Annotated in this window: 99 protein-coding genes, 3 tRNA genes, 1 other RNA gene and 1 pseudogene (2 of these 104 running past the window's edge); 40 read left to right on the top strand and 64 right to left on the bottom strand. The window is 73.6% G+C overall.

Annotated features, from left to right (window positions below):
• The 5 genes from AC4H2H_RS03640 to pstC form a co-directional block, all read right to left on the bottom strand.
• Window positions 1-800: the 5' portion of a substrate-binding domain-containing protein gene (locus AC4H2H_RS03640; protein ID WP_494369459.1), read on the bottom strand. It extends 370 nt beyond the left edge of the window; the window shows 800 of its 1,170 coding nt (coding positions 1-800); its start codon is at window positions 798-800; its stop codon lies off the left edge, out of view.
• A 179-nt stretch (window positions 801-979) separates the two neighbouring features.
• Complete coding sequence (locus tag AC4H2H_RS03645) at window positions 980-3,685, bottom strand: hypothetical protein (RefSeq protein WP_494369460.1); 2,706 nt, start codon at window positions 3,683-3,685, stop codon at window positions 980-982.
• Window positions 3,686-3,724: 39 nt separating this feature from the next.
• Window positions 3,725-5,479 carry a phosphate ABC transporter substrate-binding protein PstS gene (locus tag AC4H2H_RS03650; RefSeq protein ID WP_494369461.1) on the bottom strand — a complete coding sequence of 585 codons (1,755 nt, stop codon included), beginning with the start codon at window positions 5,477-5,479 and terminating at the stop codon, window positions 3,725-3,727.
• Entirely contained in the window at window positions 5,476-6,834 is a 1,359-nt protein-coding gene (gene pstA, locus AC4H2H_RS03655; protein ID WP_494369462.1) for a phosphate ABC transporter permease PstA, read from the bottom strand. The genes AC4H2H_RS03650 and pstA overlap by 4 nt, the downstream gene beginning before the upstream one ends.
• A gap of 11 nt (window positions 6,835-6,845) precedes the next feature.
• Complete coding sequence (gene pstC / locus AC4H2H_RS03660) at window positions 6,846-7,985, bottom strand: phosphate ABC transporter permease subunit PstC (RefSeq protein ID WP_494369463.1); 1,140 nt, start codon at window positions 7,983-7,985, stop codon at window positions 6,846-6,848.
• Window positions 7,986-8,430: 445 nt separating this feature from the next.
• Between pstC and AC4H2H_RS03665 the strand changes: the two genes are divergently transcribed.
• The gene (locus tag AC4H2H_RS03665) at window positions 8,431-9,840 is read left to right on the top strand and encodes a sensor histidine kinase (protein ID WP_494369464.1); all 1,410 of its coding nucleotides are present in this window, start codon (window positions 8,431-8,433) and stop codon (window positions 9,838-9,840) included.
• Entirely contained in the window at window positions 9,837-10,589 is a 753-nt protein-coding gene (locus AC4H2H_RS03670) for a response regulator (RefSeq protein WP_494369465.1), read from the top strand. The genes AC4H2H_RS03665 and AC4H2H_RS03670 overlap by 4 nt, the downstream gene beginning before the upstream one ends.
• Here the strand turns inward: AC4H2H_RS03670 and AC4H2H_RS03675 are convergent.
• From AC4H2H_RS03675 to AC4H2H_RS03685, 3 genes are all read right to left on the bottom strand, one after another.
• Window positions 10,534-11,016, bottom strand: a complete 483-nt coding sequence (locus AC4H2H_RS03675; protein ID WP_494369466.1) for a hypothetical protein — start codon at window positions 11,014-11,016, stop codon at window positions 10,534-10,536. The two genes, AC4H2H_RS03670 and AC4H2H_RS03675, sit on opposite strands and share 56 nt — an antisense overlap.
• Before the next feature lie 149 nt (window positions 11,017-11,165).
• Window positions 11,166-14,351, bottom strand: a complete 3,186-nt coding sequence (locus AC4H2H_RS03680; RefSeq protein ID WP_494369467.1) for a bifunctional [glutamine synthetase] adenylyltransferase/[glutamine synthetase]-adenylyl-L-tyrosine phosphorylase — start codon at window positions 14,349-14,351, stop codon at window positions 11,166-11,168.
• Window positions 14,348-15,685 (bottom strand): glutamine synthetase family protein, encoded by a 1,338-nt coding sequence (locus AC4H2H_RS03685; protein ID WP_494369468.1) that lies wholly within the window; start codon window positions 15,683-15,685, stop codon window positions 14,348-14,350. The genes AC4H2H_RS03680 and AC4H2H_RS03685 overlap by 4 nt, the downstream gene beginning before the upstream one ends.
• A gap of 116 nt (window positions 15,686-15,801) precedes the next feature.
• Here AC4H2H_RS03685 and AC4H2H_RS03690 point away from each other — a divergent pair, with 116 nt between their 5' ends.
• The gene (locus AC4H2H_RS03690; protein ID WP_494369469.1) at window positions 15,802-17,508 is read left to right on the top strand and encodes an NAD+ synthase; all 1,707 of its coding nucleotides are present in this window, start codon (window positions 15,802-15,804) and stop codon (window positions 17,506-17,508) included.
• 55 nt (window positions 17,509-17,563) lie between these two features.
• Entirely contained in the window at window positions 17,564-18,412 is an 849-nt protein-coding gene (panB, locus tag AC4H2H_RS03695) for a 3-methyl-2-oxobutanoate hydroxymethyltransferase (RefSeq protein ID WP_494369470.1), read from the top strand.
• Between the two features lie 37 nt (window positions 18,413-18,449).
• Here panB and AC4H2H_RS03700 read toward each other — a convergent pair whose 3' ends face one another.
• Both AC4H2H_RS03700 and AC4H2H_RS03705 read right to left on the bottom strand, forming a co-directional pair.
• Window positions 18,450-19,361, bottom strand: coding sequence for an N-acetylmuramoyl-L-alanine amidase (locus AC4H2H_RS03700; protein ID WP_494369471.1), 912 nt, complete (start codon window positions 19,359-19,361; stop codon window positions 18,450-18,452).
• A complete protein-coding gene (locus tag AC4H2H_RS03705) occupies window positions 19,358-19,579 on the bottom strand; it encodes an SPOR domain-containing protein (RefSeq protein WP_494369472.1) in 222 nt (73 codons plus the stop codon). Before AC4H2H_RS03705 ends, AC4H2H_RS03700 begins: the two co-directional genes overlap by 4 nt.
• 82 nt (window positions 19,580-19,661) lie before the next feature.
• Here AC4H2H_RS03705 and map point away from each other — a divergent pair, with 82 nt between their 5' ends.
• Both map and ppgK read left to right on the top strand, forming a co-directional pair.
• Window positions 19,662-20,525: a type I methionyl aminopeptidase gene (gene map / locus AC4H2H_RS03710; protein ID WP_494369473.1), complete on the top strand. Its 864-nt coding sequence runs from the start codon at window positions 19,662-19,664 to the stop codon at window positions 20,523-20,525.
• The gene (gene ppgK / locus AC4H2H_RS03715) at window positions 20,522-21,349 is read left to right on the top strand and encodes a polyphosphate--glucose phosphotransferase (protein WP_494369474.1); all 828 of its coding nucleotides are present in this window, start codon (window positions 20,522-20,524) and stop codon (window positions 21,347-21,349) included. Before map ends, ppgK begins: the two co-directional genes overlap by 4 nt.
• Here the strand turns inward: ppgK and AC4H2H_RS03720 are convergent.
• The 3 genes from AC4H2H_RS03720 to thiD all read right to left on the bottom strand — a co-directional run bounded on the left by AC4H2H_RS03720 (window position 21,336) and on the right by thiD (window position 25,651).
• Complete coding sequence (locus tag AC4H2H_RS03720) at window positions 21,336-21,710, bottom strand: STAS domain-containing protein (RefSeq protein WP_494369475.1); 375 nt, start codon at window positions 21,708-21,710, stop codon at window positions 21,336-21,338. The genes ppgK and AC4H2H_RS03720 overlap by 14 nt on opposite strands.
• A 329-nt stretch (window positions 21,711-22,039) precedes the next feature.
• Window positions 22,040-24,676: a phosphoenolpyruvate carboxylase gene (locus AC4H2H_RS03725; RefSeq protein ID WP_494369561.1), complete on the bottom strand. Its 2,637-nt coding sequence runs from the start codon at window positions 24,674-24,676 to the stop codon at window positions 22,040-22,042.
• 156 nt (window positions 24,677-24,832) lie between these two features.
• Window positions 24,833-25,651, bottom strand: a complete 819-nt coding sequence (gene thiD, locus AC4H2H_RS03730) for a bifunctional hydroxymethylpyrimidine kinase/phosphomethylpyrimidine kinase (protein WP_494369476.1) — start codon at window positions 25,649-25,651, stop codon at window positions 24,833-24,835.
• A 217-nt stretch (window positions 25,652-25,868) separates the two neighbouring features.
• On the opposite strand from thiD, the gene AC4H2H_RS03735 reads away from it, so the two are divergent.
• Complete coding sequence (locus AC4H2H_RS03735; protein ID WP_494369477.1) at window positions 25,869-26,150, top strand: ribbon-helix-helix domain-containing protein; 282 nt, start codon at window positions 25,869-25,871, stop codon at window positions 26,148-26,150.
• Window positions 26,151-26,301: 151 nt separating this feature from the next.
• On the opposite strand, the gene rnpB is transcribed toward AC4H2H_RS03735, so the two are convergent.
• Window positions 26,302-26,715: RNase P RNA component class A (rnpB, locus tag AC4H2H_RS03740), an RNA gene on the bottom strand.
• Window positions 26,716-26,832: 117 nt separating this feature from the next.
• On the opposite strand from rnpB, the gene AC4H2H_RS03745 reads away from it, so the two are divergent.
• Window positions 26,833-28,911 (top strand): HelD family protein, encoded by a 2,079-nt coding sequence (locus AC4H2H_RS03745; protein WP_494369478.1) that lies wholly within the window; start codon window positions 26,833-26,835, stop codon window positions 28,909-28,911.
• A 34-nt stretch (window positions 28,912-28,945) separates the two neighbouring features.
• On the top strand, window positions 28,946-30,775 hold the full coding sequence (gene recQ, locus AC4H2H_RS03750; protein ID WP_494369479.1) for a DNA helicase RecQ: 1,830 nt from the start codon (window positions 28,946-28,948) through the stop codon (window positions 30,773-30,775).
• 67 nt (window positions 30,776-30,842) lie between these two features.
• On the opposite strand, the gene AC4H2H_RS03755 is transcribed toward recQ, so the two are convergent.
• Window positions 30,843-31,226 (bottom strand): tautomerase family protein, encoded by a 384-nt coding sequence (locus AC4H2H_RS03755; RefSeq protein WP_494369480.1) that lies wholly within the window; start codon window positions 31,224-31,226, stop codon window positions 30,843-30,845.
• An 86-nt stretch (window positions 31,227-31,312) separates the two neighbouring features.
• Here AC4H2H_RS03755 and AC4H2H_RS03760 point away from each other — a divergent pair, with 86 nt between their 5' ends.
• Both AC4H2H_RS03760 and AC4H2H_RS03765 read left to right on the top strand, forming a co-directional pair.
• Complete coding sequence (locus tag AC4H2H_RS03760) at window positions 31,313-32,155, top strand: YaaA family protein (protein ID WP_494369481.1); 843 nt, start codon at window positions 31,313-31,315, stop codon at window positions 32,153-32,155.
• A gap of 63 nt (window positions 32,156-32,218) precedes the next feature.
• A complete protein-coding gene (locus AC4H2H_RS03765) occupies window positions 32,219-32,554 on the top strand; it encodes a TfoX/Sxy family protein (protein ID WP_494369482.1) in 336 nt (111 codons plus the stop codon).
• A 99-nt stretch (window positions 32,555-32,653) separates the two neighbouring features.
• Here the strand turns inward: AC4H2H_RS03765 and AC4H2H_RS03770 are convergent, their stop codons facing one another.
• The 5 genes from AC4H2H_RS03770 to AC4H2H_RS03790 are packed head-to-tail and all read right to left on the bottom strand — an operon-like array spanning window position 32,654 to window position 39,581.
• Window positions 32,654-33,904, bottom strand: coding sequence for a bifunctional RNase H/acid phosphatase (locus tag AC4H2H_RS03770; protein WP_494369483.1), 1,251 nt, complete (start codon window positions 33,902-33,904; stop codon window positions 32,654-32,656).
• Window positions 33,901-34,644 (bottom strand): zinc ribbon domain-containing protein, encoded by a 744-nt coding sequence (locus tag AC4H2H_RS03775; protein WP_494369484.1) that lies wholly within the window; start codon window positions 34,642-34,644, stop codon window positions 33,901-33,903. The genes AC4H2H_RS03770 and AC4H2H_RS03775 overlap by 4 nt, the downstream gene beginning before the upstream one ends.
• A gap of 44 nt (window positions 34,645-34,688) precedes the next feature.
• On the bottom strand, window positions 34,689-35,645 hold the full coding sequence (locus AC4H2H_RS03780; protein WP_494369485.1) for a Nif3-like dinuclear metal center hexameric protein: 957 nt from the start codon (window positions 35,643-35,645) through the stop codon (window positions 34,689-34,691).
• A gap of 46 nt (window positions 35,646-35,691) precedes the next feature.
• Window positions 35,692-37,392 (bottom strand): bifunctional 3'-5' exonuclease/DNA polymerase, encoded by a 1,701-nt coding sequence (locus tag AC4H2H_RS03785; RefSeq protein WP_494369486.1) that lies wholly within the window; start codon window positions 37,390-37,392, stop codon window positions 35,692-35,694.
• Between the two features lie 44 nt (window positions 37,393-37,436).
• Window positions 37,437-39,581 carry an MMPL family transporter gene (locus AC4H2H_RS03790; RefSeq protein WP_494369487.1) on the bottom strand — a complete coding sequence of 715 codons (2,145 nt, stop codon included), beginning with the start codon at window positions 39,579-39,581 and terminating at the stop codon, window positions 37,437-37,439.
• Between the two features lie 113 nt (window positions 39,582-39,694).
• On the opposite strand from AC4H2H_RS03790, the gene AC4H2H_RS03795 reads away from it, so the two are divergent.
• From AC4H2H_RS03795 to AC4H2H_RS03805, 3 genes are read left to right on the top strand one after another with little or no spacing between them, the layout of a single operon-like run.
• Window positions 39,695-40,408, top strand: a complete 714-nt coding sequence (locus AC4H2H_RS03795; RefSeq protein WP_494369488.1) for a response regulator transcription factor — start codon at window positions 39,695-39,697, stop codon at window positions 40,406-40,408.
• Entirely contained in the window at window positions 40,408-41,526 is a 1,119-nt protein-coding gene (locus AC4H2H_RS03800; RefSeq protein ID WP_494369489.1) for a sensor histidine kinase, read from the top strand. The genes AC4H2H_RS03795 and AC4H2H_RS03800 overlap by 1 nt, the downstream gene beginning before the upstream one ends.
• A gap of 9 nt (window positions 41,527-41,535) precedes the next feature.
• Window positions 41,536-41,919, top strand: coding sequence for a hypothetical protein (locus AC4H2H_RS03805; protein WP_494369490.1), 384 nt, complete (start codon window positions 41,536-41,538; stop codon window positions 41,917-41,919).
• Window positions 41,920-42,021: 102 nt separating this feature from the next.
• On the opposite strand, the gene AC4H2H_RS03810 is transcribed toward AC4H2H_RS03805, so the two are convergent.
• From AC4H2H_RS03810 to AC4H2H_RS03820, 3 genes are all read right to left on the bottom strand, one after another.
• Window positions 42,022-42,098, bottom strand: a tRNA-Val gene (locus AC4H2H_RS03810).
• A 27-nt stretch (window positions 42,099-42,125) separates the two neighbouring features.
• The gene (locus AC4H2H_RS03815; RefSeq protein ID WP_494369491.1) at window positions 42,126-42,617 is read right to left on the bottom strand and encodes a peroxiredoxin; all 492 of its coding nucleotides are present in this window, start codon (window positions 42,615-42,617) and stop codon (window positions 42,126-42,128) included.
• The gene (locus tag AC4H2H_RS03820; protein ID WP_494369492.1) at window positions 42,607-42,993 is read right to left on the bottom strand and encodes a DUF3052 domain-containing protein; all 387 of its coding nucleotides are present in this window, start codon (window positions 42,991-42,993) and stop codon (window positions 42,607-42,609) included. The genes AC4H2H_RS03815 and AC4H2H_RS03820 overlap by 11 nt, the downstream gene beginning before the upstream one ends.
• A 440-nt stretch (window positions 42,994-43,433) precedes the next feature.
• Between AC4H2H_RS03820 and aceE the strand changes: the two genes are divergently transcribed.
• Window positions 43,434-46,181, top strand: a complete 2,748-nt coding sequence (gene aceE, locus AC4H2H_RS03825; protein ID WP_494369493.1) for a pyruvate dehydrogenase (acetyl-transferring), homodimeric type — start codon at window positions 43,434-43,436, stop codon at window positions 46,179-46,181.
• An 81-nt stretch (window positions 46,182-46,262) separates the two neighbouring features.
• Here aceE and AC4H2H_RS03830 read toward each other — a convergent pair whose 3' ends face one another.
• Complete coding sequence (locus AC4H2H_RS03830) at window positions 46,263-46,949, bottom strand: hypothetical protein (protein WP_494369494.1); 687 nt, start codon at window positions 46,947-46,949, stop codon at window positions 46,263-46,265.
• A 201-nt stretch (window positions 46,950-47,150) separates the two neighbouring features.
• Between AC4H2H_RS03830 and AC4H2H_RS03835 the strand changes: the two genes are divergently transcribed.
• From AC4H2H_RS03835 to AC4H2H_RS03855, 5 genes are all read left to right on the top strand, one after another.
• The gene (locus tag AC4H2H_RS03835; RefSeq protein WP_494369562.1) at window positions 47,151-48,272 is read left to right on the top strand and encodes a PucR family transcriptional regulator; all 1,122 of its coding nucleotides are present in this window, start codon (window positions 47,151-47,153) and stop codon (window positions 48,270-48,272) included.
• A gap of 107 nt (window positions 48,273-48,379) precedes the next feature.
• Window positions 48,380-49,387 carry an ACP S-malonyltransferase gene (locus tag AC4H2H_RS03840; RefSeq protein WP_494369495.1) on the top strand — a complete coding sequence of 336 codons (1,008 nt, stop codon included), beginning with the start codon at window positions 48,380-48,382 and terminating at the stop codon, window positions 49,385-49,387.
• Window positions 49,384-50,388, top strand: a complete 1,005-nt coding sequence (locus AC4H2H_RS03845) for a beta-ketoacyl-ACP synthase III (RefSeq protein ID WP_494369496.1) — start codon at window positions 49,384-49,386, stop codon at window positions 50,386-50,388. The genes AC4H2H_RS03840 and AC4H2H_RS03845 overlap by 4 nt, the downstream gene beginning before the upstream one ends.
• A 168-nt stretch (window positions 50,389-50,556) precedes the next feature.
• The gene (locus tag AC4H2H_RS03850; protein ID WP_415296325.1) at window positions 50,557-50,805 is read left to right on the top strand and encodes an acyl carrier protein; all 249 of its coding nucleotides are present in this window, start codon (window positions 50,557-50,559) and stop codon (window positions 50,803-50,805) included.
• 94 nt (window positions 50,806-50,899) lie between these two features.
• Entirely contained in the window at window positions 50,900-52,144 is a 1,245-nt protein-coding gene (locus AC4H2H_RS03855) for a beta-ketoacyl-[acyl-carrier-protein] synthase family protein (protein WP_494369497.1), read from the top strand.
• A gap of 92 nt (window positions 52,145-52,236) precedes the next feature.
• Here the strand turns inward: AC4H2H_RS03855 and AC4H2H_RS03860 are convergent, their stop codons facing one another.
• The 5 genes from AC4H2H_RS03860 to AC4H2H_RS03880 all read right to left on the bottom strand — a co-directional run bounded on the left by AC4H2H_RS03860 (window position 52,237) and on the right by AC4H2H_RS03880 (window position 55,777).
• Window positions 52,237-52,737: a DUF3145 domain-containing protein gene (locus AC4H2H_RS03860; RefSeq protein ID WP_494369498.1), complete on the bottom strand. Its 501-nt coding sequence runs from the start codon at window positions 52,735-52,737 to the stop codon at window positions 52,237-52,239.
• A 183-nt stretch (window positions 52,738-52,920) separates the two neighbouring features.
• Complete coding sequence (def, locus tag AC4H2H_RS03865) at window positions 52,921-53,406, bottom strand: peptide deformylase (RefSeq protein ID WP_494369499.1); 486 nt, start codon at window positions 53,404-53,406, stop codon at window positions 52,921-52,923.
• A gap of 83 nt (window positions 53,407-53,489) precedes the next feature.
• Window positions 53,490-54,296, bottom strand: a complete 807-nt coding sequence (locus AC4H2H_RS03870) for a DUF1206 domain-containing protein (RefSeq protein WP_494369500.1) — start codon at window positions 54,294-54,296, stop codon at window positions 53,490-53,492.
• Window positions 54,297-54,455: 159 nt separating this feature from the next.
• Window positions 54,456-54,749, bottom strand: coding sequence for a cupin domain-containing protein (locus AC4H2H_RS03875; protein WP_494369501.1), 294 nt, complete (start codon window positions 54,747-54,749; stop codon window positions 54,456-54,458).
• A 5-nt stretch (window positions 54,750-54,754) separates the two neighbouring features.
• Window positions 54,755-55,777 carry a zinc-dependent alcohol dehydrogenase family protein gene (locus AC4H2H_RS03880; RefSeq protein ID WP_494369502.1) on the bottom strand — a complete coding sequence of 341 codons (1,023 nt, stop codon included), beginning with the start codon at window positions 55,775-55,777 and terminating at the stop codon, window positions 54,755-54,757.
• Window positions 55,778-55,914: 137 nt separating this feature from the next.
• Here AC4H2H_RS03880 and AC4H2H_RS03885 point away from each other — a divergent pair.
• A pseudogene (locus AC4H2H_RS03885) lies at window positions 55,915-56,304 on the top strand (helix-turn-helix domain-containing protein); the annotation flags it as partial.
• A gap of 456 nt (window positions 56,305-56,760) precedes the next feature.
• Here the strand turns inward: AC4H2H_RS03885 and AC4H2H_RS03890 are convergent.
• A tRNA-Ile gene (locus AC4H2H_RS03890) sits at window positions 56,761-56,837 on the bottom strand.
• A gap of 69 nt (window positions 56,838-56,906) precedes the next feature.
• Between AC4H2H_RS03890 and AC4H2H_RS03895 the strand changes: the two genes are divergently transcribed.
• Window positions 56,907-57,422, top strand: coding sequence for a hypothetical protein (locus AC4H2H_RS03895; protein ID WP_494369503.1), 516 nt, complete (start codon window positions 56,907-56,909; stop codon window positions 57,420-57,422).
• 54 nt (window positions 57,423-57,476) lie between these two features.
• A tRNA-Asn gene (locus tag AC4H2H_RS03900) sits at window positions 57,477-57,549 on the top strand.
• A gap of 109 nt (window positions 57,550-57,658) precedes the next feature.
• On the opposite strand, the gene AC4H2H_RS03905 is transcribed toward AC4H2H_RS03900, so the two are convergent.
• From AC4H2H_RS03905 to AC4H2H_RS03915, 3 genes are all read right to left on the bottom strand, one after another.
• Window positions 57,659-58,630, bottom strand: coding sequence for a ScyD/ScyE family protein (locus tag AC4H2H_RS03905; RefSeq protein ID WP_494369504.1), 972 nt, complete (start codon window positions 58,628-58,630; stop codon window positions 57,659-57,661).
• Between the two features lie 220 nt (window positions 58,631-58,850).
• Complete coding sequence (gene dnaG, locus AC4H2H_RS03910) at window positions 58,851-60,809, bottom strand: DNA primase (RefSeq protein WP_494369505.1); 1,959 nt, start codon at window positions 60,807-60,809, stop codon at window positions 58,851-58,853.
• A gap of 63 nt (window positions 60,810-60,872) precedes the next feature.
• On the bottom strand, window positions 60,873-61,793 hold the full coding sequence (locus AC4H2H_RS03915; RefSeq protein ID WP_494369506.1) for an AraC family transcriptional regulator: 921 nt from the start codon (window positions 61,791-61,793) through the stop codon (window positions 60,873-60,875).
• Between the two features lie 90 nt (window positions 61,794-61,883).
• On the opposite strand from AC4H2H_RS03915, the gene AC4H2H_RS03920 reads away from it, so the two are divergent.
• The gene (locus tag AC4H2H_RS03920; RefSeq protein WP_494369507.1) at window positions 61,884-62,342 is read left to right on the top strand and encodes a VOC family protein; all 459 of its coding nucleotides are present in this window, start codon (window positions 61,884-61,886) and stop codon (window positions 62,340-62,342) included.
• A gap of 28 nt (window positions 62,343-62,370) precedes the next feature.
• Here the strand turns inward: AC4H2H_RS03920 and AC4H2H_RS03925 are convergent, their stop codons facing one another.
• Window positions 62,371-63,663 (bottom strand): deoxyguanosinetriphosphate triphosphohydrolase, encoded by a 1,293-nt coding sequence (locus tag AC4H2H_RS03925; RefSeq protein ID WP_494369563.1) that lies wholly within the window; start codon window positions 63,661-63,663, stop codon window positions 62,371-62,373.
• 63 nt (window positions 63,664-63,726) lie between these two features.
• The gene (locus AC4H2H_RS03930) at window positions 63,727-64,356 is read right to left on the bottom strand and encodes an RBBP9/YdeN family alpha/beta hydrolase (RefSeq protein WP_494369508.1); all 630 of its coding nucleotides are present in this window, start codon (window positions 64,354-64,356) and stop codon (window positions 63,727-63,729) included.
• A gap of 61 nt (window positions 64,357-64,417) precedes the next feature.
• Here AC4H2H_RS03930 and AC4H2H_RS03935 point away from each other — a divergent pair, with 61 nt between their 5' ends.
• On the top strand, window positions 64,418-64,762 hold the full coding sequence (locus tag AC4H2H_RS03935; protein ID WP_494369509.1) for a MerR family transcriptional regulator: 345 nt from the start codon (window positions 64,418-64,420) through the stop codon (window positions 64,760-64,762).
• 12 nt (window positions 64,763-64,774) lie between these two features.
• Here the strand turns inward: AC4H2H_RS03935 and AC4H2H_RS03940 are convergent, their stop codons facing one another.
• The 5 genes from AC4H2H_RS03940 to AC4H2H_RS03960 form a co-directional block, all read right to left on the bottom strand.
• On the bottom strand, window positions 64,775-65,524 hold the full coding sequence (locus AC4H2H_RS03940; protein ID WP_494369510.1) for a metallophosphoesterase family protein: 750 nt from the start codon (window positions 65,522-65,524) through the stop codon (window positions 64,775-64,777).
• Between the two features lie 103 nt (window positions 65,525-65,627).
• On the bottom strand, window positions 65,628-67,472 hold the full coding sequence (locus tag AC4H2H_RS03945) for a glycoside hydrolase family 13 protein (protein ID WP_494369511.1): 1,845 nt from the start codon (window positions 67,470-67,472) through the stop codon (window positions 65,628-65,630).
• A 5-nt stretch (window positions 67,473-67,477) separates the two neighbouring features.
• Window positions 67,478-68,392, bottom strand: coding sequence for a sugar ABC transporter permease (locus tag AC4H2H_RS03950; RefSeq protein WP_494369512.1), 915 nt, complete (start codon window positions 68,390-68,392; stop codon window positions 67,478-67,480).
• Window positions 68,392-70,035, bottom strand: coding sequence for an ABC transporter permease subunit (locus AC4H2H_RS03955; RefSeq protein WP_494369513.1), 1,644 nt, complete (start codon window positions 70,033-70,035; stop codon window positions 68,392-68,394). The genes AC4H2H_RS03950 and AC4H2H_RS03955 overlap by 1 nt, the downstream gene beginning before the upstream one ends.
• Before the next feature lie 163 nt (window positions 70,036-70,198).
• On the bottom strand, window positions 70,199-71,431 hold the full coding sequence (locus AC4H2H_RS03960; RefSeq protein ID WP_494369514.1) for a sugar ABC transporter substrate-binding protein: 1,233 nt from the start codon (window positions 71,429-71,431) through the stop codon (window positions 70,199-70,201).
• Window positions 71,432-71,692: 261 nt separating this feature from the next.
• Here AC4H2H_RS03960 and AC4H2H_RS03965 point away from each other — a divergent pair, with 261 nt between their 5' ends.
• On the top strand, window positions 71,693-72,760 hold the full coding sequence (locus tag AC4H2H_RS03965) for a LacI family DNA-binding transcriptional regulator (protein ID WP_494369515.1): 1,068 nt from the start codon (window positions 71,693-71,695) through the stop codon (window positions 72,758-72,760).
• A 175-nt stretch (window positions 72,761-72,935) separates the two neighbouring features.
• Window positions 72,936-74,762 carry a glycoside hydrolase family 13 protein gene (locus tag AC4H2H_RS03970; protein ID WP_494369516.1) on the top strand — a complete coding sequence of 609 codons (1,827 nt, stop codon included), beginning with the start codon at window positions 72,936-72,938 and terminating at the stop codon, window positions 74,760-74,762.
• Window positions 74,763-74,870: 108 nt separating this feature from the next.
• Here the strand turns inward: AC4H2H_RS03970 and dusB are convergent, their stop codons facing one another.
• Complete coding sequence (dusB, locus tag AC4H2H_RS03975; protein WP_494369517.1) at window positions 74,871-76,109, bottom strand: tRNA dihydrouridine synthase DusB; 1,239 nt, start codon at window positions 76,107-76,109, stop codon at window positions 74,871-74,873.
• Window positions 76,110-76,225: 116 nt separating this feature from the next.
• Between dusB and AC4H2H_RS03980 the strand changes: the two genes are divergently transcribed.
• Window positions 76,226-76,384, top strand: coding sequence for a hypothetical protein (locus tag AC4H2H_RS03980; RefSeq protein WP_494369518.1), 159 nt, complete (start codon window positions 76,226-76,228; stop codon window positions 76,382-76,384).
• An 83-nt stretch (window positions 76,385-76,467) separates the two neighbouring features.
• Here AC4H2H_RS03980 and AC4H2H_RS03985 read toward each other — a convergent pair whose 3' ends face one another.
• The gene (locus tag AC4H2H_RS03985) at window positions 76,468-77,871 is read right to left on the bottom strand and encodes a glycine--tRNA ligase (protein ID WP_494369519.1); all 1,404 of its coding nucleotides are present in this window, start codon (window positions 77,869-77,871) and stop codon (window positions 76,468-76,470) included.
• A 150-nt stretch (window positions 77,872-78,021) separates the two neighbouring features.
• On the opposite strand from AC4H2H_RS03985, the gene AC4H2H_RS03990 reads away from it, so the two are divergent.
• From AC4H2H_RS03990 to AC4H2H_RS04015, 6 genes are read left to right on the top strand one after another with little or no spacing between them, the layout of a single operon-like run.
• Window positions 78,022-79,017: a metal ABC transporter substrate-binding protein gene (locus tag AC4H2H_RS03990; protein ID WP_494369520.1), complete on the top strand. Its 996-nt coding sequence runs from the start codon at window positions 78,022-78,024 to the stop codon at window positions 79,015-79,017.
• Complete coding sequence (locus AC4H2H_RS03995; protein ID WP_494369521.1) at window positions 79,014-79,844, top strand: metal ABC transporter ATP-binding protein; 831 nt, start codon at window positions 79,014-79,016, stop codon at window positions 79,842-79,844. The genes AC4H2H_RS03990 and AC4H2H_RS03995 overlap by 4 nt, the downstream gene beginning before the upstream one ends.
• Window positions 79,841-80,806, top strand: coding sequence for a metal ABC transporter permease (locus AC4H2H_RS04000; protein WP_494369522.1), 966 nt, complete (start codon window positions 79,841-79,843; stop codon window positions 80,804-80,806). Before AC4H2H_RS03995 ends, AC4H2H_RS04000 begins: the two co-directional genes overlap by 4 nt.
• Window positions 80,803-81,195, top strand: a complete 393-nt coding sequence (locus tag AC4H2H_RS04005; protein ID WP_494369523.1) for a Fur family transcriptional regulator — start codon at window positions 80,803-80,805, stop codon at window positions 81,193-81,195. Before AC4H2H_RS04000 ends, AC4H2H_RS04005 begins: the two co-directional genes overlap by 4 nt.
• Window positions 81,196-81,198: 3 nt before the next feature.
• Window positions 81,199-81,786, top strand: coding sequence for a DedA family protein (locus AC4H2H_RS04010; RefSeq protein ID WP_494369524.1), 588 nt, complete (start codon window positions 81,199-81,201; stop codon window positions 81,784-81,786).
• 29 nt (window positions 81,787-81,815) lie between these two features.
• Window positions 81,816-82,502 (top strand): alpha/beta fold hydrolase, encoded by a 687-nt coding sequence (locus tag AC4H2H_RS04015; protein WP_494369525.1) that lies wholly within the window; start codon window positions 81,816-81,818, stop codon window positions 82,500-82,502.
• Window positions 82,503-82,517: 15 nt separating this feature from the next.
• On the opposite strand, the gene AC4H2H_RS04020 is transcribed toward AC4H2H_RS04015, so the two are convergent.
• The 14 genes from AC4H2H_RS04020 to hrcA form a co-directional block, all read right to left on the bottom strand.
• The gene (locus tag AC4H2H_RS04020) at window positions 82,518-83,312 is read right to left on the bottom strand and encodes an isoprenyl transferase (protein ID WP_494369526.1); all 795 of its coding nucleotides are present in this window, start codon (window positions 83,310-83,312) and stop codon (window positions 82,518-82,520) included.
• A complete protein-coding gene (gene recO, locus AC4H2H_RS04025; protein WP_494369527.1) occupies window positions 83,312-84,112 on the bottom strand; it encodes a DNA repair protein RecO in 801 nt (266 codons plus the stop codon). Before recO ends, AC4H2H_RS04020 begins: the two co-directional genes overlap by 1 nt.
• A 607-nt stretch (window positions 84,113-84,719) precedes the next feature.
• Complete coding sequence (leuA, locus tag AC4H2H_RS04030) at window positions 84,720-86,495, bottom strand: 2-isopropylmalate synthase (RefSeq protein WP_494369528.1); 1,776 nt, start codon at window positions 86,493-86,495, stop codon at window positions 84,720-84,722.
• Between the two features lie 188 nt (window positions 86,496-86,683).
• Window positions 86,684-88,732, bottom strand: coding sequence for a DUF7937 domain-containing protein (locus AC4H2H_RS04035; protein WP_494369529.1), 2,049 nt, complete (start codon window positions 88,730-88,732; stop codon window positions 86,684-86,686).
• Window positions 88,733-88,844: 112 nt separating this feature from the next.
• Entirely contained in the window at window positions 88,845-90,317 is a 1,473-nt protein-coding gene (locus AC4H2H_RS04040) for an outer membrane protein assembly factor BamB family protein (RefSeq protein ID WP_494369530.1), read from the bottom strand.
• Window positions 90,318-90,361: 44 nt separating this feature from the next.
• Entirely contained in the window at window positions 90,362-91,951 is a 1,590-nt protein-coding gene (locus AC4H2H_RS04045; RefSeq protein ID WP_494369531.1) for an alpha/beta hydrolase family protein, read from the bottom strand.
• Window positions 91,952-92,043: 92 nt separating this feature from the next.
• Window positions 92,044-92,994 carry a GTPase Era gene (era, locus tag AC4H2H_RS04050; RefSeq protein WP_494369532.1) on the bottom strand — a complete coding sequence of 317 codons (951 nt, stop codon included), beginning with the start codon at window positions 92,992-92,994 and terminating at the stop codon, window positions 92,044-92,046.
• Complete coding sequence (locus tag AC4H2H_RS04055; protein WP_494369533.1) at window positions 92,991-94,373, bottom strand: hemolysin family protein; 1,383 nt, start codon at window positions 94,371-94,373, stop codon at window positions 92,991-92,993. The genes era and AC4H2H_RS04055 overlap by 4 nt, the downstream gene beginning before the upstream one ends.
• Complete coding sequence (gene ybeY, locus AC4H2H_RS04060; protein ID WP_494369534.1) at window positions 94,370-94,822, bottom strand: rRNA maturation RNase YbeY; 453 nt, start codon at window positions 94,820-94,822, stop codon at window positions 94,370-94,372. Before ybeY ends, AC4H2H_RS04055 begins: the two co-directional genes overlap by 4 nt.
• The gene (locus AC4H2H_RS04065; protein WP_494369535.1) at window positions 94,819-95,898 is read right to left on the bottom strand and encodes a PhoH family protein; all 1,080 of its coding nucleotides are present in this window, start codon (window positions 95,896-95,898) and stop codon (window positions 94,819-94,821) included. Before AC4H2H_RS04065 ends, ybeY begins: the two co-directional genes overlap by 4 nt.
• A gap of 157 nt (window positions 95,899-96,055) precedes the next feature.
• Window positions 96,056-96,424 carry a histidine triad nucleotide-binding protein gene (locus tag AC4H2H_RS04070; RefSeq protein WP_494369536.1) on the bottom strand — a complete coding sequence of 123 codons (369 nt, stop codon included), beginning with the start codon at window positions 96,422-96,424 and terminating at the stop codon, window positions 96,056-96,058.
• A gap of 59 nt (window positions 96,425-96,483) precedes the next feature.
• Window positions 96,484-97,281, bottom strand: coding sequence for a 16S rRNA (uracil(1498)-N(3))-methyltransferase (locus AC4H2H_RS04075; protein ID WP_494369537.1), 798 nt, complete (start codon window positions 97,279-97,281; stop codon window positions 96,484-96,486).
• 13 nt (window positions 97,282-97,294) lie between these two features.
• Entirely contained in the window at window positions 97,295-98,419 is a 1,125-nt protein-coding gene (dnaJ, locus tag AC4H2H_RS04080; protein ID WP_494369538.1) for a molecular chaperone DnaJ, read from the bottom strand.
• Between the two features lie 121 nt (window positions 98,420-98,540).
• Window positions 98,541-99,557, bottom strand: coding sequence for a heat-inducible transcriptional repressor HrcA (gene hrcA / locus AC4H2H_RS04085; protein WP_494369539.1), 1,017 nt, complete (start codon window positions 99,555-99,557; stop codon window positions 98,541-98,543).
• Window positions 99,558-99,818: 261 nt separating this feature from the next.
• On the opposite strand from hrcA, the gene AC4H2H_RS04090 reads away from it, so the two are divergent.
• Window positions 99,819-100,682: a DUF3097 domain-containing protein gene (locus AC4H2H_RS04090; RefSeq protein WP_494369540.1), complete on the top strand. Its 864-nt coding sequence runs from the start codon at window positions 99,819-99,821 to the stop codon at window positions 100,680-100,682.
• 36 nt (window positions 100,683-100,718) lie between these two features.
• On the opposite strand, the gene AC4H2H_RS04095 is transcribed toward AC4H2H_RS04090, so the two are convergent.
• Window positions 100,719-101,126 carry a RidA family protein gene (locus AC4H2H_RS04095; protein ID WP_494369541.1) on the bottom strand — a complete coding sequence of 136 codons (408 nt, stop codon included), beginning with the start codon at window positions 101,124-101,126 and terminating at the stop codon, window positions 100,719-100,721.
• 58 nt (window positions 101,127-101,184) lie between these two features.
• Between AC4H2H_RS04095 and AC4H2H_RS04100 the strand changes: the two genes are divergently transcribed.
• Complete coding sequence (locus AC4H2H_RS04100) at window positions 101,185-101,811, top strand: TetR/AcrR family transcriptional regulator (RefSeq protein WP_494369542.1); 627 nt, start codon at window positions 101,185-101,187, stop codon at window positions 101,809-101,811.
• A 45-nt stretch (window positions 101,812-101,856) separates the two neighbouring features.
• Here the strand turns inward: AC4H2H_RS04100 and AC4H2H_RS04105 are convergent, their stop codons facing one another.
• From AC4H2H_RS04105 to lepA, 4 genes are all read right to left on the bottom strand, one after another.
• Window positions 101,857-102,870, bottom strand: a complete 1,014-nt coding sequence (locus tag AC4H2H_RS04105; RefSeq protein WP_494369543.1) for a hypothetical protein — start codon at window positions 102,868-102,870, stop codon at window positions 101,857-101,859.
• A 125-nt stretch (window positions 102,871-102,995) separates the two neighbouring features.
• The gene (locus AC4H2H_RS04110; RefSeq protein WP_494369544.1) at window positions 102,996-104,009 is read right to left on the bottom strand and encodes a DUF7544 domain-containing protein; all 1,014 of its coding nucleotides are present in this window, start codon (window positions 104,007-104,009) and stop codon (window positions 102,996-102,998) included.
• Window positions 104,010-104,191: 182 nt separating this feature from the next.
• A complete protein-coding gene (gene hemW, locus AC4H2H_RS04115) occupies window positions 104,192-105,532 on the bottom strand; it encodes a radical SAM family heme chaperone HemW (RefSeq protein WP_494369545.1) in 1,341 nt (446 codons plus the stop codon).
• Entirely contained in the window at window positions 105,529-107,424 is a 1,896-nt protein-coding gene (lepA, locus tag AC4H2H_RS04120; RefSeq protein ID WP_494369546.1) for a translation elongation factor 4, read from the bottom strand. Before lepA ends, hemW begins: the two co-directional genes overlap by 4 nt.
• 223 nt (window positions 107,425-107,647) lie before the next feature.
• On the opposite strand from lepA, the gene AC4H2H_RS04125 reads away from it, so the two are divergent.
• The 4 genes from AC4H2H_RS04125 to rpsT all read left to right on the top strand — a co-directional run bounded on the left by AC4H2H_RS04125 (window position 107,648) and on the right by rpsT (window position 110,081).
• Entirely contained in the window at window positions 107,648-108,205 is a 558-nt protein-coding gene (locus AC4H2H_RS04125; protein WP_494369547.1) for a DJ-1/PfpI/YhbO family deglycase/protease, read from the top strand.
• Window positions 108,206-108,253: 48 nt separating this feature from the next.
• Window positions 108,254-108,958: a maleylpyruvate isomerase family mycothiol-dependent enzyme gene (locus AC4H2H_RS04130; protein WP_494369548.1), complete on the top strand. Its 705-nt coding sequence runs from the start codon at window positions 108,254-108,256 to the stop codon at window positions 108,956-108,958.
• A gap of 59 nt (window positions 108,959-109,017) precedes the next feature.
• Window positions 109,018-109,590, top strand: coding sequence for a type II toxin-antitoxin system PemK/MazF family toxin (locus AC4H2H_RS04135; protein WP_494369549.1), 573 nt, complete (start codon window positions 109,018-109,020; stop codon window positions 109,588-109,590).
• Window positions 109,591-109,820: 230 nt separating this feature from the next.
• Complete coding sequence (gene rpsT, locus AC4H2H_RS04140; RefSeq protein WP_494369550.1) at window positions 109,821-110,081, top strand: 30S ribosomal protein S20; 261 nt, start codon at window positions 109,821-109,823, stop codon at window positions 110,079-110,081.
• 116 nt (window positions 110,082-110,197) lie between these two features.
• Here the strand turns inward: rpsT and holA are convergent, their stop codons facing one another.
• The 3 genes in view from holA to AC4H2H_RS04155 are tightly spaced (at most 55 nt apart) and all read right to left on the bottom strand, a layout consistent with a single transcriptional unit that may run on beyond the window.
• Window positions 110,198-111,211 (bottom strand): DNA polymerase III subunit delta, encoded by a 1,014-nt coding sequence (gene holA / locus AC4H2H_RS04145; protein WP_494369551.1) that lies wholly within the window; start codon window positions 111,209-111,211, stop codon window positions 110,198-110,200.
• Window positions 111,212-111,266: 55 nt separating this feature from the next.
• Entirely contained in the window at window positions 111,267-113,909 is a 2,643-nt protein-coding gene (locus tag AC4H2H_RS04150; RefSeq protein ID WP_494369552.1) for a ComEC/Rec2 family competence protein, read from the bottom strand.
• Window positions 113,906-114,956 carry the 3' portion of a helix-hairpin-helix domain-containing protein gene (locus AC4H2H_RS04155; RefSeq protein ID WP_494369553.1) on the bottom strand. It continues 83 nt past the right edge of the window, so the window shows 1,051 of its 1,134 coding nt (coding positions 84-1,134); the start codon falls outside the window, past its right edge; the stop codon is at window positions 113,906-113,908. The genes AC4H2H_RS04150 and AC4H2H_RS04155 overlap by 4 nt, the downstream gene beginning before the upstream one ends.

Consider the following 114,956-nt stretch of genomic DNA (forward strand, 5'->3'; position numbering starts at 1 on the left):
GCGATGTGCTGCGCGATCGAGTAGGGCGCGATCGCGTTGTCGACGTCCGCGAGCACGGCGCCGTCGTGCTCCTGCACCGAGCCGCCCGAGTACGTGTCCGACACCGCCGAACCGATGGTGGCGCCGTTCAGGACCGTGGACAGCCAGAACGAGCGCGTGCCCGAGCCGGCCTGCGGGATGAACGGCACGATGTCGGCACCGCTGCCCTGGACGCCCACGGTGTAGTCGGTGCCGTCGATGGTGACGCTCTCACCGTTGTTCGACGTGTAGATCTCGATGAGCTCCGCCTGGGTCAGGTCCCGCGGCACGGTGGTGTTGTCCCCGTCCACGGCGTAGGTGACCGCGTCCACCGCGAGCGGGACGTACGCGTACGTGCCGTTCTGGTCGATGGACGACGGTGCGCTCGACGACCGGGAGACCTGGATGTCCGCCGGGCTCAGCTGCACGCCGTTCCACAGACCGTTGGTCCAGGCCGCGCGCAGCGCGGTGAACCCGTTGCCCGACCCGTTCGGCCGGTCGAAGAACGGCCCGTCCGGGCGGGTCTGGATCGGGGAGTAGCCGGTGGCGTCCCACGAGCCGAAGATCAGCTTCCCCTCGCGCAGGATGACGGCCGCGAGGCCGTTGTTGAGGTCCTGGGTGGTGTCGGAACCGACCGCGTCGACCGTCCGGTTCAGGTCGGGCTGGCCGGTGGCCGGGTCGATCGGGTCGGCGGAGGCGGTGGCCGCCCCGCCGAGGAGGAGCGCTGCGGTCGCTGCGCCGGCGAGGAACCCGCGGGCTCCTCGCTGGAGGTGCTTGGACATGGCATGCCTTCCTACTAGAGTTCCCCCTCACAGGTCGCGAGCGACCTTGCGTCCCGTCAGGGACACGGCCCCTCACCCCGGTTCGCTGCTCGGGTGGGGGGCCTCCGCGTGCGGGCGGGGGTGATGACCCGCACGGGAAGCCTGTGTGGAGTTGGTCTCGCCGGTGGCGGGCGGGTCGCTCAGCCGGTGAGGTCGCGGCGCCGCAGGAGGAATGGCGCGCCGACCATCCCGGCCAGTGCCGCGAGCAAGGTGCCGCCCAGGGCGACCGACGCGGCCAGCGACGCTGTGTCGTCCGCGGCCGATGCCTCGTCCTGCGTCGTCGTGGGTCCACCGGGGCCGTCGGCTCCGGGGTCCGACGACGGATCACCGGCCGCCGGGTCGCCGTCCACGGGGACCGACACGTTCGTTCCGGTGTCCCTCCCGGCACGTCCCGCGCCGGCGGGGTCGCCGGAGCCGTCGTTCCCGTCCGCGCCGGGACCGTCGGCGTCCGGGCCGGACCCGGGTGGTGCGAGCAGCCGATCGGCCAGGGCGAGCGCTGCCGTCTGCTGCTCGGCGGTCAGCGGCACGTAGCCCTCGGGGAGGCCGCCCCGCTCGCCCGTGACGACGTTGCCGTCGGTCGCGGCGTACGTCAGCAGGTGGGCGTACTCGGTGCGGGCCGGTCCGTCCAGGCGGCCCACGCGCAGGTCGACCGCCGCGTGGATCGTCGTGGCGAGCGGGTAGGCGCCGGCGGGCAGCGCGGTCAGGTCGATGACGCCGACCCCGCGCTCGTCCACCGGCCCGGAGGCGATCGCCGTGCTCAGCGACTGCTCGTCGTAGCCCACGAACTCCCGCGCGTCCGCGACGTCGTCGGCGGTCGTGGTCCGGTCCAGCGGGAGCGCGAGGCTCGCGGTGCTCAGGCCGTACAGCTCCGTCGACGTCGCCGTCACCGGGCCCATCATGAGCTGTGGCCGGTCGGGGGTGGGAGGCGTCTTCCGGTTCCAGCGGCCGGGCGCCGTGAGCCCGACCGCGACGTAGTTGGGGTCCCACTCGTCGGGCATCTTGGAGTCCGCCCTCGCGACACGTACCGCGTTGTCCTCGAGGTCCTGCGCGTACGGCGTGTAGGCGGTGGAGTCGATCTGCTCGCCCTTGTACTTCTTGGTGGCGGTCGCCAGGTCCGGGTCGAGCGTCTGGTCGGCCTTGGGGAAGGTGTCGAGCGGCACGCGCGACAGGTCCACCCCGTACCCGCCCCCGGCGGCCCCGGGGTGCCCTGCCGGGAGGTAGTACGGGTTGACCGTGTTGCCCCACGGGTCCGGCTCGCCCCGGAGGAACGCGCGGGCGTCGGCGTCCGCCTGCACGTACTGCCACAGGAGCCGGATCGCGTCGTCGCCGCTCGGCCCGGACACGACCCACGTCATGCGGTCGTGGTTGCCGAAGTCGGTGGGGTTGCCGAGCGCGATCCACTCCTCGTCCTCGGTGACCCTGTGCTTCGCGAGCACGTCGAACGACTCGCCCACCCTCTCGCCGCCCGCGAACTGCACCCACGGGACGTGGTACTTGTAGGAGTGGGTGAGGAGTTTGGCAATCAGGCGTGGGGTGAGGCGCAGGTCGGTGTGCGCCGTCCCGTCCATCTCCTGGGCCACGAAGCCGATCGTCAGGGCCGTGTTCGCGAGCGGCGCGTAGCCGAGGTCGGCCTCGGCGAGCAGCTCCGGGTTCGCGGTGCCGATCGAGTCGGGAGTCAGCGGGGCCGCCACCGCGGCGAAGTCGGTCGTGCCGGTCAGGAGCTGGGTGCGGGTGAGGGTGCCGCTGTTGGTGTTGAGGGAGAACGTCGCGCCGCCGTCGCCGGCGCACAGCGCGGTCTGCCACGAGCTCATCGCGTCGGCGATCAGCTCGCTGCCGACGACGCTCCGCTCCGCCGACCCGGCGGGGCAGCGCTGGAACGGGTTCTCGAAGTTGAGCGGGACCACCATCCGGTTGTCCCAGAAGGTGCACTCCGCCGACACGGGCGACCCGTGCTGCCCCTTCAGCTCCCGGCCGAAGGTGTTGATCGGTCCCATGGTGCGATTGCCGCAGATCGTGCCGTCGGCGAGCGACCCCGAGTGCGTGCCCCGGGGGACGACCACGAGCCAGCACCGCTCCCCCGCTGCCTCCGGGTCGCCGCAGCCCAGGTACGGCTGGGCGGCAGCGGACTGCACCAGCATGTTGTGCCGGGCGGTGCCGTCGGCCGCGATCGGGACGAAGGGCTGCTCGTTCGAGATGGAGGCGTCGAAGAAGATCCCGAGACCGCGATTGCTGCGTGACGTGCTGCCGTCGCCGACAGGCACCTCGATGGTCTCGTTCTCCTGGCCCGTCACGGCCCGGAACTTGACCTGGTGGACCCATCCGCGGTCATAGGTGCTGCCGACCGGGTGCACGTCCTTACCGCCTCCGCCGACCTCCGAGGGCGAGTACCCACCGAACTGGCACGTCTTCTCGAAGTCCTCCCCCAGCGGATCACCCCAGCACTGCATGAGCTGGAGGTAGTTGTTCCGGTAGCCCGGGTCACCCGACGGCGCCGTCGGGGCCATCCCCGAGGCGGTGACCGTGACGACCTGGTCGATCAGTCCCTCGGTCTGCGACACCGTGACCTCGAGGTCCTTGAAGTCGTCCCAGTGCCCTGAGCCGTCGGCGTCGTCGACCATGTGGGCCCGGTCCGGCTGGTAGCGCTGGAGGTCCGCGGGGTTGCCGCCCGCCCACTGCACGGTGACCGCCGAGTCGGTCGGTCCGCCGCCGGCGGGGTCGTCGGCGGCACCTGCGGGGCCCGAGCCGAGCAGGGTCACGCCGACCAGCGCGGCCACCGTCGTGAGGGCGCCCCACCGCACCGCCCGGCGGCGGGTCCTGGCGCCGTTCGTCCTCGCGCGTTCGTTCACGATCACGTCTCCTGGTCCTCTGGTGAGCTGATCAGGTCGTCAGCGGCGCCGGCTCGGCGAGCCGCGCTTCGGGTCGGTGGGCAGGCCGCCGCGGTTGCCGCGGCCGCCGAGCAGGGGCGGCAGCGTCGCGGCGGCGAGCAGTCCCGCCCCCGCGGCGGCGGTCCCGAGCAGCGGGAGCAGCGTGGTCCCGGCGGACGGGATCTCCTGCGGAGTGGACGCCGCGAGCAGCGAGCCCGACGTCGCGCCGCCGAGTTCGTCGAGCGCGGCCGCCGCCGCGGCGTCGTCCGGGCCCGCCGCATCGCCCGCGCCTGACTGCGCCCCGTCGGCGTCCGGGTCGGTCCCCGTCGCGGCGGGGCCCCCGCCGTCGGCGCCGGTCGCCGCCGGCCCCGAGGCGCCCGCGTCCCCGCCTGTGTTCTTCGTGGGCGCCGTCGGGGTCTCCTTGGCGCCGCCCGTGCCCTCGGCGCACTGCACGGGCCCAACCTTGTCGCACTCGGGCGGGAACGGGGCCTCGTTCGCGAGCCGGTTGGTGCCGTCCGGGCTGAACGTGGGGTTGTTGCAGTCGGTGATGCCCTTGATCACCGGGTTCCCGCCGGGGATCTTCTGGATCTGCGTCTGGCCCGCCTGCACCAGGTTGATCGGCAGCGGCGAGTAGCCGAGCGTCTCCGCCTGCTGCTGCCCCTCGCACAGGAAGTACGCACCGAAGTCGGCCAGCGTCAGCCCCTTGTCCTCGGTGAAGCTCGCCTCCAGCTTGGTGGGCAGGATGATGTACGAGTAGCTGGACAGCGGGTAGGTGCGCGCGTCCGTCGATCCGTACACCTGCGACAGGTCCTGCGTGAGGTAGTCCGGCGAGGTCGTGTCCTCGTTGATGCGGGCGCTCAGCAGCGCGACCGCCACGTTCGCCGCCGTCGGCTCCGTGTAGTACCCGCTGTCGTTGAGCATCTTCACCACCGGGTACCCGGAGCTCAGTGCATACGAGTACTCCACGAACGTGATGGCGCCCACGGCCTGCGACTGCGCCACGTAACCCGCGACCCCGTTCGCCCCGGAGCGGGACTGGAACCCGCTGCCCGGCGCCGTCGGATAGTTGCTCGTGACGCCGCAGTGACCCTCGATCAGCGGCCGGTTCACGACGCCGCAGTACTCGTCCCAGAGCGCCGTATGCTCCTGGCGCATCCAGATGGTGAACTGCGCGCTCGTGCCCGATCCGTCGGAGCGCACCACCGGCACGATCGGCGTCGCCGGCAGGGCGAGCTGCGGGTTGTCCGCCGCGATCGCCGCGTCGTTCCACACCTTGATCTTGTTGGTGAAGATCTTCGCCAGCGTGTCCCCCGACAGGCGCAGGTTGGTGACCTTGCGCCCGCCGATCTCGAGGTTGTACATGAACGCCGTGCCGCCCGCGACGATCGGCATGTACGCGAACCCTCGCTGGGGCCGCAGGTCGCCCTCGTTGGAGTTCTTGATCCCGTACGGGATCTCGCTGACCCCGAAGTCCGCGGTGCCGTTCGCGAAGTCGTTGCGCCCCTGCGTCGAGCCCGACTCGGAGTAGGTGATCTTCCACTGGTAGTTGTTGAACACGTTGCGGAGCCACTGCTGCAGCGCGTTCGCCGACCATGTGGAGCCCGACCCCACGATCGGGGCGTGGACCGACCCGACCGCCTGGGCGGTCGAGACGGACCCCAGGACGCCGGTCAGGAGCATCGCGAGGCCGAGCAGGGCCGCGGTGAAGCGGGCATGGCCGAGGCGAGCGGTCACGGAGCGCGCGGGCGCGCGGCGGGCGCGCTGGGGGGCGGTCATCGGGAGGTCTCCTCGTCGTCGCGTGCGGTGGGGCCCGACGGCGGACCGTCGCCGGGCGGGGGCGGGGTGACGGTGCGGTCCCACTCGGCGGCCGCGGCGGCGAGCTCGCGGCTCGCGAAGCGGTCGGCGTCGCGGGCGCTGGCGGCGCGGGCGCGGCGCTGGCCCCGCGGTGACAGCACGCCCGCGCCCCTGCCCCCGATCAGGCGCGCGAGCAGGAACAGCACGAACACCATCGCCATGAGCACCGCCGCCGCCCCGAAGCCGCGGGCGATCTGCGTGGGCTCCGGCGACTTGACCAGCGTGAACGTCGCGAACGGCAGCGACACCATGGGCCCGGTGAGCGGGTTGAGGTTGAAGAACGTGGTGTAGCCCGCGGTCAGGAGGATGGGGCTCGTCTCGCCGATGCCGCGCGCGGTGCCGAGCACGATCGCCGTCATGAGCCCCGAGCGGCTCGTCGGGAGGACCACGTGCCACACCGTGCGCCAGTGGCTCGCGCCCGTCGCCAGCGACGCCTCCTTGAGGGTCTGCGGCACCAGGCGCAGCACCACGTCGGACGACCTGATGATGATCGGCAGGATCATGATCGTGATGGCCAGCGCCGCGGCCAGACCGGACTTCGGCAGGCCGAACATCAGCACGTACGTGGCGTAGATGAACAGGCCGCAGATGATCGACGGCAGCGCCGTCATCGCCTCCGTGACGGTGCGGACGATGTTGGTGAACGGGCTCGGGAACTCCGCGAGGCACACCGCGGTCAGCAGCCCCAGCGGGATCGAGATCGCCAGCGCGATCGTGATCATGATCAGCGTGCCGACCGCCGCGTGCGCCATGCCGCCCACCGTCAGCGGGTCCAGCGGGCCGGCGAGCGAGAGGTCCTGCGTCCAGAAGTTCCCGTGCAGGAACGCGTCCGAGCCCCGGGCCAGGGTGAAGACCACGACGACCGCGAGCGCCAGCAGCAGCACCACGGCCGCGGAGTGGATGACGACCGCGACGACCCGGTCGGCGATCGTCACGCGGTCGTCGTCGAAGCCGATGAGCACGACGAAGAACAGCAGGAACAGCAGGTAGGCGACCGCGACGAACCCGAGCGCCCCCTGCGCGGCCAGGACCTGCGAGAACAGCCACCCCGTGGCGGCGAGCGACGCGGCGGCGGCCCCGACGAGGCGCAGCACGTCCTCGCGGCGGATCGTGGCCAGGTTGCGGCGCGTCTCCGGGCGCGGCGTCGTGATGACGCCGTCGTGACCCGGGATGTGGGTGCGGGTGAAGCGGCCCGGGCGCGTGGCCCGGCGGGGGCCGCGGGCGGCGGCGCCGTCGTGCCCCGCGGCGGGGTCTGTGGTCGTGATCGTGGCTGTCATGGAGGAGCCCTTCAGCTCGCAGCGCCCGAGCGGGAACGCTGGATGACGAATCCGGCGACGAAGTTGACGAGCATGGTGATGAGGAACAGCACCAGGCCCGCGGCCATGAGGGCCGAGACCTCGAACGCGCTCGCCTCGCCGTAGCGCAGGGCGATCAGCGCCGAGATCGAGTTGGTGCCCGTGGACAGGACGTGCCAGTTGATGACGTAGATCGGGCTGATCACCATGTAGATGGCGATGGTCTCGCCGAGTGCCCGGCCCAGGCCGAGCATCGTGCCGCCGATCATGCCGCCGCGTCCGAACGGGTAGACGACCGAGCGGATCATGCCCCACTTGCTGGCCCCCAGGGCCAGTGCGCCCTCCCGCTCGCCGACGGGCGCCTGCTCGAAGACCTCGCGCATGATGCTCGCCGCGATGGGGGCGACCATCATCGCCACCACCAGGCCGGCGAGGAACGCCGACGCCGTGAACACGGACGGGGTCGCCAACGGGTTGTCCGGGTCGAAGGTCGGGTTGGCGAACAGCGGGATCCAGCCGAACCACGTGGAGATCCACTCGGCCACCGGCAGTATCCGTTCCTGGAGCCAGAAGAAGCCCCACAGCCCGTACACGACCGACGGGATCGCGGCCATGAGGTCGACGACGCCGACCAGCAGGCGCTTCAACCCCGCGGGCGCGTACTCGGAGATGTAGGTCGCGGTGCCCACCGCCAGCGGGATCGCCGTCCCGATCGCGATCAGGCCGATCGTCACCGTGCCGAACAGCACCGCGGCGATGCCGAACCGGCCGCTGTTCGGCTCCCAGTCCTGCTCCGTGATGAAGCTCCACCCGGCGACGTCGATCGCCTGGGCACCCCGGAGGAGCAGGAACAGGCCGACCAGGGTCATGATCGCCAGCACCATCACGCCGCCCGCGTGCGTCCCGAACCGGAAGAACCGGTCCGAGGCGCTGCGTCGGCTCACCAGCGAGCGGGTCGGGTCCACGAGCGCGTCCCGCGGGGCGGGGGACGTCTCCAGGCCCAGCTCGCGCAGCTCGGTGCGCGTGCGCTCGAGCTCGGCGATGGCCGTGTCCCGCTGCTCCAGGGTCCGGGCCTCACCGTTGGGGGGGGCGTCGCGCGTGCCTGCGCCGTCCGGGCGCTCGTCCGTCGTCATCTCGAGAGAGCCTCCAGGCCACTCCCCCGGCCGAGTGCCGAGGGCGTCGACTGCATCCTGTGGGGCCCCGCGCGAGAGGGCAAGGAACGGGGTGCCGCAGACCTCATGGACGCCAGGAGAGGGGCAGGTGAAGCCCAGGCGAACAGCAGGAACCACCGGCGCGCGAAGTGCGCTGACCTGGGCGAACACCCCGCGCTCGCACCCCGTATCGGGCACGCAGCGGTCGTCTCGTGGGCTCCGACCGCCGTCGAGAACCACCCGATAGGAGGGGGTCGAGAACCGACGTTCGGGGTGACGTGCACAGCAGACTCCGGGCGACGAGGGGTGGGGGGTGGTGAACGTCCGGCGTCGGGCCGATGAAATCGAGGAGCACTCCCCCGGAGGCGTCCGCCAGCGGTGGCATCATGAGCGCGACACCGGCCCGACCACAGGGAGCGAGACGGCGATGGGGGGCGAAGACGTGCCGTCCGCGGAGCTGCTCGGCGTCCGCCGCGTCGGCCGCGGGCTCGCGCTCGTGGCTCTCGTCGGCAACGCCGTCTGCTACCTCGGCACGCTGTGGCTGCTCCCCCGCACCGGCCTCTTCCACGACGCCCAGGTCGAGGACTGGCGAGCCGTCGCCGTCGTCGGCCTGATGAGCACGCAGGCCCTGTGGCTGCACTGGTTGCGGCGTCGGGCCCTGAGCACGTACGTCGCGTCCCTCACGCTGTGGCACGGGTCCCTGCTCGTGGGCGGTGGCGCGGCGCTGCTGCTGCAGCCGGGCGTGCTGCTCGTCGGGTTCGGGCTCGCCTCCGAACGCCGCGGCCCAGGGCGCGCCGTGACTCTCGCCTACGGGGTCCTCGCGACCGCCGTCGTCCTGGTCGGGGTCTCCGTCCTGTACCCGGTCGCGGGGGCCGCCCGCTGGGACGAGCCCGCGTCCCTGGCCGTGCGCGCGGTCCTGGCGCTCCTCGTCGTCGCCGTGCCCGCCGCCCTCGGTACCTGGTACGCGCACCTGCGCGACCGCGCCGAGCGCATCGCGGCCCTCGCCCACCAGATCGCGGCCGGCGAGACCTCTCGCACGGCCGACGCCGTCGCCGCCGAGCGACGCAACCTCGCCCAGGAGCTGCACGACACGTCGTCGGCCCACCTCGCGGCGATCATCACCCTCACGACGGCGGCGACCAGCAGCGCGGGCACCGCGCCCACCCCGCAGCTCCTCGCACAGATCCACGACGAGAGCCGGCGCCTCTACCAGGGCTTCGAGAGCGTCGTGACCCGGCTGCGCCAGGAGGAGCGCACGCTCGCCGACCGGCACCCCGCCGGGCACAGCGCCGGCCAGCACAGCGTCACGGAGCTGGTCGAGCTCGTGGCGCAGCACGGCGAGGCCACGGGCGTCGTCCCCGTGCTGCACCACGACCCGGACCTCGCCGAGATCGACCGGCGCCTCGGGCCGATGCGCAGCCACATCGCCTACCGGGTGGTGCAGGAGGCGCTGAGCAACGCACGCAAGCACGCCCCCCGCGCGGCCGTCACCGCCGTCGTCGAGGACGACGGCGCGAGCGTGCTGCTGCGCGTCGAGAACGACGCACCGCCCCTCGTCTCCCCGCTGGCGCGCGACGGCGGCCCGGCCGGCGTCGCCCTCGGCCTGGGGTACGGGATCGACGGGATGCGCGAGCGGCTCGCCTCCGCGGGCGGCAGCCTGCGCACCGGCCCGCGCCACAGCGGCGGGTGGGCCGTGCAGGCGCTGCTGCCCCACCCCTCCTACCGCGAGGACCCCTACCGCGAGGAATCCCCCCGCGAGGACACCTCCCTCGACGACGACCCCGCCGCCGACGTGCTCGCCCTCGGCGCCCCCCACGACGAAGGAGCCCCCCGATGACGACCATCACGACCCTCATCGTCGACGACTCGGGCGCCGTGCGCCGGTCGCTGCGCACCCTGCTCGAGACCACCGAGGACATCCGGGTGATCGGCGAGGCCGACAACGGCGTCGACGCCGTGCGACTGGCCCGGCGTCTGCGGCCCGACGTCGTGCTCATGGACCTGCGGATGCCCGAGGGCGACGGCCTGGACGCGATCGAGGCGCTCGCCGGGATCGGCGTCGAGCACCCGGTCCCGGTGCTCGTCTTCACCACGTTCCACCTCGACGAATACCTCTACGGCGCGTTCGAGCGCGGCGCCGTCGGGTTCCTGCTGAAGAAGAACCCCGGGGACATCCCCGCCGCGATCCGCTCGGCCGTCAACGCCGGCGCGCTGCAGTCGCCCGCCGTGCGCCGACGCCTCCAGGCGGAGTTCGCGCGCGGCAGCACCCGGGCGCGCGTCGGGGAGACGCACACGCCCGGGGCGGCCCCCCGGCCGCCAAGCGCACCCGGCGAGCCCAGCCTCGCGGAGACGCTGACCGAGCGCGAGCTCGAGGTCATCGCCGCGCTCGCGGACGGGCTGAGCAACAAGATGATCGCCGCGCGGCTCAACCTCGGCGAGAACACGGTCAAGTGGCACATCGGCAACATGCTCGACAAGACGGGCACGCGCGACCGCACCCAGCTCGTGATCTGGGCCTACGAGCGCGGGCTCAACCCGTCGCCCGGACCAGGCCGACAGGGACGTACGAGCCCCAGGAAGGCCTGACCGCGAGCATCGCCAGCGTGCGCCGGGCGTGACGGACCGCCGCCGCCCGCTGCGACGTGGCCCACACCCGCGGGGCCACGAGCACCACCTCCGGCCCGAGCGTGATCCACCACGTCACGTGCGCCCCGTCCCGGTCCCGCACGAAGACCGCGCGCAGCTCGGCGGCCCGGTCCACGACGCGCGCGGCGTCCCCATGAGCCTCGGTCGCGGTGGCGAAGCCGCGCGAGCGGACCGCGGCGACCTCGTCGTCCGCGCGGAGCAGCTCCCAGTGCCGGACGCCGGGCGTCCGGTCCACGGGCGGCCGCGCGTCCTCCGTCGGGTCGACGGGTCGCATCGCGAGCATGTGCTCGCGCCTCCGTACTCGGTCGTCGTACCCCGTGTCGCCCGCGGCGAACAGGACCAGACGCGGCCCCCTGGCTTCCAGCATTCGGCGCTCCCTCGTGGCGCGTGGGCCTCGAGCCGGGACCCGTCGTCCCGTCGTGCGGCACCACCGCCGTCATCCTAGGAACGGGTACGGCTCCGGCGGCGCCCTTCGCGCGAAGACCACCCGAACGGAGGGGGCGGCGGGCGCCCCGCTCAGTCCTCGCCGTAGAACACGCGCTCCATGACCGCCCGCGCCCGTCGCGCGGTGCGCAGGTAGTGCTCCTCGAGCTCCGCGCCGGTGTCGACGCCCGGCAGGTCGAGCACGCGCGCGAGGCCGTGGAGGGCCTGCCGGTCGTGCGGGAGCACGTCGGCGGTGCTCCCGCCCGTGCGCCCCGACCACAGCACGAGCGCGCTGCGCAGCCGGGACGCGAGGTGCCACGCCTCGCCCAGGACGGCCGCGTCGTCGGCCTCGACGAGACCGGCGACGACCGCGGCGTCGAGCGCGTCGACGGTCGACGTCGTCCGCAGCCCGTCGACCTGGTGCGCGTGCTGGAGCTGCAGGAGCTGGACCGTCCACTCGACGTCGGACACTCCCCCGCGCCCGAGCTTGAGGTGCCGCGACGCCTCGACGCCGCGCGGCAGGCGCTCCGACTCCACGCGCGCCTTGATGCGCCGCACCTCGCGCACCTCGGCGGCGTCGAGCCCCCCCGCCGGGTACCGCCGACGGTCCGCGACCGCGACGAACTCCTGCCCCAGACCGGCGACGTCCCCCGCGACCGGCCGGGCCCGCAGCAGCGCCTGCGCCTCCCACACGCTCGACCACCGCTCGTAGTACTCCGCGTACGACGCGAGCGACCGCACGAGGGGGCCGTTGCGGCCCTCGGGCCGCAGGTCGGCGTCGACGGGCAGCGCGGGCTCCGGCCCGACGGCGGACAGCAGCTGGCGCAGGCGCGTCGCCACGGCGAGCGCATAGGCCTGGGCGTCGCGCTCCTCGACACCGGGCGCGGGGTCGAGCACGAACAGGACGTCGGCGTCCGAGCCGTAGCCCATCTCGCGCCCGCCGAGACGGCCCATCGCGACGACGAGCACACGGGCCGGCGCGGACGCGGGGTCCTGGGCCGTGTACCCCAGCTCGCCGCGCGCGACGAACTCCGCGACCCGCAGCGCGCCGACGAGCACGACGTCCGCCGCGTCGGAGATGGCCCGGGCGGCGTGGACGGGGTCGACCACGCCGAGCAGCTCGGCCGCCCCCGTGCGCGCGAGCTCGCGCCGGCGCACGGCGCGCAGGCTCACCGTCGCGGGCTCGACCTGGTCGGCGCGCGTGAGGATCGCATCGGTCTCGGCCGCGAGCCGCTCGACGCCGCGCGGCGTGAGGTCGGCGTCGTCGGCGAGCCAGCGCACCGACTCGGGCGAGCGGGCGAGAGCGTCGGCCAGGTAGCGCGAGCTCGCGAGCAGGTGCGCGAGCCGGTGCGCCGCCGAGCCGGAGTCGCGCAGCAGCTTGAGGTACCAGTGCGTGGCGCCGAGCTGCTCGGAGAGCGTGCGGAACGCGAGGAGCCCGGCGTCGGGGTCGGCGCCCTCGGCGAACCACCCGAGCATGACGGGCAGCAGCTGGCGCTGGATCGCCGCGCGCCGGCTCACGCCCTCGGTGAGGGCGAGGACGTGGCGCATCGCGCCCGCCGGGTCGCGGTAGCCGATCGCGGCGAACCGGGCCTTCGCCGCCTCGGGCGCGAGGCTCACCTCGTCCGGCGAGAGCTGCGCCGTCGCGGGCAGCAGCGGGCGGTAGAAGAGCTCCTCGTGCAGCGTCCGCACCTCGCGGCGCGTCGCGCGCCAGCGCTCGGTGAGGCCCTCGGCGCCCTCGGCGCGCAGGCCGAGCGAGCGCGCGAGGCGGCGCAGCTCGTCGTCGGACGTCGGGACGAGGTGCGTCCGCTTGAGGCGGAAGAGCTGGATGCGGTGCTCGAGCGAGCGCAGGAACCGGTAGCACACGCCCAGCCGCGCCGCGTGGTCGCGCCCGACGTACCCGCCCGCGGCGAGCTCGCTCAGCGCGGTGAGCGTCGACCGGCTGCGGATCGAGTCGTCGCCGCGCCCGTGCACGAGCTGCAGGAGCTGGACCGTGAACTCGACGTCGCGCAGGCCGCCCTTGCCGAGCTTGAGCTGGCGGTCCGCCTCGGCCGCGGGCACGTGGTCCTCCACGCGCCGCCGCATCGCCTGCGAGTCCTCGACGAAGTTCTCCCGGCCCGCCGCGGACCACACGAACGGCGCGATCGCCTCCTGGTACGCGCGGCCCAGGTCCCTGTCCCCGGCGACGGTGCGCGCCTTGAGCAGGGCCTGGAACTCCCACGTCTTGGCCCAGCGCTCGTAGTAGGCGACGTGGCTCGCGAGCGTGCGCACGAGCGGGCCCTGCTTGCCCTCGGGACGCAACGCGGCGTCGACCTGCCACAGGGGCGGCTCGCCCGACGTGCCCCAGCACACCCTGGCCAGGCCCGTCGCGAGCCGGGCGCCGACGGACGTGGCGTGCGCCTCGTCGTAGCCGCCCGCCGGCTCGACGACGTAGATCACGTCGACGTCCGAGATGTAGTTGAGCTCGCGCGCGCCGCACTTGCCCATGCCGATCACGGCGAGCCGCACGCCGGCGCCGTGGTCGTCGAGCTCCGCGCGCGCGATCGCCAGCGCGCCCTCGAGCGCCGCGGCCGCCAGGTCCGCGAGCGCCGCGCCGACGGCGGGCATGCGCGTGAGCGGGTCGGCCACCGTGAGGTCGGTCGCGGCGATGCGCAGGAGCCGCTCGCGGTACGCGCGGCGCAGCGCGTCGACGCGCTCCGGGCCGGGCGCGTCCGCGACGGGCACCAGGGCGTCCGGGTCCGCGCCGACGGCGCGAAGCAGCTCCGCGCGCACGTCCGTCGCGTCGACGCCCGTGCCCGGCGCGGGGTCCGCGACGACCTCGAGCAGCGCGGGGCGGCGCACGACGTCGTCCCCGAGCGCGACCGAGGCGCCGAGCACAGCGAGCAGGCGGTCCCGCGCCTCTCCGGGCTCGAGGCAGCGGCGCGCGACCGCCGCGAGCGGACCCTGCTGCTCGACGTCGGGGCGCAGCGCCCCTGCCAGCCGCACGACCTGCAGCAGCGCGAGGTCCGGGTCGGCGGCCTCGCCGAACGCCGCGAGCACCTCGTCGCTCGGCCCGTCGCCGCCACCGGCGCCGACGCCGGTCGCGGCACCCGGCTGCTCGTCCGCCGGGTCGTCACCCCCGTGCGGCTGCGCACCGCCGTCGAGCAGGAGCGTGAGGTCCGCGTCCGCGAGCAGGCTCGCGGAGCGCGTGATGTCGGCGAACCCGACGCGCGCGAGGCGACCGGTGAGCGTCGGCCGGCGCGACCCGCCGGGCCGGCCTGACGTCGTCGTCGGGCTGCTCACAGGACCTGGAGGAACCGCTTCAGCTCGAACGGCGTGACCTGAGCGCGGTACGCGTCCCACTCCTGGCGCTTGTTGCGGAGCACGAAGTCGAACACGTGCTCGCCCAGCGTCTCGGCCACGAGCTCGGAGCTCTCCATGTTCTGGATCGCGGCGTCGAGCGACTGCGGCAACGGCTTGATGCCGAGCGCGCGGCGCTCGGCGTCGGTGAGCTCCCACACGTCGTCCTCGGTGGCCTCGGGCAGGTCGTAGCCCTCCTCGATGCCCTTGAGCCCGGCGGCGAGCATGACGGCGAACGCGAGGTACGGGTTCGTGGCCGAGTCGAGCGCGCGGTACTCCACGCGGCTCGAGTTGCCCTTGCCCGGCTTGTACATCGGCACACGCACGAGCGCGGAGCGGTTGTTGTGGCCCCAGCACACGTAGCTCGGGGCCTCGGCGCCGCCCCACAGGCGCTTGTACGAGTTGACGTACTGGTTCGTGATCGCCGTGATCTCGGCGGCGTGCACGAGCAGGCCGGCGATGAACTGGCGCGCCGTCTTGGACAGCTCGAACTGCGCGCCGGGCTCGTGGAACGCGTTGCGGTCGCCCTCGAAGAGCGACAGGTGCGTGTGCATGCCCGAGCCGGGGTGCTCGGCCATGGGCTTGGGCATGAACGAGGCGAACACGCCCTGCTCGAGCGCGACCTCCTTGACGACCGTGCGGAACGTCATGAGGTTGTCCGCGGTCGTCAGGGCGTCGGCGTAGCGCAGGTCGATCTCGTTCTGGCCCGGCCCGGCCTCGTGGTGCGAGAACTCCACCGAGATGCCCATCGACTCGAGCATCGTGATCGCGGCGCGGCGGAAGTCGTGCGTCGACCCCCGGGCGAGGTGGTCGAAGTACCCGCCCTGGTCGACCGGAACGAGCGGCGACTCGGCGTCGGCGGGCTGGTTGAACAGGTAGAACTCGACCTCGGGGTGCGTGTAGAACGTGAACCCCTTGTCGCTCGCCTTCGCGAGCGCGCGCTTGAGGACGTTGCGGCTGTCCGCGAGGGACGGCTCGCCGTCGGGCGTGAGGATGTCGCAGAACATGCGCGCGGTGCCGTGCCGCTCGCCGCGCCACGGGAGCACCTGGAACGTCGTCGGGTCCGGCTTGGCGATCATGTCGGCCTCGTACACGCGCGTGAGGCCCTCGATCGAGCTGCCGTCGAACCCGATGCCCTCCGCGAACGCCGACTCGAGCTCGGCCGGGGCGACCGCCACCGACTTGAGCATCCCGAGCACGTCGGTGAACCAGAGCCGGATGAAGCGGATGTCGCGCTCCTCGACCGTGCGGAGCACGAACTCCTGCTGCCTGTCCATGCGGTACATCCTGCCTGATCCGTGCGGCGAACGGGTGACACGCCCGTGTGGCGGACCTCGCACCCCGTCGGGCACCTGCGAACGAGGCGGGCGCCGCGCTCGTCTACGCTGGCGGCATGGCTGATCTGCGCGTCGCGCTGGCACAGGTCGACACGTGCGTGGGGGACCTCGACGGCAACGCCGCCCTGGTCCTCGAGCGCACCCGCGAGGCCGCGGCCGCCGGCGCCGCCCTCGTCGCGTTCCCCGAGATGACCCTCACCGGCTACCCGATCGAGGACCTCGCGCTGCGCGCGTCGTTCCGGCGCGCGGCCTGGGAGGCGGCCGCCGACATCGCGGCCCGGCTCGCGGCCGAAGGACTCGGCGAGATCACGGTCGTCCTCGGGACCGTCGGGACGGCCGGCGACCCGCGTGGTGCGGGTGCGGCGGAGCGCGAGGCGTCCGGCTCCCCCGCCGACCTGCCGACCAACCGCGCCGTCGTGCTGCGCGACGGCATCGTGCAGGCCGCCTACGACAAGCACCACCTGCCCAACTACGGCGTGTTCGACGAGTTCCGCATCTTCGCGCCGGGCACCACGACGACGGTCGTCGAGGTCGAGGGGCGCCGCGTCGGCGTCGCGATCTGCGAGGACATCTGGCAGGACGGCGGCCCGGTCGCCGAGATGGCGGCGCTCGACGAGGCGGGGAACGGGCTCGACCTGCTGCTCGTCCTCAACGGCTCCCCCTACGAGGAGGGCAAGGGCCACGTGCGCACCGACCTCGCCGCGCGCCGCGCGCGCGAGGTGACCGCGCCTGTCGCGTACGTCAACCTCGTCGGCGGCCAGGACGACCTCGTGTTCGATGGCGGCTCGTTCGTCACGGACGCAGGCGGCGCCGTCGTGGCGCGCTCGCCGCAGTTCGTGGAGGACCTGCTCGTGTGGGAGCTGCCCGACGACGGCAGCGCCCCGCGCGGCCCGAGCGTCCCCGAGCTGCACCCCGACGAGGAGGTGTACCGGGCATGCGTCACGGGCCTCGCGGGGTACGTGCGCAAGAACGGCTTCCGGTCCGTGGTCCTCGGCGTCTCGGGCGGCATCGACTCGGCGCTCACCGCGACGATCGCGGCCGACGCGATCGGCGGGGCGAACGTCGTCGGGGTGTCCCTCCCGTCGCAGTACTCGTCGGAGCACAGCAAGGACGACGCCGCCGACCTCGCCAAGCGGCTCGGCGCGGACTACCGCGTCCAGCCCATCGCCCCGATGGTCGAGGCGTTCCAGGGCGAGCTCGCGCTCGAGGGGGTCGCGGAGGAGAACCTGCAAGCCCGCGTGCGCGGCGTCGTCCTCATGGCGATCTCCAACCGGGAGGGCCACCTCGTCATCGCGCCGGGCAACAAGTCCGAGCTCGCCTCGGGGTACGCGACGATCTACGACGCGGGCAGCATCGGCGGGTTCGCGCCCCTCAAGGACGTCGACAAGTCCAGGGTGTGGCAGCTCGCGCGCTGGCGCAACAACCACGCCCTGGACCGCGGCGAGATCCCGCCGATCCCCGAGTCGTCGATCACCAAGCCGCCGTCGGCCGAGCTGCGCCCTGGTCAGACCGACCAGGACTCCCTGCCCCCGTACGACCTGCTGGACGAGGTGCTCGACGCGTACATCGAGCACGCCGAGGGTCGCGCCGAGCTGCTCGCGCGCGGGTTCGACCCCGAGGTCGTCGACAAGGTCGTCACGCTCGTCGACCGCGCCGAGTGGAAGCGTCGCCAGTACCCGCCGGGGCCCAAGGTGACCGCCCTCGCGTTCGGCCGCGACCGCCGTCTGCCCATCACCAACCGCTGGCGCGAGCCGCTCGACTGACGCCCGCGGCACCCCGCGCGCCGTCCGCCCGAACCCGTACCCAGGAAGGTCGTCCATGTCCGCTCACACCGCCCCCGAGCCCGCCGCGACCGGCGGCACGGGACCGCGCCGCGTCCGCGTGCACCACCTCGCCGAGGCCAAGGCGCGCGGGGAGAAGATCACGATGCTCACCGCGTACGACGCCGTGACCGCGCGGATCTTCGACGACGCGGGGATCGACGTGCTGCTCGTCGGCGACTCGATCGGCAACACGATGCACGGCCACACCTCGACGCTGCCCGTCACGGTCGACGACCTGATCCCGCCCGCGCGGGCCGTCGCGCGCGCCGCGCGCCGCGCGTTCACCGTCGTCGACCTGCCCTTCGGGTCGTACGAGGCCGGGCCCGAGCAGGCGCTCGCGACGGGCGTGCGGTTCCTCAAGGAGGCGGGTGTGAGCGCCGTCAAGCTCGAGGGCGGGCGCCGGATCGCGCCGCAGATCCGGGCCCTCACCGACGCGGGGATCCCCGTCGTCGGGCACCTCGGCTTCACCCCGCAGTCCGAGAACCTGCTCGGCGGGCCCCGCGTCCAGGGCCGGGGCGACGACGCGGCGGAGCGGCTAAGCGAGGACGCCCTCGCCGTGGCCGAGGCCGGCGCGGTGGCGGTCGTGCTCGAGATGGTGCCGGTCGAGGTCGCCGCACGCATCACCGAGATCCTGCGCATCCCCACGATCGGCATCGGGGCGGGCGCCGCGTGCGACGGCCAGGTGCTCGTGTGGACCGACATGGCCGGCATGACCGACTGGTCGCCGCGGTTCGCCAAGCGCTACGCCGAGATCGGCGCGGCGCTGGGGCAGGCCGCGGCGGACTTCGCGGCCGACGTGCGCGGCGGGACCTTCCCCGACGAGGCGCACAGCTTCGCGCGCTGAGCGCAGCGGAGCGCGTCGCTGACGACGGTCGGTCCGGCTATCCCGACCCGCCCGCGCCCACCCATGCCGTGAGACCGGCCGCGATCGCGTCCGCGTAGCGTTGGCGACCCTCCTGCGACTCCATGACGGCCGCCTCGTCGGGGTGGCGCATCTCGCCGAGCTCCAGCATGACCGCGGGGCGCTCGGCGTGGTTGAGCGTCGCGAGGTCGTCGCGGCGCTGGATCGGGCCGTCCTCGGCCGCGACCGACGACGACGGCGCGAACCCGGCCGCGCCCAGCGCCGCGACGAGCTCGCGCGCGAGCGCGACGCTCGGCGCTCCCTGCGCGTCGTGCACCGGCGGGTCGGACACGATCGCGAAGAACCCGTGCGCGCTCCGGTCTTCCGTGCCGTTGGCGTGGATCGACACGAGCACGTCCGCGTCGTTCTCCTGCGGGGAGCGCCCGCGCACGTCGACGCACGGGCCCACGCCGGCGTCGTCGGGCCGGGTGAGGACCACGACCGCGCCGAGCTCCGTGAGCCGCGCCGCGAGGCGCCCGCCCACGTCCCATGTGAACGCGTGCTCGGGGTACCCGGCGTCGGTCGTCGCGCCGACCGTGTTGCACGCCTTGGATCCGCCGCGGCCGTCGTCGACGGGCGCGTTGACCGTCAGCGGGTGCGCGCCGTTCGCGCCGTTGTGCCCCGGGTCGACGACGACGGTCAGCCCGGCGAGCGCGGGCGGCGGCCCGGTCTCGGTGACCGTCGGGTCCGGAGAGGCGGTCGTCGCCTCCGGTGCGGGCGCGGAGGTGCCGGAGGCGCCCGACGGCGCGACCGTCGTCGGGCCTCCCCCGGAGCCGGCGCGTACCTGCAGCGTGAGGAGGAGCGTCAGCGCGCCGACGGCGAGCCCCGCGAGCAGGATCCCCAGACGTCCGGACCAGACGCGTCCCGGACCGGGCGCCGGGGCGTGGCTCACTCGCCGCGCTCGCGGCGGTCTTCCTCGTCCCAGGCGTCCGAACGTTGCCGCGCCGTCTCGAGGGCCTTCTCGGCCGCCTCGCGCGTGGGGTACGGACCCATGCGGTGCGTCCAGGAAGCGCTCGGTCCGCGGTGCACCTCACCCGTGCGGGTGTCGTAGTAGTACTCGTCCTCGGTGGCTGGCTCGCCGTCGTCGGCGAAGCGTGATCCGGTGCTCATGACCCGATCCTCTCGCATCTCGTCTGGTACGCCCCGCCCGCCGGTCCGACGTCGTGCCCGAGGCGTTCGTAGACTGGCGGCTATGCCTCCCGTCTCGCGCCCGCTCGTGCCGGGCACCGTCGGCCCGCAGCGTCCCGTCCCGGCCTCGATCGAGCGGCCCGAGTACGTCGGGCGGCCCGGTCCGCGGCCGTTCACGGGCAGCGAGGTCAACGACCCGGAGACGATCGAACGCATCCGCGTCGCGTCGCGGGTCGCCGCGCAGGCGCTCGTCGAGGTCGGGCGCCACGTCGCGCCGGGCGTCACGACGGACGAGCTCGACCGCGTGGGGCACGAGTTCCTCCTCGACCACGGCGCGTACCCGTCCACGCTGGGCTACCGCGGCTTCCCGAAGTCGCTGTGCACGTCCGTCAACGAGGTCGTCTGCCACGGCATCCCGGACTCCACGGAGCTCGTCGACGGCGACATCGTCAACGTCGACATCACGGCGTACGTCGGCGGGGTGCACGGCGACACGAACGCGACGTTCCCGGTGGGCAGGGTCGCGGAGGACTCCGCGCTCCTGCTCGAGCGCACGCGCGAGGCGCTCGCGCGCGGCATCAAGGCCGTCGCGCCCGGCCGCCAGATCAACGTGGTCGGGCGCGTCATCGAGCGCTACGCCGCGCGCTTCGGGTACGGCGTCGTGCGCGAGTACACCGGCCACGGCGTGGGGCGCGCGTTCCACTCGGGGCTCGTCGTGCCGCACTACGACGCCGCACCCGACCACGCGACGACCATCGAGCCGGGCATGGTCTTCACCATCGAGCCGATGCTCACGCTCGGCACGTCCGAGTGGCGGATGTGGGACGACGGGTGGACGGTAGTCACCGCGGACGCCTCGCGGACCGCGCAGTTCGAGCACACGCTGCTGGTGACCGACGACGGAGCGGAGATCCTCACACTGCCATGAACGCCCACCACGGACACCACCCGTCACACCCGTCATCCACCGCGACGCGCCTCGCCTTCGGCATCGACATCGGCGGCAGCGGCATCAAGGGCGCCCCGGTCGACCTCGCCACGGGCGAGTTCGCGCAGGACCGGCATCGCATCCCGACGCCGCAGCCCTCGACGCCGCAGGCCGTGGCCGAGGTGATCGCCCGGCTCGTGGGCGAGTACGACCTGCCGCAGGACGTGCCGATCGGCGTCGCCTTCCCGGCGCCGCTGCAGCACGGGGTCGTGCGGTTCATCGCGAACCTCGACCAGTCGTGGACAGGGGTCGACCTGCCCGCGCTCGTCGCGCGCGAGACCGGGCGCCACGTCGTCGCCGTCAACGACGCCGACGCCGCCGGCGTCGGTGAGGTCCGCTACGGCGCGGCCCGCGACGCCGACGGGGTCGTGCTCGTGGCCACGCTCGGGACCGGGATCGGGAGCGCGATCGTCGTCGAGGGGCACCTGCTCCCGAACACGGAGCTCGGACACCTCGAGATCGACGGGTACGACGCCGAGACGCGGGCGTCCGACGCGGCACGCGACCGCGAGGACCTGGACTGGGCGCAGTGGGCCGAGCGGCTCCAGCGCTACTTCGGGGTCGTCGAGGACCTGCTCTCGCCGGACCTCATCGTCGTCGGCGGGGGCGTGAGCAAGAAGCACGAGCACTTCCTGCCGCTGCTGCACCTGCGTGCGCCGATCGTCCCGGCGCAGCTGCGCAACGCAGCCGGGATCGTGGGGGCGGCGGCCCTCGCTGCGGACGCCGTCCGACCGCTCCCTCCCGGGGGCGTCAGCTCGTCGTGACCTCGTGGCGCTCCGTGCGCTCGGGGCCGAAGATCTCGATGACGCCGAGCATCTCGAGCACGTCGGTCACGACGCTCGGCGGGTTGCGCAGCGTCACGGACAGGCCCTCCTCGGACCCGATCGTGTAGAACTGCACGAGGAACGCGATGCCCGTCGAGTCCATGAACGTCACCTTGGACGTGTCGATCACCACCGGCACGTCGCGTTCGAGGGCGTTCGCCAGGGCGGCGCTCGCCTCGCTGCGCAGGGCCACGTCGATCTCGCCCCACATGTCCACGACGCTCGCGTCGCGCTCCTCCAGCAACCTGATGCCGCCCGTCCCGGGCTCCGCGTCGTTGCGCTCCAGCTCCTGAACCAACACTGCCCCGCCCTTCGTCCTGCCCTGCCTCGCCCACCCCGACGAGCCCTGCGCCACCTGCCTGACGCCGCCGGCCGGACGAGTCCGCTCCTGCACTGCGTCGGGCACGAGCGTCGACCTCCGCACGGTCGGTCGCCGCCAGCGTACCTCACTGATGCCGCACTCTGGTAGCACTCTGGCGAAGCCTTTACCCAGGGGTCCCCCAGAGCGGCGCCGCGGGCAGATCGTTGAGGATTCATTCAACAGTTGGACGATCGTCCAGACGGCGACGGCCGCCACCGGGGAGCCGTGAACAGCTCCCCGTGGCGGCCGTCGGCGTGCCGTCGCGGTGGTCAGCCCGTGTTCTGCAGGCCGGCCGCCACGCCGTTGACGGTCAGGAGCAGCAGGTGCTGCAGCTCGTCCTTCGCCGGACCCTCGGCCCCGGACCGCAGCCCTCGCAGCGCGCGCACCTGCAGCAGAGACAGCGCGTCGACGTACGGGCTGCGCAGCTGGACCGCACGCCCGAGCACGCGGCGACCGGCGAGAGGCCAGGCGTGCTCCGTGACGGCGAGGACCTGCTCGCGCGTGAGCCGCAGCTCGTCGAGGATCGCCTGCGCGAGGTCGTCGCGGTCGCCCAGCGCGAGATAGCGCTCCGCGATCCGCTCGTCCGTCTTCGCGAGCGACATCTCGACGTTGTCGAGGAGCGTCGCGAAGAGCGGCCACTCGCGGTGCGCCTCGCGCAGGAGGTCGAGGTCCCCGAACTCCTTCAGGGCCGTCCCGAGGCCGTACCAGCCCGCGAGGTTGATGCGGGCCTGCGACCACGAGAAGACCCACGGGATCGCGCGCAGGTCGTCGAGCGAGGAGACGGAGAGACCGCGCCGCGCGGGACGGGAGCCGATCGGCAGCAGACCGACCTCCTCGAGCGGCGTCACCTGGGCGAACCACTGCGGGAAGCCGTCGGCGCGCACGAGCTCGTGGAACCGGCGCCGCGACGACGCGTCGAGCGCGACCGCGAGGTCGCGGTACCGGTCGGTCGCCTCGGCGTTGCGCTTCTCGGTCGACGGCGCCGAGGCCAGCAGCGTCGCCGCGGCGACCTGCTCGATGTGCCGCGACGCGATCGTCGGGTCGCCGTAGCGCGCGAGGATGACCTCGCCCTGCTCGGTGAGCTTGAACCGACCGTCCACCGAGCCCGGCGGCTGCGCGAGCACCGCGCGGTTCGCCGGGCCGCCGCCGCGGCCGAGCGCGCCGCCGCGGCCGTGGAAGAGCGTGAGCGTGATGTCGTGCCGCTCGGCCCACTCCGCGATCCGGCGCTGCGCGTCGTGGAGGGCGAGCGTCGCGGAGACCGGACCGACGTCCTTCGAGGAGTCCGAGTAGCCGAGCATGACCTCGACCCGGCGGCCGTTCTCCGCGAGCCGGCGCTGCACCTGCGGCAGCGTGAGCATCGACTCGAGGATGTCGACGCTCGCCTGGAGGTCCGCGAACGTCTCGAACAGCGGGATCGCGTCGATCACGGGCGCCTCGTCGGCGCCCTCGAACGCGAGCTCCGCGAGCTGGTACACCGCCGCGAGGTGCTCCGGCTTCTGCGTGAACGACACGATGTACCGGCGCGCGGCGCGCACGCCGTAGCGCTCCTGGACCGCGCCGAGCGCGCGGTAGGTGTCGAGCACCTCGCGCGTGCGGTCGGACAGGTCACCCTGCAGACCCTTCTCGGCGATCTCGACGAGCGCCGCCTCGTGGACCTGCGAGTGCTGGCGCACCTCGAGCTCGGCGAGGTGGAAGCCGAACGTCTCGACCTGCCACACGAGCTGCTGCAGGTCACCGTACGCGGCGCGCGGCGCGCCGGCGGCGACCAGCGACTCCTGCACGACGCGCAGGTCGGACTCGAGCAGCTCGGCGTTCGCGTACGCGAGGTCGGCGTTGCGAGCGCGGGTGGCCGCGATCCGCTCCGCCACGACGAGCAGCACCGCGCGGTGCGGCTCGCGCGGCGACGCCTCGGACGCCGCGACCGTGACCTGCTCGGAGAGCCGGCGCTGGCGCTCCCAGAGCGCGCGCAGGCCGTCGGACGGCGGTGTGCCGTCCTGGTCGAGCGTGAGCTTGCGCCCCACGAGCCGCGTCCGCTGCTCGAGCGCCGCGAGCGCGTGGTCGGCCGCGATCGCCGCCGCCTGACGCGTCACGTCGGACGTGACGTTGGGGTTGCCGTCCCGGTCGCCGCCGATCCACGTACCGAGGCTCACGAACGGGCGCACGAGCGGTTCCTCGCGGCCCGCCGCGTCGCCGAGCAGCCAGTCGTCGAGGCGGCGGTAGACGGTCGGGAAGGTGTCGAACATCGTCGCGTCGAAGACGCCCAGCGCGGTCTTGACCTCGTCGAGGACGGACGGCTTGTGCTCGCGGATGGGGGCGGTGCGCCACATCGTGTCGATCTCCGCGAGCAGGCGGCGGTCGTTCTCGGCGAGCGACGTGCCGCCGAGGTGCTGCGCGTCGCGCTCGTCGAGGAGCGTCGCGATGCGTCGCACCGCGCCCGAGACCGCACGACGGCGGGCCTCGGTCGGGTGCGCGGTGAGGACCGGGCGGAACTCGAGCCCGCGCAGGCGGCGCAGCGCCTCCTCGCGCCCGACCTCGCCGACGAGCTGCTCGAACGCCTCGGGGAGGGAGTCGTCGGGCGTCGTCGCGCGCGTCGCGAACTCGGCCTCGCGCTCGCGCAGCACGCGGACGCGGTGGTACTCCTCCGCGAGGTTCGCGAGGTGGAAGTAGCACGTGAACGCGCGCGCGACCTGCTCGGCGCGCTCCATCGTCAGGCTCTCGACGAGAGTCTCCGCCTCGGCGAGCACCGTGCCCGACGGGTCGGAGTACGCGCGGATCGCGAGCTCGCGCAGGCGCTCGACGTCGTCGAGCAGCTCCTGGCCACCCGTCTCGCGCAGCACGGTGCCGAGCAGGCCACCGAGCAGGCGGACGTCGTCGCGCAGGGGCGCGGGGACGTCGTGACGCGCCAGACCGCGCCCGGCGCCGGGTTCAGGGGCGACGTCGGTCCCGCCGGGGGCCGCTGGGGCGCCCGGCGGTGAGGACAGTTCCGTGGTGGGGAGGTCGTTCACGGGCACGAGAGTATTCCTTGACCGTCGGCGGACGAGAACGCGTCCGTAGGGTGATCGTCAGCGGTGGGCGCCGACGCGTACGGCGTCGAAGGGCGCGTTCGACGCGACGCGGTCCTCGATCGACCGCGTGACGACGTCCTTGGCCACGCGCACGGCGTCGAGCACCGACGCCCCCTTGGCGAGCTCGGCCGTGATCGCGGCGGCGAACGTGCAGCCGGCACCGCTCACGCGCTCCTCGCCGATCTTGGGGGTGCGCAGCACGTGCACCTCGTCCCCGTCGACGAGCACGTCGACCGCGTCGGGGCCGGGCAGCTCGACACCGCCCTTGGCGATGACGGCGTGCGGGCCGAGCGCCTGGACCTTCCGCGCGGCCGCGATCAGCTCGTCGACGGTCTCGATCGACTCGACGCCCGCGAGCGTGCGCGTCTCGAAGAGGTTGGGCGTCACGACCGTCGCGAGCGGCAGCACCTGCTCGCGCAGCGCGGTGTCGGTGTCGAGCGCGGCGCCGGGCTCCTGGCCCTTGCAGATGAGGACCGGGTCGAGCACCACGTGCTCCCAGGTCCGCGAGCGCAGCGAGTCCGCGACGACGTCGATCGTCGCGGGCGTGCCGAGCATGCCGATCTTCACGACCGACGGCTCGTGCGTGACCGTGGCGGCCTCGAACTGGTCCGCGATGACCTGCGGGTCGACCGGGACGAACCGGTGCCCCCAGTCGTTCTTCGGGTCGAACGAGACGATGCACGTGAGCGTCCCGACGCCGTACGCGCCGAGCTCCTGGAACGTCTTGAGGTCGGCCTGGATGCCGGCACCGCCGGTCGCCTCGGACCCGGCGATGACGTAAGCGAGCGGAGGCTTGTGGGAGCCGTTGTGCGGCATGGTTCTCCTCGGTAGGAGCTGGACAGAGATCGTTACCGGATGTCTGGCACCGACGAGCAGAGCGCCCGGTGCGCCGGGTGAGGTTCCGTCGCCGATCTCGGGTCTCCGCGCCTGCCATCGTACGTGTCGCGATCGCAGCGAACCTGCCTGCCGTGAACCCCAGCCGGCCTTGACGATTCCGTATCGGCCGCCCCCAGTTTTCGTGTACGTTATTTCAATGGGCGATGACGACACGCGAAGGACGATTCACGGACAGCCGGTCACCGACGAGCAGATCCAGGCATGGGCCGATGAGGCCGAGGCCGGGTACGACCTGCGCGCGCTGCGCAAGCGCCGGCGCGGCCGCCCGGCCGTCGGCGACGGCCCCGGCAAGCCCGTCACGGTCCGCTTCGACGAGCAGACTCTGGCCGCCCTCAGGGAGCGCGCGAAGCAAGAGGGCCTGGCGAACGAGTCGGAGGCGATCCGCGCCGCGGTCCGCGCCTGGGCCCACGTGACGTGAAGATCCACGAGTCCGCTCGCAAGCACTACACGCGAGAGCGCCTCACGGCGTCGACCGTGCCGGGCGCGTTCTCGAGCTTGTCCTCCTCGCCTTCGACTCCGGAGACGAGATGGTGATCCACGCAATGAAGGCCCGGTCAGACCGTGTGATGCGGACGAGCCGGTCTGTACGCCGGGTTCTGTCCCCGCGCGCGGTCGCCCTCGCGCGGGTGACGGTCATCCATCTAGGACGTACGTTGCCGTACGCCTCCAGCGGTCTACCCGACTGTGCTTCTCACCAGAGAATCGGGCGGGCCGCCCTCTAACACAGTCTGTCTGACCTTGCTCCAGGTGGGGTTTACCGAGCCGGGCCGGTCACCCGGCCCGCTGGTGGTCTCTTACACCACCGTTTCACCCTTACCGCGCCGGGCGGAGCCGGAGCCCTGCCTGACGCGGCGGTCTGTTCTCTGTGGCACTGTCCCGCGGGTCACCCCGGGTGGGCGTTACCCACCACCTTGCCCTTCGGAGCCCGGACGTTCCTCGGCGAGGAGCACAAGGCCCCTCGACGCGACCGTCCGACCGACTCGTCCGCACCGGCAAGATTACCGCTCCCGGGCGGCTCGTCGAACCAGCGACCGGCCCACCGGAGGGTGATGCCCCGTAGGATGGCCCACCCCCCGAAGCCGGCTCCCGGAGGTTCTGTCGTGCCCGCCCCCGCCGTACCGTCCGCCCCCGACGCATCGACCGCACCACCTGCCGGGGGCACCTCGGGCGAGCTCGCACGGGAGCAGGAGTTCTTGGCCCACGCCCGCACGCAGCTCGCCCGCATGCGCGAGCAGGCAGGGTCGCTCGAGGCCCTCGCGGGTGACCGCGTCAGCGCCGAGCATCTCGAGGCGGCGCTCGCCCGCCGGCTGGCCCAGCTCGCCGACGACCCCGAGGTCCCGCTCTTCTTCGGACGCATCGACCTCGACGGCACGGACGACGAGCCCGCCGAGGTCTTCCACATCGGGCGCCGCCACGTCTCCGACCCCGAGGGTGACCCGCTCGTCGTCGACTGGCGCGCCCCGGTGAGCACGCCGTTCTACCGCGCCACCCGCACCGAGCCGATGGGTGTCGCCACCCGCCGTCGCTACGGCTTCCAGCGAGGTGCCCTCACCGGCTTCGAGGACGAGGCGCTCACCGCACCGGGACCCGGTGCGGAGTCCTCCGCGATCCTCGAGGCCGAGATCGAGCGGCCCCGTACCGGGCCGATGCGCGACATCGTCGCCACCATCCAGCCCGAGCAGGACGTCATCGTGCGCAGCGGGCTCGACCGGACCGTCGTCGTGCAGGGCGCGCCCGGCACCGGCAAGACCGCCGTCGGGCTGCACCGCGCCGCGTACCTGCTGTACTCCCACCGCGAGCGGGTGAGCCGCGCCGGGATGACCGTCGTGGGGCCCAACGCGAGCTTCCTGCGGTACATCCGCGACGTGCTGCCCGCCCTCGGCGAGGTCGACGCGACCCAGACCACCGTCGAGGAGATCGTCACGGCGCACGGCCGCCTGCGCGGGACGGAGCCCGCGGACGTCGCCCGGCTCAAGGGCGACGGACGCATGGCCGAGGTGCTCCGACGCGCCGTGTGGTCGCACCTCTCCGAGCCGTCCGAGGCCCTGGTGCTGCCGCGCGGCGCGCGCCGCTGGCGCGTCGCCGCGCACGAGGCACGCGAGTCCGTGGCGCAGGTGGTCGGCCGGGAGCCGCGCTTCGACGCCGGTCGCGACCAGCTGCGCCACGCGCTCGCGCACCGGATCCTCGTGCAGATCGAGGAGTCCGGCGAGGCGCTCGACGAGGGCGCCTGGGACGCGCTCGCGCGCACCCGCCCGGTCCGGGACTACACCGCCGCGGTGTGGCCGAAGGTCACGCCGACGGCGCTGCTGCACCGGCTCCTCGTCGACCCCGCGTTCCTCGCCGCGAGCGCCGACGGCGTCCTCACCGCCGCCGAGCAGGAGCGGCTGCGCCCGGTGCGACCCTTCCGGACGTCGGGCACGGCCCGCTGGACGCTGGCCGACCTCGTCCTGCTCGACGAGGTCGCGGACCTGCTGACCCGCGGCGCGTCGGTGGCGCACGTCGTGGTGGACGAGGCGCAGGACCTGTCGCCGATGATGCTGCGTGCGCTCGGGCGCCGGGCGCGCACCGGCTCCCTGACGGTGCTGGGCGACCTGGCCCAGGCGACGACGCCGTGGGGAGTCTCCTCGTGGACCGACGCGCTGACGCACCTCGGCAAGCCCGACGGCCACGTGGAGCAGCTCACCGCCGGCTTCCGCGTCCCCGGCGACGTCATCGAGTACGCGGCCCGCCTGCTGCCGTCGATCGCGCCGGACCTCGCTCCGCCGGTCGCCGTGCGCCGTGCGCGGGGCGAGCTCGTCCTCACCACGGGGCCGCTCGTGAACCTGGTCCGCGCCGCGCTCGCCCGGGAGGGGTCGGTCGGGCTCATCGTGCCCGACGCCGGCGCGGACGCCGCACGCACGGCGCTCGCCGCGGCGGGCCTCACCTTCGCTGTCGTCGGCGAGACGACGGACGACGCGGGCACGGTCGAGTTCGACACGCGCCTCGACCTCGTGCCCGCGTCGCTCGCGAAGGGGCTGGAGTTCGACCACGTCGTGCTGGACGACCCGGAGGGCGTCGTCCGGGGCGAGCCCGACCGGATCACGGGCCTGCGGCGGCTGTACGTCTGCCTGACCCGCGCGGTGACGTCCCTCGCCGTCCGCCACCGCGACGACCTGCCCGCCGAGCTCCGCCGTCCGTGACCGTCGTGTCGGATCTCGTCGGTAAGGTGCCCGGGTGGCCACAGCGACTGCGACCGACCCGGCTCTCGACGTGCTCCGGCGGATCTTCGGGTACGACGCGTTCCGGGGCGAGCAGGCCGCCATCATCGACACCGTCGTCGGCGGCGGCGACGCCCTGGTGCTCATGCCCACCGGCGGGGGCAAGTCGCTGTGCTACCAGATTCCCGCCCTGGTCCGCGCGGGGACCGGCGTCGTGGTGTCACCGCTCATCGCCCTCATGCAGGACCAGGTGGACGCCCTCGCGGCGCTCGGCGTCCGCGCGGCGTTCCTCAACTCCACGCTGTCCTCCGAGGACCGCCGCGCCGTGGAGCGCGCGCTCGTGGCGGGTGAGCTCGACCTGCTCTACGTGGCGCCGGAAGGGCTCCGGAGCCGCGCCACCCTCGACCTGCTCGACAGGACCCAGATCGCGCTCTTCGCGATCGACGAGGCGCACTGCGTGTCCCAGTGGGGGCACGACTTCCGGCCCGACTACCTCGAGCTGTCGGTGCTGCACCAGCGCTGGCCTTCTGTCCCGCGCATCGCGCTGACGGCGACGGCGACGGCCGCGACGCGGGCCGAGATCGCCCAGCGCCTCGACCTGGAGGGCGCACGGCACTTCGTCTCCAGCTTCGACCGGCCCAACATCACCTATCGGATCGTGCCCAAGGACCGGCCGGAGAAGCAGCTGCTCGACCTGCTGCGCACCGAGCACGCCGGGGAGGCGGGGATCGTCTACTGCCTCTCGCGTGCGTCGGTGGAGAAGACCGCCGCGACGCTCGTCGAGAACGGGATCCAGGCGCTGCCCTACCACGCAGGGCTCCCCGCGTCGGTGCGCGCGGCGAACCAGTCCCGGTTCCTGCGCGAGGACGGCCGGGTCATGGTCGCGACGATCGCCTTCGGCATGGGCATCGACAAGCCCGACGTCCGGTTCGTCGCGCACCTCGACCTGCCTAAGTCCGTCGAGGGGTACTACCAGGAGACGGGGCGTGCCGGGCGTGACGGGCTCCCGTCCACCGCCTGGCTGGCCTACGGCCTCGCCGACGTCGTGCAGCAGCGGAAGCTCATCGAGACGTCCGACGGTGATGCCGCGCACCGGCGCAACCTGGGTCTGCACCTGAACGCGATGCTCGCCCTCTGCGAGACCGTCGAGTGCCGCCGCGCCCAGCTCCTCGCCTACTTCGGGCAGGAGCACTTGGGAGCCTGCGGGTCGTGCGACACGTGTCAGGCCCCGCCCGAGGCCTGGGACGGGACGGTCGCCGCGCAGAAGGTGCTCTCGACGGTGTTCCGTCTGGACCGCGAGCGCGGGCAGAGCTTCGGCGTCGGGCAGGTCGTCGACATCCTCCTCGGCCGGGACACCGAGAAGGTCCGACGGTTCCGGCACCAGGAGCTGTCGGTGTTCGGGGTCGGGAAGGACCTGTCCGAGAGCGAGTGGCGGGCCGTGGTGCGTCAGCTGCTCGCCCAGGGGCTGCTCACGGTCGAGGGCGTGCACGGGACGCTCGTGCTCACCGCGGGGAGCGGGGAGGTCCTTGCCCGGCGACGCGAGGTCCGGATGCGGCACGAGCCGGCGCGTCCGGTGCGTGCGGCGAAGGCACGGAAGACGGCCGCCGGCGCCGAGCTGGCCGAGGGCGACGTCCCGCTCTTCGAGGCGCTGCGCGCCTGGCGGGCGGGGGAAGCGAAGGCCCAGGGCGTCCCCGCGTACATCGTGTTCGGGGATGCGACGCTCCGCGGGATCGCGACCGCCCGGCCCGGCTCGCTCGACGGGCTCGCGCTGGTGAGCGGCGTCGGCGAGAACAAGCTCGCCCGGTACGGCGACGCGGTGCTGGCCGTCGTCGCCGAGGCAGGATGAGCCGACGCATGCCAGGCTCGGGGCCGTCCTCCGCCGCCTGAGGCGGGGGACGTCCCTGTGATCGGTGTCAGACGTCGACGCGGTACGACAGCGCGAGCTCGTCGCCGCTGACGCCGCGGATGCCCCAGTTCTCTCGTGGGGACTCGAGGACGACGAGCTCCACGTCGTCCACCGTGAGGCCGAGGGCGGGCACGACGTCGTCGTACAGCGCCGCGACCAGCGCCCGCTTGGCCTCGCGCGTGCGACCGGTGAAGCAGACGACCTCGATCACGAGGTACGCGTCGGAGCGCGGGGCCACGAGGTCGTCGTCGTCCAGGAGCAGGAACCGGTGGAACCGCTTGTCCGTCGGGAGCTGCCACGTGCGGACCAGCGCCTCGTGGAGCGCGTCGGACACCTCCGCCCGCCGCTCGCCCCACACGCTGCGCCGTCCGTAGATCTTCACCTGGGCCATCGCGCGAGCGTAGCCGTGACGCAGGCCACGCCGCGGGCACCTCCGGTCCGCGGCGCCCGCGGCGGTCACGCTCGTAGAGTGACCGGGTGCTCGTGCTGCTCCCTCCGTCCGAGGGCAAGACCCCCGCGCCCGACGGCGCCGCACCGGTCGACCTCGACGCCCTCACCTCTCCCGTCCTCACGACGCACCGCGCGCACGTCCTCGACGCCCTCGCCGCGGCGAGCGCGCGCCCGGACGCGCACGAGGTCCTCGGCACGACGCCGGGGCTCGCGGAGGAGGTCCGGCGCAACACGGCCCTGCGCACCTCCGCCGCGGGCGCGGCGGCCGACGTCTACACCGGCGTGCTGTACGGCGCGGCGGACCTCGCGGGCGCGCTCGCGGCCGGCGGGGAGACCGCCCGCCGCGCGCGTGAGGACGTCCGCGTCGTGTCCGCGCTGTGGGGCGCGGTCTCCCCTGCGGACCGCGTCCCGGCCTATCGGCTCTCCATGGCCGTCGACCTGCCGGGCGTCGGGAGGCTCGCCAGCGCGTGGCGCCCGCACCTCGCCGCCGCCCTCGACGACCGCGCGGCCGGGGACGTCGTCGTCGACGGCCGGTCCGCGACGTACGTGGCAGCCTGGAAGCCGGCGACGACCGGGACGCGAGCGGCCGACTGGGTGGCCGTGCGCGTGGTGCGCGAGCACGGCGGGAAGCGCACCGTCGTCTCGCACAACGCCAAGCACACCCGCGGCGTGCTCGCGGCGCACCTGCTGCGCCGGCCCGGCACACCGCCGTCGTCGGCCGCAGAGCTGCTCGACGCCGCGGGCGAGCTGGTCGGGACGGTGATCGGCACCGAGGTCGGCTCCGGCCTGAGCTACCGGCTCCTCGAGGCGACCCTGCACGACGCCACGACCCGGAGCGGCCCGCGCACGCTCGAGCTCGTCATCGCCTGAGCGTCCGGGGCAATCGCCTGAGCATCCGCTGCGCTCAGGTCACACCCAGTCCACAGTGGACCCATGGTCTACAGCAAGGCTCTCGCCGACCGGGTCCGCGCCGCCCTCGGCCCGCGCGTCGCGTTCGACGAGCGGAAGATGTTCGGCGGGCTCGCGTTCCTGGTGGACACGCACATGGCCGTCGCGGTCGCCGACGACGACCTCATGGTCCGGGTCGGCAAGGACGGCATGGCCGCGGCGCTGGAGCGCGGGGCCGGGCCCATGGAGATGGGCGGCCGCACGATGTCGGGCTGGGTCCTCGTCGACGGTGCTCGCGTCGGGGACCCCGACGAGCTCGACGGCTGGCTAGCGACGGGCGTGGAGGTCGCGCGAGCGGAGCCCCCGAGACGGACGAGGTAGAGGCGCGGTCCCGCGAGGTAGAGGCGTGGTCGTGACCAGGCCTCTACCTCGCGGGACCAGGCCTCTACCCCGGCGGACCAGGGTTCTACCCCGGCGGTGTCAGAGGTCGCTCGGGACGCCCTGGGCGGTGAGCTCGCTCGTGCCGTCGGCCCACAGGCGCAGGATGCTCACCGATGCCGGGGGAACGCGGATCCGCGACCACTGCGACGGCGGCGCCCCGATCGCCGTGCCGATCGCGGCGCGCACCTGCACGGCGTGGCCCACGACGACGACGGTCGTGCCTGCGGCCCCGGACGCGGCGGTCGGGAGATGACGCTCGATGAGATCCTGGAGGCCGTGCCAGACCCGCGACCCCACGTCGGCGTACGACTCGCCGCCCGGTGCCGCGGTGGTGCCGGTCGTGTGCCAGGCGGGCAGCCGGCCCGGCCACGTGGCGTCGACCGCGGCGGCCGTGAGCCCCTCCCACTCGCCGAAGTGCACCTCGGCGAACCGGTCGTCGGTCGTCACTGCGAGGCCGAGCCGGCGTCCGATCGCGCGCGCCGTCTCCTGCGCGCGCACCATCGGCGACGCGAGGACCGCCGTCGGGCGCGGGAGGTCGGGCCACGCCCGGCGGCCGATGCGGAACACGAGGTCGGCGGCGTGCGCCGCCTGCGTCCGGCCTCGCGCCGTGAGCGACGGGCCGGGGACCGACGACCCGCTGAACGCGCCCGCGACCGTGAGCGGTGTCTGGCCGTGGCGCACGAGCACGACCGTGAGCGCCGGGGCGTCGTCGAAGCGCACCGCGGCGCCGGACGGGCGCGCGGGCGTGTCGAACGCGACCGACTCCCCCGCCGCGGCGTCGGGCCCGGCGTCCTCCTGCCCGCGGTCCTCGTCCGATTCCGCGGCCTCCAGGCCCGGCCCGGCGTCGGGCGGGTAGTCGCGCGCGACGGTCCCCGCCGTGTCCATCGCCTCGTTGGCGAGCGCGTCCGCGGCCGCGTTCTGCGCGCGCGGCACCCACTCGTAGACGACCTGGGCGCGCGGCAGCACGTCGGCCGCCTCGGCGGCGAGGCGGCGCATGTCCTCGTGCTTGATCTGCCAGCGGCCCGACATCTGCTCGACGACGAGGCGCGAGTCCAGCCGCACGGTCACGCGTGCGGCCGGGTCGATCTCTGCGGCCGCCCGCAGCCCGGCCACGAGGCCCGAGTACTCGGCGACGTTGTTCGTCGTCGTGCCGAGGAAGGCCGCACGCTCCGCGAGCACCTGCCCGGTCCCGCCGTCGCGCACGAGCGCGCCGAAGCCCGCGGGTCCGGGGTTGCCCCGCGACCCGCCGTCGGCCTCGACGACGAGGTGGCGTCCCTCGGCGGCGCTCACGCCTTGGCGACCTCCGGCCGCACGACGATGTGGCCGTAGTCCTCGAGCCGCACGACCTGGTCGGGCGCGGAGGACGTGATCGTCGCGAGCTCGGCGCGGCTCAGGTCCACGTTGAGCCCCTCGAGCCGCTGGCCGCGCAGCGCGACGACGCCCCGCCCGCCGTTCTGGTCGCGCACGCGCTCGTAGAGCGCGACGAGACCGGAGTCGAGGCCGGCGACCGCGTCGCCCCGCTTCGCCGCCACCTGGGCGGCCTCCGCGTCGAGCTCGGCGTAGCGCGCGTCGCGCGCCGCCACGACCTCCGCCTTCGCGGACTCGAGCTCGGCGTGCGCGGCGTCGAGCTTCGCGAGCGCCTCCTCGTGCGCCTCGAGGCGCTCCATGACGTCGAGCTCGACCTCTTCGAGGACGCCCTGACGGCGCGCGAGCGACTCGAGCTCGGCGACGAGCGCCTGCGCGTCCTTCGCCCCGACCTGTCCCGCGTCGAGCCGGGCCTGGTCACGCGTGGCGCGGGTGCGCACCTGCTCGACGTCGCCCTCGGCCTTGCGCAGCTCGCGCTTGAGGTCGCTCACGGCCGTGCGCGACTCGACGAGCTTGCCGCGCAGGTCCTCGAGCTGCGCGTCGAGCTCGGCGATCCGCGCGTGCTCGGGCAGGTTCTTGCGCTGGTGCGCGAGCTGCTGGGTGCGCGTGTCGAGCTCCTGGACGTCGAGCAGGCGGAGCTGGTCGGCGGGCGGTGCAGTGGCCACGGTGTTCCTTTCATGGGACCCGACGCGGGTCCGGGCGTTCTGGTTCAGGGGTGCGAGGGCTCGACGTCCCACGCGCCGGACGGGTCCGACGCGATCCGCGCGGTCCAGGGATCGGTGACGATCGTGCTCACGCGCGTCTCGACGCTCCCCGCCGGCAGCGCGCGCGCGAGGTCCTCGGCAGCGTAGCGGAGCCACGGCCACTCGGACGCGAAGTGCGGCACGTCCACGAGGAAGGGCGTGCCCGCGGCACCGCCGTCGAGCCGTGCGCGCTCGCGCAGCTCGGACACCGGGTGGTGGCGCAGGTCCGACGTGACGTAGACGTCCGCGCCGCTCGCGCGCACGGCGTCGAACAGCGAGTCGCCCGACCCACCGACGACCGCGACCGACTCGACGCGCGCGTCGAGGTCGCCCGCGACACGCACGCCCTGGACGGTCGGCGGCAGCACCTCGGCGACACGCTGGGCGAAGTCGCGCAGCGTCGTCGGCCGCGTGAGCCGCCCCACGCGCCCGGTGCCGGTGGTGACGGCCGCGTGCCCGACCGGTGCCGCGCCGTCGGGACCGTGGGCGACGAGCGGCACGCGGTGCAGCAGGTCGAGGGCGTCGGCGAGCGCGTCCGCGACACCGCGTTCGGCGGCGTCCGCGTTGGTGTGCGCGACGTACAGCGCGCACCCGCCCCGGATGAGGCGGTGCACGAGCGACCCCTTGAACGTCGTCGCGGCGACCGAGTGCACAGGCCGCAGGAACAGCGGGTGGTGCGTGACCAGCAGGTCCGCGCCCCATGCGAGCGCCTCGTCCGCGACCTCCTCGACGGGGTCGACGGCGAGCAGCACCTTGCGCACCGGTGCGCCCGGGTCGCCCGCGACGAGCCCGACGGCGTCCCAGTCCTCGGCCGTCGACGGCGGGTAGAGCTCGTCGAGCGTCCGCACGACGCCGCCGAGGGTCGGGGCCGCGGCGTCTGCCCCTGCTCCTGCGGCGGCGTTCGGTTCGGGTACGTCGGTCATGGCGGCAGGCTATCCCGCGCGATGCCTCAGCAGCGGCGCGGGCCCGTCACTTCGCCTCCGCGTAGTGGTCCACGACCGCGACCGTGAGGGGGAAGTCGACCGGGAAGTCCCCGAAGAGAAGACGTCCCGCCTCGGCCGCGCCCGCACGCACCTCCGCGGCCACCGCCTCGGCGAGCTCGGCCGGCGCGTGCACGACGATCTCGTCGTGCAGGAAGAACACGAGGTGCGCGCGGTGCGTGAACGGCTCGGGAGCGGCCCCCGGATCCGCGGAGAGCGGCAGATCCCACAGCCGGCGCCGGATCGACGCGAGCCAGCACAGCGCCCACTCGGCCGCCGTGCCCTGCACGACGAAGTTCCGCGTGAACCGGCCCCAGGCTCGCGTGTACGAACGGGCGCGCGCCTGCGCGTCCACCCCGCCGCGGTCCGCGTCGCCACCGTCGCCCGGGCTCTCCCCGTCGTCGACCGCGTACGCGCCGTCCTGGGCCGCGTGCCACGACTCGCCCGGCCGCGGGGAGCTGCGCCCGAGCAGCGTCGAGACGACCTCGCCCCGCTCCCCGGCCCGCGCGGCGGCCTCCACGAGGCCGATCGCGTCCGGGAACGCCTTGGCGAGGCGAGGCAGGACGAGTGCGCTGTCACCCGTCGTGCCCCCGTACATCGCGCCGAGCATCCCGACCTTGGCGTGGTCGCGCGACGCGACCGCTCCGGAGGCCACGATCCCCGCGTACAGGTCGACCCCGCGCCCCGCCTCCGCCATGCGCTCGTCGTGCGCGAGCCCCGCGAGCACGCGGGGCTCGAGCTGCGCCGCGTCTGCGACGACGAGCTTCCAGCCCGGGTCCGCGACGACCGCGCGCCGTACCTGCTTGGGGAGCTGCAGCGCTCCCCCGCCGCTCGACGACCACCGCCCCGTGACCACGCCGCCCACGACGTACTCGGTGCGGAACCGGCCGTCGCGCACCCACGTGTCGAGCCACGACCACCCGTTGGCCGTGAGCTGGCGCGACAGCTTCTTGTACTCCAGGAGCGGTTCGACCACAGGGTGGTCGGTCCGCTCGAGGTCCCACTTGCGCAGGGAGCGCACCCCGACCCCCGCGTACTGCAGCGCCTTGAGCAGGTCCGGGTGGGAGTCGGGGTTGAGCGTGGGCGGGGCGTCGAGCGTGTCGCGGATGCGCGCGACGAGCTCCTCCATGCGGGCGGGGCGCTCCCCCGGGCGCGGACGCGGGCCCAGCGCGCCGGAGAGGATGTCGTCGTGGACGTCGGCCCGCCACGGCAGGCCCGCGTGGTGCATCTCCGCCGCCACGAGCGCGCCCGCGGACTCGGCGGCGAGGAGCAGCCGCAGCCGCCCCGGGCCGTCGGGCGCCGCTGCCTCGGCGACCGCGGCGAGCTGGTCTCGCAGCTCGGACACCGTGTCGAGATCGACGCGTGGCGCGTCCCGCGGCCCGAGCTCGAACAGGCCCACGGGACGCGGCGGGGCCGTCCCGTCCCGCCCGACCGGGACGGGAGCGAGCGCGTCCCACGGGCCAGGTTCACGCCGCGCGAGCGCCGAGCCCACGGTGAGCTGCGAGCGCCGCAGCACGACGTGGGCCAGGCGCAGGTCGTGTGCCCGCTCGACACGGCGGCCCTCGGTGAGGATCGGCGGGTACCACCGGTTCGTGTCGTCCCACGTCTCCCGCCCAGGCCCGGGCGTGCCGTCGTCGACGTGCTCGACAGCTCCGCGACCGGGCGAGCCGACGCGGACGGCGTAGCGCATCCTCGAACCTCACCGTCCCGTCGTCCCCGCTGTCGAGCCTGATGCTAGGGGCGGGCACCGACACGGACGGCACCCGGTCGCGTCAGGCGGCGGGGGAACCACCAGTTGTAGCGCCCGAACGCCGCCACGAGCGCGGGGACGAGCATCCCGCGGACCAGCGTGACGTCGAGGAGGATCCCGAGCGCGACACCGCTGGCGAACACCGCGACGTCGAGCTCGCGCGTCATCGCCATCGACGCGAACGACAGGAACAGGATGACCGCCGCGGCGGTGATCAGCCGGCCGGTGCGGCCGAGCGCGCGGACCACCGCGACCTCGGTGTCGCCGACCCGGTCGTACTCCTCGCGGATGCGGGACAGGAGGAACACCTCGTAGTCCGTCGTCAGGCCGAAGAGGAACGCGAAGACCGTGACGGGCACGAACGTCCCGATCGACCCGTCGGGCACGACCCCGAGCACCGCCTCCGTCCCCCAGCCCCACTGCCAGACGACGACGAGCACGCCGAGCACGGCGCCCAGCGAGAGCAGGTTGAGCCCGATCGCCTTGACCGCCAGCAGCACCGACCGGAACGCGACCGCGACGACGAGGAAAGTCACCGCGCACACGAGCGCGAGCATCCACGGGAAGGCGGCATAGGTCGCCTCGACGTAGTCGAGCTGCTGCGTCGTGTTGCCGCCGACCCCCACGCCGTCGGGGACTGCCTTGCGCACCTCCCGGACCGTCTCGGCGCCCTCCGGCGACCCGCCCTCCGCCGCGGGGACCACGGTCAGCAGCACGGAGTCCGGCGACCTCCACGCGGGCGAGCCCGCCGTCACGACGGCCGTCACGCCGTCCACGTCGAGCAGGGCCCGGCGCGTCTCCTCCTCGACCGACAGCGGCGCGATCACGTCGAACGCGCTGACGACCCCCGTCGGCACGCCGGCGTCCTCGAGCTGCGCGAGGGCGTCGCGCGCCGGCCCCTGCTGGGCCAGGCGGTCGGTCACGGGCGGCGCGAGGTTGATCGTCGTCGCGACGGCGGTCAGCCCCAGCAGCGCGCCGCCTGCGACGGTGATCGCGACGACCCGGTGGCGCATGCTCCAGCGAGCGAGCCTCGCCCACCCCTTCGCCTCGGCCTGCGGGGCGGGGCGCGGCGTCCGCCGCCCGGCAGCGCGCAGCATGATCGGGAGCACGGTCAGCGTCACCAGGGCGCTCGCGGCGGCGGTGAGGGTCCCGCCGAGCCCGAGGCTGCGCAGGATCGGGATCGGCAGCACGATCATGGTCGCGAGGCCCGCGCCGACGGCGAGGGTGCTGACCACGATCGCACGCCCCGAGGTGCGCATCGCCTCGCGCACGGCCTCCTCGGGGTCGAGTCCGGCGCTGCGCGCCTCTCGCCACCTGCTCGTGACGATCAGCGCGTAGTCGACCGCGAGCCCGATGGCGAGCAGCGGCGCCATCATGAGCGTCGTCTCGTGCACGGAGGTGACCAGGCTGAGCGCCCACAGGCCGAGCGCGGCGATCGGCATCGAGAGCAGCGCGATCAGCAGCGGCACCGCCGCGAGCGCCGAGCGGAAGAACCACCACAGCACGACGAGCGCGAGGATGGCGGCGACCCCGACCTTGAGCCCGACGTTCAGGCCGCCGGCATCCTCGTTGCGCGAGAGCGCGTCGAGACCGGTCGTGCCGACCGTCGTGCCGGGCGGCAGCGCATCGGCGAGCGCGGCGCGGACGGTCGGGCCGAGGTCGACCGTCTCGCCCAGCGCGCTGCCCGGCATCCCGCCCGCCGGTGCGTACCGGGGAAAGACGAGGAGGTAGGTCAGGCCGTCCTGCGTCGTGCGGAACGCCGGGTCCGCGCCGTCGGCGTACCCGGCGACGCGCGCGCCCGTCGCGGTGGTGATCGTCGCCGAGGCGTCGGCCAGGCCGTCGACCACGGCGTCGTCGTCGAGCGCGACGCCGTCGGGGAGGTCGACCACCGCGACCGTCGGGCGCTCGTACCCGCCCGTCCCGAACGCGGTGTGGATCGCGTCGTTCGCCTCCCAGGCCGGCAGCCCGGGGTAGCGGTTGGCCTCCGTCACCGAGCCGGCGAGCTGGACGGCGGCGAGGCCGCCCAGCAGGACGAGGGCGACGAGCGCGGTCACGACGAGGCGGGAGCGCGCGAGGACGGTGTCGGTGAAGCGGGCCGCTCGGACCTGGTGCATGTCGTTCGTCTCCATGCGATCCAGTCGAGCCGAGCGCTCTTGCGGACCTCGTCGGGAGCTCTGTGAGAACGCTCAGAACATCGGGTGCCTACCGGCGGTCGACGGGCGTCCGCTGGAAGAATGCCGGCATGACGGTATCGACGAGCGTGCTGGTGGTCGACGACGAGGTCTACCTCGCCGAGCTCGTGGCGACCGCGCTGCGCTACGAAGGCTTCGAGACCGCCGTCGCGGCGTCCGGCCCGGCCGCCCGGCAGCACGTGCGCACCGCCCGCCCGGACCTCCTGGTCCTCGACGTCGTGCTCGGCGAGACCTCCGGCTTCGACCTGTGCCGGGACCTGCGCGCCGCGGGGATCGAGACGCCGGTCATCTTCCTCACCGCGCGCGACACGCGCGACGACCGCGTCGAGGGGTTCGTCGCGGGAGGCGACGACTACGTCACCAAGCCGTTCAGCATCGAGGAGCTCGTGCTGCGGGTGCGTGCCGTGGCACGGCGGCTCGGGAGGCAGCAGCGCTCGACCGTCTTGCGGGTCGGCGACCTCGTCCTCGACGAGGCGGCCCACGAGGTGCGGCGCGGCGGACGCCCGGTCCAGCTCACCCCGACGGAGTTCTCGCTCCTCCGGTTGCTCATGGCGCACCCGGGGCAGGTGCTCACCAAGGAGCAGATCCTCGACCGCGTCTGGCAGTACGACTTCGGCGGCAACGCCTCGGTCGTCCAGACGTACGTCTCCTACCTGCGGGCCAAGATCGACCGGCCGCCCGGTCCCGACGGCACGCCGTCACGCCCGCTGATCCACACGGTGAACCGGATCGGCTACGTCCTGCGTCACGGAGACGACCGCTGATGCTCCGGCGCCGGCTCACCGTCACGGTCGTCGCGCTCCTGCTCGCGGCGCTCGTCGTCACCGTCGGGGCGACCCTCGGCGCGGTGCAGGACTGGCGTCAGGACCTGCTGCGCGACGGGATCGACGTCGAGACGGCCGAGCAGCAGCTGCTCCAGCGCGTGGCGGCGGCGGCCGGCGGCACCGCGCTCGTCGCGCTCCTGCTGACGGCCGGGCTGGCCTGGGTCCTCGTCGGCCGCCAGCTCCGGGGCGTCACCGGCCTCGTCCCGGTGGCGCGACGGTTCGGCCGCGGCGACCTGGATGCGCGCATGCCCGTGCGGCCCCGGACCGAGGCCGGTGTGCTGGCCGTCGCCTTCAACACGATGGCGGACGACCTGCAGGCCGAGCTCGGAAGACGACGTCGCGCCGAGGACGACCTGCGGCAGTTCCTCGCCGACGCCTCGCACGAGCTGCGCACCCCGGTGGCGACCGTGCGCGGGTACGCCGAGCTGTTCCGGCGCGGGGCCGCGGACGACCCCGAGACGCTCGCCACCGCGATGGCCAGGATCGAGTCGGAGTCCGCGCGGGTCGGCGCCCTCGTCGAGAGCATGCTCGCCCTCGCCGCGACCGGCCCCGCCGTAGCCCGCCGGACCGCGCCCGTGTCCCTGCGCGACATCGCGGCCGACGCGGTGGACGCGGCGCGCGTGCGCGACCCTGAACGGCGATGGTTCGTGGAGGACGGGCCCGACGTCGTCGTGACCGGGGACGCGCCCGGCCTGCGGCGCCTGCTCGACAACCTGCTCGCCAACGGCACGACGCACACGCCGTGCGGTACCACCGTGGTCGTGCGGGTCGCCGCCGAGCCGAACGCGGCCCTCGTGGAGGTGGCGGACGACGGTCCCGGAATGTCCCGCCTGGACGGCGACCCCTTCGACCGGTTCGTGCGGACGTCGCCGTCGGACGGCAAGGCGCGCCCCGGCGCAGGCCTGGGGCTCGCGATCGTCCGCGCGATCGCCGAGTCGCACGGCGGCACGGCGCAGATCGCGACCGACGGGGCCGCCCGCGGCCTGACGGTCCGCGTCTGCCTCGCGACCTCGGCGGCGTCGGCCGCATCTGACCCGGAGACCGGAGGCGCGTCGTAGGATCGGGCCATGACCGGCCGCCGGCTCGCGCAGGTCAGCCTCCGTGCTGACGCCCTGTACTGCCTGCTGCTCGGTGCCGCGATGCTCGGCGCCGCACCGCGGCTCGCACCGGCCGTGTCGCTGCCGCCGACCGTGATCGCCGTGATCGGCGGAGCCCTCGTCGTCTGGGCCGGCGGAGTCGTCTGGATGGCTGCACGAGCGCCGTTGCGGCTGGCGCTTCGTGTGGTGATGATCGCCAACCTCGTCGCGGCGACGGCCATCGCGACCTTCTCGACGACGGCGGCCGGCGTCCTCGTGCTGATCGCGCTGGTGACGATCGCGATCGACGTGGGCGCGTTTGCGGGCAGCCAGGCGTTCGCGCTGCACCGGCTACGGACGCGGTCGGTCACCTGATCCCATGGTCCCGGAGGACACCGAACCGCCCCAGCCATCAGGGGTGAAGGACGGAACCGGGAGCTCGAACCGATGAGGGCGTCGGTGTGAAGGACGACCTGGTGGTGGGCCCGGAGGGACTCGAACCCCCGACATCCACGGTGTAAGCGTGGCGCTCTGACCAGCTGAGCTACAGGCCCCGGAACAGCGGTGCACAGCCTACCGGCTCAGAGCTGCTCCAGAGCGCGCCGGTAGCCGTCGAGGTCGCGGCGCTGGCCCCGGGGGTTGACCACCGACCAGCGCACGATCCCGTCGCCGTCGAGGAGGAACGATCCCCGCAGCGCGAGCCCGTTCTCCTCGTCGAGCACGCCGTAGGCCCGGGCGACGTCGCCGTGGGGCCAGAAGTCGGAGAGGAGGTCGAACTCGAAGCCCTCCTGCGCGGCCCAGGCCTTCTGCGCGAAGACCGAGTCGCACGAGATCCCGAGGATGGTGACACCGGCGGCCTCGAAGTCCTCGACGTTGTCGCGCAGCTCGCAGAGCTCGCCCGTGCAGATCCCGGAGAACGCGAACGGGTAGAACACGAGCAGGACCGGCCCGCCGCGCAGGTCGGCGAGGTGGACCGGGGTGCCGTGCGTGTCCGGCAGCGTGAAGTCGGGGGCCGGGTCCCCCGGGCGAGGCGTGAGCGGAGCGGACGACGCGGGTGCGTCGTCAGCGACCACGACCGCGCGTCCCGAGCTTGGTGGCAGACCAGTCGGGGGCGATCGAGAGCGTGCTCGTCGCGTGCAGCCCTGCCGTCGTCGCCGCCTCCTGGATGTCGTTGTGCCCCACGTGGCCCGGGCGTCCGGGCTTGGGCGTGAGCACCCAGATGAGCCCGCCGTCGTCGAGCGCCGTCTGGACGTCCACGAGGAGGTCCGTGAGGTCACCGTCCTCCTCACGGAACCAGACGAGCACGCCGTCGGTGACGTCGTCGTAGTCCTCGTCGACCAGCTCGCCGCCGACGTGCTCCTCGAGCTCGGCGCGCAGGTCGTCGTCGACGTCCTGCGCCCACCCGAACTCCTGCACCACGTTGCCGGGTGCGAACCCCAGGCGATCCACCCCGCGGGGTCCTGCGGTGTCCGTCACTGTCGTGCCGTTCCTTTCCCTCGTCCGTCAGCCCAGCAGCTTGTCCGGCCGGACGATCGTCGTCCGTGCCCGCCACCTGCGTGTCTGGCAAAGGTAGCCCACCGGACCCTGCGGTGCTTGGCAAGGCGGCCACCATGGACGCCCACGGCGTCGCGCGGCCGCGCGACGCCTCGCAGAGACTCTCACGGCCGGGCCCCGACGTACTCGTGTCGCCGAAATCACGCCCTCTTGACCACCCGATGGTGTGACTTCCCGGCGTGATGTGAACACAATGGGTAGACCACCCTGGTCTCGTGAAGAGGCGCGGTCGCCACCAGCGGCCGCGGCCGCACGCCCGGAGTGGCTCCGAGACGGGCGTCTGCCGTGTACCGCGCGGCACGGCGTCCGGCATCCGACGAGATATGAGGTTGCTGGTGGCTTCGTACGACGAGACCGGACCGCTGATCAACGGTCTGCTCAGCCAGGTACCGGACATCGACCCCGCCGAGACCGGCGAGTGGGTCGAGGCCCTCGACGGCCTGATCGACGACCGCGGGGGCCCCCGTGCCCGCTACGTCCTGCTGAACCTGCTCAAGAGGGCCCGGGAGCGCAGCGTCGCCGTCCCGAGCTCGCTGACGACTCCCTACGTGAACACGATCGGTGTCCACGAGGAGCCCTACTTCCCCGGGGACGAGGCGCTCGAGCGCCGCTACCGCTCCTGGATCCGCTGGAACGCCGCCGTCATGGTGACGCGCGCCCAGCGCCCCGGCATCGGCGTCGGCGGACACATCTCCTCCTACGCGTCGGTGGCGACGCTGTACGAGGTGGGGCTCAATCACTTCTTCCGCGGCAAGGACCACCCCGGCGGCGGCGACCAGGTCTACTTCCAGGGCCACGCGTCCCCCGGCGTGTACGCGCGCGCCTTCCTCGAGGGCCGGCTGTCGGCGGACCAGCTCGACGGGTTCCGCCAGGAGAAGTCGCACGCGGGCGGCGGACTGCCGTCGTACCCGCACCCGCGCCTCATGCCCGACTTCTGGGAGTACCCGACCGTCTCCATGGGCCTCGGCCCGGCGAGCGCCATCTACCAGGCGTGGACGGACCGGTACCTGCACAACCGCGGGATCAAGGACACGAGCCAGCAGGACGTCTGGGCGTTCCTCGGCGACGGCGAGATGGACGAGCCCGAGAGCCGCGGCATGCTCCAGCTCGCGGCGCAGCAACAGCTCGACAACCTGACGTTCGTCGTGAACTGCAACCTGCAGCGCCTCGACGGCCCGGTGCGCGGCAACGGCAAGATCATCCAGGAGCTCGAGGCGCAGTTCCGCGGCGCGGGCTGGAACGTCATCAAGGTCGTCTGGGGCCGCGAGTGGGACGTGCTGCTCAACGCCGACAAGGACCGGGCGCTCGTCAACCTCATGAACGTCACGCCCGACGGCGACTACCAGACCTACCGCGCGGAGTCCGGCGCGTTCATCCGTGAGCACTTCTTCGGCCGCGACCCGCGGACGAAGCAGCTCGTCGAGAACATGACGGACGACGACATCTGGAACCTCAAGCGCGGCGGGCACGACTACCGCAAGCTCTACGCGGCGTACTCCGCCGCGCGCGCGCACACGGGCCAGCCGACGGTCATCCTCGCGCACACGGTCAAGGGCTACGGGCTCGGCTCGACCTTCGCGGGCCGCAACTCGACCCACCAGATGAAGAAGGTCGGCCTGGCCGACCTCAAGACGCTGCGCGACTCGCTGCGCATCCCCATCACGGACGCCGAGCTCGAGGCGAGCCCCTACGAGCCGCCGTACTACCACCCCGGGGCGGACGCGCCGGAGATCCAGTACCTCCTGGACCGTCGGAACCGACTCGGCGGGTTCGTGCCGGAGCGACGCTCGAAGCCCGCGCCGGTCACGCTCCCGGGCGAGAAGGCGTACGAGATCCTCAAGAAGGGCTCGGGCCAGCAGGAGATCGCCTCCACGATGGCCTTCGTCCGGCTCCTCAAGGACCTCATCAAGGACAAGGAGTTCGGCAAGCGCATCGTGCCGATCATCCCCGACGAGGCACGCACGTTCGGCCTGGACTCGATCTTCCCGTCCGCGAAGATCTTCAACACCCAGGGCCAGCACTACCTCGCCGTGGACCGCGAGCTCATGCTGAGCTACAAGGAGTCCGAGGCCGGGCAGATCATGCACACCGGCATCAACGAGGCCGGTTCCGCGGCCGCGTTCCAGTCGGTCGGCACGTCCTACGCCACGCAGGGCGAGGTCATGGTGCCGTTCTACATCTTCTACTCGATGTTCGGCTTCCAGCGCACGGGCGACCAGTTCTGGGCGGCGGGCGACCAGCTCACGCGCGGGTTCATCGTCGGCGCGACCGCGGGCCGCACGACGCTCACGGGCGAAGGGCTGCAGCACGCCGACGGCCACTCGCCGCTCCTCGCCGGCACGAACTCCGCGGTCGTCCAGTACGACCCCGTGTACGGCTACGAGATCCGTCATATCGTGCGCGACGGCATCGAGCGCATGTACGGCGACGGATCGGACGGCCGCGACCAGGACGTCATGTACTACCTCACGGTGTACAACGAGCCGATGGTCCACCCGGCCGAGCCGGAGGACGTCGACGTCGAGGGCATCCTGCGCGGCATCCACCGCGTCTCGGTCTCCGACGCCGAGGGTCCCAAGGCCCAGCTCCTCGCCTCCGGCGTGGGCGTGCCGTGGGCGCTCGAGGCGCAGCAGCTCCTCAAGGAGGACTGGGGCGTGGCGGCCGACGTGTGGAGCGTGACGAGCTGGAACGAGCTGCGCCGCGACGGCCTCGCCGCCGAGCAGGAGGCGTTCCTCAACCCCGACCAGGAGGCACGCGTCCCGTACGTCACCGCGAAGCTCCAGGCCGCCGAGGGGCCGTTCGTCGCGACGAGCGACTACGACCACCTCGTGCCCGACCAGATCCGCCAGTGGGTCCCGGGCGACTACGCGGTGCTCGGGGCCGACGGGTTCGGGTTCTCCGACACGCGCGCCGCCGCGCGCCGGCACTTCAAGATCGACGGCCCGTCCGTCGTCGTGCGGACGCTGCAGGCCCTCGCCAAGCAGGGCAAGGTCCCCGCCGACGCATCGGCCAAGGCGATCGAGAAGTACCGCCTCATGGACGTCACCGCCGGCACGTCCGGCAACGCGGGCGGCGATTCCTGACCCTCGCCCACCCGGTACGACGACGGCCGGTCACCTCCACGCGGAGGTGACCGGCCGTCGTCGTACCGGCGTGAGCGGGCGTCAGGTCCCCGCGCGGTGCTGGTCCGCCTGCGCGACGGCGCGCTCGAGGTCCGCGCGCAGCGGTGCGAACGCCTCCGGGTCCGCGTAGGTTACCAGCGCCTCGAGGTGCTGGCGTGCCTCCAGCGGGCGGTCGGCCTCGATCGCCGCGAGCACGAGCTGCCGGCCGACCTCGGGCTCGTGGTCGCGTGCCCGCCAGTGCCCGACCCCGAGCCCGAGCGCCTCGGCCGGCAGCCCTGCCGCGCGCAGCACCTCCATGGACTGGGCGAGCGCCCGCCCTGAGGGGTCACGCTCCGCGGCCGTCGCGAAGCGGCGCAGTGCGGACTCCGGGTCGTCGTCGAGCGACAGGCGGCCCAGCTCGACGAGCGCGTACCAGCCCCTGGGGTGCCCCGCGAGCTCCTCGGCGAGCGCCCAGACCGCGAGGTCGGCGGCCCGCTGCTTCTCGCCCTCGTCCACCGGGGCGGCGAGGGGGTCGTCGTTCGTGGGACCCTCGGCGGCCCGCCGGCGCACCAGCTCGGCGAGCGCCCGGAAGGCGCGCTCGTCGTTCGGGTCGTCGACCAGCATCGCGCGCAGCGCGTCCTCGTGGACCGTGTCGCCGCGCTTCTCCCCCGACCTCGGGCGACGCGTGCCCACGGTCGACGCGGACGTCGGCCGGCGCATGAGCTGTCGCAGTCGGGGCATGAGGGCCATGTCTCGACCCTAGCGGGTCGTCCGGACGCTCACCCGAGCCCGGTCCCCACCGGGCCGGCACGAGGCCGGGGAGGAGCCGGCGATTTGTGGACTGTCCACAACCACGACCCGTATGCTCGGCGCGTGACGGCGACCCCCACGACCCCGGCGAGCGCGTCCGCCCCGCACGGGGGGACGGGCAACGCGGACAACCTCCAGCGCCTGCGCGACGGCAGCGGGCTGCTGATGTCCGCAGCCCTGCGCCGCCTGGACGAGGAGCTCCCGTGGTACCGCGAGCTCCCCGCGGACGACCGCTCGTACGTGGGGCTCGTCGCCCAGTCCGGCATCACGGCGTTCGTCACGTGGTACGCCGACCCGTTCGCGCCGCCGCACGGCGTGAGCGACATCTTCGCCGCCGCGCCGCCCGAGCTGACGCGCTCGATCTCCCTGCAGAACACGCTCCAGCTCGTCCGCATCGTCGTCGAGGTCGTCGAGACGCACTCGGCCCAGCTCGCCGCCCCGGGCGGCGAGCGCGACCTGCGCGAGGCGGTCCTGCGCTACTCGCGCGAGGTCGCGTTCTCGGCGGCCGAGGTCTACGCGCGCGCGGCCGAGGTGCGCGGGGCGTGGGACGCGCGGCTCGAGGCCCTCGTCGTGGACGCGCTCGTCCGTGGCGACGGCGACGACTCGCTGCGCTCACGGGTCTCTGCGCTCGGCTGGGGCGGGCGCGGGTCGACGCTCGTCGTGGCCGGGACCATCGCCGCGAGCCTGGACGAGGTGCGCACGGCCGAGCTGCGGCGCGCGACGCGTCGCTCCGCGGGCGACGCCCTCGTCGGCATCCACGGCGACCGGCTCGTGCTCGTGCTCGGCGGCGAGGGCGACCTCCAGGCCGCCGCCGCGTCGCTCCTGCCCCGGTTCGGCCCCGGCCCGGTCGTCATCGGGCCCACGGTGCCCGGCCTGGAGGAGGCGGCGCGCTCCGCGCAGGCCGCCCTCGCCGGGCTGCGCGCCGCGCCCGCGTGGCCGCAGGCACCGCGTCCCGTCCTCGCCGACGACCTCCTCCCGGAGCGCGTGCTGACCGGTGACACGACGGCGCGCCGCACGCTCGTCGCCCAGGCGTACCGACCGCTCGCGGAGGCGACCGGCTCGGTGCTCGAGACGCTCTCCGCCTACCTCGGCACCGGGCGCTCGCTCGAGGCCGCGGCGCGCTCCCTGTACGTGCACCCCAACACGGTGCGGTACCGCCTGCGCAAGGTCTCCGAGATCACCGGGTGGGACCCGCTCGACGCGCGCGAGTCGTTCGTCCTGCAGGTCGCGCTCGCGCTCGGCCAGCTCTCCACCGCGCGCTGAGGCGCGCTCACGGCAGGGGCGGCTTGTAGGTTCGGCACAAAGCCCCTCGACAAGGTTGGTGCGCGTCGTGACGTGGCGCACGGCCGCACGGTTGGCACAGTTGACGGGTGCTCGCCGTCTTGTGCCCTGGACAGGGCTCCCAGTCCCCCGGAATGCTCGCCCCCTGGCTCGAGCTGCCCGGCGTCGCCTACCAGGTCGCCGCGTTCGGCGAGGCCGCCGGCCTCGACCTGCGCGCTCACGGCACCGCGTCGGACGCCGACACGATCCGCGACACCGCGGTCGCGCAGCCGCTCATCGTCGCCTCGTCGCTCGTCGCGCTGCGGGTGATCCTCGACGGCCGCGACGCGACCGAGGTCGTGGACGTCACGGCGGGCCACTCTGTCGGCGAGCTCGCCGCGGCCGCTGTCGCGGGCGCGCTCACCGACACGGGCGCCGTCGGGCTCGTGGCCCACCGGGCGCGGGCGATGGCCGAGGCAGCCGCAGCGACGCCGACCGGGATGAACGCCGTCGTCGGCGGCGACCCCGAGGAGGTGCTCGCCGCGATCGAGGCCGCCCGCCTGTGGCCCGCGAACGTCAACGGCGGCGGGCAGGTCGTCGCGGCCGGTGCGCTCGAGCATCTCGCCGCGCTCGCCGAGAACCCGCCCGCGAAGGCGCGGGTCATCCCGCTCCAGGTCGCCGGCGCGTTCCACACGCCGTTCATGCAGCCCGCGCTCGAGCAGTTCGAGCCGGTCGCGGCGTCCTGGGACGTCTCCGACCCCCGGCTGCCGTTCCTGTCGAACGCCGACGGCGAGGCGTACGGCACGATCGACATCGAGGGCAGCACGTACGGCAAGGCGCGCGACGTCGTCCGGCGCCTCACCGCGCAGATCGCGGCGCCCGTGCGCTGGGACCTGTGCCAGGAGACCCTCGCGGAGCTCGGGGTTACCGCGATCCTCGAGCTCGCCCCGGGCGGCGTGCTCACCGGCCTCGCGCGGCGCTCGCTCAAGGGGGTGGAGTCCGTCGCCGTGAAGTCGCCCGACGACGTCGCAGCAGCCCGTGATCTCGTCACGCGGCACTCGGTCGTCGGCGGCGCCGTCGTCGTCTCCGAGGAGACCACCGGGGCGGTCGACGCGTGAGCGCGACGCTGCGCCAGGCCACGGGCCCGGCGCACTCGCGCATCCTCGCGATCGGCGGGGTCCGCGGCGAGAACGTGGTCACGAACGACGACATCGCCGGGCCGATCGACTCCTCCGACGAGTGGATCCGCCAGCGCACGGGCATCGTCACGCGCCGTCGCGCGGGTGCCGACGTCGACGTGCTCGACCTCTCGGAGGCGGCGGCGCGGGACGCCCTCGCGCGAGCCGGGCTCCAGGGTGGCGACATCGACGCCGTCATCGTGTCCACCGTGACCTACTTCCACCAGACGCCGGCGGCCGCCGCGGTCCTCGCGGAACGGCTCGGCGCGACGCCGGCCGCGGCGTTCGACGTGTCGGCCGCATGCGCGGGGTACGCCTACGCGATCGCCCAGGCCGACGCGCTGGTGCGGGCGGGGGCGGCGACGCACGTCCTCGTCGTGGGCGCCGAGAAGATGAGCGACTTCATCGACCCGACCGACCGGTCCATCTCGTTCCTCCTCGGCGACGGCGCCGGCGCCGCGATCGTCGGGCCGTCCGACACCCCGGGGATCGGCCCGACGGTCTGGGGCTCCGACGGTGGCAAGGCGCAGGCGATCCGCCAGACGCACGCGTGGTCCGACCTGCGCGCCGACCCCTCCCTCGGCTGGCCCACGCTGCGCCAGGACGGGCAGAGCGTGTTCAAGTGGGCGGCGTTCCAGATGGCCCCCGTCGCGGCCAAGGCCATGGCCGAGGCCGGGGTCGGCCCGGGCGACATCGGCGCGTTCGTGCCGCACCAGGCGAACATGCGCATCATCGACCAGCTGGTCAAGCAGCTCCAGCTCCCCGAGACCGTCGCGATCGCCCGCGACATCGCCGAGACCGGCAACACCTCGGCGGCCTCCATCCCGCTCGCGACCCGACGCCTGCTCGACGAGGGACAGGCCCGCTCGGGCGACCTCTCCCTCCAGATCGGCTTCGGCGCGGGCCTCGTCTACGCCGCGCAGGTGGTCGTCCTGCCGTAGGGGAGAATCACCCCTGGACGGACGGCCGTACCGCCTCACGGACGGGACGACCGACGCCGTCGGCGGACCTGTCCGTCGCACGCACCACGTACCGCACCACCCCGGGACGCAAGTCCCGGGAACCGCCACCGGGACCGGTCGCCGCCGGCCCCACGACAAGGAGAAACCATGGCCTACACGGAGCAGGAAGTCCTCGCCGGCCTCGCCGAGATCGTCGCCGAGGAGACGGGTCTGCCCACCGACGCCGTCGCGCTCGAGAAGTCCTTCACCGACGACCTCGACATCGACTCGCTGTCGATGATGACGATCGTCACGCACGCCGAGGACAAGTTCGGGGTCCGCATCCCCGACGACGAGGTCAAGAACCTCACGACGGTCGGCGACGCCGTGTCCTACATCACGGGCGCCCAGGCCTGAGCAGGTCCGGCCTGCCCCGCAGGCCCTCGGGCGGGCCGGCTCACCCGCCGGCCCGCCCGTCCTCCGCCCCGCCGCAACCCACCGAGGAGCACCCATGCCCGCCGTCACTGAAGTCGTCGTCACCGGTCTCGGGGCCACCACGCCGCTGGGCGGGGACGTGCCCACGACCTGGGCCGCCGCCCTCGCCGGCGAGTCCGGGGCGCGCACCCTCGAGAACGACTGGGCCGAGCGCTACGAGATCCCGGTGACGTTCGCCGCGACCATCAAGGTCGACCCCGCCGAGGTGCTCGCCCGGCCCGAGATCAAGCGCATGGACCCCTCCACGCAGTACGCGATCATCGCGGCGCGCGAGGCCTGGGCCGACGCGGGCAGCCCCGAGGTCGACGGCGACCGGCTCGGCACCGTCGTGTCCTCCGGCATCGGCGGCATCTGGACCACGCTCGACGGCTGGGACACGCTGCGCGAGCGCGGCGCCCGGCGCATGCTGCCCATGACCGTCCCCATGCTCATGCCCAACTCCCCCACCGCGTACGTCTCGCTCGAGCTCGGTGCGCGCGCGGGGGCCCACGCGCTCGTCTCCGCCTGCGCGTCGGGCGCCGAGGCGATCGGCTACGGCGTCGACATGATCCGCGCGGGCCGCGCGGACGTCGTCGTCGCGGGCGGCACCGAGGCGACGATCCACCCCATGCCCATCGCCGCCTTCGCGGCCTCGCGCACGCTCTCGCTGCGCAACGACGACCCGCAGGGCGCGTCGCGCCCGTACGACGTCGACCGCGACGGCTTCGTCATCGGCGAGGGCTCGGGCGTCGTCGTGCTGGAGAGCGCCGAGCACGCCGCCGCCCGCGGGGCGCGCGTGTACGCACGGCTCGCAGGCGTCGGGCTCTCGTCCGACGCGTACCACATCACCTCCCCGGACCCCGACGGCCGCGGCCAGGTCGCCGCGATGCGCCGGGCGCTCGAGGAGGCCGGCGTGACGGGCCGCGACGTCGTCCACGTCAATGCCCACGCCACCTCGACGAAGGTCGGCGACCTCACCGAGACGCGCTCGATCCGCACGCTCCTGGGCGACGACGCCGACCACGTCCTGCTCTCGGCGACCAAGTCGATGACCGGCCACCTCCTCGGCGGCGCCGGTGCGCTCGAGTCGATCTTCACCATCAAGGCCGTCTCCGAGCGCCTCGCTCCCCCGACGATCAACGTCGCGAACCCCGACCCCGAGCTCCAGGTGCCGCTCGTGCGCGACACCCCGGCGGAGCTCCCGCAGGGCGACGTCGTCGCCATCAACAACTCGTTCGGCTTCGGTGGGCACAACGTCGCCCTCGCGGTGACGAGCGTCTGACCGGACCCCGGGCACACGCGAGAGGCCGCCTCCCCCTGCGGGGAGGCGGCCTCTCGCGTTCGTCGGGCCGTCGTCAGACGCCGGCCGTCGCGTCAGCCGACGCGGTGCAGCCAGCGCACGGGCGCTCCGGCGCCGGCGTAGCGGAACGGCTCGAGCTCGTCGTCCCACGCCTTGCCGAGCGCGAGGTGCAGCGCCTCGCGCATCGCCCGGGGCTCGCTCACCTGGTCGAGCGCGGCGCGGATGCGGTCCTCGGGCACGACGATGTTCCCGTGCACGTCCGTCACGGCGTAGAAGATGCCGAGGTCGGGCGTGTGGGACCAGCGACCGCCGTCGACGCCGTGGCTGGGCTCCTCGGTCACCTCGTACCGCAGGTGGGACCAGCCGCGCAGCGCGGACGCGAGCTTCGCTCCCGTCCCCTGCGGACCCTGCCACGAGTACTCGGCGCGGTAGAGGCCCCGCGCGGCGGGCTGCTCGGTCCAGTCGAGGGACACGCGCACGCCGAGGACGTTGCCCGCGGCCCACTCCATGTGTGGGCACAGAGCACGGGGTGCTGAGTGCACGTAAAGAACACCGCGGGTGATGGCACCGGCCATGTCTGCCTCCCTAGGTCGAGGTTGCGTCTTCCCCAACGTCCTCACCCAGGGTGGTTCCACAGCACGTCACAGGTCCGTCGCGGCGTGTCTCGTGCCCATCTTGCACGATACGGCGCGTTCGCGCGAGAGATTCGCCGGGCGAGCCCGATCGAGGTCCGGTGCCCGTCAGGTCGCCCCGCGGCGTCAGAGCTGGGCGCGCAGCTCCCGCATCGCCTTCTTGCGCACCGAACGGTCGAGCCGGTCGAGGTACAGCATCCCGTCGAGGTGGTCGCACTCGTGCTGCAGGCAGCGCGCCATGAGCTCGGTGCCCTCGACGACGACCTCGTTTCCGTCGAGATCCGTCCCCACGACGCGCGCGTACCAGGCGCGCCGCGTCGGGTACCAGAGGTCCGGGACGGAGAGGCAGCCCTCGTCGCCGTCCTGGTAGTCCTCGGACAGCTCGACGATGCGGGGGTTGAGGACGTAGCCGACCTCGTCGTCGATGTTCCAGGAGAACGCCCGGAGGTTGACGCCGATCTGGTTGGCGGCAAGGCCCGCGCGGCCCTCGTGGTCGACGGTCTCGACCAGGTCGGCGACGAGCGAGCGCACGCGGTCGTCGATGGTGGTGATCTCGTCGCAGGGGGTGCGGAGCACGGGGTCCGGGATGGTCCGGATCTCTCTCATCGCCATGCGCGCCATTCTTCCATGCGGACGAGCCGCAGCCGCCCCGGCGGTGTCGCGCGGGGCGGCGTCCAGCGCACGTCACGTGCACCTCACATGCGCGCGTACCGCGCCCGCGCGAACGAGTACAGTCCGTAGGCGGCGAACCCGAGCCCGACCGCCACGAGGAGCACCACCCCGAACGGCTGCGCGGCGACCGTGGCGAACGCCGCATCGAGCCCGCCCGCCTGCTGCGGGTCGTGCTGCACGGACGCCGCGACGAAGAGCCCGCCGAGCACGCCCAGCGCCACGCCCTTCGCGACGTACCCCACCCGGCCGAGGTGGACGACGGCGCGCCCGACATGGCCCCCGGTCCCCCCGCGCAGGTCCTCGAGGAACTTCTTCCGCCACCCCTTCACGACGTGGTAGACGCCCGCGACCACGATCCCGAGGCCGACCGCCCCGACGAGCAGCGTCCCGCCGGGCTTTTGCATGATCGAGGCGGTGAGGCTCTCCTCCTGCCCGGAGCCGCCCGAGCCTCCGGACACGACCTGGACCGCGAGCACACCGAGCGCGACGTAGACGATCGCCTTGCCCGCGGCCTTGAGCCGGTCCGAGGTCTCCAGACCGCCGGTCACGGCGACGGTGACCTGCCAGAGGCCCAGCGCGGCGAACGCGACCACGGCGAACCACAGGAGCACCGTCCCGCCGGGGGTCTGCGCGATCGCCGTCAGGGCGCCCGTCTGGTCGGCGTCCTGGCTGGACGCCGCACCGAGCGCCACCTGCACGGCCAGCACCCCCACGACGAGGTGCAGCAGGCCGCTCACCACGTAGCCACCTCGCGCGAGCAGCTCCAGCGTCTTGCTCTGCCGCACGCCTCGGGCCGCTGCCTTGCCCGCCGAGCTCACGTTCGATGTCACGTGTCCTCCTTGTGATCAGGACGCCGCCCCTCGCGCCGCCGGGTTCTCCGGCTCGCACACCATGCCAGACGGCAGCGGGCCACGCGCGCAGAAGCGGCGCGGGGGGATCGGTCGGTCGACGACGCCCTGGCCCCGACTCGGCGACGACAGGTCGTCCCGTCAGCGGCGGCCGTACTCCTCGTCGCTGACGTGGTCCAGCCACGTCACCACCTGGCCCGCGCCGTCCGCCTCCTGGATCGCGACGTGCGCCATGAACCGGTGCGGGGTGGCACCGTGCCAGTGCTCCTCCCCGGGCTCGACGTAGACGACGTCACCGGGTCGGATCTCCTGCACCTCGCCGGCGCGTCGGGCGACGTAGCCGACGCCGTCGGTCACGTAGAGGGTCTGTCCGTGGGGGTGGCTGTGCCAGGCGGTCCGGGCGCCGGGCACGTCGCCGTGCGGGCGGTACCTCACCTCGGTCAGACGGTAAGAAGCACCTTGGTGGCGCGGCGCTCGTCCATCGCACGGTAGCCCTCGGCGGCCTGCTCGAGAGGCAGGGTGAGGTCGAAGACCCTGCCCGGGTCGATCTTGCGGTCCCAGATGAGCTGGATCAGCTCGGGCAGGAAGCGACGGACCGGGGCCGGGCCACCGAGGATCTGCACCTGGGAGAAGAAGAGCAGCTCCCCGGGCAGCTCGACGTCGTGGGTGACGCCGACGAAGCCGACGTTCCCGCCGGGCCGCGTCGCGCCGATCGCCTGGACCATCGACTCCTGCGTGCCGACGGCCTCGATCACCGAGTGGGCTCCGAGCCCACCGGTGAGCTCCTTGATCCGGGCGACGCCCGCGTCGCCGCGCTCGGTGACGACGTCGGTCGCGCCGAAGTGCCGGGCGAGGTTCTGCCGGTCCTCGTGGCGGGACATCGCGATGATGCGCTCCGCGCCGAGCTGCTTGGCGGCGAGGACTCCCATGAGCCCGACGGCGCCGTCACCGACGACCGCGACCGTCCTCCCCGGGCCGGCCTGCGCGGCGACGGCCGCGAACCAGCCGGTGCCGAGGACGTCCGACGCGGCGAGCAGGTGCGGGACCAGGTCCGCGTCGGGCTGCCCGGGGGTGGCGACGAGGGTGCCGTCTGCGAAGGGGATGCGAGCCTTCTCGGCCTGGGTACCGATGGCGCCGTCGACGAAGATGCGGTGCACGCAGCTGGACGGGAAGCCGGCGCGGCAGATCTCGCACGTGCCGTCCGAGATGACGAACGAACCGACGACGAAGTCGCCGGGCTTGACGGTGGTGACCTCGGCGCCGACCTCCTCGACCACGCCGACGTACTCGTGGCCCATCGTCGCGTGGTCCACCTGGTCCGCGCCGCGGTACGGCCACAGGTCCGACCCGCATATGCAGGTCGCGGCCAGCCGGATGACGGCGTCGGTCGGGTCGACGATCGTCGGGTCCTCGCGCTCCTCGACGCGGACGTCGCCGGGGCCGTGCATGATCACTCCACGCATGAGTTCTCCTTCTCGGGTCGGTGGTCCCATCCTGCGCGAGATCTCGCCCGGCGGGGAGTGCCTGGTGAGGGGTGTACCGGCAGTGCACCTCTCGGCACGGACTCCCACGCCGTCACCGCCTGGCCTACCGTCGTGACATGGACAACCGAGCGGACGTGCGCGAGTTCCTCATGTCACGGCGCGCGAAGGTGACCCCCGAGGCGGCCGGCGTCGTCGGCGGGGCCAACCGGCGCGTCCCTGGCCTGCGGCGCAGCGAGGTCGCGATGCTCGCCGGCGTGAGCGTGGAGTACTACGCCAAGCTCGAGCGCGGCGCGATCGCCGGTGCGTCCGCGTCCGTCCTGGACGCCGTCGCGCGGGCGCTGCAGCTGGACGACACCGAGCACGCGCACCTGCTCGACCTGGCACGGGCCGCGGACGGCATCCCGTCGTCGGGCCGGCCGCGGCGTCGGGCGACCCGCTCCCCGTCCCCGCGCCCGAGCCTGCAGTGGGCGCTGTCCGCGATCACCGACGGTCGCGCAACAGCACGGTGGCGTGCGTGTGCCGCATCTCGTGGAACGTCAGGCGTGGCCGTTCGAGGTCGGCCTGCGCCTTCGTGAACGCTTTCGACGCGTAGCTGGGTCGAGCGGGCGCCCGTCCTCCCATGTGAACACGAGTCCTTCCGCGTCCTGCCACGCAGCACCGAACGAGAGGCGCGCGCCGACCTGCTCGCGACGCAGGGCACGTAGGCGGGCGACGGTCTCGCCGTCGAGCTTCACGGTGCGGCGCTCGTGGTTCTTCGGGTTGTCGTACGTGCGTGCCCCGTTTTTGCCGGCCTCGCCGAGTGCGCGCCGGTCGCCCGCGACGGAAGCGGGACCCACCCACAGCGCCGTTCCGAACGCCCGTTCGAGGCGCCTGTTAGCCGTTCGTTCGCACGACGCCCCGCCGACGCGGTGACGACGGCAGGGCGAGAGGCGCGCGCGGGGCGGAACGGCAACGATCTAGCGTGGTGCCCCGTCCGGGACTTGAACCCGGGGCCGAGAGATTATGAGTCTCCTGCTCTGACCAGCTGAGCTAACGGGGCGCGCGGTGAGCATATCGCCACCGCGCCCCGACGCCCGGCGTGCGCACGCGGAGCGGCTACCGTGGGGTCGTGCCCTGGTTCCGCCGCCCCGCCCTGCCCGACGCGGTCCGTCGTGCGCTCGACGTACCGGCCGCCGACCGCATCCTCGCCTCGGCCGAGCTCGTCGACGGCTCGTGGGCGGTCGCCACGCGCGCGGCGCTCGTGACGAGCGACGCCTCAGGCGGCACGGTCGCTCGCCGCCCGTGGTCCGACGTCGACCGCGCGTCGTACGCGCCCGACGCGGCCACGATCACGGTCTGGTGGGTCGACGGCTCCCCGGCGCTGGACCTGCCCCTCGCCGACGCCCGACGGACGTCGCTCGCACAGACCCTGCGCGAGCGGGTGCAGTCGTCGGTGGTCCTGGCGGAGACCGTGGCGTTCACCGCAGGGCGCACGGCACGGGTCGCGGTCCGTCGTGACGCCTCGGGTGGCCTCTTCTCGCAGGTCGTCGCAGACCCCGGCGTGGACCTGACGGATCCCGAGGTGACGGTTCGGGTCGACGCCGCCGAGGAGCGGGTGCGATCGGCGTCCGGACTACCCCTCTAGGCCTGCTAGAGTTTTTCCCGGCCGACACGGTGACACCGTGACCGCCATGATCGATCCCGCGTAGCTCAGCTGGCAGAGCATCCGACTGTTAATCGGACGGTCGTAGGTTCAAGTCCTACCGCGGGAGCCGCAGGCGAATTGCCCCTTACCAGGCACAAGACCGGTAAGGGGTTTCGTCGTCTCATCGCAGGCGCATCCCTCGAGCCCGCCGCTCGAACTGCTGGACGGGTACGTGCTCAGCGGGAACGCGAGTTGCCGCTGCCGAGCCGCACGCTCCAGACCTCGCCCTCGATCGTGACGACGTAGGCGGTCCCACGGACGATCTCGACCGACGTCGGACGGTCGAGCCCGTCGACGACGGGGTGCAGCGTGCCGTTCCGTCCGACCTTCATGAGCTGACCTGTGTCTGGGTCGGCCGGCGATCCCTCGGGATTCCCCGGCGTGAAGAATCCTTGCGCCAGCGCGTACAGCTCATGGCCATCGCTCTCGACGTCGACGAGCAGTCGGCCGCCGGACGCGATCTCCGTCCCGGACGACCGCCACGGTCGGAACGCTACGAGCCGCCCCTCCTCAGGCAGGTGCGGTACAGGGCCGGCCTGGGCGACGACGACGGTCCGGCCGATGGTCTCGAGGCCGGTGGGGACGACGTTGTCGAGGGCTACGAACTCCGTGATCGCGCCGCGCGGCGTCACGTGCAGCACTCGGTTGTGGTGACCGTCGGTGACGAGGAATCCGCCGCGGAACGGCTCCAGGGCGTACTGCAGGCCAGACGGCACGAAGAAGTCCGTCTCGGGCGGGTTCGCGACGGACCAGGCGCCGATGTCGGCGACGGGCGTAACGGCCCCGGAACGATCGATCCGGTACAAGCCGACGACGTCTGGTTCCACGAGAGTCACGAGGACGTACGCGGTGCGGCCGAGGAACGCGACGTCGACCGCCCCGCCCGGCGTCCCGGGCGGCTGGACCGGCAGGCCGGACGCGACGACCGACACAGCACCGGTTCGGCGGTCGACCCGGGAGACCTCCCCCGACGACGGTTCGGTCACGTAGAGCGCGCCATCCGGACCGATGGTGCTGCCGGCGCCACCCGACAGTCCGGAGGCCAGGAGCGACGGTTCGGCGGGTGCTGGCTCGGGTCGCGGTGGCGTCGCGACGGCGGCTGTCGCCGCGGTCGCGGCGAGGAGCGTAGACAGGACGATGGCGGTCACGCGGTGTGGGGTGCGCACAGGTACCCCTCCCTTGGGTGCGTCAGTGCACGGGTGGTGCGGGTCGGGCTCGGCGCACACAGGAGCATGTTTCGCGATGCCGGGTCGGGAAGCGTAGCGATGCCCCCTCGCGCTCGACACTACTCCTCGGGGCAGCTTCTGGTCCGGCTCCGGGCGCGAGTTCGGACGATCACCCCGCGCACAACGGCCAGGGGTCGGGATGTCAGGCGATCTCGCCCTCGCGCAGGGTGCGGCGCTCGGCCTCGAGGGTGAGCAGCGCGGCGAACGCCGCCTGGTAGGCGGGCGGGTCCGCCGCGGGGTCGAGGCGCTGCAGCCGGCTCTTCGCGTCGGCGATGCGCCGGGTGAGCCCCAGGTCGACGAGACCCCGCACGACACCCGCGACGTACCCGGCGACGACGTTCTCCCGGTCCTCCGGCAGCGGCGCGACGGCGAGCTCGGTCACCAACCCGCGTACGGGCTCGGCCGCCTGCTCGACGACCGCCTCGACCCAGTGCCCGTCGCCGAGGACCTTGCCCTCGCGCACGCCCCCGGCAGCCCGGACCGCGGCGTGGACGGCTCGCCACGCGGGGACGACGAACGCGTCCTCGCCGAGATCGTCGAACACCGCGGGGACGAACCGCGGGTACTGGAGCACCGCGACGAGCGCGAGGCGCTCGCGGCGCGCGACGGGGTCGCGCGGGTCGGGCGCAGGAAGCGCGGGCTCGGTGGGGTCCGACCCTGGCGACGCGTCCACACTCCCCTGGCGGGCGTCGCCGGGGCGGGACGTGCGCACAGGACCGGGGGCGCCCCGCTTCGCCGCGGCGGCGACCTCGCGCCGCACGCGCTCGGCGTCCATGCCGATCCACCCGGCGAGCATCCGGGCGTACTCGGGACGCAGCGCGGCGTCGCGGATGCCCGCGACCACCGGCGCTGCGGCGCGTAGCGCCCCGACACGGCCTTCCGCGGTGTCGAGGTCGAACGTCGCGAGCGTCGTGCGGATGACGAACTCGAACAACGGCTGGCGCCCGTCGACCAGGGCGCGGACGCCCTCCGGCCCGCGTGCCATGCGCAGCTCGCACGGGTCCATGCCGCTCGGCTCGACCGCGACGAACGTCTGCGCGTAGAAGCGCTGGTCCTCGCCGAACGCCCGCACGGCGGCCTTCTGTCCCGCCGCGTCGCCGTCGAAAGTGAACACGACCTCACCGCCGACCGACGCGCCCGAGGCGAGCTGCATGCCGCCGCCCGCCGTCGTGTCGCCGAGGAGCCTGCGCACGATGCGCGCGTGATCCGAGCCGAACGCCGTGCCGCACGTCGCGACGGCGGTCGTCACCCCCGACAGGTGGGCCGCCATGACGTCCGTATACCCCTCGACGACGACGACGCGCTTCTGCTTCGCGATCTCGCGCTTGGCGAGGTCGATGCCGTAGAGCACGTGCGACTTCTTGTAGAGCGTCGTCTCCGGGGTGTTGAGGTACTTGGGGCCCTGGTCCTCGTCGTAGAGGCGGCGCGCACCGAACCCGACGATCTCGCCGGTCACGTCGCGGATGGGCCACACGAGGCGTCCGCGGAACCGGTCGTAGATGCCGCGCTGGCCCTGGCTCATGAGCCCCGAGGCGATCAGCTCGGCCTGCGTGAAGCCGCGCCCCTGGAGGTGCCGCTGGAGGTTGTCCCAGCCGGTGGGCGCGTAGCCGACGCCGAAGTGCTCCGCGTCGGCGCGCTCGAAGCTGCGCTCGGCAAGGAACGTCCGCGCGGCGGCGGCGCCAGGACCGACGAGCTGCTCGGAGAAGTACTGCGCCGCGACGCGGTGCGCCTCGAGCAGCCGCTGGCGCTTCCCGGGCTCCTCGCGCTGCCGCGGCCCTCCCCCACCCGTGCCCGACTCCTCGTAGCGGAGCTGGATGCCGACGCGGTCGGCGAGGTACTCGACGGCCTCGGTGAACGTGAGGCCGTCGATCTTCTGCACGAACGAGATGACGTCGCCGCCCTCGCCGCACCCGAAGCAGTGCCAGCGCCCGACGCCCGGCCGCACGTGGAACGACGGCGAGCGCTCGTCGTGGAAAGGGCACAGGCCCTTGAGCGAGCCGACGCCCGCGGACTTGAGCGTGACGTGGGCCGAGACGATCTCGTCGATCCGCGCGCGGTCGCGGACGGCGTCCACGTCCTCGCGTCGGATCAGGCCTGCCACGACAGCGAGTCTATGCGTCCCGGAGGGTCCGGCGGGCGCCCGGTGGACGACGCCGGACCCGGCTCACGACACCGTGCCCGACCCCGCCCCGAGCTCTACCGCGAGCGCCGACCGGGATGCCGCGCACCGGCGTGCGTAGGCGGCCGGCGTCGTCCCGGTGGCGCGCGCGAAGTCGGTGCCGAGGTGCGCCTGGTCGTAGTACCCGACGCCGGTCGCGAGGGCCGCGAGGTCCTGTGCCGGGTCGGCCGCGATCAGGTCGGCGGCGAGGTGCACCCGGTGACGCTGCAGCACCCACTTGGGGCTCACGCCGACGTACGTCGCGAAGAGCCGCTGGAGCGAGCGCGTCGACGTGCCCGCCGCGTCGGCGAGCACGCTCACGCCCGCACCGGGCCCGACGTCGCTGCTCACCAGGGTGGCGAAGACCGTCGCGATCCGGTCGAGGTCGCGTGCCGTGCGCTCCGTGCGAGTCTGCGCCGCCCGGGCGCGCAGCAGCGGCTCGACGAGCGCTGCGGCCGCCTCGTCGTCGCCCTGTTCCGCACGGGCGACGGCGGCGGCGCCGATGCGTTCCGCCGTCGGGCCGAGGAAGGCCGACGCGGGGACCTGCACACCGGGGCGCACGGCGTCGGGGTGCCCGAGCAGCAGGCGGAACGCCCCCGGGCGCAGCTTGGTCCCGAGCACGGCGCCCGAGCCGGTCAGCGTGCGCTCGAACAACCCGGGCGGGACGCCGTGCGCGGCGTACCCGGACTCCTCGGCCACGACGTTCGCCACGGGGTGCGGCACGAGCACCTGCGTGAACGCCTCCCCCGGCGCCAGGTCCCAGCGCACGACCCAGTGCCGCTCGACGAGGTCCGCGAGGTCGGGCGCGGGCTCGATCCGGACGAGCTCGAAGCCTCCCCGCGCGGCGGCCGGGTCGACGAGGCCGCGCACGGACGTCGTGGGGCGTCGTCGCACGACGTCGTCCGGGGAGCGGTATGGATCGAACACCTGTCGCATTCCTCCAAGACTTGCACGGGCGACCGACACGAGCATGGTGTCGCGGGCACCGGCCCGCCACACCTGAACGAGGAGGACACCATGGAGATGTCGGCTCTGCACCCCAACGTCACGGTGAGCGGCGCGCGCGAGGCGATCGCGTTCTACGAGGCGGCGCTCGGCGCGGAGGTCGTCGACACCGTCACGGCAGGAGACGTCGTGATCCACTCGGACCTGCGGCTCACCTCGCCCACGGGGGTCTCGACGTTCACGGTCGCCGAGGCGTTCCCGCCGGACTCCGTCGCCCCCGAGCCGGGAGCGCCGACGCACGCGTCGTTCACCGTCCCGGTCGAGGACACGGACGCGGCGTACGCCCGTGCGGTCGCCGCCGGCGCGTCGAGCATCGCCGAGCCGTCCGACTGGTTCGAGGGCTTCCGCCAGGCCGCGGTGCGCGACCCGTTCGGGCACCGCTGGTTCTTCACGACGGTCGCAGACTCCGTGACGGCCGAGGACGTCCAGCGCGCGAGCGACGCGTGGATGAGCGAGCGTACGGACGCCTGAGGGCCCGGCCGCGCGGCGCCCGGCGAGGTCAGCCGGGCGGGCGCACGAGGCGCGCGTGGAACTGCATCGCGGAGACGTCCGTGAGCGAGGCGACCTGGTCGACGACGACGCGCAGCCGCGCGGCGTCGTCGGCCGCGTCCACCCAGTCGGCGGCGAACGACGGCTCGAGCGCGATGGGCGCCCGCTCTGACAAGACGTGCACGAGGTCGGCGATCACCTCGCGCTGGCGCTGGTAGAGCGGCTCCTGCTCGCGCGGAGCCATGACGTACGCGACGGCGACGCCCTTGAGCACGAGGATCTCGGCGACCGTCTCGTCCGGCACGACGAGACGCGCGGCGTAGCGCGTGAGGGGGCCGTCGCCGTAGAGCTCCCGCGTCGCGGCCTGCGCCGCGCCCGTGAACCGGCCGATGAGCTGGCTCGTCGCGTCCTTGAGCGCCGCCAGTGCGCGGCGCGACCCGTCGAACCCGGTGACGAGGTGGCCGGTCGACTGCAGCCGGCTGATCGCCGCGTCGAGCTCGGCCTCGTCGTAGGCGGTGCCGTACCAGGACCGTACGGCGCGCACGACGCGGGCGCGCTCGTCGGCGTCGTCGAGGACGGCGAGCTCGATGCGGCCGCCGACGATCGCGTCCTCGACGTCGTGCACGGAGTAGGAGACGTCGTCGGCGAGGTCCATGACCTGCGCCTCCAGGCACTTGACCTGGGACGGCGCGCCCGCACGGAGCCAGTCGAACACCGGGCGGTCGTCCTCGTAGACGCCGAACTTGTGCGTCGGTCGCCCGTCGGCGCGCAGCGGCGCCTCTCCCGCGCCCCACGGGTACTTGACGCTCGCGTCGAGGCTCGCGCGCGTGAGGTTGAGCCCGTACGAGCGCCCCTCGGAGTCGACCACCTTCGGGTCGAGGCGCGTGAGCAGGCGCAGGGTCTGGGCGTTGCCCTCGAACCCGCCGATGTCCACCGCGAGGTCCGCGAGCGCCCGTTCGCCGTTGTGGCCGAACGGGGGGTGGCCGAGGTCGTGCGCGAGGCACGCGGTGTCGACGATGTCGGGGTCGCACCCGAGCGCCTTGCCGATCTCGCGGCCCACCTGGGCCACCTCGAGCGTGTGCGTCAGGCGCGTGCGCACGAAGTCGTCGCTGCCCGGGCCGAGCACCTGCGTCTTGGCGCCGAGGCGTCGCAGCGCGGACGAGTGCACGATGCGCGCGCGGTCGCGCTCGAACGGCGTGCGCGCCCGCGACTTGGGGGGCTCGACGAACCACCGCTCGGTGTCGGAGTCCGTGTACGACGCCGTGCCCTCCTCCCCGCGTGCCGGGCGCGGCCTGGTCCCCACGACCGCGGGGTCGAACGCCTCCTGCTCGAACGTCTGCACCCGGTCAGCGTAGCGACCGCCGCCTCACGCGACGGGACGCGCGCTCGTCGCGCGGCGCACGCCACCCAGCACCAGGTCGCGGACCACCGGCAGGCTCGTCACGCCGTCGGACGCGATGAAGTGCCCCGCGCCCGGAACGGCGACCACGTCGGCCCCGAGTCGCCGCGCGAGGTCGTCCGACGCCGCGGGCGCGACGATCCGGTCGTCGTCGGACCGCACGACGACCCGAGCCGCGATCCGCGGGGCGACCCGTTCGACGTCCACGTCGGCGGCGAGGTAGCCGGCGAGCGACGGCAGCGACGGGAGCGGACCGGCGAAGCCCGAGACGAGGACGAGACCGCCGAGGGACCACGGTCGTGCGAGCCCCGCAAGGACGCGCAACGTCGTGACGCTCCCCAGGGAGTGGGCCACGACCCAGGTCCGCTCGTCGGGAGCTCCGAGCGCTTCTGCCACCGTCGACTCCCATGCCGCGGCGACGGGTGCGTCCGGACCCGGCAGGCGCACCACCTCGGTCGCGACGCCCTCGGCCCCGAGCTCGTCGGCGAGCCAGCGGAACCAGTGGTCCTCCGGCGTGGCACCGAAGCCGGGCACGACGACGACGCGCTCGGGATCGGAGTGGGAATGGACCGGCCCGGCCGGCGTTGTCCGTGTCATGCCGTGACGGTAGAGGGTCACGCAGGCGTGAGGGTCAAGACGAGGCGACACGAGGAGTGACGTGCTGATCGGGGAGCTGTCGCAGCGCACGGGGATCAGCCGTCGCGCGCTGCGCTACTACGAGGAGGAGGGACTTCTCGTCCCGAAGCGGACCGCGAACGGCTACCGGCACTACCACGCGGACGCTCCCGTCGTCGTCGCGCAGATCCAGGGGCTGTTCGCCGCCGGGCTCGACTCGGCGGACGCCCGCAGGTACCTGCCCTGTGCGCGAGGCACGGCGCCACGGCTCGAGCTGTGTCCCGCGCTGCGGTCCCGTCTCCTCGAGCGCGCCGCCGAGCTCGAAACGCGGGAGGCAGCCCTCGCGAGGCAGCGCGCGACGCTCACCGCCCACCTCGCCGGCGGATGACCATCAGCCGGGTCAGGCGCGGTCGGCCAGGCCGCGGTAGACGCCGGTGCGCAGCTCGCCCGCCCACTCGTCGGCCAGCGGCATGCTGAGGTCGTACGCGACGGCGATCTCCACCTCGACGTCGTACGGGACGCGCACGTGCTGGATCGCGAACGGCGCCGGGTCCGGCGAGCCGGGCACGCCCTCGAGGATCGCGTAGACCGGGGTCGGCTCGTCCAGCGGGTTGCCGACGCTCCCCACGTTGAACAGCGTGCGTCCGCGGTACGTCTCGATGTACGCGTCGTGGACGTCGCCGTACCCGACGACCGTCGGCTCGGGGCCGGGGCCGGTGAGGTCCGTCGTCGCGAACATGCCCGCGAACTCCTCCGGCGTGTGGTGGAAGTGCACCTTGGCGTGCACGGACGCCGCCGAGGCGTGGAAGAGGCGCACCCGTCGGCCGCTGAGCAGCAGGTCGTGGCTCAGCGGGAGGGTCGCGAACCACACGCGCTGGTCCTCGCGCAGCTCACCACTCCACCACACGTGCTCGGGCGGCCCGTCGTCGGGCGTGCCGGGCAGGAAGTCCTCCCAGTTGCCCCGGACGTTCACGGCGCAGACCTCGCGGCACCGGTCGACGACCGCCTGCCCGCGCGGGCCCTTGCCGACCATGTCGCCGAGGTTGAGGACCTGGCTCACCCCGCGTGCGGCAGTGTCGGCGAGCACCGCCTCGAGAGCGGACAGGTTGCCGTGGACGTCCGAGAGGATCGCGATGCGCTCGACGTTCACGGCGCGATCCTGCCACGCGGCTCCCGTGCCGAGAAGTGCGGATCCGCCCCCGATCCGGGCAGTTCGGGGGCGGAAGCTCACTTCTCGGCAGGTCGCGAGGCGCTCAGGCCAGTCGCCACACCCCGACGGCCGGGCCGTCTCCCGCGAGCCGACGGGCGCCGTCGTGCACGGACAGCTCGAGCGTGCCGTGGAGGCGCTCCGCCTCCGGACCCACGAGCGCAGGGTGCAGCGCGACACCGTCCCACGGGGCGCGCGCGAGCGCGACGAGCACGCGCTCGTCCGGGGTCTCGCGCAGGTAGACGAGCGCATCGTCGTCGACGTGCACCCAGCGCAGGCCGCCGCGGCGCAGGGCCTCCGAGCCACGCCGGACGGCGATGAGCGCGCGGTACAGGTCGAAGGTCGCCGCGTCCCAGCGGTCGAGGCGGCCCGGACCGTCCCACGGCATCGTCGCGCGGCCGTGCTCGCCGTTGAGGCCCGTGAGCCCCACCTCGTCCCCCGCGAACACCACCGGGGTGCCGGGGTAGGTGAGCAGGAGCGTCGCCGCGACCTCGACCATCTCGCGCGAGCCGACGATCGAGCGCAGGCGCGGGGTGTCGTGCGAGCCGAGCATGTTCCACTGCGACGCCGTGACGCGCCACGGCAGCACGGCGTCGAACTCGCGCATCGTCGCGACGACGTCGCGGCCGCCGCGACGGGGCGTGCGCACCGGGAGGCCGAGGTAGGGGACCTGCGAGTCCTGCGGCGACAGCCACGTCCAGGCCGGGCGCGTGAAGGCCGAGTAGTTCATGTTCGCGTGCCAGCCGTCGCCCGCGAGGTCGCCCGAGGCGTCGTGGAAGTGCTCCGCGACGAGCGCCGCCTCCGGGTTGATGCCCTGCATCGTGGCGCGCAGGCGGCGTGCGACCTCGAGCGTGCGGTCCTCGGCGCCGTAGCGCCCGGTCATGTTCGCGACGTCGATGCGCCAGCCGTCCAGCCCGAACGGCTCGCCCAGATAGCGCCCGACGACGGATCCCGGGCCGTCGATCATGCGCGCCCCGAGCTCGGCCGAGCCGTAGGAGAGCTTGGGCAGGGACGCGACCTCGAGCCACCCGACGTACCCGGGCTCGCCCTCGGTCCAGTAGTAGAAGTCGCGCTCGGGTGCCGCGAGGTCCGCCCGCGCCCGCGCGAACCACTCGTGGCCGTCGCCCGTGTGGTTCGTCGTGAGATCGCCCATGACGCGCAGGCCGCGAGCGCGCGCGGCGCGGATGAGCGACGCGTACGCGTCGTCGCCGCCGAGCAGCGGGTCGACGTGGTCGAACGTGCTCGCGTCGTAGCGGTGGTTGGACCGGCCGGGGAACACCGGCGTCGTGTAGAGCGTCGTGACGCCGAGCGCGAGGAGGTGGTCGAGCCGCTCCTCGATCCCGGCGAGGTCGCCGCCGTAGAACTGCGTGCCGACGTCGGGCCCCGCGCCGTGCGGCTCGTCGTCCCAGGCCGCCGGGACGGCCCAGTCCGGCAGCGGTCGCGCGTCGGCGGCCGCGGACCGCGCGAACCGGTCCGGGAAGACCTGGTACACGACGCCGTCGCGCATCCACGCGGGCGCGCCGTCGTGGACGGTGACGCGGAAGTCCGCGGCGTCCGGCACGTCGCGGTCCCACGTGCCGCGCCCGTTGAGCCAGCGGTAGCCGCGCGGCCCCTCGTCGAGGAAGAACCGGTAGCTCGTCACGGGGTTGTGCACGAGGACGTCGGCGACGTACCAGTCCTCGTGCTCGTCCGAGCGGTCGAGCCGCGCGGGCGACAGGCGGGGCTCGCCGTCGCGCACGGTGCGGAGCCAGACGTCGCGCACCCCCGTGGCTCCGCCGGTTCGAGGGACCCGCACGCGGACCGGGACCGTGTCCCCGAGGGAGGGCACTCCCTCGGAGACGTACAGCGCCGAGCCGTCGTGGTGGGCGCCGGGCGTGACGAGGTCGCGCACAGGGGTCAGCCCTTCACCGAGCCGGCGGTGAGGCCGCCGACGATGTACTTCTGCAGGTAGAGGAACAGCGCGAGGACCGGCAGCGCGGTGATCACGGCACCCGCCGTGAACAGGCCCCAGTTGGCTTCCTTGAGCGAGGACACCCACCCGTAGAGGCCCACGGCGAGCGTCCAGTTGCTCTCGGACGTGAGCACGATGCGCGCGATGATGAACTCGCCGAACGTGCTGATGAAGGAGAGCAGCGCGACCACCGCGAGGATCGGCGCGACGAGGCGCAGGATGATCGTCCAGTAGATCTGGCTGTGCGTCGCGCCGTCGATCTTGGCGGCCTCGTCGAGCTCGCGCGGGACCGTGTTGAAGAACCCGTACATGAGGAACGTGTTCACGCCCAGGGCGCCACCCAGGTAGACCGCGATGAGCGCGATCTTGCTGTTGAGCCCGAGCGCGGGCACGACGTTCCCCAGCCCGAGGAGCAGCAGGAAGATCGCCACGAACGCGAGCATCTGCGGGAACATCTGCACGATGAGCAGCGACGTGAGGCCCGCGCGGCGCCCCGCGAAGCGGAACCGGGAGAACGCGTACGCCGCCGCGGCGCCCATGAGCACGGTGCCGACCGACGTCGCGACGGCGATCACGAGCGTGTTGGCCATCCACGTCCAGAACATCGTGGTGCCGAGCTGGGCGTAGTTCGAGGTGCTCACCTCGGCGAACAGCTCGTTCGAGCCGGTGAGCGTGCCGTTCTCCGACAGCGACGCGGACAGCACGTACACGAGCGGGAAGGCGGCGTACACGACCGCGAAGACGCCGACCACGTGGCGCCAGCCCAGCTCGGAGAACCAGCGGCCCGGCTTCATGCGGTTCCGCGACGCGGCGCCCGTGGCGGGAGCGTCGACGGCCGGGGAGGTGTGCGTGGTCGCCATCAGCTGATCTCCTCGAACTTGCGGGTGCTGCGGAACGCGATCGCGGAGATCGTGCCCACGATCAGGAAGATGACGATCGAGAGGGCGCTCGCGAGCCCGAAGTCCTTCGCGGCCGAGCCGTCGACGCCGGAGATCGAGTACACCATCGAGATGAGGATGTCCGTGTGCCCGAGCGGGACGGACGCGTCCGCGAACCGTGGACCGCCCCCGGTGAGCATGTAGATGAGCGTGAAGTTGTTGAAGTTGAAGGCGAACGACGAGATGAGCAGCGGCGCCGTCGCGATGAGCAGCAGCGGCAGCGTGATCGCGCGCCACGTGCGCCAGCGCCCCGCGCCGTCGATCTTCGCCGCCTCCATGACGTCACCCGGCAGCGACTGCAGCGCGCCCGTGCAGATGAGGAACATGTACGGGAAGCCGAGCCACAGGTTCACCCCCAGCACCGCGAGCTTCGCGAGCCACGGGTCGGTGAGCCACGGGATCTCCGCGCCACCCAGAAGGACGTCGTTGACGAAGCCGAAGCGCGTGTTGAGCAGCCCGGACCACAGCAGGGCCGCGAGGAACCCCGGGATCGCGTACGGCAGGATCATCAGCGTCCGGTAGACCTTGCGCCCGCGCATGCGCGTGTCGTTGAAGACGATGGCGAGGAACAGGCCGAGCAGGAACGTCGAGGCGACCGAGACCACGGCGAAGACGACTGTCCACAGCAGGATCTTCACGAACGGCTCGGCGTAGCGCGCATCGGTGAAGGCCGTGACGAAGTTGTCGAACCCGACCGGTACCCGCCAGCCGACCGCGAGGGTCTCGCCGGTGGGGGACTCGAGCTGACCCTCGTCGTTCGGGGTGTACGTCTGCCCGGTCGTCGTGTCGGTCATGGTGTCCGTCGCCGCGTCCCACTCGAGCGCGGACGTGTAGACGTAGCCGGTCCGCGCGTCGGTCGTGCGGATCGACCCGTCCTCCGGGTCGTCCGAGACGGGCACGCGGAGGTCGGTCACCTCGCCCTGCCGCTGGAGCACCTGGTCGCGCGGCAGCACCTCGAAGCCGGGGACCGCCGTCGCGCGCCCCTCCTCGACCGTGGCGTCGGGGGCGACCTCGAGCGGGCGGTCGGGCGTCCCGACCTCGACGTCGCCGTCCTCGGTGACGACCGCGAAACCGAGCGCGTCGCCGTCGGAGATCACGGTGAGCGCCGACGACGGCGAACCCTCGACGCGTCGCTCGTTCTGGATGAGGAGGGCGTCGACCGCCTGCTCCTTGGTCCCGTTGTGACCGGTGCCGTAGTTCGTGAAGGCGACGTAGCCGGTGTAGCCGACGACGAAGATCTGGTAGACGAGGAGGAAGATCAGCCCCGGCAGGATGTACTTCAGCGGCAGCGCGCGCTTCGAGAAGTAGACCCAGTTCGCCACGGCGAGCATCGCGACCGAGGCGGCGAGGATGCCGTACGAGCCCTCGGTCCACGCCGACCAGACCACGTAGACGCCGAGCGCGTCGACGACGGCCATGAGCACGAGCTTGACGAAGAACCCCGGCCCGTAGTCCCGCGCGTGCGAGGAGTCCGCCGCGCGCAGCCCGCGTGCGCGGCGCGGCGGCGGGCCTTCGGCTCCGGGGGTGCCGACGCCCGCGTCGGCCGTCGTCTGAGGGGCGGACATCGTGGTGCCTCCGGGGTCGTGGACGCGGCTCGTCCCGCGTCTCGGTACTGCGTCGCGGCCCGTTCCGGGCCGCGGATGGCGACGCGCCGTCGCGGTGCGCAGGAGGCCTGCGCACCGCGACGACGGTCGGCCGGGACCGGCCTGGACGGCCGGATCGGCTGGGTCAGCCGTCGATCGCGCCCTGGATGTCGGCGATCATCTTGTCCCATGTCGGCACCGGGTCGGCCCCGCTGACGATCGCGGCCTCGGTGACGCCCCAGAAGCTCCACACGGACGCCATCTCGGGGATCGAGGGCATCGGGACGGCCTCGGCGCCGACGGCGCGGAAGCCCGCGACGATCGGGTCACCCTCGGCGGCCGTGTCGGCCGCGGCCGTGAGCGCCGGCGGACGGTTGCCCGCCTCGTACAGCGCGAGCTGCGCCTCCTCGGTGGAGAGGAAGTTCACGAGGAAGTCGTTCGCGACGATCGCGTTCTCGCTCTCGGCGCTCAGGTAGAAGCCCTGGACGCCGACGAACGGCTGAGCCGCCTGGCCGCCCGCGGTGGGGATCGGGTCGATGGAGAGGTCGAGCCCCTCGAACGACTCGATCATCCAGGGGCCACCCACGATGAACGGCGACTGGCCGTTCTTGAACGCCTCGACGGAGATGTCGTAGGTCGTGTCCTGGCTGAGCACGCCCGCCGCGCCCTGCGCGCCGAGCCACTGCGCGAACGCCTGGCCCTCCGGGCCGCCCATCGCGAGCTCGGAGGAGTAGCTGCCGTCCTCGTTCTGCGTGAAGACGGGGGCGCCGAACGACGTCTGGAACGGGTAGTGCGTGTACGGGTCGCCATCGGCGCCGTCGGACTGAAGGAGGATCGGGAACTGCGTCCCGGCGGCCTGGCCGGCGGCGACGGCCTCGTCCCACGTCGCGGGAGCGGTCGGCGCGAGCGCCGTGTTGCGGATGAGGGCGATGTTCTCGATCGCGTACGGGAGGCCGTAGACCTGGCCGTCCTGCGTGAACGCCTGGATCGAGACCTCCTCGAACTCGGCCGCCTTGTCGCCCAGCTCGAGCGGGGCGACGACGCCGTTCGTCGTGAGCTCGCCGAGCCAGTCGTGCGCGCCGACGGTGATGTCGGGGCCCTCGCCCGTCGGGACCTGCGCGAGGAAGTCCGCCCGGATGTCCTCGAAGTTCTTGAGCACGACCTCGACGGCGGTACCCGTCTCGGCCTCGAAGGACTCTGCCGCTGCGGTCACGGCGTCCTGACGCGTCTCGTCGACCCAGACGGTGAGCGAGCCGCTCGCGGAGGTGTCCTCGGCGCTCGGCTCGTCGGTGGTCTCGTCGCCCGAGCCGCCGGACGAGCAGGCGGCCAGCGCCAGCGTCGTGGTCAGCGCGGCGGCGAGAAGGATGCTCCGTCGCATCAGTGGTCACTCCCAGCATGTTGCAGTGCGATGGCGGCCCCTGCCGGCTCGCGCCGACCGTGGCCCTGATGCGAGGACCGTAGAACGCGAGGTGGCACACGTGCAAGTCGTTGCGGTAACTTTCATGCAACGCTTTGCAGGGCGCCGTCCGGCGTCCGCCCGCCTCCACCGGCCGACGGCCCGCGCTCCACCCCAGGAGCCGACCGCTCGCCGACCGGACGACCAGGACGAGGAGGTCCGGTGTCACCTACGCTTCCCCATGTGCGCACCCGTCTCAGCGATCTCGCCGCCCAGGCCGGCGTCTCCACCGCGACGGTCTCGCGCGTCCTCAACGGCAAGCCCGGCGTCGCGGGCGAGACCCGCCAGGCGGTGCTCGCCGCGCTCGACGTGCTCGGCTACGAGCGGCCGTCGACGCTGCGCACCCGCTCGGCCGGCCTCGTCGGCCTTGTCGTGCCCGAGCTGACGAACCCCGTCTTCCCCGCGTTCGCCCAGACGATCGAGTCGCTGCTCTCCGAGCACGGGTACACCCCGCTGCTGTGCGCGCAGTCCCCCGGCGGCACGACCGAGGACGACTACGTCGACATGCTCATGGACCACACCGTCGACGGGATCGTCTTCGTGTCCGGCCTGCACGCCGACACCCAGGCGAGCCACGAGCGCTACGAGCGCCTGTGCAGCCGCGGCATCCCCACCGTCCTGGTCAACGGCTACACCGAGGGCATCGACGCACCCTTCCTGTCCACCGACGACGTGGCGAGCGTCGAGCTCTCGGTGCGCCACCTGGTCTCGCTCGGCCATCGCCGGATCGGCCTCGCGATCGGCCCGGACCGTTTCGTCCCCGCCCGGCGCAAGCGCGCCAGCTTCGCGGAGTCGCTCGTGCGGCACGACCTGGCAGCGGACGAGGCCGAGGCCGCAGAGCACGTCGTGACCACGCTCTACACCGTCGAGGGCGGCCAGGCCGCGGGCGGCGAGCTCATCGACTCCGGGCACACCGCGATCGTCTGCGGCTCGGACCTCATGGCGCTGGGCGCGATCCGGGCGGCGCGCTCGCGCGGCCTGCGCGTGCCGGACGACATCTCGGTCGTCGGGTACGACGACTCACCGCTCATCGCCTTCACCGACCCGCCTCTCACGACGGTGCGCCAGCCCGTGTCCGCGATGGCGCGCGCCGCGGTCAGCGCGCTGCTCACCGAGATCGCCGGCGAGCGAGCGCCCCGCACCGAGCTGCTCTTCCGGCCCGAGCTCATAGTGCGCGACTCCACGGGCGCCGCACCGGCACGGTCGGCTGCAGAGGCCGTCACGCCCGCCCCGAGCCCCCCGACCGACTGACCGCAGGCGCCCGGGGCCGACCGTCCGGGTGCCCTCCACGGACCGGTCGGCGTGCGCCGTCGGACACCCGCAACGCGCACCGCAAGCGCTTACACTCGATGGCGGGATCGGCGCGCCACGCTCGACGGACCATCCTGAAACCGACGAAGACACTCACGTGAGGACCGACAGCTCGATGACTCGTATCGATTCGACGCCGACCGCCACCGCCCCGGCGCCGACACCCCTGGCCAGCGGCGCGCTCGTCCACGCCGGACCCGGCGAGGCGCCCGAGTGGTGGCGCGAAGCGGTCATCTACCAGGTGTACCCGCGCTCGTTCGCGGACGGGGACGGGGACGGCATCGGCGACCTGCCGGGCATCACCTCGAAGCTCGACCACCTCGCCGAGCTCGGGATCGACGCGGTATGGCTGAGCCCGTTCTTCCGCTCGCCGCAGAAGGACGCCGGGTACGACGTCGCCGACTACCGCGACGTCGACCCCTTGTTCGGCACGCTCGCCGACTTCGACGAGCTCCTCGCCCAGGCGCACGCCCGCGGTCTCCGCGTGATCGTCGACCTCGTCCCGAACCACACGTCCGACCAGCACGCGTGGTTCCAGGCGGCGCTCGCCGCCCCGGAGGGATCCGCGGAGCGCGCGCGCTACGTCTTCCGCGAGGGCAACGGCGAGCACGGCGAGCTGCCCCCGAACAACTGGCAGTCGATCTTCGGCGGCCCCGCGTGGACGCGCGTCACGGCCGGACAGGGTGCGCACCCCGTGACCGGAGCCGCCGACGAGGCCCCGGGGCAGTGGTACCTGCACCTGTTCGACTCGACGCAGCCGGACCTGAACTGGGAGAACCCCGAGGTGCGCGCCGAGTTCGAGCAGGTCCTGCGCTTCTGGCTCGACAAGGGCGTCGACGGGTTCCGCATCGACGTCGCCCACGGCATGATCAAGGCCGACGGCCTGCCCGACTGGGACGGGTCCGTGTCGATGGTCGAGGGCACCGAGGGCAGCACGGAGACCGACCCGGGCGCCCCCGAGGACGGGTCCACCGGCGCCGGGAACGCCGGCCCGATGTTCGACCAGGACGGCGTGCACGAGATCTACCGCGACTGGCACCGCGTGCTCGCGGAGTACGACGGCGACCGTGCCCTCGTGGCCGAGGCGTGGGTCGAGCCGCTCTCGCGCCTCGCGCGCTACGTGCGCCCGGACGAGATGCACCAGGCGTTCAACTTCTCGTTCCTCACCACCATGTGGTCCGCAGCGCCGCTGCGCACCGTCATCGCCGCGTCCCTGCACGCGAACGACGAGGTCGGCGCCCCGACGACGTGGGTCCTGTCCAACCACGACGTCGTGCGCCACGCGTCGCGGCTCGGGCTCGCCGAGCCGGGCCTGCGCCCGAACGGGATCTTCGCGCACGACCCCCAGCCCGACGAGGAGCTCGGCCTGCGCCGCGCGCGCGCTGCGTCGGTGCTCATGCTCGGCCTGCCCGGGTCCTCCTACCTCTTCCAGGGCGAGGAGCTGGGCCTGCCCGAGCACACCGCCCTGCCCGACGACGTCCGCGAGGACCCCGCGTTCTTCCGCACCGCCGGTGCCGAGGCAGGCCGCGACGGGTGCCGCATCCCGCTCCCCTGGCAGGCCGACGCGCCCGGCAACGGGTTCGGGCCCACCGGCAAGACGTGGCTCCCGCAGCCCGAGGCCTACGCGCGCTACGCCGCCGACGTGCAGCGCGGCGTCGAGGGGTCGACGTACGAGACGTACCGCACCGCGCTCGCGACGCGCCGCGCCGAGCACCTCGGCGCCGGCACGCTCGCGTGGGTCGAGGACCTCGCCGACTCGGCCGACGTGATCGCGTTCCGCAATCGCGACGTCGTCGTGCTCGCCAACCTCGGCACCGAGCCGGTCGTGCTGCCGCACGGGGCCGAGGTGCTCGTCGCCTCCGGCCCGGTCCTCACCGACCGTTCCGCCGACCCGCAGGTGCGCGTCCCGTCCGACACGACGGTCTGGCTCCGCGCGGTCTGACGCGCCGAGCCGTCCCGCCGCGAACGGCCGGGGTCCCGGAAGGGGACCCCGGCCGTCGTCGTCCGGCGGCCTGCGTTCTGCAGCGTCGAGGACGGCTCCGTCGACGGCTCAGCCGCCCGAGACGCTCAGCTCGGCCTCGCGCAGACGCGCGGAGTGCTCGGCGTCGAGCTCGCGCGAATCGAGCCAGCCGTACGGCAGGTGCGGGGTCTTGGGCGACCCCGCTCGCCCGCGCTGACCCTCGGCCGCCTCGCCCGGGTAGGGCGCGTCGAGGTCGAGGTCGTCGAGCAGGCCGCGCAGCTCCGTGAGGGTCGAGACCATCGCGAGCGAGCGGCGCGCGTCCCCGCCGACCGCGTAGCCCTTGAGGTACCACGCCATGTGCTTGCGCAGGTCGCGCATGCCCTTGCCCTCGTCGCCGTCGAAGTACTCGATCATCAGCTCGCCGTGGCGGTAGATCGTCTCGGCGACCTCGCGCAGCCCAGGGCGCACGCGCTCGGGGCGACCCGCGAACGCTGCCGCGAGGTCCGCGAACAGCCACGGCCGGCCCTGGCACCCGCGGCCGACGACGACGCCGTCGCACCCCGTCTCGCGGACCATGCGCACGGCGTCCTCGGCGGACCAGATGTCGCCGTTGCCGAGCACCGGGACGCTCGTGACCGCCTCCTTGAGTCGGGCGATCGCCGTCCAGTCCGCGGTCCCGGAGTAGTGCTCGGCGGCCGTGCGCGCGTGCAGCGCGACGGAGGCGACACCGAGGCCCTCGGCGATGCGGCCGGCCTCGAGGTAGGTCAGGTGGTCGTCGTCGATGCCCTTGCGCATCTTGACCGTGACGGGCACCCCGTACGGACGGGCGGCCTCGACGGCCTCGCGCACGATGGACGTGAACAGGTCGCGCTTCCAGGGGAGCGCCGCTCCCCCGCCGCGGCGCGTCACCTTGGGCACGGGGCAGCCGAAGTTGAGGTCGACGTGGTCCGCCCGGTCCTCGGAGACGATGATCCGCACGGCCTCGCGCACGGTCGCCGGGTCGACGCCGTACACCTGGGCCGACCGCGGGACCTCGTCCGCGCCGAAGGTCACGATGCGCAGCGCCTCGGTGTTGCGCTCGACGAGCGCGCGGCTCGTGACCATCTCGGCGACGTAGAGGCCGGGGTGCTGGCCCCCGCTGGCGCCGGCCTCGCGGCAGAGCGTGCGGAACGCCCGGTTGGTCACGCCGGCCATGGGGGCGAGCACCACGGGGGTGTCGACGACGATCGGGCCGATGCGCAGCGGGGCGAGGATCGGCTCGGTGACGCCGCTGGTGGCGGCGTCGCTGGCCGTGCTGAGTACGGTGGTTGGAGCGGTCACGCGCTCCATTGTCCCACCCGGTCGGCGACCGACCGTGAGAGCCGCTTCGACGAGCGGGGTTCGGCGACCCGTGCCAGGGTGAAGAGGTCCGGCAATACCGGCCGGACACTGACGAAAGGGACGACATGCCTCTCTGGCTCATCCTGGTCATCGTCGGCGCCGTGCTCCTCATCCTCGGCGTCGCCATCGAGGCCGCGCAGGTTCTCATCTGGATCGGCATCATCGTGCTGGTCGTGAGCCTCGTGATCGGCCTGCTCAACCGGGCGAAGGGCGCGGCCCGCTAGCGGAGCCGCAGGGGGCGAGCGCGTCCCGAGACGCGACGGAGGGGCGGGACCGACACGGTCCCGCCCCTCCTCTGCGCCGCGCGTCAGGCGCCCAGCAGGTGCCCGGCGAGGTACTCGGTGACCTTGTCGAGCGACACGCGCTCCTGGGCCATCGAGTCGCGGTGGCGGATCGTCACGGCCTGGTCGTCGAGCGTGTCGAAGTCGACGGTGATGCAGAACGGCGTGCCGATCTCGTCCTGACGGCGGTAGCGGCGGCCGATCGCCCCGGCGTCGTCGAAGTCGACGTTCCAGTACTTCCGCAGCTCCGTCGCGAGGTCCTTCGCCTTCGGCGAGAGCTGCTCGTTCCGGCTGAGCGGGAGGACGGCGGCCTTGACCGGAGCGAGGCGGTGGTCGAGGCGCAGGACGGTGCGCTTGTCGACGCCGCCCTTCGCGTTGGGCGCCTCGTCCTCGGTGTACGCCTCGACGAGGAACGCCATGAGGGAGCGCGTCAGGCCGGCGGCCGGCTCGATGACGTAGGGGACCCAGCGCTCGTTCTTCGTCTGGTCGAAGTACGACAGGTCCTTGCCGGAGTGCTCCGCGTGCGTCTTGAGGTCGAAGTCGGTGCGGTTCGCGATGCCCTCGAGCTCGCCCCACTCGGAACCCTGGAACCCGAAGCGGTACTCGATGTCGACCGTGCGGGTCGAGTAGTGCGACAGCTTCTCCTGCGGGTGCTCGAAGAGGCGCAGGTTGTCGCGCGAGATGCCGAGGTCGACGTACCAGTCGGTGCGCGTGTCGATCCAGTACTGGTGCCACTCGGCGTCCGTGCCGGGCTCGACGAAGAACTCCATCTCCATCTGCTCGAACTCGCGCGTGCGGAAGATGAAGTTGCCCGGCGTGATCTCGTTGCGGAACGACTTGCCGATCTGGCCGATGCCGAACGGCGGCTTCTTGCGGCTCGCGCCCATGACGTTGGCGAAGTTCACGAAGATGCCCTGCGCCGTCTCGGGGCGCAGGTAGTGCAGCCCGGACTCGTCCTCGACGGGGCCGAGGTGGGTCTTGAGCATCATGTTGAAGTCGCGCGGCTCGGTCCACTGCCCGCGCGTGCCGCAGTTGGGGCACGCGATCTCGGCGAGGCCGCCCTCGGGCGCGCGGCCCTTCTTCTCCTCGAACTCCTCGAGCATCTGGTCCTCGCGGTACCGCTTGTGGCACGAGAGGCATTCGGTGAGCGGGTCGGTGAAGACGCCGACGTGGCCCGAGGCCACCCAGACCTGGCGCGGGAGGATGACGGAAGAGTCGAGCCCGACGACGTCGTCACGGCTCGTGACCGTCGCGCGCCACCACTGCTTCTTGATGTTCTCCTTGAGCTCGGTGCCGAGCGGCCCGTAGTCCCAGGCGGAGCGGGTACCGCCGTAGATCTCGCCCGAGGGGAAGACGAACCCGCGCCTCTTGGCGAGGGAAACGACGGCGTCGAGACGGGCGGTGGGTGAGGGCGCTGCGGCCACGGTCATCACTCCTTGCTACGGCCCGCACGTGGCTCGTGGGGGCTGGACGGGTGGTCGGCGCCCGCACGGGCGCCGACCGACCAGCGTACCCGGCCGTGACCGGTCTCACCGGGAACGGTTTTGACATCCATTCTCAAGAAGGCGGACACTGGAGACATGCACCGCTCTCCCGCCCGGCGCCGTCGCGCCCTCACCACGTCCGCCGTCCTCGCCACGGCCGCCCTCGTCGCGGCCTGCTCCCCGGGCGACGGCGGCACGGGGGGCGACGGCACGGACGCACGGCTGCAGGTGCTCGCGTCGTTCTACCCGCTGCAGTACGTCGTCGAGCAGGTCGGCGGTGAGCACGTCGACGTCTCCAACCTCACGCCGCCCGCGGCCGAGCCGCACGACCTCGAGCTCGCGCCCGCCCAGGTGCGCTCGATCGGCGACGCCGACCTCGTCGTCTACCTCTCCGGCTTCCAGCCGGCCGTCGACGAGGGCATCGAGCAGCGCGCCCCCGAGCACGTGGTGGACGCCGCGGAGTCCGCGGGCCTCGAGGCGCACCCCGACGGCGGGCAGGTCCACGCCGGGGAGAGCGCCGAGGAGCACGCCGAGCACGAGGAGGAGGGAGCTGCGGACGACGGGCACGACCACGGCTCGACCGACCCGCACTTCTGGCTCGACCCGACGCGCCTCGCGGCAGTCGGCGACGCCGTCGCGGACGAGCTCTCCGCCGTCGATCCCGACCACGCGGACGACTACGCGGCCGGCGCCGAGGCGCTCACCGCGGACCTCGACGCGCTGGACGCCGAGTTCGCCGAGACGCTCGCACCGTGCGCGGGAGCCACGCTCGTGACCTCGCACGAGGCGTTCGGCTACCTCGCCGAGCGGTACGACCTCGAGCAAGTGGGGATCTCCGGCATCGACCCCGAGGCCGAGCCTTCTCCCGCGCGCCTGCGCGAGGTCGGCGAGATCGTCGAGGAGAACGGCGTGACGACGCTGTTCTTCGAGACGCTCGTCAGCCCGAAGGTGACGCAGACCCTGGCCGACGACCTCGGCGTCGGGACCGCGCTGCTCGACCCGCTGGAGAGCCTCGCCGAGGGGGCGACGGACTACCGTGAGGTCATGGAGTCCAACCTCGACGCGCTCGCCTCCGGTCTCGTCTGCTCATGACGGACGCACCCGAGCTCCTCACCGCGCGCGACCTGCACGTGACGCTCGGCGGGAGCGAGATCCTGCGCGGGATCGACCTGTCCGTCCGTGCGGGCGAGGTCGTCGCCCTGCTCGGCGCCAACGGGTCGGGCAAGTCCACCCTCGTGCGCGCGCTCGTGGGCATCGTCCCGCCCTCCCGCGGTTCCGTCGAGCTGTTCGACATCCCGCTCGGCGCACGCGTCCCGTGGCAGCGCCTCGGGTACGTTCCGCAGCGCGTGGCCGCGCCGTCGGGCATGCCCTCGACCGCATCGGAGGTCGTCGCGTCCGGCCTCCTCGGTGGCGGCCGTCTCCGGCTCCCCCGCGGCTGGCAGGAGCGCACGGTCGAGGCTCTCGAGCTGGTCGGCCTCGCCGACCGCGCCGACGACTCGACCGCCGAGCTCTCCGGCGGCCAGCAGCAGCGCGTGCTCATCGCCCGCGCCCTCGTCCGCCGGCCCGACCTGCTCGTGCTCGACGAACCCGTCGCGGGCGTCGACAAGGAGAGCCAGGAGGCGTTCGCCGAGACCATGACGCGGCTCGTCGACGACGGGCTCACGGTCCTCGTCGTGCTCCACGAGCTGGGCGTCCTCGCCCCGCTCATCGGTCGCGCGGTCGTCCTGCGGCACGGGCGTGTCGTGCACGACGGCGCCCCGCCCCGCGCGTCCTCGACGCACGCGGGTGCCACGCACCAGCATCTCCACCCGCACGAGCCCGCGGACGGCGACGGCGCCCTCACCGGCCCGTCGACCGGCCTCTCCGACACCCTGTACCCCGGCGTGGCCGCGGGTCGCACCCCCAGGAACGCCTCATGACCCTGTTCTCGGAGCTCTCCGCGATGCTCACCGACCCGCTCATGCAGCGTGCGCTCGTGGCCGCGCTGCTCGTGGGTGTGAGCGCGCCCGTCGTGGGCACCTACCTCGTCCAGCGCAAGCTCTCGCTCCTCGGTGACGGGATCGGGCACGTCGCGCTCACGGGCGTCGCGCTCGGGTGGCTCGTCGGGGCGGCGATGGGCGTCGTGCCGGACGACGCGCTCGCGGTCCCCGGTGCGGTGGTCGCGGCCGTCCTCGGTGCCGTCGCCATCGAGCTCGTGCGCGAGCGCGGCCGGACGAGCGGCGACCTCGCGCTCGCCCTCCTCTTCTACGGCGGCATCGCGGGCGGCGTGCTGCTCATCGGGCTCGCCGGGGGGTCCGCGGGCAGCCTCATGCAGTACCTGTTCGGCTCGATCTCGACCGTGACGTCGGCGGACCTCGTGCTCACCGTCGTCCTGAGCGCCGTCGTCCTCCTCGTGGGCATCGGGCTGCGGGCGGCGCTGTTCTCCGTGAGCCACGACGAGGAGTTCGCGCGCGCCTCCGGCCTGCCGGTCCGCTCGCTGAACATCGCCGTCGCCGTCGTCGCGGCGCTCACCGTGACGGTGTCGATGCGCGTCGTCGGTCTCCTGCTCGTGAGCGCGCTCATGATCGTGCCCGTGGCCGTCGCGCAGCTCGTCACGCGCTCGTTCCGCCGCACGATGCTCGTCGCCTGCGTGGTCGGTGTCGTCGTGTGCGTCGTCGGACTGTCGTTCACCTACTGGAACAACGTGTCGCCCGGCGCGACGATCGTCGTCCTCGCGATCGGGACCTACCTCGTCGTGGCCGCTCTGCGCCCGCTCTGGGTGCGCCGTCGGCCGCGCGTCGCGCGCGACCCCCACCCGGACATCCCCGACGACGTCGAGCTCGATCTCGTACCCTCGGGGGCCACGAACCGTTCCACCGGAGGTGACACGTGCAGCGCATGACCCGGCAGCGCGCCGCCGTCTCGGACGCGCTGGAGGACCTCGACGACTTCCGCAGCGCCCAGCAGCTCCACGAGGTCCTGCGCTCGCGCGGCGACAACGTGGGCCTCGCGACCGTGTACCGCACGCTGCAGAGCCTCGCCGACGGCGGCGACGTCGACGTCCTGCGCACCGAGGACGGCGAGAACCTGTACCGCCGGTGCGAGCGTCGCGAGCACCACCACCACCTCGTGTGCCGTTCGTGCGGCCGGACAGTCGAGATCGACGGGCCCACGGTCGAGGCCTGGGCGAACCAGGTCGGCACGTCGCACGGGTTCTCGGACATCCAGCACACGATCGAGCTGTTCGGCACCTGCGCGGGCTGCGCCCGCACCGCCTCGGCACGGGACTGAGCCGTGCCCGACGCGCTCGACGGCGCCCCGTTCGCCGCGCTGTTCGCGTTCTTCTTCGCGGTCGTCCTCGTCCGGACGCAGGCGACGTACTGGATCGCGCGCCTGGTGACGGTCTGGACGCTCGACCGCACCCGGCCCGTCAAGCCGTGGGTCGCCCGCGTCCACACGTGGCTGTCCGGGGACTCCACCGCCCGGGGCGTCGCCGTCGTCCGGCGCTGGGGGGTGCTCGCGGTCCCCGCGTCGTTCCTCGCGACCGGGACCAAGACGGTGGTCAACGCGGCGGCGGGCGTCGTGCGCATGCCCTTCGGGCGCTATCTCGGCGCGATGCTGGTCGGGTGCGCGATCCACGCGACGATCTACGCGACCGTCGGGTGGGCCGTGTGGTCCGCGACGCTCGCCGCCGCGACCGGGTCGCCGTGGGGCATCGCCGTGCTGGTCGCCCTCGTGGGTACCATCGCCGCGCTCGTCGTCGGCACGGTCCGACGACGCACGTCGCGCCGCGTGGACGCCGCTGCGGTGCGGCCCACGGCGACGCCCGGTGACGACACGGTCCTCGAGCCGGTGAGGACCGAGCGCACGCCGGAGCGATGAGTTCGCCTCCGCTCGACCGTCCCCACCGCATGACGACCTTCCTGCTGCTGCCCGGTGCCGGCGGTGACCCCGGGTACTGGTCCGGCCTCGTTCCCGAGCTCGAACGGCTCGGGCACCTCGCCGTGCCGGTCGACCTGCCGCAGCACGACGAGGCGTACGGCTGGACGGACCTCGCCGACGTCGCCGCCGCCGCGCTGCACGACGCCGTCGGTCCCGACGCGGGACCCGACCTCGTGGTCGTCGCGCAGTCGATGGGCACCTACGTCGCGCCGCTCCTGTGCGGGAGGGAGCCCGCGCGGCTGCTCGTCCTGCTCAACCCGATGATCCCGCTGCCGGGCGAGACCGGTGCCGACTGGTGGCGTGCCACGGGCCACGACGGCGCACGCGCCGACGCGGGGCTCGGCCCCTTCGACCCGGTCGAGGACTTCTTCCACGACGTGCCGGCGGACGTCCGGGAACAGGTCCTGGCCGGGGAGGACCGGGCGCCGTCGGAGCGATCCTTCGGCGAGCCCTGGCCCGCGCCGGCGTGGCCCGACGTGCCGACCGTCGTGCTGCAGGGCCGCGACGACCGGCTCTTCCCGCTCGCGTTCCAGCGCACCGTCGCGCGCGAGCGCCTGGACCTCGACGTCGAGGAGGTGCCGGGCGGGCACCTCGTCGCGCTCAGCCGTCCGCGCGAGCTCGCCGCACGCCTCGACGCGCTCGCGGCGGTGCGCTGAGAGGGCTGAGAACGGTCAGCTCGTCGCGACGGCGTCGACCGCGCCGCCGTAACGGCGGTCGCGGCGCGCGTACTCCTCGACGGCGCGCCACAGGTGACGGCGGTCGACGTCGGGCCACGGCTCGGGGAGGAACACCAGCTCCGCGTACGCCGCCTGCCAGAGCATGAAGTTCGACGTGCGCTGCTCCCCCGAGCTGCGCAGGAACAGGTCGACGTCCGGCAGGTCGGGCTCGTCGAGGTACTTCTGGATCGTGCGCTCCGTGACCTTGCCCGGGTCGAGCCGCCCGGCGGCGACCTCCCGCGCGATCGCGGCCGCGGCGTCGGCGATCTCGGCGCGGCCGCCGTAGTTGACGCACATCGTCAAGGTGCACACGTCGTTGTCCTTCGTCTGCTCCTCGGCGATCTCCAGCTCCTTGATCACCGAGGTCCACAGCCGCGGCCGTCGCCCGGCCCAGCGGACGCGCACGCCCCAGGAGTCCATCTCGTCGCGGCGGCGCCGGATGACGTCACGGTTGAACCCCATGAGGAAGCGCACCTCCTCCGGCGAGCGCTTCCAGTTCTCCGTCGAGAACGCGTACGCCGACACGTGCTTGACGCCGATCTCGACGGCGCCCGCGACGACGTCGAGCAGCGCCGCCTCGCCCGCCTCGTGGCCCGCCGTCCGCGGCAGCCCTCGCGCGTTCGCCCAGCGCCCGTTGCCGTCCATGACGACCGCGACGTGCTGGGGCACGAACTGCGCCGGGATCGCCGGGGCCTGCGCACCGCTCGGATGCGGGAACGGCGCGGCGTACGACCGCCGTCCGCGCGCCATCAGGCGTCCTGCCCGGTCGCGGCGACCGGGCCGCCGTCGAGGCCAGGGTGCGGGACGACGGCGGGGGGCACGTCCCGCTCCACCATGCGCAGTGATCGCAACGTTCTCTCCAGGTGGTATTGGCTGTAGGCGGCCACGAGGCCGCTCGCTTCCTTGCGGTGCCGTGCGTCGGACGCGTCGGCGGTGTCCCAGTCCCCCGCGAGGAGCGCGGCGAGCAGGACGAAGGTCTCCGGGGCGGGCGCCGTCGACCCCGGCGGGCGACAGCGCGAGCACACCGCCCCGCCCTGCGCGACGGCGAACGACCGGTGCGGGCCCGGCTCCCCGCACCGCGCGCAGTCGACGAACGACGGCGCCCATCCCGCGACCGCGAGCGCCCGCAGCAGGTACGAGTCGAGCACGAGCCCCGGCGCGTGAGCGTTCTCGGACAGGGCGCGGAGCGCGCCCGAGAGGAGCCAGTACTGCTGGACGGCCGGCTCCCTCTCGTCCGCGACGAGCCGCTCCGCCGTCTCGAGCATCACCGTGCCCGCCGTGTAGAGCGCGTAGTCCTCGCAGATACGGCGCGCGTACGGCCCGATCGTCTCCGCCTGCGTCACCGTGTCGAGCGAGCGCCCCACGTAGAGCTGCACGTCCACCGCCATGAACGGCTCCAGCCGCGCCCCGAACCGCGACGACGTGCGCCGCACCCCCTTGCCCACGGCACGGACCTTGCCGTGCTCGCGCGTGAGAAGGGTGATGATGCGGTCCGCCTCGCCCAGCTTCTGGGCGCGCAGCACGATCGCGTCGTCTCGGTACAGGACCACGCCCCCATTGTCCGTCATCCCACCCACGTCCCCGCGCGCGACGTGTTGTCGGGGCCGGGTCAACGTGGTCGGGTCCGCGGTGGGGTCGGACCATGTGCTCGGACTGGCGCGCCGTCACCCTGGTCGTTCGTCCTCGCTTCACGAGCGCGCCTTGACGTCCTTCGCACATGGTCCGCCCCCACCGCTCGTCCTGCCCGTCACCGACACGTCGGCCGGTCGCACGGATCGGCACGCCCGCAACCTGGACGGTTCGGCACTTCGTGTCCCCGATCGGCACCTAGGGCTGCCGAATCGTGCGCGAGGTACCGAACGGTGCGGTCTACGTCTAGGGGCCCGGCCGTGGGTGCTGGGGACTTGTCGTGAAACCGAGCTCGTGACGACAAATCCCCAGCACTCAGCGGAGGCGGTGACCCGGAAGGTCGCGCCTGAGGACGAGGGGCGACCAGGGTGGGACGAAGCCGGGTCGGGGTGGGTGGTGTGCGAAGGGCGTCAGAGCCGCGCTCCGAGAAGCGAGGACGAACGACCGGGGCGACGGCGCGGCAGCCCGAGCACACCACCCACCCCGGCCACCCGACCCGACCACGCGGGCGGTTGACCGAGCCACAGGTCAGGCGGCGGTGCGCTCCGCGCGGTTGACCGCCGAGACGATGGCCTTGAGGGAGGCCGTGGTGATCGACGGGTCGATGCCTACTCCCCAGAGGACGTCGTCACCCACCTGGCACTCGACGTAGGCCGCTGCCGTCGCGTCGCCGCCCTCGGAGAGGGCGTGCTCGGCGTAGTCGAGGACGCGGACGTCCACGCCGACCTGGGCGATCGCGTCGACGAACGCCGCGACGGGGCCGTTGCCGGTGCCCTCGAGCGTCAGCTCCTCGCCGCGGTCGAGCACGTCGACGCTCAGCGTGTCCGGGCCGCTCTCGCTCGACGACGCGCGCGTGGCGCGCAGCTTGAGGCGACCCCACGGCTCCAGTCCGGACTCCGGCTCGACGGGCAGGTACTCGTCGGAGAAGATCCGCCAGATGTCCTCGCCCGTGACCTCGGTGCCCCGCTGGTCGGTGTGCTGCTGGACGGCCTGCGAGAACTCGATCTGCAGCCGGCGCGGCAGGTCGAGGTGCCGCTCGTTCTTGAGCAGGTACGAGATGCCGCCCTTGCCGGACTGGGAGTTGACGCGGATGACGGCCTCGTAGGAGCGGCCGACGTCCTTGGGGTCGATCGGCAGGTACGGGACGGCCCACACGAGCTCGTCGACCGTCTTGCCCTCGGCCTCCGCGTGGACGGCCATCGCGTCGAAGCCCTTCTTGATGGCGTCCTGGTGCGAACCCGAGAACGCCGTGAAGACGAGGTCGCCGGCGTACGGGTGGCGCTCGGGCACGCCGAGCTGGTTGCAGTACTCGACGGTGCGGCGGATGTGGTCGATGTCGGTGAAGTCGATCTGCGGGTCGATGCCCTGGCTGAACAGGTTCATGCCGAGGGTGACCAGGCACACGTTGCCGGTGCGCTCGCCGTTGCCGAACAGACAGCCCTCGATGCGGTCGGCGCCGGCCTGGTAGCCGAGCTCGGCCGCGGCGACGGCGGTGCCGCGGTCGTTGTGCGGGTGCAGCGACAGCACGACGTTCTCGCGGTGGTTCAGGTGCCGGTTCATCCACTCGATCGAGTCGGCGTAGACGTTGGGCGTCGCCATCTCGACCGTCGCGGGCAGGTTGATGATGACCTTGCGGTCGGGCGTCGGCTCGAACACCTCGAGCACCTCGTTGCAGATGCGCGCCGCGAACTCGAGCTCCGTGCCGGTGTACGACTCCGGGGAGTACTCGTAGTAGACGGTGGTCTCGGGGACCGTCTCCTCGAACTTCTTGCACAGGCGCGCACCGTCGACCGCGATCGCGATGATGCCGTCCTCGTCGGAGCGGAAGACGACCTCGCGCTGCAGGACCGACGTCGAGTTGTACAGGTGCACGATCGCCTGCTTCGCGCCCTTGATCGCCTCGTAGGTGCGGGCGATGAGGTGCTCTCGGGACTGCGTCAGGACCTGGATCACGACGTCGTCGGGGATGCGGTCCTCCTCGACGAGCATCCGCACGAAGTCGAAGTCGGTCTGCGAGGCCGACGGGAAGCCGACCTCGATCTCCTTGTAGCCCAGCTCGACGAGCAGCTCGAACATGCGCAGCTTGCGCTCGGGGTTCATCGGCTCGATGAGGGCCTGGTTCCCGTCGCGCAGGTCGACGGCGCACCACCGGGGAGCCTGCGTGATCCGCTTGTCGGGCCACGTGCGGTCCGGGACCGCGACCTCGATCTGGCGGTGGTACGGCTGGTACTTGTGGATCGGCATTCCCGACGGGCGCTGCGCGTTCGCGGCCTCGGTGACGGGAGCGGGGGTCGAGTTCATCATGGGTCCTTCGTCGTCGTCCTGATCGGTGTCAGCCGGCACACCAACCACCGCGACGAGGAACCGGCTAGAGAGCCTCGCCGCGGCAACGAAGGAGGAGCTGCCGCATCAGGTGCACGTCGCCACTGTACCCCTCTGCCGTGCCCGGGTGCGGGACGTCCAGCACCCGGGCACGACGGAGGTCGAGCTCGTCAGCCGCGCCGCGACCGCAGCGCGGCGTCGACGGCGGGGTCGCCGAGGTTGCCGAGCCACTCGAGCAGCGCCGGGTAGGTCGAGGGGTTGGCCGCGACCTGCGGACGCAGGTGCGGGGCGTCCTGGACGATCTGCGCGAGGACCTCGAGCGGGGTCGACGGGTCGAGCGCCTGGGCCGCCGTGAAACCGGCCGGCTGGGCCGGGGCCGGCTGCTGCACGGGTCCGGTCTGCGGCGCGTAACCCTGCGCGGCCTGCTGCCCGTAGCCGGGCTGGGCGTAGCCCGGCTGTGCCTGGCCGGGCTGCGCGTAGCCGGGCTGCGCGTAGCCGGGCTGCGCGGGCGAGGCGGCCGTCGGCTGCGGGCCGGTGCCCGGGTTGCCCTCGTCGTACGCGGGCAGGACGGCGGTCGTCGAGCCGTCCGCGGCCGTGAGCCCGGGACGTGCTGCGTAGCCGCTGCGCTCCGGCTCGACCGTCTGGACCGGAAGGACCTCGGTCGCGTCGCCGCCCGGTGCCCAGCGCGCAGCACCCGTGGTCGGCTGGGCGTGCTCCGGACCTCCGGGCGTCCCGGCGGGCGTCGGGCCGTGACCGGTGGGCGCCGGACCGTAGCCGTTGGGCGCCGGAGCGCTCGGCGCCGGGCGGGCCGGCTTGGGGGCGGGCGGCTGCCAGACGTAGGCGCGGGCTGCGTCGCCGGCCGTCGCGACCGGGACCGGCCGGTGCTCCGCGAAGTACTCCCGGATCTCGCGCGGCACGGTGAGCGCGCCGACGACCAGCAGCGGGAGGCCGAACGCGAGGAGCACCTGCTCGACGCCGCCGAACAGGGCGACCCGGTGCGACGACACCACGAGCACGACGATGCCGAGCACGGCGACGACCCCTGCCGCGCCGAGCGCGAGAGGTCGCCCGGTGACCGCGTCACGTGCCAGGGCTCGGCGAGCGAGGAACGCGACGGCCACGGCGAGCACGCCCACGACGACGGCGAGCACCACCGGGAGCCCGCGAGCGCCCTCCGCCAGGGTGAGCACGGCGCTCACGGCGAGGTAGCCGGCGACCACCATGACGAGGTCGAGAGCGTTCACCGCCACGCGAACCCACGTCGTCACGGCCTCGGCGGGAGACATCGCGCGCCGCACGGCCGGCGACGCCGCGACGGCTGCGAGCGCCGGCACGAGCACGAGCCCGAACCGTCCGGCGTGCATGCTCTCGACCACCCAGAGGACGTCGCCTGACAGGAGGACGAACGCCACGGAGGCCACGACGCCCAGCGCGACGAGAGTCAGCCGGGCAGCCTCCGACCGCCGCCACGTGCCGAGCGCCGGCAGCCCGACGAGCGCGAGGAGGAACGCGCCGGAGACGATCACGAGCACGACGAACAGCACCCCGTCGGGGCGCACGCCGGTGACCGTGAGGACGATCGTCAGCAGGACCGAGACGACGAGGACGCCGGAGAGCACCAGGAGCGCCTGCATCCACCGCGTCGTGACGGCGCGGTCGACGTCCTGCGGCCCGAGCTCGCTCTGACGCGGCTGCGCGGCGAGCACCGCACCGGCGAGCCCCAGAGCGGCGGCCGGTCCGAGCCCGCCCCAGCCGTCGCCGAGGTTCCCGCCGCCGACGACGTCGACGACGAGGTAGATCGCGACGAGCAGCGCGTACGGGGCGTTCGCGAGGAGGCGCACACGGCGCGTGGTGTGCACGGTCCACGAGGCCGGGAGCACGCCGGTCCGCGCGAGGTACGGGAGAGCGAGCGTGAGGAGCGAGAGGATCGTCAGGAGGACGACCTCGACCTTGTCGGACGCGCGATGGGCGACGTCCCACGGCAGCGCGAGCGAGACGAGGAGAAGGAGGGTCGCGACACCGTCGCGCACGTAGTCGCTCACGGGGATACCGACGAACGGCGACGCCGCGCCGCCCTCGACGCCCGTCGCGGGCTGCTCGTCGGCGCGCGGGGTTGCTCCGGTCGTGGAGTCGTCGCCACCCGTCGCTCCGCGGTCGGGCGTCGCCTCCGGCCCGGCACCCGCCTGCGGCTCGTCGGCCGCTCCGGTCTGGTTGGTCATCGTGCACTCCCTACGCTGTCGCGCCGTGCCGGACGCACGCACGCCGGGCCAGAAGGCCCCGACCGTTTCTACCGGTTCATCACGTCCGGCTCAAGCGGCCACGCGGCGCACCTCACGACACGGCGGTCAACCGGTCCGCCTCCAGGACGAAGAGGCGCCCCTCGACGGCGAGCACCTGGAAGGTGTCCTCCGGCGGGCTCCACCGCCACTCCACAGCACCGTCGTCGAGCGCTACCGACACGATCCCCGGGTCTCGCCAGCGGCCTCGCTCCGTGACGAACAACGACTCGCCGTCCGTCAGCACGGGCCACGAGCTCCCCTCGTCGAGGTCGACGGACCATGCCTCCTCGCCCGTGCGCACGTCGACGCTCCGGAACGACGAGTCGGTCTGGACGACGACGCGACCGTCGACGCGCACGACGGCCCGGAGTCCCACGCCGGGCAGCACCCACAGCGAAGACCCCGTGGCGGCGTCCACCCCGACGATGCTGCCGAACGTGTTCGTCACGATCACCCCCGGAGCGGATCCGTCGGACAGCGGCGTCTCCAGCACGCGACCCCTGATGCTGAAGGCCGGGTCGCCCGCCGTCGTGAAGACGGTCGCCGTCCCGCGGCCGTACTCGTTGCCGACGTACCGCCCGTCCTGCAGCCGCACGATCGTCCAGACGTCGTTCTCGACGAGCGGGGCGCCGTCCTCGGTGAGCACCGCGGCGACCCCGGGCGCGAGGACGTCGACGACGCCGCGCGACGCGTCGACGACGACGTCGCCGCCCTGCCCGGGCCCGTCGTGCTCGAACGTGCGCTCCCACCTCTGCTCGCCCGACACCGCGTCCTCCCGCGCGACGACGACCTGCCCTCCTCGCCACCACGCTCGCACGACGTCCGCGGCGCCGATCGGCACGACGGACCGTCCCGCCGTCTCGACGACCCGCACCCCGAGCACCTCCCCGGTCGTCGCGCTCATCGCGGTCACGCGCCCCTGCTGCTCGCGCCACCGGGCGGGGGTGACGCACACGACGACGTCCCTCGCCGGCTCGCCGGGACCCGGCAGGCAGCTCGTCCGGTCGCCGAGCGGCTCGGACCGCCACAGCACGGCACCGTCGTCGACGCCGTACGCGGTGAGGCGGTCGTCGAGCACGACGACGGCACCCGGGGCGGGGACGACGCCTGCGCCGGGCGCGACGGGGACCGACCACTGCGGGACCGGCGGCTCCTCGAGGGGACGCAGGCCACCGGGAAGCTCCGTGACGTCGAGCGGGCGGGAGTCCTCCATCGACGCCGTGAAGGCGACGGAACCGGCGAACGCGACCGCCACGGCGGCCGCCACCCAGGGCACCGGGTGGGCGAACCACGGCCGTGCGCCCGCCGATCCGTCCGTGCCCGACGGCGTCGGTCTCGCCGACCCGTGCCGAGGCGCGCCGGGCTCGTCGAACAGCGCGTCGAACCGGGCGTCGCTGCGCAGGTCGTGAGGGACGAGCTCGAAGCTCACCGACCCTGTCGGTGCGGCCGCGCCGTCGGACGGCGGCTCGTGGGCGCTGCGCCCCTCCCGAGCCGCCCGGTCCCGCGCGAGCCACCGGCGCCTCACCGTTCCACTGTAGGCACGCCGGGGGCACGACGCCGGGCGAGCGGTCAGATCCCGAGCTGGTACACGCCCCAGTACGCGAGGATCACGAGGAGGACGGCCGAACCGGCGACGACGCACCACAGGACGACCCGCGTCGCGACGTCCGGCGCGACGCGGACGACCGCGGCGCGCTCGCCGTCGACGACGTGCCGCGGGTGGTCCGCCAGGGCCCTGCGGGACGCCCGGACGTCCGCGGACCGGTTGAGGAGGAGCGCCGCCGCGACGAGCGTCGCCAGGCCGAGCAGGCGCACCGCGACCCAGCCGCCCTGCACGACCCACGCGTCCTTCTCGTAGTCCAGCGCGAGCCGGGCGACCGCCACGAGGTACACGACGAGCCCTACGGTCGTGGCGGCGGCACCGGCGCCCAGCCCGACCAGCGGGCCACGGAAGCCGGGGGCGAGCCCCGACGGTCCCGGGGGTCTGCCGGCGACGCGGCGCAGCCGTCGCACGAGCCCCACGCCGAGCCTCGCGAGCGGACCGACGACCAGGAGCGCTCCGGCCACGACCACGAGCGCGACGAGCAGGTCGCCGTTGCCCAGCCATCGTGGCGTCGGGACAGGGCCCGCGAGGAACTGCTGGTTCGGCTGAGCGCCGGCGATCTGCGGCTGCGCGGTGGCACTCTCGGGCAGCGAGGTGATCCACGCGGCGGCGTCGCGCGGGAAGTCGGGCACGAGGACGTCGTCGAGCTTGATGCCGTGGTTGGCCCGCGCGTAGTAGCGGACCGTGACGTCCGCACCGCCGGGAACGGCCGACGACGGCCCGGTCGCGTCGAGGATCTGACGCGCGCCCTGCTCGACGGGCATCGACGGGTCGGCGGTGCCGTAGACGACGAGGACCGGCTGCGTGAGCTCCTCGAGGTACGGCTCGACGTCGAAGTCCGCGTACTCGAAGCCTCCGCCGGGGATGGCCATCCCGACCGCGCGCGGGATCGCGCGGAACACGCCGTGCGGGACCTCGGTGTTGCGCAGATAGCTGTCGACGGCGAAGGCGGCCTGCTGGCGGGGTGGGACGACGGGCGCGGAGACCAGCATCGAGAACGCGATCGTCGGGTCGTCGGCGGCCATGACCGGCACGATCCACGTGCCCTCGGACTCGCCGTAGAGGCCGACGCGCTCGGGATCGACGTCCGGACGGGCCCGCAGCAGGTCGACCGAGTGCGCGTAGTCGCGCGCCATGGCGCCGTAGTCGCGGTGGCGCGTCGAGTACGTGTCGAGCCGCTTGTCGGGGACGAGCGTCACGACGCCCGCGCTCGCGAGGTCCGCCGCGACGTCGACGAACGCCTCGGTCGCGAGCCCGGTCCCGGCGCCGTGCACGAAGACGACCCCCGGCAGGTCGTCGCCCGCGCCGACGGGTTCGCGCAGGACGCCCTCGACGGTCGCGCCGTCGAGCCGGACCGTCACGGCGGTCTCGCGCACGTCGTAGGTCCCGACGGGGTCGGCCCCACCGGGGGCCTGCCCGCCGACCGCGGTGTCGGGCGTGGCGGGCTCGAGGTGCTCGGTCACGGGCACCGGGTCCCACTGCGGGCCGGTGACCGCACCGACGATCGCGAGCACGACCGCGAGGGCGGCCGTCGTCGCTGCGGTCCGGAAGATCACCGAGGAATCGTACGCCGCGCGTCCTGCGCGGGTCCCTGGTGCGGTCCCGAGCACCCGTCGGGGGCTGACCCCCGGGCGGGCCGGGCGCCGCGTCAGAACCCGAGCCGGTGGAGCTGCTTGGGGTCGCGCTGCCAGTCCTTGGCCACCTTGACGTGCAGGTCGAGGTAGACCCGCGCGCCGAGCAGCGCCTCGATGCCCTCGCGGGCCCGCGTGCCGACGTCGCGCAGCCGCGACCCGCCGCGCCCGATGATGATCGCCTTCTGCGAGTCGCGCTCGACGAAGAGGTTGACCCGGACGTCGAGCAACGGAGGGCGGCCCGTCGACTCGTCCCCGCTCCCCTCGCGCGGGACGATCTCCTCGACCTGCACGGCGAGGGAGTGCGGGAGCTCGTCGCGCACGCCCTCCAGCGCGGCCTCGCGCACGAGCTCGGCGACCATGACGGCCTCGGGCTCGTCGGTGAGCTCCCCGCCGGGGTAGAGGTCGGGGCCCACGGGCAGGTGCGAGACGAGCACGTCCGCGAGCACGTCGACCTGGTAGCCGTCCTGGGCCGAGACGGGCACGATGTCGGCCCAACCGCCGGCCTGCTCCCCGAGCCGGTCGACGGAGAGGAGGTGCGCGGCGAGCGTCCCGCGGTCGACGAGGTCGGCCTTCGTGACGACGGCGACCACCGGCGTCCCCCGCCGCCCCCGCATGAGGTCCGCCAGCTCGTTCGCGATGAACCGGTCGCCCGGCCCCACCTTCTGGTCCGCGGGCAGGCAGAACGCGATGACGTCGACCTCGGTGAGCGTCCCGCGCACGAGGTCGTTGAGCCGCTCGCCCAGCAGGGTGCGCGGGCGGTGCAGGCCGGGGGTGTCGACGAGCACGAGCTGGGCGTCGGGTCGGTGCACGATCCCGCGGATGGTGTGCCGCGTCGTCTGCGGACGGCCGGACGTGATCGCGACCTTCTGGCCCACGAGGGCGTTGGTCAGCGTCGACTTGCCCGCGTTGGGGCGCCCGACGAAGCAGGCGAACCCGGAGCGGTGCTCGGGAGGTGTGGTGCTCACGGGGCGTCCTTCGAGGTCGGGAGGGCAGAACGGTGGCGGGTGGCGCCCGACGTCCGGGCGTCGTCGGCGGCCGGGGCGGCCGGGGCGGCAGGGGGACGGTCATGGGTGCGCGGGTCCGCGGGGACGTCGGCCGGGACCAGGCGCGAGACGAGCACGGTGGCGAGCTGCTTGCGGCGGCCCTGCACGCGGTCGGCCTCGAGCCGCAGCCCGTGCAGCTCGGCGGAGGACCCGGGGAGCGGCACCTTGCCGAGCGCCTTGGCGAGCAGGCCGCCCACGGTGTCCACGTCGTCGTCGTCCAGGTCGAGGCCGAAGAGCTCGCCGAGCTCGTCCACGCCGAGCCGGGCGGGCACGCGCAGCACGCCCTCGCCGAGGTCCTCGACCTCGGGCTCGGGGCGGTCGTGCTCGTCCGTCAGCTCGCCGACGATCTCCTCGAGCGCGTCCTCGATCGTCACGAGGCCGGCGACCCCGCCGTACTCGTCGACGACCATCGCGATGTGCGACGACGACGCCTGCATCTCGCGCAGCAGGTCGTCCACCGGCTTGGACTCGGGGACGAAGATGGCCGGGCGCGCGACGGTCCCCACGGGCTGCGCGACGGCGTCCGGGCCCTCCTGGAGCACGCGCACGACGTCCTTGAAGTAGGCGACGCCCACGAGGTCGTCGGCCGACGTGCCCGTGACGGGCACGCGGGAGAACCCGGAGCGCAGGAAGAGCGAGAGCGCCTTGCGCAGCGGCGTGTCGCCCGGGATGGTGATCATGTCGGTGCGCGGGACCATGACCTCGCGCGTCAGCGTGCTGCCGAGCTCGAACACCGACCGGATGAGCTCGCGCTCCTCCTCCTCGATGACCTCCGACTCGTTGACGCGGTCGACCATGTCCTGCAGCTCGCGCAGGTGGGCGGCGGAGTCCGGCGCCGGTGCGACGCGCGTCAGCCACCGGGTCGCGGCGACGACTCCCGTCAGCAGCCCCGACAGCACGAGCAGCACACGCACCGCGTGCCGGCGACCGAGCGAGCGAGGGCTGACCCGCACGACGAGCAGCCCGACGACGACGCTCACCGCGAGCGCGACGAGCAGGACCTGCCACCAGGGCTCGAACCAGGCCGCGACGAGCAGCGTGAGGCACGTGATCGAGGCGACCTCCGCGACGACGCGGGCGAACCCCACCGAGCGCGCCGTCACGACCGGGTCGGCGAGCAGCGCGAGAGCGCGACGCCCGCCCGGACGCGACGAGCCCGACGCGTCGAGACCGCCGGTCGCCTCGACGACGGCGGCGCGCGTCACGCGGAGCACCGCCGCCTCGCCCGCGCTCAACGCGGCCGCGAGGGCGACCGTGAGCACGGTCAGCGCCGCGAGCAGGGCGACCGGTTCGCCGCTCACCGGCCCGCGAGGAACGTGAGGAGCAGCTGGCGCTGCAGCGCGAACATCTCCTTCTCCTCCTCCGGCTCGGCGTGGTCGTAGCCGAGGAGGTGGAGGATGCCGTGCGTCGTGAGCAGGAGCATCTCCTCCGCGGTCGAGTGCCCGGCGGCGAGCGCCTGCTGCGCCGCGACCTCGGGGCACAGCACCACGTCGCCCAGCTGGCCCGGCCCGGAGACCTCGCCGTCGCGACCGGGCCGCAGCTCGTCCATGGGGAAGGAGAGGACGTCGGTCGGTCCTGGCTCGTCCATCCAGCGCACGTGCAGCTCGCTCATCACGTCGGTGTCGACGAAGAGGACGGACAGCTCGCTCTGCGGGTGCACGCGCATCGCGTCGAGAACGTAGCGCGCGAGCGCCGCGAACTCGGCCTCGTCGACCTCGACCTCGGTCTCGTTGTTGACCTCGATGCTCACGTGTCGTTCCTCGCCCGTCGGTTCCTGTCCGCGGTCCGTCCGCGGTGGTCGTCGTCACGGCGCCTCGACGGCGCACCGGCCGCGACGTCCCACCGTGCGTACGCGTCGATGATGTCGCTCACGAGCCGGTGCCGCACGACGTCCGACGACGTGAGCCGGCAGAACTCGACGTCGTCGACGCCCGTGAGCACGTCCTCGATGACGCGCAGGCCCGACTGCGTGCCGCCCGGCAGGTCGACCTGCGTCGCGTCGCCGGTGATGACCATGCGGGAGCCGAAGCCGAGACGCGTGAGGAACATCTTCATCTGCTCGGACGTCGTGTTCTGCGCCTCGTCGAGGATGATGAACGAGTCGTTCAAACTCCTGCCACGCATGAAGGCCAGCGGCGCGACCTCGATCGTGCCGGCGTCGATGAGCTTGGGGATCGTGTCCGGGTCGATCATGTCGTGCAGCGCGTCGTACAGCGGACGCAGGTACGGGTCGATCTTCTCCGTGAGCGAGCCGGGCAGGAACCCGAGCCGCTCCCCCGCCTCGACCGCAGGGCGCGTGAGGATGATGCGGCTGACCTGCTTGGACTGCAGGGCCTGCACCGCCTTGGCCATCGCGAGGTACGTCTTGCCGGTGCCCGCAGGACCGATCCCGAACGTGATCGTGCTCGCGTCGATCGCCTCGACGTAGCGCTTCTGCCCGACGGTCTTGGGCCGGATCGTGCGCCCGCGGCTCGAGAGGATGTTGAGCGTGAGCACCTCGGCCGGGCGCGAGGCGGTCGCGGCGGTGAGCATGGCGATCGACCGGGCGACGACGTCCGCGCTGAGCTGGGTGCCGGCCTCGACGACCTCGACGAGCTCGTCGAGCAGCCGGGACGCCAGCGCGACGTCGCCCGGCGGACCCGTCACGGCGATCTCGTTGCCGCGGACGTGCACGTCCACCGTGGGGAACCCGGACTCGACGGCCCTGAGGACGGAGTCGCCGCTGCCGAGGAGCGCGACCATCGGCACGTGCGCGGGGATGACGATACGGTGCTCGACCCGGTGCTCGGCCGGCGTGGGGTCGGGTTCTCGGGAGAGAGATGTCATGAGCCGGCGTACGCCGCTGCACTCCTTCGTCGGGCAGGTGGGACCGGGGCACGCCCCGGGGACCAGCCCATCCTACCGAGACGGGCTCGCCGCCACACGCGCTTTCCCCACCTTGCGACGGACCCTCGACGACCGGTCACGACCGCGGTCGGCACGGTCAGGCGGGGGTCCAGCCCAGCTCCGCGCCCGCGATGACGTGCCCGTGCACGTGGAACACGCTCTGGCCGGCCCGCGGGCCGGAGTTGAAGATGAGCCGGAACTGGCCGTCCGCGAGCTGTCCCGCGACCTCGTCCGCGAGCGCGACGACGTCGCCGAGCAGCTCCGGGTCGGCTGCCGCGAGCTGCGCGATGTCCCCGTGGTGGTCGCGCGGCACGACGAGCACGTGCACCGGGGCCTGCGGGTCGATGTCGCGGAACGCTATCGCCCGCTCGTTCGTCGCCACGACGTCCGCAGGCAGCTCGCCCGCGACGATGCGGCAGAAGAGGCAGTCCGTGTCCGTCCGCGGGGACGTGTCCGAGCTCGTCATGGCCCCGAGGGTAGTCCAGTCCTCGATCACCCGCCCACGGCCGAGGGCGGGCGCGCGGCTCAGGCCTCGACGCCCCAGCGCCCGAGCCGTTGCGCGAGCAGGGCGATCGCGACGGGGCCCGCCGTCGACGTGCGCAGCACGTGCGGCCCGAGGCGTGCCGCGACGGCGCCCGCGGCGGCGAGGGCCTCGAGCTCGCCGTCGGAGATCCCGCCCTCGGGCCCGACGACGACCAGCACCTCGGGCGCGGGCGCGTCCGCCGGCGCCGCGACCTGGGAAGGGGCGGGCAGGTCGACGTCGGCCAGCGCCGTCGTCGCCTCCTCGTGGAGGACGATCGCGCGGCCACCCGCCGCGACGACGTCCACGACGCGCGCGGCGAGCCCGCGCGAGTCCAGGGCGACCTCGACCTGCGGGAGCCGGGCCCGGCGCGCCTGCTTCGTCGCGGTGCGCACCGTGGCGAGCCAGCGCGCGCGGGACTTCGCGGCCCGCTCGCCCCGCCACACCACGACCGACCGCTCGGCCTGCCACGGGACGACGACGTCGACCCCGATCTCCGTCGCCGCCTCGATCGCCAGCTCGTCGCGGTCGCCCTTCGCGAGCGCCTGGACCAGCGTGACGACGACGTCGGGCGCCGGCTCCTGGGCGACCTCCTGCACGAGGAGCGTGACGCGACCCGCCTCGGTGTCCTCGACCACGCAGCGCAGGCGCAGGCCGTCGCCGTCGGCCACGTCGACGCGCTCGCCGCGTGCCTTGCGCTGCACGACCCCCGCATGGCGGCCTTCGGCGCCGTCGAGGACGTAGCGGTCGCCGGGAGCGACGGAGCCCAGGCCGTTCTCGGCGAGGAAGACGGGTGCACTCACGCGCGCGCCCCGCTCAGCGCCCGGAGAGCTTGTCGCGCAGGCGGGAGAACACTCCCGGGTGCGCGGCCGACAGGCGCGACTCCGGCCGCTCCTCGCCCCGCAGCGCCGCGAGCGAGCGCAGGAGCTGCTCCTGCTCCTCGTCCAGCTCCCTCGGCACCAGGACCTCGATGTGCACGTTGAGGTCGCCGCGGCCGCTGCCGTGCAGGTGCCCGACCCCGAGGCTCTTCAGCGTGACGATCTGGCCCGGCTGCGTCCCCGGGCGCAGGTCGATCTCCTGGGCGCCGTCGAGCGTCTCGAGCTCGAGCACGGTACCGAGCGCGGCTGCGGTCATGGGCACCTGGAGCGTGCAGTGCAGGTCGTCGCCGCGGCGGACGAACGTGTCGTGGTTGCGCTCGCGGATCTCGACGTACAGGTCGCCCGCGGGCCCGCCCGCGGGGCCCACCTCACCCTGCGAGGTGAGCTTGATGCGCGTGCCCGTGTCGACGCCGGCCGGGACGTTGACGGTGATCGAGCGACGGCTGCGCACGCGGCCCTCGCCCGAGCACTCCGCGCACGGCTCGGGGATGACGGTGCCGAAGCCCTGGCACGCGGCGCACGGTGCGCTCGTCATGACCTGACCGAGGAACGAGCGCGCGACCCGCTGGACCGTCCCGCGGCCGTGGCAGACCTCGCACGTCCGCGGGGACGTGCCAGGCCGACAGCACGTGCCGCCGCACGTCCCGCACACGACGGCCGTGTCGACCTGGAGCTCGCGCTGGGCGCCGAACGTCGCCTCTGCGAGGTCGATGTCGAGACGCACGAGCGCGTCCTGGCCACGGCGGGCGCGCGGGATCGGGCCCTGCTGCGCCTGGCCGCCGCCGAAGAACGTCTCGAAGATGTCCTGGAAGCCGAACCCGCCGCCCATCGGGCCGCCCGCGCCGCCGCCGGGCGCGCTCGGGTCGAAGCCGAGGTCGTACTGCTGGCGCTTCTCGGGGTTCGACAGCACCTCGTAGGCGCGCGCGACGTCCTTGAAGCGGTCGCCCGCCTCCTCGCCCGCGACGTCCGGGTGCAGCTCGCGCGCCAGCTTGCGGTACGCCTTCTTGATCTGGTCCTGGCTGGCGTCACGCGTCAGGCCGAGGATCTCGTAGTAGTCGCTCACACGTCACTCTCTGCTGGTGCCGGTCGTGGGCCGACGGGCCGGCCGGGGTCGGGTTTGCTCAGGGGATGCTCGGGGAGGATGTCGCGGACGGTGGGCCGCACCGGGCCGTACCTGGGGCGGGTCACGTGCCGAGCACCCGCGACATGTAGCGCGCGACCGCCCGCACGGCCGCGATCGTGCCCGGATAGTCCATGCGCGTCGGGCCGATCGAGCCGACCAGCGCGACCGTGTCCCCGTCGCTACCGTAACCGGTCGTCACGACGGACGTCTCCGACAGCCCCTCGAGCTGGGTCTCGTGGCCGATGCGCACGCTGACGCCGGACTCCGCCGCCATCTCCGTGAGGAGCCCCAGGAGGACGACCTGCTCCTCGAGCGCCTCGAGGACCGGGCGCAGCGCGTGCTCGAACCTCATGCCCGCACGGGCGAGGTTGGCCGTCCCGGCAAGGACGATCCGCTCCTCGCTCTCCTCGGCGAGCGTCTGGGCCACGAGCTCGCCGACCGCCTCGACGAGCGGGGCGTCGTCGGGGTGGAAGCCCTCGCGGACCGCCGCGAACCCGGACGACAGGTCGGCGAGGCGCTTGCCCGCCGCGGCCGCGTTGAGGCGCGCGCGCACCTCGGCGAGCGTCCCCTCGTCGGGCACCGCGGCGACCTCCAGGGTGCGCTGCTCGACCCGCCCGGTGTCCGTGATGATGACGACGAGCAGCCGCGTGTCGCCGACGGGCACGAGCTCGAGGTGACGCAGCCCGGATCGCCGCAGCGAGGGGTACTGCACGACCGCGACCTGGCCGGTGATCTGCGCGAGGAGGCGACCGGCGCGCGCGATGACGTCGTCGAGGTCCACGCCCTCGGACAGGAACGTCTCGATCGCGCGCTTCTCGGGAGAGGACAGCGGCTTGACGCCCGACAGGCGGTCCACGAACAGCCGGTAACCCTTGTCCGTCGGGACGCGGCCTGCGGACGTGTGCGGCTGGGCGATGTACCCGGCGTCCTCGAGCGCCGCCATGTCGTTGCGGATGGTCGCGGGCGACACCCCGAGCTCGTGGCGCTCGGTGAGGATGCGCGAACCCACGGGCTCGCGCGTGAGGACGTAGTCCTCGACGATCGCCCGCAGCACCTCCAGACGGCGCTCCTCGCTCACGTCCACCTCCCGTGCACCGCTACGCACCGCCGGGCAGGCGTGCGGGTCTCGGCACTCTCGACCTTCGAGTGCCAATCCTACGCGTCCGCCGGACCCCTTCCCCGGTCCTCCGCTCGTCGCGAACGCCGCGGTCGGGAGCGCACACCGCGACATCGACCCGAGCGTTGCCAGATCGACCTCCCGAAGGTCGATCTCGGACGCACGGGTCGATCTCGGCCCGGGTTCCGCAGCGTGCGTGTGGTCCTGTCCTAGGGTGACGGCGTGTCCTTCGACCGTTACGGCTCCGACGTCCTCGGCGGCACACCCGCCCCCGCCCACCACCGGCAGCGACCGGTCTCCCGCCCGCACCCGGCCGAGCGCGGGCTCGTCGTCGAGGAGGTGCAGACCGGCTGGGTCGGCGCCGTCGTGCGGGTCGAGAAGTCGGGCGGCATGCACGTCGTCGTGCTCGAGGACCGTGCGGGGCGCACGCGCACCTTCCCCCTCGGTCCCGGCTTCTGGGTCGACGGCGCACCGGTCGAGCTCACCGCACCCGTCACCTCGCGCGCCCCCGTCCCGCCGTCGCGCACCGCGTCCGGCTCGCGCGCCGTCGTCGGGCAGCGGGCACGCGTCGCGCGCGGCAGCCGCATCTGGGTCGAGGGCAAGCACGACGCCGAGCTCGTCGAGAAGGTCTGGGGCGACGACCTGCGCGTCGAGGGTGTCGTCGTCGAGCCGCTGCACGGCGTGGACGACCTCGCCGCGGCGCTCGCGGACTTCGGCCCGACGGCGGAGCGCCGCGTGGGCGTGCTCGTGGACCACCTCGTGCCGGGCAGCAAGGAGCAGCGGATCGCCGACGAGGCGCTGCGGCGCGTGCCCGCGGGCACGGTCATGGTCCTCGGACACCCCTACGTCGACGTGTGGCAGGCGGTGAAGCCCGCGCGCGTCGGCCTGGAGCGCTGGCCCGTGATCGAGCGCGGCACCGAGTGGAAGCGCGGCATCCTGCGCGAGCTCGGCTGGCCCGCCGCGTCGGCGGAAGACGTCGGTCGAGCATGGCAGCGCATCCTCGGCACCGTCCGGAGCTACGCCGACCTGGAGCCGTCCCTGCTCGGACGCGTCGAGGAGCTCATCGACTTCGTGACCGCGCCCTGACCCCCGACCCTGCGGCACGCCCGGGGCCGCCGGGCCTCAGGGGAGGACCGCGACCGCCTCGACCTCCACGAGGAGGTCGGGCTCGCCGAGGGCGGCGACGCCCAGCAGCGTGATCGGGCGGACGAGGTCGAAGCCCAGGCGCTGCGCCGCCCGCACCGCACCCTCGCCGAGCTGCGCCATCTTGGACGGTTCCCAGTCCACGACGTACACCGTCAGCTTGGCGATGTCGGCGAACGACCCGCCGGCGGCCGTGACCGCCGCGTGCACGTTGGCGTAGGCCTGCTCCGTCTGCGCGGCCAGGTCGCCCGGGCCGACGGGGTTGCCGTCGGCGTCGCGCGCCACCTGACCCGAGACGAACACCAGCCTCGACCCCTCGGAGACCGACACCTGGGCGTAGACCTCGGGCTGCGGCAGTGCGGGCGGGTTGAGCAGCTGAACTGACATGGGTACCTCCATGCTCGAATGGGTTCGCCATTCTATAACGCCGCTATAGAATGATCCAGTGGTCCGCCCCCCTCGTCCCCAGGTCCGCGATCTCCTCGTCGAGCGCGCGGCCGGGATGCTCGCTCGCCGCGAGACGGTCAGCCTGCGCGGGGTGGTCGAGGGGACCGGCGTGTCGACCATGGCCGTCTACACCCACTTCGACGGGATGTCCGGGCTGCTCGGGGCGGTGCGCCAGGAGGGCTTCGTCCGCCTGGCCGCCCGGCTGGCAGCCCTCACGGCGACCGACGACCCGGTCGGCGACACCGCCGCCGCCGGGGCGGCATACCTGGCGTCGGCCCGGCAGAGCCCCGAGCTCTACGCGCTGATGTTCGACGGGTCGCTCCCGCTCCCCGACGCCCAGGCGGCGGACGCGACCCTGGGGCACCTCGTCGACGTCGTGCAGCGGGCGGTGGACGCGGGACGCTTCCGCGCGACCCTCGATCCCGTGGCCTTCGCCCAAGAGCTGTGGATGCTGGGCCACGGGGCCTGCATGCTCCTCGTGAACGGCGTGCTCCCGTACACCCACGTGGAGCCTGTCGTGACCACCGGGCTGGCTCACCTCTACGAGGCTGCGGGCGACGAGGCGCCCCGCGCCGTCCGCTCCGTGGCGCACGGCTGGGCTCGGGGCCTCGGCGCTGACCGCTGAGACGGCGGTCCGCGCCGAGGTCCCGCTCCCCGCGTCGGTCGGGGGTCAGGCCGGGACGCCCCCGGTGAGCCGGCGGTAGGCGTAGCCGACCGCGACGTAGCTCAGCGGGATCGTGACGAACAGACCGAGCCCGCACGGGATCGCACCGAGGATGTTGATCCCGAAGAGCGCGAGCAGGAGCAGGAACACCTGGCCGAAGTTCTTCGCGACGAGCGAGAAGCTCGTCCGGATCGCGGAGATCGCGTCCTGGCCCTGGTCGAGGGCGACGTAGTAGACGAACGCGGAGAAGAGCAGGACCGCGAACCCCGGCAGGATGCACAGGACGAGCCCGATGAACGTGAGGACGCCCACGATCAACGCCGCGAGGATCACGTTGACGACGTTGCCGATGCGGAAGAACGCGGCGACGTCGGGACGGCGGCCGTCGACCTCGTCGAGCGCACCCCGGGTGAAGAAGGCCGTGATGAGGTAGCCGATCACCGTGCCCACGATCCCGAGCACGATGCTCGTGAACGTGATACCGGTGACCGCGAAGACGTTGGTGTCCGTGAAGTCGTACTGGTCCTGGAACTGGTCGAACCCGCCCGTGATCCAGCTCCACGCGACGTTCACCGCGATGAAGATCAGCGCGACGAGGATCCACGGCCCGAGGTTCGACGTGACCTTGCGCCACCCGTAGGAGATCGCCTCGCCGACGGCGAAGCCCGGCCCGGTCGGCGCGGGCCCCGCCGGAGAAGCTGAGGGCGGGTACGCCCCACCGGGCGGCGGGTAGCCCGATCCGGCGGGCGGAAAGCCGCCCCCGGGCGGCGGGTACCCGGGTGCACCCGAGGCAGACCCGTACGCACCCGGGTCGCCGTACGCCGGCGGTCCCGACGGCGTGGCACCGGGGGTGGCGGGCGGCTCACCGGCCGACGGCGCCGTGGGAGGCGTCGGGTCGGACGGCGTCGGGTCGGGAGGTGTGGGGCCGTACGGGGACGGCTCCGGCGGTGTGGCGCCGGCGGCGCCGTGCTCGTCGTCGCGCGGGGGCTCGCCGGTCGGGTTCGCGGGGTCGTGCGTCATGGTCCACCTCGGTTCTCGTCGGCGCCGCCGGTGCTCGGTCCTACGATGACGGCTCGCGGCGCCCGGCGCGCGGCGAGACGACGCGCGGGAGGCACCGGTCCGTGCCTCCCGCTGGGACGGGTCAGTTACACCGGCTGCTCGTCGTCGAGCCGGCGGTAGACGTAGGCGGTCGCGATCTGCGCCACGGGCAGCGCCACGAGCAGGCCGACGTAGCACAGCAGCGATCCGACGAGCTGCGCGACGTAGACCCCGAGGAACAGCAGCACGACCGTGCCGAGGTTCTTGCTCACGACCGTGAAGCTCGCCTTGATCGCGTCGAAGACGCCCTGGTTCTTGTCGATGACGTAGAACAGCGCGAACTGCGCGAAGAACGCGAACACGATGCCCAGGACGAACGTCACGCTGAGGATCCCGACGGCCAGGCCGACGACGAGCGCGGTGAGGATGACGTTGCCGACGTTCGGGATCCGGAAGAAGTCTGCGTACTCAATCTTCTTGCCGCGGGTGACGAGCAGCGAGACGTGGACCACGACGCCCTGCACGATGAATCCCAGCACCGCGACGACGGCGACGAACAGGAAGGTGCTGAACCCGAACGCGATGCCGCCGGTGGTCGAGAGCTCGTTCGTCACCGGGTCGATCGACGTCGACGCGGTGCCGACGATGACGAAGAAGAAGACCAGGCTGAGCGCGAGCAGCACCGCGGCCCACGTGAGGACGCCGCCGATGATCGCACCGGCGTTCTGGGTGAACCTGTTCCAGCCATAGCTGAACGCCTCGCCGACCTCGACGGGCCGGCCCGGGTATCCCGGCTCACCGTACGGCGCACCCGGAGGCGGGTAGCCGGGCTGTCCCGCCGGGGGCTGCTGTCCGTACGGTGGCTGCCCGGGTGGCGGGTACCCCGCACCGGGAGCAGCGCTCGGCGCCCCGTACGGCGACGCAGGTGGCGGCGCGACGGGTTGCTCGGGCGCCGGTGGCGTCTGCCGCGCGGGGGACTCCGGCGCGGGGGGCATGGCCGCGTACGGATCCTCGGGCGCAGGCTCGGCGGTCGGTGCAGGCTCGGCGGTCGGTGCAGGCTCGGCGGGGCGGTAGGGCTCGTTCTCGTCGCGCGGCGGGCCGCCGGCGGTGCTCTCGCTCATGGGTCTCCTCGGTCGGGTCCGGACGGACCGCGCGACCTGCGCGTGCGCGACGCGTGCTGATGTGGACGTCGTGTGTCGGTCGCCCATCTCAGGCGGTCCGACCCCACCCTGGCGGGGATCGCCGAGGCGCGCTAGAGGAAACGCCGCGACGACGGCGAACTCACCCGGTCCCGGGCTGGTCGTCAGCCGTCCGTGAGCGCCCGGACCACCGTGTCGGCCAGCAACCGCCCACGCAGGGTGAGCAGCGCGCGACCGGCCACCGCGGAGCGCCCGTCGAGGAGGCCGGTCGCGACGAGCCCGGCGACGGCGTGCCGACCGGCCGGGGACAGGACCGCGAGGTCGAGCCCGTCGCGCAGGCGCACGCCGAGCATGACCTGCTCGAGGTGGGCCTCGGTCCGCGTGAGCAGCTCGCGCCCCGCCGCGGGGCTCGATCCCGCCTCGAGCAGCGCCGCGTACCGGCGCGGGTGCTTCACGTTCCACCACCGCACGCCGACGCGACCGTCCCGAGGACCCGACGCGCCGCCGTCGTGCGTACCCGACGCCCCACCGTCGGCCGCTGCGACGTACGAGTGCGCTCCCGGGCCGATCCCCCACCAGTCGTCGCCGCGCCAGTACGCGAGGTTGTGCCGGCACCGGTCGTCGTCGGTGCGCGCCCAGTTGCTCACCTCGTACCAGGTGAGCCCGGCGGCGGTGAGGAGCTCGTCGGCGAGCTCGTACTTCGTCGCCTGGTCGTCCTCGCTCGGGAGGGCGACCTCGCCGCGGCGCACCTGGGCCGCCATCTTGGTCCCCTGCTCCACGACGAGCGCGTAGGCCGAGACGTGGTCGACGCCGGTCGCGAGCGCCGCGTCGAGGCTCGCCCGCCAGTCGTCGACGCTCTCCCCCGGCGTGCCGTAGATGAGGTCGAGCGAGACCTTCAGCCCGGCGTCGCCCGCCCAGCGCACGACGTCGGGGATGCGACGGGGGTCGTGGGTGCGCTCGAGCGTCGCCAGCACGTGCGGCACGGCCGACTGCATGCCGAACGAGACGCGCGTGAACCCGGCCTCGGCGAGCTCCGCGAGCGAGGCGGGCGTCACCGAGTCCGGGTTCGCCTCCGTCGTCACCTCGGCGTCGGCCGCGAGACCCCACGCGTCGCGCACGCCGCGGAGCATGCGCGCGAGGTCGCCCGCGGGCAGGAGCGTGGGCGTGCCGCCGCCGACGAAGACGGTCGACACGCGCCGCTCGGGCAGCCCGGCGTCGCGCAGCACGCGCGCCGCGAGCTCGATCTCGCGCAGCGCGGTGCTCGCGTACGACGCCTGGCTCGCGCCTCCGCCGAGCTCGGACGCGGTGTACGTGTTGAAGTCGCAGTACCCGCAGCGCACGGAGCAGAACGGGACGTGCAGGTAGACCCCGAGCCCGCGCCGCGTCTTCGGACCCGACGACGCGTCCGTGACGTCCAGGGCCGGCCCGGCCGCGCCCGTCGCGACCCACGCGGGCAGCGAGCCGTCCGGCGGGACCGGCTCGCCGTCGGGCAGGGCCGGGCTCACTTCTTGGACTTGTCCTTGGCGTCCTTGCTGCTGCCCGCGGCGTCGGAGGAGAGCGCGGCGATGAAGGCGTCCTTCGGGACCTCGACGGACCCGATGTTCTTCATGCGCTTCTTGCCCTCCTTCTGCTTCTCGAGCAGCTTGCGCTTGCGGCTGATGTCACCGCCGTAGCACTTCGCGAGGACGTCCTTGCGCATCGCGCGCACGGTCTCGCGTGCGATCACGCGCGCGCCGACGGCCGCCTGGATAGGCACCTCGAACTGCTGGCGCGGGATGATCTCCTTGAGCTTGGCGGTCATCAGCACGCCGTAGTCGTACGCCTTGTCCTTGTGCACGATCGCGCTGAACGCGTCCACCTGCTCGCCCTGGAGCAGGATGTCGACCTTGACGAGGTCGGCCACCTGCTCGCCCGAGCGCTCGTAGTCGAGCGAGGCGTAGCCGCGCGTGCGCGACTTGAGGTGGTCGAAGAAGTCGAAGACGATCTCGGCCATGGGGAGGGTGAAGCGCAGCTCGACGCGGTCCTCGGACAGGTAGTCCATGCCGAGCATCTGCCCGCGGCGGTCGTTGCACAGGCCCATGACGGTGCCCACGAACTCGCTCGGCGCGAGGATGGTCGCGCGCACGACCGGCTCGCTCACCTGCTTGATCTTGCCGCCCGGGAACTCCGACGGGTTGGTCACCTTGATGACCGTGCCGTCCTCGAGCGTCACGTCGTAGACGACGTTCGGCGCGGTGGAGATGAGGTCGAGGTCGAACTCGCGCTCGAGGCGCTCGCGCACGATCTCGAGGTGCAGCAGGCCGAGGAACCCGACGCGGAAGCCGAAGCCCAGCGCGACGGACGTCTCGGGCTCGTAGTTGAGCGCGGCGTCGTTGAGCTTGAGCTTGTCGAGCGCGTCGCGCAGCACCGGGTAGTCGGTGCCGTCGATCGGGTACAGCCCCGAGAAGACCATGGGCTTGGGGTCGGAGTACCCACCGAGGGCCTCGCTCGCGGGCTTCGCGGCGTTCGTCACCGTGTCGCCGACCTTCGACTGGCGCACGTCCTTCACACCCGTGATGAGGTAGCCGACCTCGCCGACCCCCAGGCCCTTCGTGACGATCGGCTCGGGCGAGGTGACGCCGATCTCGAGGAGCTCGTGTGTCGCGCGCGTCGACATCATGACGATGCGCTCGCGCGGGTTGAGGTTGCCGTCGATGACGCGCACGTACGTCACGACGCCGCGGTAGGTGTCGTAGACCGAGTCGAAGATCATGGCGCGCGCCGGGGCGTCGGCGTCGCCCACCGGCGGGGGCACACGCTCGACGATGCGGTCCAGGAGCACCTCGACGCCCTCGCCCGTCTTGCCCGAGACCCGCAGGACGTCAGCGGGGTCGCCACCGACGAGCCCCGCGATCTCCTCGGCGTACTTCTCCGGCTGGGCGGCAGGCAGGTCGATCTTGTTGAGGACCGGGATGATCTCGAGCTCGTTCTCCATCGCGAGGTAGAGGTTCGCGAGGGTCTGCGCCTCGATGCCCTGTGCCGCGTCGACCAGGAGCACCGCACCCTCGCACGCCGCGAGCGAGCGCGAGACCTCGTACGTGAAGTCGACGTGCCCGGGTGTGTCGATCATGTTGAGCGCGTGCGCGCTCTCGACACCGTCGTGCTCGACCGCCCACGGCATGCGGACGGCCTGCGACTTGATCGTGATGCCGCGCTCGCGCTCGATGTCCATGCGGTCGAGGTACTGCGCACGCATCGCGCGCGGCTCGACGACACCGGTGAGCTGCAGCATGCGGTCGGCCAGGGTGGACTTGCCGTGGTCGATGTGCGCGATGATGCAGAAGTTCCGGATCAGCTCGGGCGGCGTGGCCGCGGGCTGGATACGGGTGCTCAGCTGGGCGCTGGGGATCGGGGACAACGCGGGTGCGCTCCTGGGAGTGGTGCGGGTCGGGCCGCGCGCTCGAGGGCGGCGCGCGCCGACGCTCGCTCTCGGGCGGGCGGGAGGATCCATTGTCCCACGTCCGGCGTCGGTCTCGTCCTGGGCGCCACCGTCGCCGCCCGCACTGCGGGGCAGGATCGCCCGGCCTAGCGTGGAGAGCGGCCGGCGCCCTTGCGTCGGCCCGCCGACGAGAGGAGCTCCCATGGCCACGGACCTCGCAGGACGCCGCGTGCTGGCGATCGTGACGAACTACGGCGTCGAGCAGGACGAGCTCGTCGTCCCGCTCGAGCACCTGCGCGCCGAGGGCGTCCAGGTCGACGTCGCGGCCACGTCGGCCGACGACGTGCAGACGCTCGTGGACGACAAGGACCCGGGCCGCACGGTAACCCCCACGCTCACCCACGCGGACGTCGACCCCGCCGCCTACGACCTGCTGCTCGTGCCCGGCGGCACGATCAACGCGGACGCGCTGCGCCTGCAGGACGACGCGGTGAGCCTCGTCCGGTCGTTCGTCTCCGCGGGCAAGCCCGTCGCCGCGATCTGCCACGGCCCGTGGGCGCTCGTCGAGGCGGCGGCCGTGGAGGGCAGGACGCTCACGAGCTACCCGTCGCTGGAGACGGACGTGCTCAACGCGGGCGGGGCCTGGGTGGACCGTGCGGTCGTGCGCGACGACGACGGCGCCTACACGCTCGTCACGTCCCGCACCCCGGACGACCTGGACGACTTCCTGCGCGAGGTCGACGCGGTGCTCGCCGCCTGACCGACTTCGCCTCTTCCGAGGAGCGGACGGAGCGGGCATGATCCCGGCATGACCGACGCTCTCGACCATCTCGCGCTCCTCGCACGCCTGCAGGACGCGTTCCTCACCGACGTCCGCGGGGCGGACCCGCAGGCACCCGTCCCCGCGTGCGGCGGCTGGGTGGTGCGCGACCTCGTCGAGCACATCGGCGAGGTTCACCACTGGGCGGCGGCGCAGGCACGAAGCCGCGCGGAGACGCCGCTGTTCGACGGCCCGTCCGATCTCGCGCCGTTCTACGCCGAGCAGGCCGCCGAGCTGCGCGAGACCCTTGCCGAGCTCGACCCGGACGCGCGCGCCTGGACGTTCCTCGAGCCCGACGACCCGGCCTCGACCGTGCGGTTCTGGCACCGCCGGCAGGTGCACGAGACGCTCGTCCACCTCCACGACCTCCGCGCGTCGGCCGGCACGAGCGTCGACGACGTCGCGCCGGCCGTCTGGGCCGACACCGTCGACGAGATCGTCACCGTCGTGCAGCCGCGGCAGGTGCGCCTCGGGCGCATGGCGCCGCTCGCCCGCCCGGTCGCACTCCGGGCGACGGACACGGGGCGGTCGTGGGTCCTCGGCGGCGCGGCCCCGGTCGCGACGGCGTCCGCACCCGCGCGCGAGCTCGCGCTCGTCCTGTGGGGACGACTGGATCCCCTCGAGGCGGGCGTCGTCGTCGACGGCGACACCGCCGCGCTGGCCGCGGCCCTGTCCGAGCGCATCGTCCCCTGACGGTGACGTCGGGCCGGGACGCTCCCCCGTCCGCACCGAGCCCCGGGTAGATTGCGCGCGTGGCACGCAACCGATGGCTGGGAATGCTCACCGACGCGGCGCGCGCCGTGGTCGGGACGATCACGCGCCCCTCGGGCGGGCGCGGCGGACCCGCGACGACGCGCCCTCGTCCGACTCCCCGGCCCCGCCAGGCGCCACGTGGCCCGGGTGGCGCGGGCGGTGCTCGCGGTGCGTACCCCGGCGACTACGAGGGGCGCGTGCGCGCGCAGTACGCACCCCGCCTCGACGGCGACCCGGACCCGGGAGAGATCGTCTGGACCTGGGTGCCGTACGAGGAGGACCATACGCAGGGCAAGGACCGGCCCGTCCTGCTCGTCGGGTCGGACGGTCGGTGGCTCCTCGGCGTCATGCTCACGAGCAAGGACCACTCTCGCGACGCGCGCGACGAGGCCCGCTGGGGCCGGTACTGGCTCGACATCGGGTCGGGTCCGTGGGACGCGAAGGGCCGTGACAGCGAGGTCCGGCTCGACCGCGTGATCCGCGTCGACCCGGTTGCCGTCCGGCGCGAGGGAGCCGTCGTCGGACGGGACGTGTTCGAGCGTGTCACGCGGGGCGTCTCCGAGCACCGCTGAGCCCTCCTGCCTCGGACGACGCGCCGGTCGGGAGCGCGGCCCCGGACCTGGTGGCGGCGGATTGGGTTCGGGCCGGGACTGCTGGTAATCTTGTTGGTCGCGTGTCCGCCCAGGTCGGCGGGCACAGCTCCAGCACCTCTCCACGGGTTCCCCACCCCAGTCCCGGAGCTGGAGTCGCCCTCTACGACCTATCCGCTCGCTTCGGCGAACACACACCAGAAAGTCCACACGTGGCCAACATCAAGTCCCAGATCAAGCGCATCCGCACGAACGAGAAGGCTCGCCTGCGCAACAAGGCGGTCAAGTCCGAGCTCAAGACGTACGTGCGCCGCGTGCGCGAGGCCGTCGCCGCGGGCGACAAGGAGACGGCGACCACCGCACTCCAGGCGGCGTCGCGCAAGCTCGACAAGGCGGTCTCGAAGGGCGTCATCCACGCGAACCAGGCCGCGAACCGCAAGTCGGCCATCGCGAAGACGGTCAACGCGCTCTGAGCCCACGGCTCACCCGGTCGTCTTGACGCGCTGATCGCCACGACGACCGCACAGGCTTCCTCCGAGGGGCGCCGACCCGGCTGGGTCGGCGCCCCTCGTGCGTCCTGCTCGCCGTGTCAGCGTCCGTGGGCGCGGGCGATCGTGAGGACCGCGCGCTCGACGGCGAACACGGGGTCCCGACCGGCACCCTTGACCTCGGCGTCGGCCTGGGCGACGGCGGTGATCGCCGTCGCGAGGCCCTCCGGCGTCCAGCCGGCGAGCTCCCGGCGCGCGCGGTCGACCTGCCAGGGCGCGAGGCCGAGGTCCTTCGCCGACGCGCCGCCGCGCCCGCGCATGGCGCCGACCTTCGCGAGCGCGCGCAGCTTCATCGCGAGGGCGGCGACCAGCGGCACCGGGTCGGCGCCGGTCGCGAGCGCGTGCCGCAGGAGCGCCACCGCCTCCCCCGCGTTCCCGGCCACGGCCGCGTCCGCGACCCGGAACCCCGTCGCCTCGACCCGGCCGCCGTAGTACCGGTCGACGACCGCCTCCGTCACGGTGCCGTCGGTGTCCGTCACGAGCTGACCGCACGCCGCGGCGAGCTCGCGCAGGTCGTTCCCGAGCGCCTCGACCAGCGCACGGACGCCCGACCCGTCGATCCGACGACGGGCACGACGGAACTCCGCGGTGACGAACGCCGTCTTGTCGGAGTCCTTCTTGATCGCGTCGACAGCGACGACGGGTGCCCCGCCGGCCTTGATCGCGTCGAGCATGCGCTTGCCCCGCACGCCTCCCCCGTGCACGACGACGAGGGTCGTCTCCGGGTCGGCGACGCCGACGTAGTCGACGACGTCGGCGACGAGCGCGTCCGTCGCCGACTCCGCGCCCTCGACGACGACGGCCTTCGCCTCGCCGAACAGCGACGGGCTCACGGCGACCGTGAGCATGCCCGCCTGGTACGTGGCCGCCTCGATCGTCACCTTCTCGACCCCGGGATCGCGCTCGCGCGCCAGCGCGAGGATCCCGTCCACGGCGCGCTCCGCGAGCAGCGACTCCGGTCCCTGGACCAGCACGACCGGCGCGAGCCGGACGTCGTCCCACGCGGTGGTCGGACCGGCGGACGGACGGGTGGAGGACCGGGTCGGTGCGGGCATGGCCCCAGCCTGCCACGAACCTCCGACCCGCCGGCCGGCGTCGTCGGCAACCGGGTCAGCGGCAGCCGGAGGCGCCGAGCACGCCGTCGCGCACGACGAGCGCGAACGTGCCGCACGTGTCCGTCCGCAGGACGCTCGCACCGACGCCGCGGTACAGGTCGAGCGCCCGGTCCGTCGGGTGGCCGTACGTGTTCTCCCCCGAGCTCACGAGCGCGACGGCGGGCGCCAGAACCGACGCGAGGCGGTCCGACTGCGTCGCGGACCCGTGGTGCGCGACCTTCACGACGTCCACGTGCCCGACCCCGGACGCGGTGAGCGAGCTCGCGAGAGCGGCCTGGCCGGCGTCCTCGAGGTCGCCGAGCGCGACGACGTCGACGCCCTGGACGACGGCCAGCAGCGCGATGCTCGCGTCGTTCGCCCCGCCCTCCTCGCCGTCGCCGTGCGCCGCGCCGCCTGTGCCAGGTTCGGCCCCGCCCGCAACGCCGGCCTCCGCCGAACCAGGGCCAGAGCCCGCCTGGAGCACCTGCCAGCGCACGCGCGCGGCGCCCGCCTCCCCCGTCTCGCCGGGACGCGCCACGTCGACCCGGACACCCTCGTCGTCGAGCAGCCCTCGCACACGTTCGGCCTGCGCGGCCGGGTCCGCGGTGCCCGTGACGAGCGCGCGCTCGACCGAGCGGCCGTGCAGCACCGGCTCGAGACCGCCCACGTGGTCGGCGTGGAAGTGGCTGAGGACGAGCAGGTCCACGTGGTCGACGCCGAGGCCGTCGAGACACCGGTCGGCGGCGTCGCCCGCCGGGCCGACGTCCACCACGACCGCCGACGAGGGACCGCTGCGGAGCACGAGCGCGTCCCCCTGCCCGACGTCGCACGCCACCACGGCCCAGTCGGCCGGTACGTCGGCCGAAACCAGGCCACCCGTCGCCACGAGCGGCCGCACGAGCACGACGACGACCACTGCGACGAGCACGGCGAGGGATCCGACAGCGGCCGCCAGGGTCGCCGCCGTCACCGGGTGGCGACGGGTCGCGCGCGGCCCGGTGAGAGACCGGCGCGCGGCCCGCAGCCGTCGCCTCGCCCGTGTGCGCCACGGGAGCGCGGACGCCCTGCGGGCGGCCCGGCGCTCGCCGAGCGCGGCCAGGGCGCGCGACCGCGCGACGGCGGTCGCCACGACGCCCGTGACGAGGGCGAGGAGCACGAGCCCGCCCACGCCACCCGGCCAGGGCAGGCGTGCGCCGGGCAGACCCGCGAACACCTGCGCGACGCCGGCGATCCACCAGGTGAAGCCGCCCGCGGCCCAGGCGACCGCCGTCGCCCCCGCGGGCCACCAGGGCGCCATGAGCGTGGCCAGCACCCCCAGGACCGTCGCGGGGCCGAGCGCCGGGGCCGCCAGCAGGTTCGCCGGCACCGCCCACGTGCTCACGCTCGGGTCGAGCAGCACCAGGATCGGGGCGCACGCGGTCTGCGCCGCGACGGGCACGGCCACGACGTGGGCGGCGACCCGACCGCACCACGGTGCGAGACGGCGGGCAATCGGCGCGGTGAGCAGCGCGAGTCCCGCCGTCGCGGCGACGGAGAGGACGAACCCGTAGGACCGTGCGAGCCACGGGTCGACCACCAGCAGGAGCACGACGCCCGCCCCGAGCGCCGCGACGGCGCGCGACGGACGACCGAGCGCGATGCCCACGACCCCGACCGCGCCCATGGTGGCCGCGCGCAGGACGCTGGGCTCCGGGTGCACGAGCACGACGAAGCCCGCCATCGCCGTCGCCGTGACGGCGACGCGCAGCCCGCGCGGCGCGCGAGCCGCCACGCACAGCGCCGCGACGCACGCCACCACGATCGCGAAGTGCCCGCCCGAGACGGCGGTCACGTGGGTGAGGGACGTCGTGCGCATCGCCTCGTCGAGCGCCGGGTCCAGCCGCGACGTGTCGCCGACCGCGACGCCCGGGACGAGACCTCGGGCCTGAGGGCTCAGGCCGTCCGTCACGGCGAGGAGGCCCTGGCGCATGGCGTGCACGCCCTGCAACAGCGGGCCCGGCGGCTCGACGACGCGCGGCGCCTCCTCGACGCGCAGCAGGGTCCGGTCACCCTGCACCGCGAGGACGCCCCGCGCCTCGACCGTCGCCCCGTAGGGGAGCCCGGCCCACCCGCCGCCCGGCCCCGAGACGACGACCGGCCCGGCAGCCGTCGTCCGCACGCCGCGCGCCGTCACCTCCCGGAGCTCCACGCGCACCTCGGACCGGTCCCGTGCACCCGTCCAGGGGTTGGTGCGCGGCACGACGGCGGAGCGCACCGACGCCGTGACGCTCGCCGTCGCGCCGTCCGCGGCGAGCTCCGCGACCGCCGACCGCTCCGTGAGCTGCGTGCCGGTCGACAGCAGGACCGCGACCACGCACGCCGCCACGAGCACGGCCTGCCCCGCGACCCGCGCACGCACGCTCTCGACGCGCCCCACGGCGCCCGGTGTCCCGGCACGCCCGGTCCCAGCGCGCGATGCCCCGACACGTGAGGCCCCGGCAACCGACGCCCCGCTCCACGCTCGCCGCACGCTCGGGGTCGCCGCTCCCAGCACGAGGAGTGCCAGCGCGAGGACGCCCACCGTGGTGGACCGCAGGACGGCCTGCCCGTCCGTGCCCACGGCGAGCGCCGCCGTCGTCCAGGCCGCGAGCGCCGCCGGGACGAGTCGCAGGTCGGTCACACGCGGACGAGATCGCGCACGTCGGCGAGGACGGCGGGACCTATCCCGCTCACCTCGCCGAGCTCGTCGACGGACGTGAACGGTCCGTTCTCGTCCCGCCAGGCGACGATGCGCTCGGCGAGCACGGGCCCGATGCCGGGCAGGGTGTCGAGCGTCGCGGCGTCCGCGGTGCTGAGGTCGACGACGCCGGGCGCACCACCGGGCACAGAGCCCGCAGGCCCGGGCGGCGCGGCCACGACCTCCCCCGGGCGCGGTACGACGATCTGCTCGCCGTCGGCGACGGTCCGCGCGAGGTTGAGCGCGCCGAGGTCCGCGTCCGGCGTCGCCCCGCCGGCCGCCTCGAGCGCGTCCGCTACCCGTGCGTCGGGCGCGACGGTCACCAGTCCGGGTGCGGCGACCTGGCCGACGACGTGCACGACCACCCCCGTGCCGGGCGCCTCCTCCTCCGGTGGGAGCGCGACGTCCCCCGCCGGGTCGTCGGGGCCGCCGGCGGCGCTCTCCTCCGCCCCCGCACCGGGCGCGACGGCACCGCCCTCGGTCGGCTCCTCGGACGGCGTGCCCGGCGCGGCGACGGGAACGAGGGGCTCCACCCCGTCGGCACGCAGGCTCGTCACCGCGACCGCGGCACCGAGTGCGAGGACGACGACGAGCGCGGCCACCGCGACGCGGGGCGAGGTCGCCCAGCGTCGCCTGCCGCCGTCGTCGAGCCCGGCGAAACCGGAGTGCGTGGTCGGGTGCCCGTGCGCGGCGGTGTAGGCGCTCGCGACCGTCACCGCCGCCCGGGAACGCATGCGCCCGGCGAGGTCGTCGTCGGTACTGCCCGCGCCGTCGTCCGCCGGTCGCTGCGGGAGCCAGCCGTCCTCCGGACCCGCGAGCACTGCTCGGGTGGCGGGGTCGTCGTCCGGCCGATCGCCGCCGCGGTCCTGGTCGACGCGGGGGAACGCCGCCGTGACCGGCTGCCACGCGAGCGCCGGGCGGCCACCACGCGTCACGGCCGCGGTGGGTTCCTCGCGCACGGGACCGGTCACGGCCCGCAGGCGCTGCCGC

It is taken from the genome of Cellulosimicrobium sp. BMG9.22, assembly GCF_059159975.1.

Excerpts from the sequence above, each read along its gene's own strand:
- AC4H2H_RS03650 (WP_494369461.1), bottom strand. The coding sequence starts at position 5,479 with ATGACCGCCCCCCAGCGCGCCCGCCGCGCGCCCGCGCGCTCCGTGACC.
- pstA (WP_494369462.1), bottom strand. The coding sequence starts at position 6,834 with ATGACAGCCACGATCACGACCACAGACCCCGCCGCGGGGCACGACGGC.
- pstC (WP_494369463.1), bottom strand. The coding sequence starts at position 7,985 with ATGACGACGGACGAGCGCCCGGACGGCGCAGGCACGCGCGACGCCCCC.
- AC4H2H_RS03665 (WP_494369464.1), top strand. The coding sequence starts at position 8,431 with ATGGGGGGCGAAGACGTGCCGTCCGCGGAGCTGCTCGGCGTCCGCCGC.
- AC4H2H_RS03670 (WP_494369465.1), top strand. The coding sequence starts at position 9,837 with ATGACGACCATCACGACCCTCATCGTCGACGACTCGGGCGCCGTGCGC.
- AC4H2H_RS03675 (WP_494369466.1), bottom strand. The coding sequence starts at position 11,016 with ATGCTGGAAGCCAGGGGGCCGCGTCTGGTCCTGTTCGCCGCGGGCGAC.
- AC4H2H_RS03685 (WP_494369468.1), bottom strand. The coding sequence starts at position 15,685 with ATGGACAGGCAGCAGGAGTTCGTGCTCCGCACGGTCGAGGAGCGCGAC.
- AC4H2H_RS03690 (WP_494369469.1), top strand. The coding sequence starts at position 15,802 with ATGGCTGATCTGCGCGTCGCGCTGGCACAGGTCGACACGTGCGTGGGG.
- panB (WP_494369470.1), top strand. The coding sequence starts at position 17,564 with ATGTCCGCTCACACCGCCCCCGAGCCCGCCGCGACCGGCGGCACGGGA.
- AC4H2H_RS03705 (WP_494369472.1), bottom strand. The coding sequence starts at position 19,579 with ATGAGCACCGGATCACGCTTCGCCGACGACGGCGAGCCAGCCACCGAG.
- map (WP_494369473.1), top strand. The coding sequence starts at position 19,662 with ATGCCTCCCGTCTCGCGCCCGCTCGTGCCGGGCACCGTCGGCCCGCAG.
- ppgK (WP_494369474.1), top strand. The coding sequence starts at position 20,522 with ATGAACGCCCACCACGGACACCACCCGTCACACCCGTCATCCACCGCG.
- thiD (WP_494369476.1), bottom strand. The coding sequence starts at position 25,651 with ATGCCGCACAACGGCTCCCACAAGCCTCCGCTCGCTTACGTCATCGCC.
- AC4H2H_RS03735 (WP_494369477.1), top strand. The coding sequence starts at position 25,869 with ATGGGCGATGACGACACGCGAAGGACGATTCACGGACAGCCGGTCACC.
- AC4H2H_RS03755 (WP_494369480.1), bottom strand. The coding sequence starts at position 31,226 with ATGGCCCAGGTGAAGATCTACGGACGGCGCAGCGTGTGGGGCGAGCGG.
- AC4H2H_RS03765 (WP_494369482.1), top strand. The coding sequence starts at position 32,219 with ATGGTCTACAGCAAGGCTCTCGCCGACCGGGTCCGCGCCGCCCTCGGC.
- AC4H2H_RS03780 (WP_494369485.1), bottom strand. The coding sequence starts at position 35,645 with ATGACCGACGTACCCGAACCGAACGCCGCCGCAGGAGCAGGGGCAGAC.
- AC4H2H_RS03785 (WP_494369486.1), bottom strand. The coding sequence starts at position 37,392 with ATGCGCTACGCCGTCCGCGTCGGCTCGCCCGGTCGCGGAGCTGTCGAG.
- AC4H2H_RS03790 (WP_494369487.1), bottom strand. The coding sequence starts at position 39,581 with ATGGAGACGAACGACATGCACCAGGTCCGAGCGGCCCGCTTCACCGAC.
- AC4H2H_RS03795 (WP_494369488.1), top strand. The coding sequence starts at position 39,695 with ATGACGGTATCGACGAGCGTGCTGGTGGTCGACGACGAGGTCTACCTC.
- AC4H2H_RS03800 (WP_494369489.1), top strand. The coding sequence starts at position 40,408 with ATGCTCCGGCGCCGGCTCACCGTCACGGTCGTCGCGCTCCTGCTCGCG.
- AC4H2H_RS03805 (WP_494369490.1), top strand. The coding sequence starts at position 41,536 with ATGACCGGCCGCCGGCTCGCGCAGGTCAGCCTCCGTGCTGACGCCCTG.
- AC4H2H_RS03830 (WP_494369494.1), bottom strand. The coding sequence starts at position 46,949 with ATGGCCCTCATGCCCCGACTGCGACAGCTCATGCGCCGGCCGACGTCC.
- AC4H2H_RS03850 (WP_415296325.1), top strand. The coding sequence starts at position 50,557 with ATGGCCTACACGGAGCAGGAAGTCCTCGCCGGCCTCGCCGAGATCGTC.
- AC4H2H_RS03855 (WP_494369497.1), top strand. The coding sequence starts at position 50,900 with ATGCCCGCCGTCACTGAAGTCGTCGTCACCGGTCTCGGGGCCACCACG.
- AC4H2H_RS03860 (WP_494369498.1), bottom strand. The coding sequence starts at position 52,737 with ATGGCCGGTGCCATCACCCGCGGTGTTCTTTACGTGCACTCAGCACCC.
- def (WP_494369499.1), bottom strand. The coding sequence starts at position 53,406 with ATGGCGATGAGAGAGATCCGGACCATCCCGGACCCCGTGCTCCGCACC.
- AC4H2H_RS03880 (WP_494369502.1), bottom strand. The coding sequence starts at position 55,777 with ATGCGTGGAGTGATCATGCACGGCCCCGGCGACGTCCGCGTCGAGGAG.
- AC4H2H_RS03920 (WP_494369507.1), top strand. The coding sequence starts at position 61,884 with ATGGAGATGTCGGCTCTGCACCCCAACGTCACGGTGAGCGGCGCGCGC.
- AC4H2H_RS03930 (WP_494369508.1), bottom strand. The coding sequence starts at position 64,356 with ATGACACGGACAACGCCGGCCGGGCCGGTCCATTCCCACTCCGATCCC.
- AC4H2H_RS03950 (WP_494369512.1), bottom strand. The coding sequence starts at position 68,392 with ATGGCGACCACGCACACCTCCCCGGCCGTCGACGCTCCCGCCACGGGC.
- AC4H2H_RS03955 (WP_494369513.1), bottom strand. The coding sequence starts at position 70,035 with ATGTCCGCCCCTCAGACGACGGCCGACGCGGGCGTCGGCACCCCCGGA.
- AC4H2H_RS03960 (WP_494369514.1), bottom strand. The coding sequence starts at position 71,431 with ATGCGACGGAGCATCCTTCTCGCCGCCGCGCTGACCACGACGCTGGCG.
- AC4H2H_RS03970 (WP_494369516.1), top strand. The coding sequence starts at position 72,936 with ATGACTCGTATCGATTCGACGCCGACCGCCACCGCCCCGGCGCCGACA.
- dusB (WP_494369517.1), bottom strand. The coding sequence starts at position 76,109 with ATGGAGCGCGTGACCGCTCCAACCACCGTACTCAGCACGGCCAGCGAC.
- AC4H2H_RS03980 (WP_494369518.1), top strand. The coding sequence starts at position 76,226 with ATGCCTCTCTGGCTCATCCTGGTCATCGTCGGCGCCGTGCTCCTCATC.
- AC4H2H_RS03985 (WP_494369519.1), bottom strand. The coding sequence starts at position 77,871 with ATGACCGTGGCCGCAGCGCCCTCACCCACCGCCCGTCTCGACGCCGTC.
- AC4H2H_RS03990 (WP_494369520.1), top strand. The coding sequence starts at position 78,022 with ATGCACCGCTCTCCCGCCCGGCGCCGTCGCGCCCTCACCACGTCCGCC.
- AC4H2H_RS03995 (WP_494369521.1), top strand. The coding sequence starts at position 79,014 with ATGACGGACGCACCCGAGCTCCTCACCGCGCGCGACCTGCACGTGACG.
- AC4H2H_RS04000 (WP_494369522.1), top strand. The coding sequence starts at position 79,841 with ATGACCCTGTTCTCGGAGCTCTCCGCGATGCTCACCGACCCGCTCATG.
- AC4H2H_RS04005 (WP_494369523.1), top strand. The coding sequence starts at position 80,803 with ATGACCCGGCAGCGCGCCGCCGTCTCGGACGCGCTGGAGGACCTCGAC.
- AC4H2H_RS04015 (WP_494369525.1), top strand. The coding sequence starts at position 81,816 with ATGACGACCTTCCTGCTGCTGCCCGGTGCCGGCGGTGACCCCGGGTAC.
- AC4H2H_RS04020 (WP_494369526.1), bottom strand. The coding sequence starts at position 83,312 with ATGGCGCGCGGACGGCGGTCGTACGCCGCGCCGTTCCCGCATCCGAGC.
- leuA (WP_494369528.1), bottom strand. The coding sequence starts at position 86,495 with ATGATGAACTCGACCCCCGCTCCCGTCACCGAGGCCGCGAACGCGCAG.
- AC4H2H_RS04035 (WP_494369529.1), bottom strand. The coding sequence starts at position 88,732 with ATGACCAACCAGACCGGAGCGGCCGACGAGCCGCAGGCGGGTGCCGGG.
- AC4H2H_RS04065 (WP_494369535.1), bottom strand. The coding sequence starts at position 95,898 with ATGACATCTCTCTCCCGAGAACCCGACCCCACGCCGGCCGAGCACCGG.
- AC4H2H_RS04070 (WP_494369536.1), bottom strand. The coding sequence starts at position 96,424 with ATGACGAGCTCGGACACGTCCCCGCGGACGGACACGGACTGCCTCTTC.
- AC4H2H_RS04095 (WP_494369541.1), bottom strand. The coding sequence starts at position 101,126 with ATGTCAGTTCAGCTGCTCAACCCGCCCGCACTGCCGCAGCCCGAGGTC.
- AC4H2H_RS04105 (WP_494369543.1), bottom strand. The coding sequence starts at position 102,870 with ATGACGCACGACCCCGCGAACCCGACCGGCGAGCCCCCGCGCGACGAC.
- AC4H2H_RS04110 (WP_494369544.1), bottom strand. The coding sequence starts at position 104,009 with ATGAGCGAGAGCACCGCCGGCGGCCCGCCGCGCGACGAGAACGAGCCC.
- AC4H2H_RS04125 (WP_494369547.1), top strand. The coding sequence starts at position 107,648 with ATGGCCACGGACCTCGCAGGACGCCGCGTGCTGGCGATCGTGACGAAC.
- AC4H2H_RS04130 (WP_494369548.1), top strand. The coding sequence starts at position 108,254 with ATGACCGACGCTCTCGACCATCTCGCGCTCCTCGCACGCCTGCAGGAC.
- holA (WP_494369551.1), bottom strand. The coding sequence starts at position 111,211 with ATGCCCGCACCGACCCGGTCCTCCACCCGTCCGTCCGCCGGTCCGACC.